At 49.5% G+C, this 115,343-nt stretch carries 117 protein-coding genes (2 of these 117 only partly in view); 31 read left to right on the forward strand and 86 right to left on the reverse strand.

Annotated features, from left to right (window positions below):
• Positions 1–100 carry the 3' end of a LysR family transcriptional regulator gene (locus tag ACSR9A_RS30015; RefSeq protein ID WP_473762146.1) on the forward strand. Its footprint begins 791 nt before the window's first position, so only the last 100 of its 891 coding nucleotides appear in the window; its start codon lies beyond the left edge, outside the window; its stop codon occupies positions 98–100.
• 65 nt (positions 101–165) lie between these two features.
• On the opposite strand, the gene ACSR9A_RS30020 is transcribed toward ACSR9A_RS30015, so the two are convergent.
• Together ACSR9A_RS30020 and ACSR9A_RS30025 are read right to left on the reverse strand one after the other, a co-directional pair.
• Positions 166–828: a potassium channel family protein gene (locus tag ACSR9A_RS30020; protein ID WP_341281574.1), complete on the reverse strand. Its 663-nt coding sequence runs from the start codon at positions 826–828 to the stop codon at positions 166–168.
• Positions 829–845: 17 nt separating this feature from the next.
• Positions 846–2,189 (reverse strand): TrkH family potassium uptake protein, encoded by a 1,344-nt coding sequence (locus tag ACSR9A_RS30025; protein WP_341281573.1) that lies wholly within the window; start codon positions 2,187–2,189, stop codon positions 846–848.
• 335 nt (positions 2,190–2,524) lie between these two features.
• On the opposite strand from ACSR9A_RS30025, the gene ACSR9A_RS30030 reads away from it, so the two are divergent.
• The gene (locus ACSR9A_RS30030) at positions 2,525–4,174 is read left to right on the forward strand and encodes a CPBP family intramembrane glutamic endopeptidase (protein ID WP_473762149.1); all 1,650 of its coding nucleotides are present in this window, start codon (positions 2,525–2,527) and stop codon (positions 4,172–4,174) included.
• Here ACSR9A_RS30030 and uvrC read toward each other — a convergent pair.
• Positions 4,140–6,173 (reverse strand): excinuclease ABC subunit UvrC, encoded by a 2,034-nt coding sequence (gene uvrC, locus ACSR9A_RS30035; RefSeq protein ID WP_473762151.1) that lies wholly within the window; start codon positions 6,171–6,173, stop codon positions 4,140–4,142. The two genes, ACSR9A_RS30030 and uvrC, sit on opposite strands and share 35 nt — an antisense overlap.
• Before the next feature lie 169 nt (positions 6,174–6,342).
• On the opposite strand from uvrC, the gene ACSR9A_RS30040 reads away from it, so the two are divergent.
• On the forward strand, positions 6,343–6,489 hold the full coding sequence (locus ACSR9A_RS30040; protein WP_099516602.1) for a YqzM family protein: 147 nt from the start codon (positions 6,343–6,345) through the stop codon (positions 6,487–6,489).
• 262 nt (positions 6,490–6,751) lie between these two features.
• Complete coding sequence (locus tag ACSR9A_RS30045) at positions 6,752–7,402, forward strand: SAM-dependent methyltransferase (protein WP_341281570.1); 651 nt, start codon at positions 6,752–6,754, stop codon at positions 7,400–7,402.
• 128 nt (positions 7,403–7,530) lie between these two features.
• Here ACSR9A_RS30045 and ACSR9A_RS30050 read toward each other — a convergent pair whose 3' ends face one another.
• From ACSR9A_RS30050 to ACSR9A_RS30105, 12 genes are all read right to left on the reverse strand, one after another.
• Entirely contained in the window at positions 7,531–7,773 is a 243-nt protein-coding gene (locus tag ACSR9A_RS30050) for a YezD family protein (protein WP_473762154.1), read from the reverse strand.
• 58 nt (positions 7,774–7,831) lie between these two features.
• Entirely contained in the window at positions 7,832–8,713 is an 882-nt protein-coding gene (gene cysW / locus ACSR9A_RS30055) for a sulfate ABC transporter permease subunit CysW (RefSeq protein WP_473762156.1), read from the reverse strand.
• Between the two features lie 5 nt (positions 8,714–8,718).
• Complete coding sequence (gene cysT, locus ACSR9A_RS30060; protein WP_473762159.1) at positions 8,719–9,585, reverse strand: sulfate ABC transporter permease subunit CysT; 867 nt, start codon at positions 9,583–9,585, stop codon at positions 8,719–8,721.
• Positions 9,586–9,628: 43 nt separating this feature from the next.
• Positions 9,629–10,717 carry a sulfate ABC transporter substrate-binding protein gene (locus ACSR9A_RS30065; RefSeq protein ID WP_473762161.1) on the reverse strand — a complete coding sequence of 363 codons (1,089 nt, stop codon included), beginning with the start codon at positions 10,715–10,717 and terminating at the stop codon, positions 9,629–9,631.
• A gap of 401 nt (positions 10,718–11,118) precedes the next feature.
• A complete protein-coding gene (locus ACSR9A_RS30070; RefSeq protein ID WP_341281565.1) occupies positions 11,119–12,048 on the reverse strand; it encodes an ABC transporter ATP-binding protein in 930 nt (309 codons plus the stop codon).
• Positions 12,049–13,116 carry an ABC transporter ATP-binding protein gene (locus ACSR9A_RS30075; protein WP_341281564.1) on the reverse strand — a complete coding sequence of 356 codons (1,068 nt, stop codon included), beginning with the start codon at positions 13,114–13,116 and terminating at the stop codon, positions 12,049–12,051.
• 16 nt (positions 13,117–13,132) lie between these two features.
• Entirely contained in the window at positions 13,133–14,050 is a 918-nt protein-coding gene (locus ACSR9A_RS30080) for an ABC transporter permease (RefSeq protein WP_473762163.1), read from the reverse strand.
• A 2-nt stretch (positions 14,051–14,052) separates the two neighbouring features.
• A complete protein-coding gene (locus ACSR9A_RS30085) occupies positions 14,053–14,988 on the reverse strand; it encodes an ABC transporter permease (RefSeq protein ID WP_338555052.1) in 936 nt (311 codons plus the stop codon).
• Between the two features lie 178 nt (positions 14,989–15,166).
• Positions 15,167–16,837, reverse strand: a complete 1,671-nt coding sequence (locus ACSR9A_RS30090; RefSeq protein ID WP_473762166.1) for a peptide ABC transporter substrate-binding protein — start codon at positions 16,835–16,837, stop codon at positions 15,167–15,169.
• 629 nt (positions 16,838–17,466) lie between these two features.
• Positions 17,467–18,423: a primosomal protein DnaI gene (dnaI, locus tag ACSR9A_RS30095; protein ID WP_046228632.1), complete on the reverse strand. Its 957-nt coding sequence runs from the start codon at positions 18,421–18,423 to the stop codon at positions 17,467–17,469.
• A gap of 19 nt (positions 18,424–18,442) precedes the next feature.
• A complete protein-coding gene (locus ACSR9A_RS30100) occupies positions 18,443–19,951 on the reverse strand; it encodes a replication initiation and membrane attachment family protein (protein ID WP_473762168.1) in 1,509 nt (502 codons plus the stop codon).
• Between the two features lie 110 nt (positions 19,952–20,061).
• Complete coding sequence (locus tag ACSR9A_RS30105) at positions 20,062–20,349, reverse strand: YuiB family protein (protein ID WP_338555048.1); 288 nt, start codon at positions 20,347–20,349, stop codon at positions 20,062–20,064.
• Between the two features lie 162 nt (positions 20,350–20,511).
• Between ACSR9A_RS30105 and hemQ the strand changes: the two genes are divergently transcribed.
• Positions 20,512–21,258, forward strand: a complete 747-nt coding sequence (gene hemQ, locus ACSR9A_RS30110; RefSeq protein WP_473762170.1) for a hydrogen peroxide-dependent heme synthase — start codon at positions 20,512–20,514, stop codon at positions 21,256–21,258.
• A gap of 98 nt (positions 21,259–21,356) precedes the next feature.
• Here hemQ and ACSR9A_RS30115 read toward each other — a convergent pair whose 3' ends face one another.
• A complete protein-coding gene (locus ACSR9A_RS30115; RefSeq protein WP_341281557.1) occupies positions 21,357–21,623 on the reverse strand; it encodes a hypothetical protein in 267 nt (88 codons plus the stop codon).
• Positions 21,623–22,816, reverse strand: coding sequence for an NAD(P)/FAD-dependent oxidoreductase (locus tag ACSR9A_RS30120; RefSeq protein WP_338555045.1), 1,194 nt, complete (start codon positions 22,814–22,816; stop codon positions 21,623–21,625). The genes ACSR9A_RS30115 and ACSR9A_RS30120 overlap by 1 nt, the downstream gene beginning before the upstream one ends.
• Positions 22,817–23,110: 294 nt before the next feature.
• Between ACSR9A_RS30120 and ACSR9A_RS30125 the strand changes: the two genes are divergently transcribed.
• Positions 23,111–24,112 (forward strand): NAD(P)/FAD-dependent oxidoreductase, encoded by a 1,002-nt coding sequence (locus tag ACSR9A_RS30125; protein ID WP_473762172.1) that lies wholly within the window; start codon positions 23,111–23,113, stop codon positions 24,110–24,112.
• 116 nt (positions 24,113–24,228) lie between these two features.
• The gene (locus tag ACSR9A_RS30130; protein WP_473762174.1) at positions 24,229–24,468 is read left to right on the forward strand and encodes a hypothetical protein; all 240 of its coding nucleotides are present in this window, start codon (positions 24,229–24,231) and stop codon (positions 24,466–24,468) included.
• A gap of 4 nt (positions 24,469–24,472) precedes the next feature.
• Here the strand turns inward: ACSR9A_RS30130 and sda are convergent, their stop codons facing one another.
• From sda to ACSR9A_RS30155, 5 genes are all read right to left on the reverse strand, one after another.
• Positions 24,473–24,616 carry a sporulation histidine kinase inhibitor Sda gene (gene sda, locus ACSR9A_RS30135; protein ID WP_341281554.1) on the reverse strand — a complete coding sequence of 48 codons (144 nt, stop codon included), beginning with the start codon at positions 24,614–24,616 and terminating at the stop codon, positions 24,473–24,475.
• Between the two features lie 315 nt (positions 24,617–24,931).
• Positions 24,932–25,606 (reverse strand): YheC/YheD family protein, encoded by a 675-nt coding sequence (locus tag ACSR9A_RS30140; protein ID WP_473762177.1) that lies wholly within the window; start codon positions 25,604–25,606, stop codon positions 24,932–24,934.
• A gap of 635 nt (positions 25,607–26,241) precedes the next feature.
• Entirely contained in the window at positions 26,242–27,270 is a 1,029-nt protein-coding gene (locus tag ACSR9A_RS30145) for a dienelactone hydrolase family protein (protein ID WP_473762179.1), read from the reverse strand.
• A 266-nt stretch (positions 27,271–27,536) separates the two neighbouring features.
• A complete protein-coding gene (locus ACSR9A_RS30150; protein WP_473762181.1) occupies positions 27,537–29,702 on the reverse strand; it encodes a DNA topoisomerase III in 2,166 nt (721 codons plus the stop codon).
• Positions 29,703–29,799: 97 nt separating this feature from the next.
• A complete protein-coding gene (locus ACSR9A_RS30155; RefSeq protein WP_473762381.1) occupies positions 29,800–30,120 on the reverse strand; it encodes a YnfA family protein in 321 nt (106 codons plus the stop codon).
• Between the two features lie 153 nt (positions 30,121–30,273).
• Between ACSR9A_RS30155 and ACSR9A_RS30160 the strand changes: the two genes are divergently transcribed.
• Entirely contained in the window at positions 30,274–31,425 is a 1,152-nt protein-coding gene (locus ACSR9A_RS30160; RefSeq protein WP_473762184.1) for a metallophosphoesterase, read from the forward strand.
• A gap of 153 nt (positions 31,426–31,578) precedes the next feature.
• Here the strand turns inward: ACSR9A_RS30160 and ACSR9A_RS30165 are convergent, their stop codons facing one another.
• From ACSR9A_RS30165 to ACSR9A_RS30180, 4 genes are all read right to left on the reverse strand, one after another.
• Positions 31,579–32,127: a hypothetical protein gene (locus ACSR9A_RS30165; RefSeq protein WP_473762186.1), complete on the reverse strand. Its 549-nt coding sequence runs from the start codon at positions 32,125–32,127 to the stop codon at positions 31,579–31,581.
• Positions 32,128–32,140: 13 nt separating this feature from the next.
• Entirely contained in the window at positions 32,141–32,959 is an 819-nt protein-coding gene (locus ACSR9A_RS30170) for a substrate-binding periplasmic protein (RefSeq protein ID WP_473762188.1), read from the reverse strand.
• Between the two features lie 37 nt (positions 32,960–32,996).
• The gene (locus tag ACSR9A_RS30175; protein WP_473762382.1) at positions 32,997–33,851 is read right to left on the reverse strand and encodes an SDR family oxidoreductase; all 855 of its coding nucleotides are present in this window, start codon (positions 33,849–33,851) and stop codon (positions 32,997–32,999) included.
• 246 nt (positions 33,852–34,097) lie between these two features.
• Complete coding sequence (locus ACSR9A_RS30180; RefSeq protein ID WP_473762190.1) at positions 34,098–34,901, reverse strand: alpha/beta hydrolase; 804 nt, start codon at positions 34,899–34,901, stop codon at positions 34,098–34,100.
• A 219-nt stretch (positions 34,902–35,120) separates the two neighbouring features.
• Between ACSR9A_RS30180 and ACSR9A_RS30185 the strand changes: the two genes are divergently transcribed.
• Positions 35,121–36,317, forward strand: coding sequence for a copper amine oxidase N-terminal domain-containing protein (locus ACSR9A_RS30185; protein WP_473762192.1), 1,197 nt, complete (start codon positions 35,121–35,123; stop codon positions 36,315–36,317).
• Positions 36,318–36,451: 134 nt separating this feature from the next.
• Here ACSR9A_RS30185 and ACSR9A_RS30190 read toward each other — a convergent pair whose 3' ends face one another.
• From ACSR9A_RS30190 to ACSR9A_RS30220, 7 genes are all read right to left on the reverse strand, one after another.
• Entirely contained in the window at positions 36,452–37,924 is a 1,473-nt protein-coding gene (locus ACSR9A_RS30190) for a gluconokinase (RefSeq protein ID WP_473762194.1), read from the reverse strand.
• 112 nt (positions 37,925–38,036) lie between these two features.
• Positions 38,037–38,801, reverse strand: coding sequence for an ABC transporter permease (locus tag ACSR9A_RS30195; protein WP_046228617.1), 765 nt, complete (start codon positions 38,799–38,801; stop codon positions 38,037–38,039).
• A 38-nt stretch (positions 38,802–38,839) separates the two neighbouring features.
• Positions 38,840–39,610, reverse strand: a complete 771-nt coding sequence (locus ACSR9A_RS30200) for an ABC transporter ATP-binding protein (protein WP_473762196.1) — start codon at positions 39,608–39,610, stop codon at positions 38,840–38,842.
• Positions 39,607–40,956: an LLM class flavin-dependent oxidoreductase gene (locus tag ACSR9A_RS30205; RefSeq protein WP_473762198.1), complete on the reverse strand. Its 1,350-nt coding sequence runs from the start codon at positions 40,954–40,956 to the stop codon at positions 39,607–39,609. The genes ACSR9A_RS30200 and ACSR9A_RS30205 overlap by 4 nt, the downstream gene beginning before the upstream one ends.
• Before the next feature lie 6 nt (positions 40,957–40,962).
• Positions 40,963–42,318 (reverse strand): LLM class flavin-dependent oxidoreductase, encoded by a 1,356-nt coding sequence (locus tag ACSR9A_RS30210; RefSeq protein ID WP_473762200.1) that lies wholly within the window; start codon positions 42,316–42,318, stop codon positions 40,963–40,965.
• Positions 42,319–42,341: 23 nt separating this feature from the next.
• A complete protein-coding gene (locus ACSR9A_RS30215; RefSeq protein WP_473762202.1) occupies positions 42,342–43,451 on the reverse strand; it encodes an aliphatic sulfonate ABC transporter substrate-binding protein in 1,110 nt (369 codons plus the stop codon).
• Positions 43,452–43,508: 57 nt separating this feature from the next.
• Positions 43,509–44,729, reverse strand: coding sequence for an aminotransferase-like domain-containing protein (locus ACSR9A_RS30220; protein ID WP_473762204.1), 1,221 nt, complete (start codon positions 44,727–44,729; stop codon positions 43,509–43,511).
• 220 nt (positions 44,730–44,949) lie between these two features.
• On the opposite strand from ACSR9A_RS30220, the gene ACSR9A_RS30225 reads away from it, so the two are divergent.
• Entirely contained in the window at positions 44,950–45,840 is an 891-nt protein-coding gene (locus ACSR9A_RS30225; RefSeq protein ID WP_473762206.1) for a LysR family transcriptional regulator, read from the forward strand.
• 137 nt (positions 45,841–45,977) lie between these two features.
• Here the strand turns inward: ACSR9A_RS30225 and fabF are convergent, their stop codons facing one another.
• Positions 45,978–47,222, reverse strand: coding sequence for a beta-ketoacyl-ACP synthase II (gene fabF / locus ACSR9A_RS30230; RefSeq protein ID WP_473762383.1), 1,245 nt, complete (start codon positions 47,220–47,222; stop codon positions 45,978–45,980).
• Between the two features lie 149 nt (positions 47,223–47,371).
• On the opposite strand from fabF, the gene ACSR9A_RS30235 reads away from it, so the two are divergent.
• Both ACSR9A_RS30235 and ACSR9A_RS30240 read left to right on the forward strand, forming a co-directional pair.
• Entirely contained in the window at positions 47,372–48,223 is an 852-nt protein-coding gene (locus ACSR9A_RS30235; RefSeq protein ID WP_473762208.1) for a helix-turn-helix transcriptional regulator, read from the forward strand.
• A gap of 46 nt (positions 48,224–48,269) precedes the next feature.
• Positions 48,270–49,337, forward strand: coding sequence for an outer membrane protein assembly factor BamB family protein (locus tag ACSR9A_RS30240; RefSeq protein WP_473762210.1), 1,068 nt, complete (start codon positions 48,270–48,272; stop codon positions 49,335–49,337).
• A 50-nt stretch (positions 49,338–49,387) separates the two neighbouring features.
• On the opposite strand, the gene ACSR9A_RS30245 is transcribed toward ACSR9A_RS30240, so the two are convergent.
• The 3 genes from ACSR9A_RS30245 to ACSR9A_RS30255 form a co-directional block, all read right to left on the reverse strand.
• Positions 49,388–49,876, reverse strand: a complete 489-nt coding sequence (locus ACSR9A_RS30245) for a hypothetical protein (protein WP_473762213.1) — start codon at positions 49,874–49,876, stop codon at positions 49,388–49,390.
• A 929-nt stretch (positions 49,877–50,805) separates the two neighbouring features.
• Complete coding sequence (locus tag ACSR9A_RS30250; protein ID WP_473762215.1) at positions 50,806–51,333, reverse strand: hypothetical protein; 528 nt, start codon at positions 51,331–51,333, stop codon at positions 50,806–50,808.
• A gap of 87 nt (positions 51,334–51,420) precedes the next feature.
• Positions 51,421–51,783: a HesB/IscA family protein gene (locus ACSR9A_RS30255; RefSeq protein WP_341282890.1), complete on the reverse strand. Its 363-nt coding sequence runs from the start codon at positions 51,781–51,783 to the stop codon at positions 51,421–51,423.
• 346 nt (positions 51,784–52,129) lie between these two features.
• On the opposite strand from ACSR9A_RS30255, the gene mqnE reads away from it, so the two are divergent.
• Together mqnE and ACSR9A_RS30265 are read left to right on the forward strand one after the other, a co-directional pair.
• Positions 52,130–53,233: an aminofutalosine synthase MqnE gene (gene mqnE, locus ACSR9A_RS30260; protein WP_473762217.1), complete on the forward strand. Its 1,104-nt coding sequence runs from the start codon at positions 52,130–52,132 to the stop codon at positions 53,231–53,233.
• A 131-nt stretch (positions 53,234–53,364) separates the two neighbouring features.
• Positions 53,365–54,432, forward strand: coding sequence for an NAD(P)/FAD-dependent oxidoreductase (locus tag ACSR9A_RS30265; RefSeq protein ID WP_341281539.1), 1,068 nt, complete (start codon positions 53,365–53,367; stop codon positions 54,430–54,432).
• Here the strand turns inward: ACSR9A_RS30265 and ACSR9A_RS30270 are convergent.
• On the reverse strand, positions 54,429–54,701 hold the full coding sequence (locus ACSR9A_RS30270) for a YuzB family protein (RefSeq protein WP_056039283.1): 273 nt from the start codon (positions 54,699–54,701) through the stop codon (positions 54,429–54,431). The genes ACSR9A_RS30265 and ACSR9A_RS30270 overlap by 4 nt on opposite strands.
• Positions 54,702–54,786: 85 nt before the next feature.
• Here ACSR9A_RS30270 and ACSR9A_RS30275 point away from each other — a divergent pair, with 85 nt between their 5' ends.
• Positions 54,787–55,032, forward strand: a complete 246-nt coding sequence (locus ACSR9A_RS30275) for a NifU family protein (protein ID WP_338555000.1) — start codon at positions 54,787–54,789, stop codon at positions 55,030–55,032.
• A gap of 111 nt (positions 55,033–55,143) precedes the next feature.
• Here ACSR9A_RS30275 and ACSR9A_RS30280 read toward each other — a convergent pair whose 3' ends face one another.
• The 17 genes from ACSR9A_RS30280 to ACSR9A_RS30360 form a co-directional block, all read right to left on the reverse strand.
• Positions 55,144–55,917 carry an SDR family oxidoreductase gene (locus ACSR9A_RS30280; RefSeq protein WP_473762385.1) on the reverse strand — a complete coding sequence of 258 codons (774 nt, stop codon included), beginning with the start codon at positions 55,915–55,917 and terminating at the stop codon, positions 55,144–55,146.
• Positions 55,918–55,953: 36 nt separating this feature from the next.
• The gene (locus ACSR9A_RS30285) at positions 55,954–56,661 is read right to left on the reverse strand and encodes a Cthe_2314 family HEPN domain-containing protein (RefSeq protein WP_473762220.1); all 708 of its coding nucleotides are present in this window, start codon (positions 56,659–56,661) and stop codon (positions 55,954–55,956) included.
• Positions 56,662–56,686: 25 nt separating this feature from the next.
• Positions 56,687–57,613, reverse strand: coding sequence for a COX15/CtaA family protein (locus tag ACSR9A_RS30290; protein ID WP_473762221.1), 927 nt, complete (start codon positions 57,611–57,613; stop codon positions 56,687–56,689).
• A 167-nt stretch (positions 57,614–57,780) separates the two neighbouring features.
• Positions 57,781–58,131, reverse strand: coding sequence for a thioredoxin family protein (locus ACSR9A_RS30295; RefSeq protein ID WP_473762224.1), 351 nt, complete (start codon positions 58,129–58,131; stop codon positions 57,781–57,783).
• 17 nt (positions 58,132–58,148) lie between these two features.
• Positions 58,149–59,747, reverse strand: a complete 1,599-nt coding sequence (locus ACSR9A_RS30300; protein ID WP_473762226.1) for a copper amine oxidase N-terminal domain-containing protein — start codon at positions 59,745–59,747, stop codon at positions 58,149–58,151.
• 139 nt (positions 59,748–59,886) lie between these two features.
• Positions 59,887–61,548, reverse strand: a complete 1,662-nt coding sequence (locus ACSR9A_RS30305) for a putative polysaccharide biosynthesis protein (RefSeq protein ID WP_473762229.1) — start codon at positions 61,546–61,548, stop codon at positions 59,887–59,889.
• Positions 61,549–61,578: 30 nt separating this feature from the next.
• A complete protein-coding gene (locus ACSR9A_RS30310) occupies positions 61,579–62,301 on the reverse strand; it encodes a ThuA domain-containing protein (RefSeq protein ID WP_473762231.1) in 723 nt (240 codons plus the stop codon).
• A 65-nt stretch (positions 62,302–62,366) separates the two neighbouring features.
• Entirely contained in the window at positions 62,367–62,612 is a 246-nt protein-coding gene (locus tag ACSR9A_RS30315; protein WP_473762233.1) for a hypothetical protein, read from the reverse strand.
• 3 nt (positions 62,613–62,615) lie between these two features.
• On the reverse strand, positions 62,616–63,098 hold the full coding sequence (locus ACSR9A_RS30320) for a DUF456 domain-containing protein (protein ID WP_338554993.1): 483 nt from the start codon (positions 63,096–63,098) through the stop codon (positions 62,616–62,618).
• A 7-nt stretch (positions 63,099–63,105) separates the two neighbouring features.
• Complete coding sequence (locus ACSR9A_RS30325; RefSeq protein ID WP_473762235.1) at positions 63,106–63,858, reverse strand: Cof-type HAD-IIB family hydrolase; 753 nt, start codon at positions 63,856–63,858, stop codon at positions 63,106–63,108.
• Positions 63,859–64,046: 188 nt separating this feature from the next.
• On the reverse strand, positions 64,047–64,919 hold the full coding sequence (locus ACSR9A_RS30330) for a metal ABC transporter permease (protein WP_473762237.1): 873 nt from the start codon (positions 64,917–64,919) through the stop codon (positions 64,047–64,049).
• The gene (locus ACSR9A_RS30335) at positions 64,916–65,854 is read right to left on the reverse strand and encodes a metal ABC transporter permease (protein WP_473762239.1); all 939 of its coding nucleotides are present in this window, start codon (positions 65,852–65,854) and stop codon (positions 64,916–64,918) included. Before ACSR9A_RS30335 ends, ACSR9A_RS30330 begins: the two co-directional genes overlap by 4 nt.
• Before the next feature lie 7 nt (positions 65,855–65,861).
• Positions 65,862–66,641, reverse strand: coding sequence for a metal ABC transporter ATP-binding protein (locus ACSR9A_RS30340; protein WP_341281528.1), 780 nt, complete (start codon positions 66,639–66,641; stop codon positions 65,862–65,864).
• Positions 66,642–66,669: 28 nt separating this feature from the next.
• The gene (locus ACSR9A_RS30345) at positions 66,670–67,638 is read right to left on the reverse strand and encodes a metal ABC transporter solute-binding protein, Zn/Mn family (protein ID WP_473762242.1); all 969 of its coding nucleotides are present in this window, start codon (positions 67,636–67,638) and stop codon (positions 66,670–66,672) included.
• A 195-nt stretch (positions 67,639–67,833) separates the two neighbouring features.
• The gene (locus ACSR9A_RS30350) at positions 67,834–69,894 is read right to left on the reverse strand and encodes a peptidoglycan D,D-transpeptidase FtsI family protein (protein ID WP_473762244.1); all 2,061 of its coding nucleotides are present in this window, start codon (positions 69,892–69,894) and stop codon (positions 67,834–67,836) included.
• Positions 69,895–70,026: 132 nt separating this feature from the next.
• Entirely contained in the window at positions 70,027–71,205 is a 1,179-nt protein-coding gene (locus ACSR9A_RS30355; protein WP_473762246.1) for a transglutaminase domain-containing protein, read from the reverse strand.
• A 53-nt stretch (positions 71,206–71,258) separates the two neighbouring features.
• Positions 71,259–71,720 (reverse strand): hypothetical protein, encoded by a 462-nt coding sequence (locus ACSR9A_RS30360; RefSeq protein ID WP_473762248.1) that lies wholly within the window; start codon positions 71,718–71,720, stop codon positions 71,259–71,261.
• Between the two features lie 227 nt (positions 71,721–71,947).
• Between ACSR9A_RS30360 and ACSR9A_RS30365 the strand changes: the two genes are divergently transcribed.
• A complete protein-coding gene (locus tag ACSR9A_RS30365) occupies positions 71,948–73,114 on the forward strand; it encodes an MFS transporter (RefSeq protein ID WP_473762250.1) in 1,167 nt (388 codons plus the stop codon).
• Between the two features lie 66 nt (positions 73,115–73,180).
• Positions 73,181–73,537 (forward strand): ribonuclease M5, encoded by a 357-nt coding sequence (locus ACSR9A_RS30370; RefSeq protein WP_473762386.1) that lies wholly within the window; start codon positions 73,181–73,183, stop codon positions 73,535–73,537.
• Here ACSR9A_RS30370 and ACSR9A_RS30375 read toward each other — a convergent pair.
• Genes ACSR9A_RS30375 through cyoE form a run of 3 tightly spaced genes read right to left on the reverse strand, consistent with a single transcriptional unit; the run spans position 73,534 to position 76,042 of the window.
• Positions 73,534–74,478: an AEC family transporter gene (locus ACSR9A_RS30375; RefSeq protein ID WP_473762252.1), complete on the reverse strand. Its 945-nt coding sequence runs from the start codon at positions 74,476–74,478 to the stop codon at positions 73,534–73,536. The genes ACSR9A_RS30370 and ACSR9A_RS30375 overlap by 4 nt on opposite strands.
• Before the next feature lie 2 nt (positions 74,479–74,480).
• Positions 74,481–75,101: an SCO family protein gene (locus ACSR9A_RS30380; RefSeq protein ID WP_341281521.1), complete on the reverse strand. Its 621-nt coding sequence runs from the start codon at positions 75,099–75,101 to the stop codon at positions 74,481–74,483.
• Positions 75,102–75,142: 41 nt separating this feature from the next.
• Complete coding sequence (gene cyoE / locus ACSR9A_RS30385; RefSeq protein WP_473762388.1) at positions 75,143–76,042, reverse strand: heme o synthase; 900 nt, start codon at positions 76,040–76,042, stop codon at positions 75,143–75,145.
• A 414-nt stretch (positions 76,043–76,456) separates the two neighbouring features.
• Here cyoE and ACSR9A_RS30390 point away from each other — a divergent pair, with 414 nt between their 5' ends.
• Both ACSR9A_RS30390 and gerQ read left to right on the forward strand, forming a co-directional pair.
• A complete protein-coding gene (locus ACSR9A_RS30390) occupies positions 76,457–76,879 on the forward strand; it encodes a cell wall hydrolase (protein ID WP_473762254.1) in 423 nt (140 codons plus the stop codon).
• Positions 76,880–76,932: 53 nt separating this feature from the next.
• Positions 76,933–77,496 carry a spore coat protein GerQ gene (gene gerQ / locus ACSR9A_RS30395; RefSeq protein WP_473762256.1) on the forward strand — a complete coding sequence of 188 codons (564 nt, stop codon included), beginning with the start codon at positions 76,933–76,935 and terminating at the stop codon, positions 77,494–77,496.
• Here the strand turns inward: gerQ and ACSR9A_RS30400 are convergent.
• Complete coding sequence (locus ACSR9A_RS30400; protein ID WP_473762258.1) at positions 77,483–77,779, reverse strand: hypothetical protein; 297 nt, start codon at positions 77,777–77,779, stop codon at positions 77,483–77,485. The two genes, gerQ and ACSR9A_RS30400, sit on opposite strands and share 14 nt — an antisense overlap.
• A 106-nt stretch (positions 77,780–77,885) precedes the next feature.
• Here ACSR9A_RS30400 and ACSR9A_RS30405 point away from each other — a divergent pair, with 106 nt between their 5' ends.
• Positions 77,886–78,872: a metal-dependent hydrolase gene (locus tag ACSR9A_RS30405; RefSeq protein WP_473762260.1), complete on the forward strand. Its 987-nt coding sequence runs from the start codon at positions 77,886–77,888 to the stop codon at positions 78,870–78,872.
• A 160-nt stretch (positions 78,873–79,032) separates the two neighbouring features.
• Here ACSR9A_RS30405 and ACSR9A_RS30410 read toward each other — a convergent pair whose 3' ends face one another.
• Positions 79,033–79,239, reverse strand: coding sequence for an alpha/beta-type small acid-soluble spore protein (locus ACSR9A_RS30410; protein WP_473762263.1), 207 nt, complete (start codon positions 79,237–79,239; stop codon positions 79,033–79,035).
• Between the two features lie 137 nt (positions 79,240–79,376).
• Here ACSR9A_RS30410 and ACSR9A_RS30415 point away from each other — a divergent pair, with 137 nt between their 5' ends.
• Complete coding sequence (locus ACSR9A_RS30415) at positions 79,377–79,559, forward strand: DUF5325 family protein (protein WP_046228554.1); 183 nt, start codon at positions 79,377–79,379, stop codon at positions 79,557–79,559.
• Here ACSR9A_RS30415 and trpS read toward each other — a convergent pair.
• The gene (gene trpS / locus ACSR9A_RS30420) at positions 79,556–80,545 is read right to left on the reverse strand and encodes a tryptophan--tRNA ligase (RefSeq protein ID WP_341281514.1); all 990 of its coding nucleotides are present in this window, start codon (positions 80,543–80,545) and stop codon (positions 79,556–79,558) included. The genes ACSR9A_RS30415 and trpS overlap by 4 nt on opposite strands.
• A 446-nt stretch (positions 80,546–80,991) precedes the next feature.
• Here trpS and ACSR9A_RS30425 point away from each other — a divergent pair, with 446 nt between their 5' ends.
• Positions 80,992–82,050 (forward strand): permease, encoded by a 1,059-nt coding sequence (locus ACSR9A_RS30425; protein WP_473762265.1) that lies wholly within the window; start codon positions 80,992–80,994, stop codon positions 82,048–82,050.
• Positions 82,047–82,949 (forward strand): TIGR03943 family putative permease subunit, encoded by a 903-nt coding sequence (locus tag ACSR9A_RS30430; RefSeq protein ID WP_473762267.1) that lies wholly within the window; start codon positions 82,047–82,049, stop codon positions 82,947–82,949. Before ACSR9A_RS30425 ends, ACSR9A_RS30430 begins: the two co-directional genes overlap by 4 nt.
• Before the next feature lie 97 nt (positions 82,950–83,046).
• On the opposite strand, the gene ACSR9A_RS30435 is transcribed toward ACSR9A_RS30430, so the two are convergent.
• From ACSR9A_RS30435 to ACSR9A_RS30445, 3 genes are all read right to left on the reverse strand, one after another.
• The gene (locus ACSR9A_RS30435; protein ID WP_341281511.1) at positions 83,047–83,466 is read right to left on the reverse strand and encodes an O-methyltransferase; all 420 of its coding nucleotides are present in this window, start codon (positions 83,464–83,466) and stop codon (positions 83,047–83,049) included.
• A gap of 656 nt (positions 83,467–84,122) precedes the next feature.
• On the reverse strand, positions 84,123–84,917 hold the full coding sequence (locus ACSR9A_RS30440) for a (2Fe-2S)-binding protein (RefSeq protein ID WP_473762271.1): 795 nt from the start codon (positions 84,915–84,917) through the stop codon (positions 84,123–84,125).
• Complete coding sequence (locus ACSR9A_RS30445) at positions 84,910–85,884, reverse strand: alpha/beta fold hydrolase (RefSeq protein WP_473762273.1); 975 nt, start codon at positions 85,882–85,884, stop codon at positions 84,910–84,912. Before ACSR9A_RS30445 ends, ACSR9A_RS30440 begins: the two co-directional genes overlap by 8 nt.
• A gap of 142 nt (positions 85,885–86,026) precedes the next feature.
• Between ACSR9A_RS30445 and ACSR9A_RS30450 the strand changes: the two genes are divergently transcribed.
• Entirely contained in the window at positions 86,027–86,878 is an 852-nt protein-coding gene (locus ACSR9A_RS30450) for a polysaccharide deacetylase family protein (RefSeq protein ID WP_473762275.1), read from the forward strand.
• A 124-nt stretch (positions 86,879–87,002) separates the two neighbouring features.
• Here ACSR9A_RS30450 and ACSR9A_RS30455 read toward each other — a convergent pair whose 3' ends face one another.
• The 8 genes from ACSR9A_RS30455 to yicI all read right to left on the reverse strand — a co-directional run bounded on the left by ACSR9A_RS30455 (position 87,003) and on the right by yicI (position 95,687).
• Positions 87,003–87,698: a 3D domain-containing protein gene (locus tag ACSR9A_RS30455; RefSeq protein ID WP_473762278.1), complete on the reverse strand. Its 696-nt coding sequence runs from the start codon at positions 87,696–87,698 to the stop codon at positions 87,003–87,005.
• 108 nt (positions 87,699–87,806) lie between these two features.
• Positions 87,807–88,604, reverse strand: a complete 798-nt coding sequence (locus ACSR9A_RS30460) for a CAP domain-containing protein (RefSeq protein ID WP_473762280.1) — start codon at positions 88,602–88,604, stop codon at positions 87,807–87,809.
• Positions 88,605–88,970: 366 nt separating this feature from the next.
• On the reverse strand, positions 88,971–89,918 hold the full coding sequence (locus ACSR9A_RS30465; protein WP_473762282.1) for a DUF4097 family beta strand repeat-containing protein: 948 nt from the start codon (positions 89,916–89,918) through the stop codon (positions 88,971–88,973).
• Positions 89,915–90,472 carry an HAAS signaling domain-containing protein gene (locus tag ACSR9A_RS30470; RefSeq protein ID WP_473762284.1) on the reverse strand — a complete coding sequence of 186 codons (558 nt, stop codon included), beginning with the start codon at positions 90,470–90,472 and terminating at the stop codon, positions 89,915–89,917. The genes ACSR9A_RS30465 and ACSR9A_RS30470 overlap by 4 nt, the downstream gene beginning before the upstream one ends.
• Positions 90,472–90,792, reverse strand: coding sequence for a PadR family transcriptional regulator (locus tag ACSR9A_RS30475; protein ID WP_338554964.1), 321 nt, complete (start codon positions 90,790–90,792; stop codon positions 90,472–90,474). The genes ACSR9A_RS30470 and ACSR9A_RS30475 overlap by 1 nt, the downstream gene beginning before the upstream one ends.
• 471 nt (positions 90,793–91,263) lie before the next feature.
• On the reverse strand, positions 91,264–92,283 hold the full coding sequence (locus tag ACSR9A_RS30480; RefSeq protein ID WP_473762286.1) for a Gfo/Idh/MocA family protein: 1,020 nt from the start codon (positions 92,281–92,283) through the stop codon (positions 91,264–91,266).
• A gap of 57 nt (positions 92,284–92,340) precedes the next feature.
• Positions 92,341–93,111 carry a sugar phosphate isomerase/epimerase family protein gene (locus tag ACSR9A_RS30485; RefSeq protein ID WP_473762288.1) on the reverse strand — a complete coding sequence of 257 codons (771 nt, stop codon included), beginning with the start codon at positions 93,109–93,111 and terminating at the stop codon, positions 92,341–92,343.
• 254 nt (positions 93,112–93,365) lie between these two features.
• On the reverse strand, positions 93,366–95,687 hold the full coding sequence (gene yicI, locus ACSR9A_RS30490) for an alpha-xylosidase (protein WP_473762290.1): 2,322 nt from the start codon (positions 95,685–95,687) through the stop codon (positions 93,366–93,368).
• Positions 95,688–95,837: 150 nt separating this feature from the next.
• Between yicI and ACSR9A_RS30495 the strand changes: the two genes are divergently transcribed.
• The 3 genes from ACSR9A_RS30495 (at position 95,838) to ACSR9A_RS30505 (ending at position 97,896) form a co-directional block, all read left to right on the forward strand.
• Positions 95,838–96,821: a helix-turn-helix domain-containing protein gene (locus tag ACSR9A_RS30495; protein WP_473762292.1), complete on the forward strand. Its 984-nt coding sequence runs from the start codon at positions 95,838–95,840 to the stop codon at positions 96,819–96,821.
• A gap of 237 nt (positions 96,822–97,058) precedes the next feature.
• Complete coding sequence (locus ACSR9A_RS30500) at positions 97,059–97,286, forward strand: hypothetical protein (RefSeq protein ID WP_046228538.1); 228 nt, start codon at positions 97,059–97,061, stop codon at positions 97,284–97,286.
• A 199-nt stretch (positions 97,287–97,485) separates the two neighbouring features.
• Positions 97,486–97,896 carry a hypothetical protein gene (locus ACSR9A_RS30505; RefSeq protein WP_473762294.1) on the forward strand — a complete coding sequence of 137 codons (411 nt, stop codon included), beginning with the start codon at positions 97,486–97,488 and terminating at the stop codon, positions 97,894–97,896.
• A gap of 99 nt (positions 97,897–97,995) precedes the next feature.
• Here the strand turns inward: ACSR9A_RS30505 and ACSR9A_RS30510 are convergent, their stop codons facing one another.
• Complete coding sequence (locus ACSR9A_RS30510; RefSeq protein WP_473762296.1) at positions 97,996–99,063, reverse strand: anthranilate phosphoribosyltransferase; 1,068 nt, start codon at positions 99,061–99,063, stop codon at positions 97,996–97,998.
• Between the two features lie 12 nt (positions 99,064–99,075).
• Positions 99,076–99,696, reverse strand: coding sequence for an ANTAR domain-containing response regulator (locus ACSR9A_RS30515; RefSeq protein ID WP_473762298.1), 621 nt, complete (start codon positions 99,694–99,696; stop codon positions 99,076–99,078).
• Between the two features lie 303 nt (positions 99,697–99,999).
• On the opposite strand from ACSR9A_RS30515, the gene nirB reads away from it, so the two are divergent.
• From nirB to cobA, 4 genes are all read left to right on the forward strand, one after another.
• A complete protein-coding gene (gene nirB / locus ACSR9A_RS30520; protein ID WP_473762301.1) occupies positions 100,000–102,435 on the forward strand; it encodes a nitrite reductase large subunit NirB in 2,436 nt (811 codons plus the stop codon).
• A gap of 18 nt (positions 102,436–102,453) precedes the next feature.
• Complete coding sequence (nirD, locus tag ACSR9A_RS30525; protein WP_473762304.1) at positions 102,454–102,765, forward strand: nitrite reductase small subunit NirD; 312 nt, start codon at positions 102,454–102,456, stop codon at positions 102,763–102,765.
• Between the two features lie 100 nt (positions 102,766–102,865).
• Complete coding sequence (locus ACSR9A_RS30530) at positions 102,866–103,735, forward strand: formate/nitrite transporter family protein (RefSeq protein WP_473762306.1); 870 nt, start codon at positions 102,866–102,868, stop codon at positions 103,733–103,735.
• Complete coding sequence (gene cobA / locus ACSR9A_RS30535; RefSeq protein ID WP_341282886.1) at positions 103,735–104,520, forward strand: uroporphyrinogen-III C-methyltransferase; 786 nt, start codon at positions 103,735–103,737, stop codon at positions 104,518–104,520. Before ACSR9A_RS30530 ends, cobA begins: the two co-directional genes overlap by 1 nt.
• Before the next feature lie 393 nt (positions 104,521–104,913).
• Here the strand turns inward: cobA and ACSR9A_RS30540 are convergent, their stop codons facing one another.
• From ACSR9A_RS30540 to ACSR9A_RS30595, 12 genes are all read right to left on the reverse strand, one after another.
• Positions 104,914–106,620: a GMC family oxidoreductase N-terminal domain-containing protein gene (locus tag ACSR9A_RS30540; RefSeq protein WP_473762307.1), complete on the reverse strand. Its 1,707-nt coding sequence runs from the start codon at positions 106,618–106,620 to the stop codon at positions 104,914–104,916.
• On the reverse strand, positions 106,613–107,272 hold the full coding sequence (locus ACSR9A_RS30545) for a hypothetical protein (RefSeq protein ID WP_473762308.1): 660 nt from the start codon (positions 107,270–107,272) through the stop codon (positions 106,613–106,615). The genes ACSR9A_RS30540 and ACSR9A_RS30545 overlap by 8 nt, the downstream gene beginning before the upstream one ends.
• A gap of 154 nt (positions 107,273–107,426) precedes the next feature.
• The gene (locus tag ACSR9A_RS30550; protein ID WP_473762309.1) at positions 107,427–108,158 is read right to left on the reverse strand and encodes a hypothetical protein; all 732 of its coding nucleotides are present in this window, start codon (positions 108,156–108,158) and stop codon (positions 107,427–107,429) included.
• 130 nt (positions 108,159–108,288) lie between these two features.
• Positions 108,289–109,395, reverse strand: coding sequence for a rhamnogalacturonan acetylesterase (locus ACSR9A_RS30555; RefSeq protein WP_473762311.1), 1,107 nt, complete (start codon positions 109,393–109,395; stop codon positions 108,289–108,291).
• A 97-nt stretch (positions 109,396–109,492) separates the two neighbouring features.
• Positions 109,493–110,749: an MFS transporter gene (locus ACSR9A_RS30560; protein ID WP_473762312.1), complete on the reverse strand. Its 1,257-nt coding sequence runs from the start codon at positions 110,747–110,749 to the stop codon at positions 109,493–109,495.
• A 161-nt stretch (positions 110,750–110,910) separates the two neighbouring features.
• Positions 110,911–111,195, reverse strand: coding sequence for a hypothetical protein (locus tag ACSR9A_RS30565; RefSeq protein WP_473762313.1), 285 nt, complete (start codon positions 111,193–111,195; stop codon positions 110,911–110,913).
• A 138-nt stretch (positions 111,196–111,333) separates the two neighbouring features.
• On the reverse strand, positions 111,334–111,909 hold the full coding sequence (locus ACSR9A_RS30570) for a TetR/AcrR family transcriptional regulator (RefSeq protein ID WP_473762315.1): 576 nt from the start codon (positions 111,907–111,909) through the stop codon (positions 111,334–111,336).
• 58 nt (positions 111,910–111,967) lie between these two features.
• On the reverse strand, positions 111,968–112,690 hold the full coding sequence (locus ACSR9A_RS30575) for an MBL fold metallo-hydrolase (protein ID WP_473762317.1): 723 nt from the start codon (positions 112,688–112,690) through the stop codon (positions 111,968–111,970).
• A gap of 208 nt (positions 112,691–112,898) precedes the next feature.
• Positions 112,899–113,555: an SGNH/GDSL hydrolase family protein gene (locus ACSR9A_RS30580; protein WP_473762319.1), complete on the reverse strand. Its 657-nt coding sequence runs from the start codon at positions 113,553–113,555 to the stop codon at positions 112,899–112,901.
• 26 nt (positions 113,556–113,581) lie between these two features.
• A complete protein-coding gene (locus ACSR9A_RS30585) occupies positions 113,582–114,400 on the reverse strand; it encodes an AraC family transcriptional regulator (RefSeq protein WP_473762320.1) in 819 nt (272 codons plus the stop codon).
• A 1-nt stretch (position 114,401) separates the two neighbouring features.
• Entirely contained in the window at positions 114,402–115,265 is an 864-nt protein-coding gene (locus tag ACSR9A_RS30590; RefSeq protein ID WP_473762389.1) for a sugar phosphate isomerase/epimerase family protein, read from the reverse strand.
• Positions 115,266–115,328: 63 nt separating this feature from the next.
• Positions 115,329–115,343 carry the 3' portion of a Gfo/Idh/MocA family protein gene (locus tag ACSR9A_RS30595; protein ID WP_473762322.1) on the reverse strand. The gene runs 1,056 nt beyond the window's last position, so only the last 15 of its 1,071 coding nucleotides appear in the window; its start codon lies beyond the right edge, outside the window; it ends in the stop codon at positions 115,329–115,331.

The raw sequence follows: 115,343 nt of genomic DNA on the forward strand, positions 1-115,343 counted from the left end.
GACGAAGCGCACGACCTCGCTCATTCACGCTGACCCGGCAGCGCTGCATCCAGCGGTCCGTCTGTGGATCGAGGAGCTTGCCGCGCGCTCAAAGTCTTGAGCAGCAGAGTAGCAAGAAGACAGCAGCGCCGATGCGAATAGCCGCAAGCGCTGCTGTCTTTATTGTCACCTTGTTGCTGCCTCTTCAAACTGCTCAATCTGCTCATTCGTCCCGATAACGACCATGACATCACGCTCGTACAGCACATCGGTTGCTGTCGGGGCAATAATAATGCCATTCGGCTTATTAATCGCTACTATGCTGCACCCGAAGCGGGCACGCAGGTCGAGATCGCTGAGTGTCTTGCCATGCATTTTCCCCGTGACGACAAGCTCGGCAATTGTATAATCCTTGGACAGCTCGATATAATCAAGCAGATTCGGCGACACCAGCTGATGTGCGACACGAATGCCCATATCCCGCTCTGGATAAATAACGCGATCCACGCCGATTTTTTCCAGCACCCGTCCATGCAGCTCGTCCATCGCTTTTGCCACTACTGTCTTAACGCCTAAGTCCTTGAGCAAGATCGTCGTCAATATGCTCGCTTGAATATCATCGCCAATCGCTACAACGCCAACGTCAAAATTTCGCACGCCAATCGAGCGCAGCGTCTCCTCATCCGTGCAGTCGGCCGAAACCGTATAAGTGAGCACATCGCTCATCTCCTGCACGACCTCCTCATCCTTATCAACGCCTAATACCTCGTAGCCTAGCTGAATCAACTCTCTGCCAAGGCTTGAGCCGAAACGCCCAAGCCCCACTATGACGAACTGGTTCTTTTTCATATGAATCCGTGTTTCCCCTATCCAATTGTAATTTTGCCTTCTGGATACCGATAAAGCTCCTTGCTAACTTTCGGATTAAGCGCGTAAGCTAGCGTCAGTGGGCCTAGACGCCCAGCGAACATCGTAATGGAAATGATGATTTTCCCAAAATCGCTCAGCTCTGGCGTTATGCCCATCGACAGTCCTACCGTCCCGAAGGCGGAAGTTGCTTCAAACAAAATTTTAATAAACTGCTGATCCTCCGTTGCGGATAACAGCATCGTAACGACTACGACAAGCGACAGCGACAGCATCGTAATCGTAAGCGCCTTGAGCACCCGCTCCTTGCCGAGGCGAAAGCGGAACAGTACAATGTCCTCTTTCCCCCGAAACATCGCGACAACGGCCCCTATGAGCGTCATAAACGTCGTCGTCTTGATCCCGCCCCCAGTCGAGCCGGGAGATGCGCCAATAAACATTAATATAATGGTGAAAAATAAAGTCGCCTGCCGTAAATCGGCATAGTTCAGCGTATTAGCCCCCGCCGTCCTCGGCGAGACGGACTGAAAGAAGGAAGAAAGTATTTTCCCGCCCCAGTCCAGCGAGCCAAGCGTCCTCATATTCGAAAACTCAAATATGAAAATAACGACCGCTCCGACTGCGATGAGCGATCCTGTCATAACCAGCACCACTTTGCTGTGCAGCGACAGCCCCTTGCGGCGGCGGAATTCCAGCAAATCCGAGATGACGATAAAACCGAGGCCCCCGGATATAATAAGCAGCATGGCAGTCAGGTTCACAATCGGATCATCCACATACAGCGTCAAGCTGCGGTAGTCGCCAAAAATATCAAAGCCTGCATTGTTAAACAGCGATACAGCATGAAACACACCGAAATACAGCGCCTTGCCAAACGGCATGTCGTAAGCGAAGCGCAGTGTGAACAGCAGCGTACCGACGAGCTCAAAGGACAAGGAATATACAATGACCTTGCGGATGAGCCGAATGATGCCCTCCATGCTCCCCTGATTCATGGCTTCTTGCAAAATGAGCCGCTCGCGCAGCGATATGCGCTTTTTCAGCACAAGCGCGAACAGCGTGCCCATCGTCATAAAGCCGAGCCCACCGATCTGAATCAGCAGCATAATAATAACCTGTCCAGCGACCGAGAAATAGGTACCGGAATCCACGACCACAAGCCCCGTCACGCTAGTTGCCGAGGTAGCTGTAAAAAAAGCATCCAGAAATCGCAGCCCGCTGCCGTCGGCCGAGGCAAATGGCAGGGATAGCAGCAGAGCCCCCAGCATAATAATAATCGCAAAGCCCACGACCAATATGCGTGGCGGGGACCATTTAAGTAAGGAAAAAAACGAAATGTTCATTGCATCCACCTTAATAATGCCTATTATTCTGTTCAAGTTTCACCTTGCAGCTTTCAATTACAGATGACTTAACGATTATAAGCTTAAAGCCCACCGGGTATAAAACAGCCTTTTGCAATAAAAACAGCTGATTTCATTCAAAAACAGCCCTGCAAGAGAGACAGCCTCCCGATAGCTTGCCGGATATCGTTATTTCTCTGTTTTATGAATGCAGGCAACGTTGACAAGCCGCCTAAAGGGTGACCAAGCTGTTAGATTGGCGATGATATGGTTTAATATGGTATGTTAAGAGCACTATGCTTTATTTTTTGATTAAACTGAAATTGAGGTGAGTTATGATTGAATTTATTGCTCCACGCGAGTGGAAGAAATTTGTATGGGCCGCTGTCATTGGCGCTGTCGTTTTTATATTTTTGCAAATCATGCCCATGCTTGGCGGCCCAGATTCGGGCGCATCGGAATCACAGGGCAACGTTATTGGCAATGAGGCAGCTCTGCAAAAAGCAACGGAATTTGCCGAGAAGCAGTTCGGCGTTAACGTTACGGACGCTCACGCCGTTTATCAAACCGATAGCGATGAAACCGGCTATTTGATGAAGGAAAAGCTGTACGAGGATTATGCGTCCAAATATATGCAGCAATTTCCGCTCGACACCTATCAAACGCAAGTAACGCTTGACAATGGCAGCACCGCGTTCGTCTATCTCCACATGCAAAGCGGCAGCGTTGTCGCATGGAATCTCATTGGAGTAGCTACGAGCGCACTTTCCAATAATGAGCAGAAGCAGCTTCTCGATGCAGCGGCCAGCTTTGCGACTACGCAGGGCTTTCAAGCCAAGGATTTGAACGATGCTACCGTTAACTCCCTTGGACAGGTCGTCATTCATCCAACAGGGTATGCAGCAGGCAGTTCCCAGCTTGAGCTGCGATTTGGCTTCAGTCAGAATGGCGACAAAACCATTATTTCGACTTATAAGCCCGCGTTTGTTCCACCCTCAGACTATGTCGCCATTGTTGAGCAGCAAAAAAATACGGCCGACGTGTTATCGTTGATTAGCCTCACCTACATGACTTTCATCACGCTGGTGCTTGCTATTATTTATGCGATATTATACCGCCGTCATACGACATTCAAACGCGGCATTGTCATTAGCCTTATTTTCACCGTTTTTTATATTATTAACAATCTAGGCATTATGGACGGCATCATTGCTCAGCAAGGCGAACAAGTGATGAGCGATGGTCAGGTGTCCTTCATGGCATGGTTTACTGCGCTTCTGCTGATTCCGGTTGGCGCGGCCGTCTATTTCTCCTTCGTCGCCGGAGACGGCATGTGGCGCTCGTGGAAACGTCCGGTATGGCCAGGCTTCCGGGAAAAAAACTACGGCGAGCATGTATGGCGCAGCATGGGACTCGGTTATTTGATTGCCCTGATTTTGCTGGGCGTGCAATCGGTCATTTTTCTGGTGCTCGAATCGGCAATCGGCAGTTGGAGCACCAGCGATGCGACCCAGTCTCCCTATAACATCAAATGGCTGTGGCTCATGCCGATGCTGGCTTGGTGCGCAGCGATTTCCGAGGAGGCCATTTACCGGTTTTTCGGCATTGCCTTGTTCCGCAGATGGTTCAAAAATATTTATGTCGCTGCCTTGATCCCGACTATATTGTGGGCGCTCGGGCATGTCGCCTATCCGATCTTCCCATTCTACACCAGGCTCATTGAACTCATTATTATTGGGATGATCTTCAGCTACATTTTTCTGCGCTACAGCCTCATTACCGCCATATTTGTTCATGCGATATTTGATTCGCTCTTAATGGGCTTCTCGCTCATATCTGTTGGCGGCGCTTTAAATATCGGGGCAGCGATTTTCTACGCTGTTCTGCCCGTTCCCATTGCCTATATCATAAGGATATGGCATAGAAAAAAAGGAGGAAGGCCGCCGCAGCTTACGGCGACGCCTCCTCCCCCAGTGCCGCAATAATTTGTGCGGCAAGCTTATCTCCTATTGAAAGAGGCCGGAAATCTTCCACCGTGGCCTCTTTTATTTTTTTGATGGAGCCAAAATGCTTCAGCAGCAGCTTGCGCCGCTTCTCGCCTATGCCCGGAATGGCATCGAGCTGTGAGACGACCATCGACTTGCCGCGCTGCTCGCGGTGGAACGTAATCGCGAAGCGGTGAACCTCGTCTTGTATGCGCTGCAGCAAATAAAACTCTTGGCTGTCACGCGGCAGCGGAATAATTTCGGCGGGATCGCCGGTCATGAGCTGGGCCGTCCGGTGCTTGGCATCCTTGACGAGGCCGCATACCGGGATAAACAGGTTCAGCTCATTTTGCAGCACATCAATCGCTGCGGAAATTTGTCCCTTGCCGCCATCGACTACAATGAGATCCGGAGCTAACAGCTGATCCTTCAGCACCCGCTCATAGCGTCTGCGAATGACCTCGCGCATCGTCTCGTAATCATCTGGCCCAACGACCGTCTTGACCTTGTATTTGCGGTATTCCTTGCGGTCCGGCTTGCCGTCAATGAATACGACCATTGCCGATACCGGGTTCGTCCCTTGAATGTTGGAGTTGTCAAACGCCTCGATCCGGGTCGCCTGCGGCAAGCCGAGCCATTCGGCAAGCCCTGCTGCCGCCTTGACGCTGCGCTCCTCATCCCGCTCAATGAGCCGGAACTTGTCGGCAAGCGTAACCTTGGCGTTCTCCGTCGCCATCGAGACGACCTCGCTCTTGCGTCCGCGCTGCGGCAGCAGCACCTTGACCTTCAGCCAGTGGTGCAGCGCAGCAGCGGCCTCCTCAGCAACGGACAGCTCTTTCTCTTTGGGCTGCTGGGCTTCCTCTTGCGTATCTTCATCAACCACAACGACTAAGCTCGCTGCATCAACCATATCCCTTGCTGCCTCATTTGCGCTTGACGCCGCCTCCTGTTCAAGATAGGCTGCGGCCGTCTCCTGCGTTCCTACTGCTGGCTTGCCCGCAGCCAAAGCAAGCTCTGTTTGCTCTGGTGCAAGTGGCAGCAAGATCTGCTTCGGCAGCGCAGGGTTTTCACTATAATATTGAGTTACGAAGGTCATAAAATCATCGTATTCTTCGCCATAATAAGGGAAGGTCGTGCCATGGCGCTCGATAAGCTTGCCTTGGCGCATATATAGGATCTGGACGCACATCCAGCCCTTCTCGACGGCATAGCCGAAAATATCGCGGTCTAAGGCGTCCGACATCGTAATTTTCTGCTTCTCCATCACCGCATCAATGGCAATAATCTGATCGCGGTATTCCTTCGCCCGCTCAAACTCCAGCTGCTCGGCGGAAGCCTCCATCTTACGCTGCAAATCCGTCCGCACCACATCATGGCCGCCATTCAGGAAACGGGTAATTTCCTGAACCATCGCCTCATAGGTGCCAGGTTCAATCTCATATTCACAAGGTGCAATGCATTGCCCCATGTGATAATACAGGCATACCTTGTCGGGCAGCGTCTTGCATTTGCGCATCGGATACAGCCGGTCCAGCAGCTTCTTCGTCTGCTGGGCTGCATAAGCATTCGGATAAGGGCCGAAGTATTTCCCCTTATCCTTGGCCATCCTGCGGGTTACCTCGAGTTTTGGGTGCTGCTCATGCGTAATTTTTATATAAGGAAAGGATTTGTCATCCTTCAGCAAAACGTTATAGCGCGGGTGATATTGCTTAATGAGATTACACTCGAGAATGAGCGCCTCCATGTTGCTCTTCGTCAATATAAAATCAAAATCACGGATTTCCGCAACGAGGCGCTGCGTCTTCCCATTATGAGAGCCATTGAAATACGAGCGGACGCGATTTTTTAAAATTTTGGCTTTGCCGACATAAATGATTGTGCCTTCGCCATTCTTCATCAAATAGCAGCCGGGCTGGTCCGGAAGCAGCGCCAGCTTGTGACGAATAAGCTCCGCCGCTTCAGCCGGGCTGACCGCCTGTTTCTCCTCATGCTGATTCATTTCCAAACCTCCCTCACGGACATCTGTTCCCATGCCTTATTGTAACATAGATTAGGGCCAGCAGCAGAGTCCTTCCGTTTACAATAGTTGCCGTGTTTTGCTTTACAATTATTCAGATAGTTGGGTATACTATTGGTAGCTAAATCGTTTTCAAGGGAGGACGCTTGTTATGGAGAACGTTAGAGACCCGCGCGAGCATTATAACGAAGAACCGCGCCACGACTTGATGGATGTAGTGTTCGGCTTTGGTGGCATGCTTGGTCTAATGACTGTCATGTTTGCTGCAGCTGTAATCGTGAAATTTATCATATCGTAAACAAATAGCAAGCCCTGCATTAAAAGAAAGAACCTTCGATTCCGCTTTTAGCGGATGATTCGAAGGTTCTTTTTCTTTCTTTATACTGCCTGTTTGTCATTATAATATGCGATTGCTAACGCTCCATTAAGCTAATGGGCAGATTAACTTAAGAGGGATATACGAAAATTACTGTACATTGTCAGGTTTTTATTATCGTCCGTTTTCTGTAGACTATAGGTACGTTGAATGAGGTTTACTACCTTAAAGGAGAGATCAGACTTTGGAAATGAGGAATGAAAAGGGAGAAGTATTAGGAATTTTGAATGTCGCTTCACTTCAAGCGGAGAGCACTATTGATATCGTTATTCGCGAGTTAAAGCCTGGTTTTGGAAAAGGAATATACCTTGCGGATGATAAAAAAATCAGTCAGCAAACAAATTACGCACCAGTGAATTGGTTGGATGGTCTCGACGAATTAAAGGCAAAAGCGTCATCATGGGAGCCCGTATTCCCTGCTAATGCAGAAGTGAAGGGGATTCAGGTTTACTATGGATTTGACAATTTGACTCAGGAAGAAATCGATGAAATGGCTATTGAGAGTGCAAACACCGGAAAAGACGTTGTGCGAGATCTTAAACCAAATGATACGTTCGTTGGTGTAAGTCTGTTATATCGTAAAGAAGAAACCTCATTTCAATTCCGGATTTTTGGAACCACAAAGAGTCGAATTCATGTGCCTGATGTAGATAAACACACTATTGAGTACTTAACAATTCGTTCTAATGAAGCAGTTTACGTTGGAGATAATGAAATACAGCAGTTGATTTGGGCGGAAATGGGACCGACTATGGGTAAGGCATTGCAGTATGAGGTATTGGCCGAGCGTAGCAACCGTGATTGGCTAATTTCGATTACCGAGACTTTAAGCTAATGGGAAACATTAGTTCAATAAAACAGCGACCGTCCAGGACTTTATTTTCTCGTCCTTGGCTGTCGCTGTTTCAATTTGCAGGGTCAGTCTAAAACACTATTTTATGCTGACAACTGCCTCTACAAAATTTAGGCCGTTTGGTGCTTGTTGCTATTGCTATTGCTATGGCTATTGCTGCCCGTATGCTGCTTGATGCTTGGGGATTCCTGCTGCTTGCTGGAGGGCTGATCGTAGCGCGTCCGCTCTGTCCGGTCAATCTGAACGATTCTGCCGTCATGCACCGTAATATTTACACTTCCATATTGCAGCCCGCCCACCTGATCCGCAATTCGCTTAAGCCACTGCTGATCGATTTCCAAAGGTTTTGCCATTGTCTTCTCCTCCTTTTTTTAATACTAAAAATACAGCCGTTTCACCTTATCGCAAGCGTCAGACGATTTGGGCAGAAGCCCGTTTGTTCATTTGCCATTCCATAAGCGACTTGACGATAAGCGTTACGAACGCCAGCATAACGAGCAGCGATGCAACGGCGAATGAAGCTGAAAATTGGTATTCGTTATACAAAATCTCAATATGCAGCGGCAGCGTATTGGTCTGTCCGCGAATGTGGCCCGATACGACCGAGACAGCTCCAAACTCACCCATCGCTCGCGCATTACACAATATAATGCCGTACAGCAGGCCCCACTTAATGTTCGGATAGGTGACCCGCCAGAAAATTTGCCAGCCCTTCGCGCCAAGGCTTGCCGCCGCTTCCTCTTCTGTGACTCCCTGCGCCTGCATGAGCGGTATGAGCTCACGGGCAATGAATGGCACCGTGACGAATACAGTTGCCAGCACGATGCCCGGCAGGGCGAAGACGAGCTGAATGCCATGGGAATCGAGCCAGGGTCCGAAGAAGCCTTGTGCGCCAAACATTAGAATATAGATAAGTCCGGATATGACCGGAGATACGGCAAACGGCAAATCAATGAGCGTAATTAAAAACTGCTTGCCGCGAAAACGGAACTTGCTGATCGCCCATGCAGCGGATATGCCGAACAGCGTATTCAGCGGCACGGCGATAACGGCTACGAGCAACGTCAGTCTTAGTGCCGATAATGCATCGGGATCGGTGATCGCGGCGCGGTAAACATCAAAGCCCTTCTTAAACGCTTCAACAAAGACTGAGACGAGCGGCAGCAGCACGACCAGCGCGAGGAAAATGAGCGCTACCGTTATGAGCACAATACGCACCAGTGCCGGTTCATTAATATGCTTAGGCCGCTTGGAGGCCTCGCTCGATAAATGCGTTGTAATTGCTCCAGCCATCCTGCTTAGCCTCCTTCTACGACGCGGCGGTTAATCCGCCACTGCATGAAATTAATGAACAGCAGCAGCAGGAACGAGACGACGAGCATCACGAGTGCGATTGCGGTAGCCCCTGCGTAATCAAACTGCTCCAGCTTCGTCATAATGAGAAGCGGGGCGATTTCGGTTTTCATCGGCATATTGCCGGAGATGAATACGACGGAGCCGTATTCGCCAATGCCGCGAGCAAACGCCAGGGCGAACCCCGTAAGCAGAGCCGGCATCAGCTCAGGCAATATCACTTTCCAAAAGGTACGCATCCGGTAGGCGCCAAGCATAACTGCGGCCTCTTCTATTTCTTTATTGAGGTCCTGCAGCACTGGCTGCACCGTACGGACAACGAAGGGAATGCCAATAAAGATAAGGGCGATCGTAATGCCGAGCGGCGTATAGGCCACCTTGAGCCCAATCGGCTGCAGCAGCTTGCCCATCCAGCCATTTGGCGCATAAATCGCCGTCAGCGCAATTCCCGCCACCGCTGTCGGCAGCGCGAATGGTAGATCGACGAGACTGTCGATAAATTTTTTGCCCGGAAAACGGTAGCGTACCAGCACCCACGCAATGAGCAGGCCGAACACCATATTAACGGCTGCCGCGCTGAAGGCGGTGAAGAAGCTGATTCGATAAGAAGCCAGAACCCTTGGATTCGTTACCGTGCCCCAAAATTCCGCAAAGCTGAGACCTGTCGTTTTAATAAATACGCTGGCCAGCGGAATAAGAACGATCAGACTCAAATACACAATTGCAAATCCCATTGATAGGCCGAAGCCGGGCAAAACGTTTCGCGCTTTGCCGCCCCGGCTTCTGCCTTTGCTCCTGCTGGAACCTTTCATGTGAAGTCAGCTCCATTCCACATTTTGCTGTACCTTGCGATCATTACGAGCCTGGCGTGTAAATTTTTTCGAATATGCCGCCGGAATTAAAATGCTTCTCCTGCGCCACTTTCCAGCCGCCAAAATCTCCGTCGATCGTCAGCAGGTCCAGCTTTTTGAATGTATCCGCATATTTCGCAGCAATCGTCTCATTAATTGGACGGTAGTAATTTTTAGCTGCAATCTCTTGACCTTCATCCGAATACAAATACTCCAGATAAGCTTTAGCTACCTCAGTGCTTTTATTAGCCTCGGCATTTTTATCAACGACCGCTACAGGCGGCTCCGCCAAAATGCTGACCGATGGATAGACGATTTCGAATTGATCGGGTCCAAGCTCCTTAATGGATAGGAAAGCTTCATTTTCCCAAGCCAGCAGCACATCGCCAATTCCTTTTTCTACAAAGGTCGTTGTTGCTCCACGCGCACCTGTGTCGAGCACGGGTACATGCTTGAACAGCTGCGTGATGAACTCCTGCGCCTTTGCTTCGTCATTGTTGTTTTGCTTCAGTGCATATCCCCATGCCGCCAAATAGTTCCAACGAGCTCCACCCGATGTTTGCGGATTTGGCGTAATGACCTCCACGCCATCTTTAATCAAATCATTCCAGTCTTTAATGCCCTTCGGGTTGCCTTTGCGTACTAGGAACACGATTGTTGACGTATACGGCGAGCTGTTGTGCTCGAATTTAGACTGCCAATCTGCACTTAGCAGGCCCGGCTCTACCAATGAATCAATATCGTAGCCAAGCGCCAGTGTGACGACATCTGCTTTCAAACCGTCAATGACTGCGCGTGCTTGCTTGCCTGATCCACCATGGGACTGGCTGATCGTCACGTCCTGGCCGGTTTTATTTTTCCAATAGGTTGTAAAAGCTTTATTATACTCCTCATACAGCTCACGAGTCGGGTCATATGATACATTTAGCAGCTTGACTGGATCTGCTGGCTTCTCTCCTGTGGCACTCGCTTCTGTTGATGCAGCTGGCGACTCTCCCGCTCCTGCTCCCTGGTTGCCTCCATTTGCTCCGCATGCGGACAAGATGAGCACCAATACGAGCAATAATGAAACTGACCATTTCCCCTTTAACATAAATCCTCACACCCCTGATTTTTTCTTTTTTTCTCTTGCAGTCCTGGATACATGAGTAATGTTTTGCCGCCGGTGGTCCGGTAGATAAAATATTATTCCTACCCGCTTAGTTGGTTATGGATGGATTCTACCAGCGTGGTTTTGTTTAGTCAATAGGGTTTTCGAAATTAGGTGGATTCATTTATGTTAAAACCATTTCGGTAAAAAGATTGCTGTTTCCCTGCGGTTACAGCATCACTCCTACCTAGAGAAAACGGTAGGAAACCGGAAGCTTCCACGCAAAAAAGGACCGCTCTCAAAGCAGCACAGCCGTAAGGCTTTACTGATTTGAAAGCGATCCTTTCTATTCGTGCTGGCAGCGGAATTGCTGCAAGTTTTAAGCCTAATGGCTTAAATCCATTTTAATGAGAAGCTTGCAGCTGCTCCATCTCACGTTTCGAGCAATATACAAAATGCCCAGGCTTCACTTCACGAATTTCCGGAAGGTCCTCTGGAGTATATTGATGCACATTGGGATCATAAGGCGTCCGTTTGCGCACGCGTTCCGTCTCCGGATCGGGAATCGGAATGGCCGACAGCAGCGACTTCGTATAAGGATGCATCGGATTGTTGTAAAGCTCATCCGCTGAAGCCAGCTCTACAAGCTTGCCGAAGTACATCACGCCGATGCGGTCGCTAATATATTTAACCATAGACAAATCATGGGCAATAAACAAATAAGTCAGGTTTTTCTCACGCTGCAGCTTCTTCATCAGGTTGATGATTTGGGCCTGAATGGATACGTCAAGCGCGGAAATCGCCTCATCGGCAATGATGAAGTCAGGATCGACCGCAAGCGCGCGAGCAATACCGATCCGCTGACGCTGTCCGCCAGACGCTTCATGAGGGTAACGATTCGCATAGTCCTTGTGCAGGCCTACCGTCTCCAGCAGTTCATGCACTCTCGCCATACGCTCCTTGCTGTTTTTCGCAAGACCATGCAGGTCAATGCCCTCGGCAATAATGTCGCCAACAGTCATCCTCGGATTGAGCGAGGCATATGGATCTTGGAAAATCATTTGCATTTTGCGGTTCAGACGCTTCAGTTCGCTCCTGGACTTGCGTCCGTGAACATTCTCACCACTGAACAGCACTTGCCCGTCCGTCGCGTCATACAGCCGTAGAATCGTTCTGCCGGTCGTTGATTTGCCACAGCCCGACTCGCCAACGAGTCCAAGCGTCTCGCCTTCATAAATATCGAAGCTGACATCGTCGACAGCTTTCACCATATTCGGACGGCCTTCATTGAAATATTGCTTTAGGTTTTTGATTTCAAGCAGCTTCTTCGCCATTTAAGCCTCTCCTTCCGCGAGCACCGGCTTATCGAAAGACGCTGCCAATTTACGAACTCTCCGTTTAACCTGCTCCGGCAGCTCCACCTTCGGCGCATCAGGGTGCAGCAGCCATGTTTTGGCATAATGCGTTTCGGATACTTGGAACATCGGCGGCTCTTCCTCGAAATCAATCGCCAGCGCGTAGCGGTTGCGCGGTGCAAACGCATCGCCCTTAGGTGGATTCGTCAGGTCAGGAGGCGTGCCTGGAATGTCCAGCAGCTCGGCTTTATCCGTCATATCAAGGCTCGGCATGGATGCAAGCAGTCCCCATGTGTAAGGATGGCGCGGATCATAGAAAATTTCATCGACCGTTCCAACCTCAACAATTTGACCCGCATACATAACGGCTACACGGTCAGCCACGTTTGCAACGACGCCCAAATCATGCGTGATGAAAATGACGGACATGCCGATTTTTTGCTGCAAATCTTTGATCAGCTCCAAAATTTGCGACTGGATCGTTACGTCAAGCGCCGTCGTCGGCTCATCCGCAATGAGCAATCTTGGATTGGCCGCTAGCGCAATCGCAATCATCGCCCGCTGGCGCATACCACCGGAAAACTCATGGGCATATTGGTTAATCCGCGTCTCTGGCATCGGAATGCCGACTAGACGAAGCAGTTCAATCGTACGTTCTTTTGCAACGGAGCCGGAAAGCTTTTGGTGCTTTTTCAGCACCTCCATAATTTGCGGTCCGATCTTCATCGTCGGATTAAGCGAAGTCATCGGGTCTTGGAATATCATACTGATATCCTTGCCCCGTACCTTCTCCATTTGCTTATCCGTCTTTTTCACTAAATCTACGCCTTCAAACAAAATTTCGCCATTCGTAATTTTGCCTGGCGGCATCGGTATGAGCTTCATAATCGTTTGTGAAGCGACACTTTTACCAGAACCCGATTCCCCTACGATGGCAAGCGTCTCGCCTTTGTACAGGTCAAAGCTAATGCCTCTGACCGCTTGTACCTCGCCGCCGTGCGTACCGAAGGAAACGCACAAATCTTTTACCTCGAGCAGCTTTTCCATTTATGCTTCCCTCCTATTATTTGCGCATTTTCGGATCAAGAGCGTCACGCAATCCGTCGCCAATTACGTTAAATGAGAAAATCGTTACACAGATCATAATGGCCGGGAAGAACAAACGCCATGGATAATATTTAAGCGCAGGCAATCCATCGGATGCCATTGTACCCCAGCTCGCGATTGGCGGAGTTAAGCCCAGTCCCAAATAGCTTAGGAAAGACTCCGTAAAAATCGCTGATGGAATCGTCAGCGTCATTGTAATCAGAATTGGGCCCATTGCATTTGGAATCAAATGCTTTCTCATAATCCAAGGCATTGTAGCGCCCAGCGTACGAGCGGCCAACACATACTCGCGATTTTTCAGCGACAGCACCTGTCCCCGAACGATACGCGCCATGTTGATCCAGCCGGTTATCGTCATCGCTACAATCATCGTTCCCAAGCTTTGCCCAAATACGACCATCAAAATAATCGCAAGCAGCAAGTACGGGATACCGTAAAGAACGTCGGCAAAACGCATCATGCCTTCATCCACACGTCCGCCCTTGTAAGCGGCAATTCCGCCCCAAAGGACGCCAATAAACAAGTCAATAAGTGCGGCTGCAAGACCGATAAACAGGGAAATTCGTGCGCCTTCCCAAACACGGGCAAACATGTCGCGTCCAAGGTCATCCGTGCCGAACCAGTGCACTGCGGACGGCGCCTGATTTTTATTGCCAAGATCGTTGGAGCGGTAATCAAATTCGGTCATAAATGGGCCAAACACAGCCATGAAGACCAAAAGGACAAGCATAACAACCCCGACCATAGCTAGTTTGTTTTTTGCGAAGCGCCGTACGACATCCTGCCAGAAAGAAAGGCTTGCCTTCGCCACATTATCTGTTCCTTGCTGCTGTAAGCCTACCAGCTTAAACCGGTCTTTAGATATTGGTTCCATCGTCAAGCCCCTTTCTTCCCGCGCCCAAGTTTAATACGGGGATCAATTAATCCATACAAAATGTCAACCAAGAGTACGCTAAAGAGAAGGATAATACTGTAGAACACCGTAACCCCCATAATAACCGTGTAGTCACGGTTGCCAATACTTACAACGAAGTGGGAGCCAAGGCCCGGTATACCGAATATACGCTCAATAACAAAACTTCCTGTAATGACACCAGCCGACAGCGGGCCCATATATGAAACGACAGGCAGCAGAGCATTGCGAAGCGTATGTTTAACTGTAATCATAAATTCGCTAAGGCCCTTGGCCTTCGCCGTCTTAATATAATCATTGCTAAGTACTTCAAGCATGCTGGAGCGCGTCAGGCGAGCGATAAACGCCGTTGGCGTGGAAGCCAAGGCAATCGCCGGCAATACCGTATGCATGAACGTTCCCCATCTCGCGACAGGAAAAATGCCAAATTTAATGGCAAGCACATATTGCAGCACGGTTGCCATAATGAAGGAAGGCACCGAAATCCCTGCCACCGCAATAATCATCGCGGTATAATCCTGCCAGCGATTATGTTTAAGCGCAGCAATTACACCAAGAATAACACCGACTGCAAGCGCGAGGAAGATCGCTTCGAGGCCAAGCACGAGCGATACAGGAAAACCAGTGTTGATCAAATCATTAACGGTCTGGCTTTTGTACTTGAAGGAAGGACCAAAATCCCATTGCAGCACTTTCAGCAAATAATCGCCATATTGTGCATACCACGGCTGATCCAGACCATAGTGAGCCAGCAGATTGGCTTTAATCTCCGGCGGCAGCTGCTTCTCCGACGTAAACGGGTTACCCGGAGCAAGACGCATCAAGAAAAAGGTAGCTGTAATAATCAGCCACAACGACAAAAGGATATACAGCAAACGTCTGCCAATATATTTCACCATAATAGTCTGGCACCTCCTATTAGTTTCGAGCTTTATTTACATATAAGGGGAGTATCGCCCCGCATTTTCATAACAAAGGAACACCCCGAACCACTTGAAAATGTGATTCGGGATGTTCCGCCCACCATACCGCTGCATCCGGTTATGGTCGACTATTCTTTTTTACATCCTACCTGTATTAAGCTTCAACATAGGCCCATTTGTAAGTTACGTCGCCTAGACCGCTGATTACAACGTCTTTCAGTTTTTCATTTTGTACCCAGTTCATCGTATAGAAATAAATTGGCGCTACAGGCATATCTTCCATGAAGATCGCTTCTGCTTGTTTCAACATTTCCGTACGTTTCGCAGCATCTTGCTCAGATGCGGAATCAATCAGCAATTTTTTGTATTCTGCATTTTCCCAGCCTGTATCGTTGTTGCCGCCGTCAGCATCGCGGTACAGCTCAAGGAAGTTGATTGGATCATTGAAATCTCCAAGCCAGCCCAGACGGCCTACTTGGTAGTCGCCTGCATGCAATTTCTCGATATATACAGCCCACTCAGCATTATCAAGCGTTACTTCTACACCAAGGTTTTTGGACCACATGTCTTGAATCGCTTGAGCAATTTTTTGGTGAGCTTCATTTGTGTTGTAAGAAATCGTAATTGGAGGAAGCTCAGATGCGTCTTTCAGACCCATTTCTTTAAGGCCAGCATCCAAATATTCTTTTGCTTTCGCCAAATCGTTATCGGCAAAATAACCTTTTTCGTTCTCAGCAAACATCGTTGGAGGCACGATTGCCATCGCTGGCAATTGCTCGCCTTGTGTAATGTTGTCGATCAGTTCTTGGCGGTTCATCGCATAAGTGAATGCTTTACGGATGTTTTTGTTGTCAAAAGGAGCAACTTTTGTATTGAACTTGTAGTTGTAAACACCTGCGATTGCTTGAGTATGCAAAGTGCCTTGGTCTTTCAAAGCTTGCATAGCATCAACTGGCAGTTGGCCGTTAGGCTGTCCAGCCCAGTCCAGCTCGCCATTGTCAAACATCGAAAGCTCAGTATTGAAGTCATTGATCATCGAGAAGTTGATTTTAGTCAATTTCACGTTGTCTTTATCCCAATACGTATCGCTTTTCTCAATAATAAGGTTGTCGCTGTGTTTCCATTCGGTCATGTGGAAAGGACCGTTTGTTGTATATTGGTCGCCTGCATCGTTAGCCCAATCTTTGTTGGCTGCAGCAATTTTGCTGTTTACTGGCAGGTACGTGTAGAATGCTGTCAATTCAAGGAAGAAAGAAGTCGGGTTAGCAAGCGTAACTTCAAGCGTAGTGTCGTTGACCGCTTTAATGCCTACATCTTCAACTTTTCCTTTGCCGAGGTTAGCAGCCTCTGCTCCTTTAATATAATAAAGCTGGTAAGCGTAATCTGCTGCGTTAGCTGGGTCAAGAACCCATTTCCATGCATATTCAAAGTCTCCGGCAATAACTGGATCGCCATTGGACCATTTAGCGCCGTCGCGAATTGTGAATGTGTATACCGTTTGGTCAGGAGAAACTTCAACTTTCGAAGCTACTGCATTTTCAGGGTGACCATCTTGTCCAATACGAGTCAAACCTTCGAACGTTTGACGCAAAATCGTACCGGATGTGGAGTCGCTTGCTTTACCAGGGTTAAGTGTCGGTGGTTCAGATGCAATGTTTACGCTAATCTCTTGATTGTCAGCCAATTTCACTTCCGTAGCGGTAGCATCTGGGCTAGCCTCTCCCGGATTGTTAGTGCCTGTGTTTTTGCCTGCATTTCCACAAGCGCTGATGAGCAGAGTCATGACAAGCAAAGTGCTGAGTAAAAACGAATACTTCTTTTTCATGCGTTTATTTCCTCCCAATTAATATTTCAATATGAATCTCTCTTATTCTTCCTTTGTTCCTTATACAGTGAACATACGTTCATGTTTGTGCAGAACCGAAATAAAAAAATATTATCCACTGAATGTAAGGATGAATATATATTTGGCATAAGGAATAATTATGAATAGTTCGAGATTCTCTATTTGATGCTAGAGATTATAGCATAAAATCAGACTTAATCAACTACCCATTTCGACAAAACTGAGCAATATCACATACTACGGCTGTTTTGCGTAAGGTATTATGTCCGAAAATACGGCGTTTGATTAAATTCAACACAAAAAATTAATTTAAAATTTTTTTAATGAAAACGCAAACATTTTTAATTTAAGTTACGTATAAATTAACATTTACTACCAATAATGCGTTTACATATTTAGTCCGAAAAATCGCTTCATACACTTTTATTCATTTGTCATGAACCGTTGTGTCCCAGAATTTTGGGTATAGACCCACCATTGCACCATCATTGATTATTCATTACAAAAGTAAAACATTTATAAATGTTTACAGATGCAAAAAAACCTGTCGAAACGTTCTCGACAGGTTTAATAGAATATCCTATAGGCTAAAACTTTAAACAAATTTTTTATTTTAATCCTCGCTTATTGTCGCCTGTGACCATAATCACATCGACATAGGGCCGAATACGATCCATTAATCGCTGCCCTTTATACACTTCATCGCCATCTTTGCTTGTGAAGCTGAAATGGCGCTCCAGCCCATCAAGCTCATAATTGGACGTATACAGCGTCGGCTTCCGGTTCATTCGGTAATTCAATATGGAGCCAAGCACATGATCCCTCGCCCAAGGATTCAAGTTCTCAGCACCAATATCGTCGAAGATGAGCAGATCCGTTTCCTTCATCATCTCCACCGTTTCCCGCAGCTTCGCCGGCTCATGCATCATCGACTTCAAATCCTCGACAAAATCAGGCATATAGACGATGACGCCGGAATAATCGGCTTTCGCCAGCTCATGCAGCAGGTAGCACATGAGAAAGGTTTTCCCTGTGCCAAATTTTCCCGCTAAATATAGGCCGTTGGGCTGAAGGCCCTGCTCCTTCGTCCGGTCAATGTATTCAATGACACGGTAAGCCGCTTCGGCACGGGTAGGATCCTTGTCTAAAATTTCGAGCGCCGAATAGCCGCTCTTGAGCGCCCGGTCATCCACATAGAAGCTACGAATCCGTTTCTTGATCCGCTCCTCATTGCGGCGAGCGATCATTTTCTTGCATGCAACCTTGCGGTCATGCAGCTGTACGCGCTCCTGCACCGTATCGCATGAAAGCAGTGTATAATGACCCTCAAAGTCATTCGGACATTGATCAAGCCCCGGGCAGTTCGTACAGTTCCGATATTCGGTTACATATTGATAGACCCGGTTCAAATTAAGACGAACCGCCTGCTCATCCAGCTCGGGATGCTTCTCCCGCAGCCGATGCACAAGCGGATCAGCAAGCAGCTCTTCCAGCTTGCGGTCCGCCTGATCCGTTAATGACTTGCCCGCAGGCCATGCTTTCAGAAGCTCACCCAGCGATTCCATTCTTAATCACCCCGCGATCTTATTTTCCATCCAGCTTCCTTGCCAGCTGGCGCATTTCTTCAAGCTTCTCCGGCGATACCTGGCTTGAAGCTTCCGTATCCTGCACAATCGGGATGCTTGGCTTGCGGGAAGCACCGCCTCTGGCTCCAGGCCGTGAGCCCCCGCGGCCCGCTGCGCCCACAGAACGCGCATTTTCTTGCCGCTGTTCCTTGTCCTCTTCAACCTTCCCTTGCTCGCGCACGTAGCCAACAGCCTTCTCAAACGTATCTATCTGCTTGACGAGCATATTGGATACGACCGCTTCAACGAATGTTTTCGTCATCCGATGGGCGTCGTTCATGCCTATAACATAATGAATGAGTACATTAATAACAGGTGCAGGCAGCCGGTAATTGAGATCGATGCGCTCGAAGGAGCGTTCTATCCAATCTGGTACAGCCCCCGGGAAAAAGCGCTGCATAAAGCGGGTATGCGGCTCATTTCGCATGAGCATATTGTACTGATGAATATCGCATCTGCCATCGAGCAAGCTGGGCACGCTCAAATAATATTCTTCCTGGACGCCAAACTCTTCTATATTGTCATCGGCTGCTTCCGCCTGTGACTGCTGCACGCGGGCAATCGTACGCTGGCGATCCCCTTCGCGCTTCTTATCCTGGCGATACATCTGATTGGCCCGCATCTGCAGCTCGTCAATGAGCAGCAGCCCGTCTGGCGCAAAAACGCCATCCTCATCCAGCAGACGGCAAAGATCGCTCGCATTCAAGCTGTATTTATAAGCGACATAATTCAGCTGCCCAAGCTGCTCGCCATCGCCGCGCAGCCGCTCTACATAGCTGCGGTTGGCGGAATTGCGCGGAAAACGCAAAATAATTTCCCCATAAGGAATGCCCGCCGTCTCCTGTTTAAGTCTAGGAGCTGCTTGCCGAGATGGCGCCACCTCGCTTAGTGCCTGCTCCAGCTCCGGGTCTACAGATTGCGGATTGAGCTGAAACAGCTCATAAAACGGTACGGAAATGTTCTCCTTGCTCAGCTGTACGCTAGCCAGCTCGTCAGGCTCCTGCGCTCCAAATGATTCCCTTAACGCAATCAGAGCGTATTTGCCAACCTTGTCACGAAGCAGCATGACCAAATGCTGGGTTTGAAAAAACTCGCCCGGCGTGAGCGGCTTAGCCAGCTCATATTCATAAATCAGATCACTTTGCTCCGGCAGTGCCAGCCGCGACGTTTGAAGCAGTCCCACCGCCTCCAGGCGCGACGCCTGCTCGACAAGATGCTTGCGTCCCCGCTCATTCATCTCAAGGCCAAGGCCTAGAAACAGCTTGCGCTGCGGCTCCAGCGAGGAATAGCCAGAAGCACCATCCGAGATGCCGTGGTACAGCTGCTGGTACAAAGCAACCGCGAAGGCACCAATCATCGGCTGATAGATGAGCGATAATATTTTATAATCCAAACTGCTTAATGAAAAATCACGAAAGATATAATAGCGGTGATGCTCCGTAAACTGCAATAAGTTACCGATGCGCATGGCATCTACTCCATCCTGTCCATACTTTCTATCAGTTTAACATAAAAAAGACCGCAAAGCGGCTTTCTAAAATAGAAAAAATCCCCCAAGTGAGGGATTTGCTTATACGCTTAAAACATCTTATAGCCGCCTTTGCGCAGCATCTGAATCGTCCAGCCGCTTAAATAAGCGCCGATTAATGCGCCAAATACAGGCACTAAATCAATGAAGGTAAAGCTCGTAAAGTTCTCGGAAGTGGAGATTGTCTTATCCCATGTACTCCACACATAGAAGGGCACCAGAACAATAATAAACATATAAATGGGAAACCATGTTGTTTTCAATAGCATATTCAGAATAAATCCGATGCCGAACATCATGACCAAAAACAACACCGTCGCAATAATCAGTTGAAGCATGTACGATTCCCCTCTCAGACTCTCGATAACATTTTAATGAAACCGCTTAAGGAAGTCAATTCCGATTTGCCAATTGTCACAAGTCCGACATTTGCCCTTCCGCCCTAAACTACGTTACAATGTTCACAGCAAAATATGCCAAAGATAGGGGTTATCGCTGATATGAGTGAAGTAGCTATTACACTAGAGGGCTGGTACTGCCTTCATGATTTCCGCAGCGTCAATTGGGCTGCATGGAGACTGAGCACCGCCGAAGAGCAAAACCGCATGCTGGACGAGCTAAATACGTTTCTGAAGCAATGGTCCGATGTAGAGGAAAGCAAGCAAGGCAGCACAGCTGTCTACTCCATCGTTGGACAGAAGGCTGACTTTGTATTCATGCACCTGCGCGAAACGCTGGAGGAGCTGAATGAAATCGAAACAGCTTTCAATAAAACAGCGTTCGCTTCCTTTACAACGCCTACCTATTCCTATGTGAGCGTTGTGGAGCTGAGCAATTATGTGAACCAGCCGGGCCTCGATCCGATGGAAAATCCGGAAATTCTCGCCCGCCTCAAGCCGATATTGCCTAAAGCGCGCCACATCTGCTTCTATCCGATGAATAAGCGCCGCGACGGCAACGACAACTGGTACATGCTCGGCATGGACGAGCGCCGCACGATGATGCGCAGCCATGGCATGATTGGTCGCAAATATGCGGGCAAAGTGAAGCAAATTATTAGCGGCTCCGTCGGCTTTGATAATTGGGAGTGGGGCGTAACGCTGTTCGCAGAGGACGCACTGCAATTTAAGAAGCTGATCTACGAAATGCGCTTTGATGAAGTTAGCGCGCGTTACGGTGACTTTGGCGACTTCTACGTCGGCAATTTGCTTGATGCAGCGAAATTTACCGCTCTGCTGAAAGTGTAGACCTTTTTTCTTTCTTCTGAAAATAACGCACAACCGCCCCGACACGCTGACGAATGTTCGTCACTGTGCCGGGGCGGTTCTTTGTTTAACAGCTTCGCCTAATCTTCTTCCTCGTCATCCTCTTCATCTGGGCCAAGGCGCTTCGCTTCCAAATACTCCTGCGTCGCGCGGTCGCGCTCGCGCCCCTTTTCCTTCAACCGTTCAATCGCCGGCTGAATGAGCAGGTCCACTTCCTTTTGAACCGGATAGGCCAGATCATAGCGGTTTTGCGACTCCAGAAACGAGCCAACTTCCATTAGAGCGTTATAGCGATCCAATTCATCCCGCGTCAGCAACCCCCGAACCTGCACGCTGCAATGACGCATTAGAAAAATTTCCCTTTGCGCAGGACGAGCGGAATGCCGCCGATAATGAACAGATAGCGTAGGTCGATCATTTTCTTCAGCCATGCCGCTACACGGCCTTTATATTTTTTGCCAAATGCAAGGCCAATCGCTTCGCCTTTGCCAAGGGACGCTACCGTTCCTTTATTGCTGAACGCGAACGCTTTAAGCGGCTGGTTGCGTATCGATGCAACCAGATTATGGGCGCACACGACACCTTGCTGCATAGCAATTTGCGCGGTTGGCGGGTATGGACGGCCTTCCGGATTAAACATGAGCGAGTTGTCGCCCAAAATGTATATGTTCTCATGGCCTGGCGCACGCAGCTGGTCGTCGATTTTCACGCGTCCGCGCATCGTTTCAAAGCCCGCATCCTCAATCAAGCGATTGCCGCGGATGCCGCCCGTCCAGATGACCGTTGCCGACTTGATCTCTTCGCCTTCGCCAACAACGACGCCTTCTGCTGTGCACTCTTTAATCGCTGTGCCAATGCGGAACGTGACGTTCTTCTTCGTCAGCACATCCATCGCATATTCCACAAGCTCAGGATCAAAGCCTGGCAGCGCCGTCGGAGCTGCCTCAATATTGTAGATTTTCACAAGCGCCGGGTCCACATCGAACTGCTTGCACAGCTCAGGAATGCGGTCGGACAGCTCGCCGACGAACTCAATGCCGGTAAAGCCTGCTCCGCCTACAATAAACGTTAAATAATCAGTGCGGTGCGGCTCGCGCTTAAAGCGGGCAAATTGATACTCAATATGCTCGCGGATAAGGCGGACCGAGTTAATGCTGCGGATGTTCATGGCATGCTCGCCAAGACCGGGAATGCCGAATGTTTCCGGCTCGCCGCCAAGTCCCACAACCAAATAATCGTAAGACAACGTGCCGTCTTCCAAAATAACCTTTTTGTCCTGTGGGCGGATTTGTACAACGGTTGATTTTACAAAATCAATTTTAAACTCATCAATCAGCTTCGAGATGCTGACACGGGCATTTTCAGGATTATCGGTTCCTGCTGCCGGCATATGCAAATGTGTGGTGATGTAATGATAGTCATGCTTGTTTACCAAGGTAACATCTGCTTCGTTGTAGTTAAGCTCCTTCTGCAAACGCAACGCCGTCAGCACTCCGCCGTATCCCGCACCCAGAATAACAATCTTAGGTATGTTGCTCATCGTATGATCCCTTCCATTCCTATGCGTTTAATTATATTGTGAAAAATTACACAAACCTCTTTCTACATTTATGATCTACGAGGATTAAATGTGCAACTTAGTCTCCCTATATTTGGCCAATTTCCAATTGTATCAACCTTAACATACAACAGACATACTACAGAGTTTTAAACAAAAGTTCAATGGCATTTTATACGAAAAAGTTTAGAAGGGCATACAAATTAGTTATTTCCTTCTTTGTGCCCGTATGTTTATAATAATAAGGATAGATACAAATATGTGGAGGTGCCTACGTTGTCTCAAACTGAACTACCTGAAAACATTGTCGATATCGCAATTATTGGCGGCGGTCCTGCTGGCCTGTTCGCTGCTTTTTACGGCGGCATGCGCCAAGCATCCGTTAAGCTTATTGAAAGCATGCCCCAACTTGGTGGACAACTGGCTGCTCTTTATCCAGAGAAATATATTTATGACGTTGCAGGCTTCCCGAAAGTAACGGCTCAAGAGCTTGTTGACCGTCTTGTCGAGCAGCTTAACCACTTCAAGCCTGAAATTTGCCTGGAGCAAAAGGTTAAGCAGGTTGTTAAAAAGGATGAGCGCCTGTTTGAAATTACGACTGATACAGAAACCCACTACGCGAAGGCCGTTATTATTACAGCTGGCGTAGGCGCGTTTGAGCCGCGTCGTCTGGAGCTTCCGGAAGCTGCCGCTTACGAGAAGAAAAATCTGCATTATTTTGTCGGCGACCTGCAGCGCTTCAAGGACCAGAACGTTCTGATCAGCGGCGGCGGCGACTCCGCGGTTGACTGGTCGCTTATGCTTGAGCCGATTGCGAAGAGCGTAACGCTCATTCACCGCAGAGACAAGTTCCGTGCGCATGAGCACAGTGTAGAGAACCTGATGAATTCCAAGGTCAATGTGCTGACTCCGATGGAAATTACCGCGCTGCATGGCGAGGACCAAATCGAGAAAGTAACGCTTGCCCATGTGAAAACGAAAGAAACGACCGAGCTTGATGTCGATGCCGTTATTGTCAACTTCGGCTTCGTATCCTCCCTCGGCCCAATTGCCGAATGGGGCATTGAAATTCAGGGCGGCTCCATCGTCGTGGATACACGCATGGAAACGAATATTCCTGGACTGTTCGCAGCCGGCGATATTACGACCTACCCAGGCAAGCTCAAGCTGATTGCTGTTGGGTTTGGCGAAGCGCCAACCGCGATTAACAATGCTAAAGTTTATGTAGATCCGGAAGCGAAGCTGTCCCCTGGCCACAGCAGCAATATGAAGCTGTAAGCTGGTAGCGCGCGCAGCCTTTCATACAAGCAATGAAGTAAATACACACAAATAAGGGTATTCTACCTTGGAGCAATGCATGGCGTTAAGCGGTGCAAGCCAAGGAGGATACCCTTATGTTTTGTCCAGTCTGCAATGGCATCAAGAGAGTGGAAGTAAGTTGTGGCAAGTGCAATGAAGCGATGAACGATTGCGGGCGTACGCTGGAATGGAGTGATCCTTATGCTCCATACGAGCCTGTATCCATCTCCGGTTCCACCCGCAATCAGGTAGGCGATGCAATTTGTTTACATACGGCACTGTGCCCAAGCTGCGCGCATACGATAGAAGTGTGCATAAGTGAATGGCAGGAATAACGTCTCAGGCTGTAATGCGCACATCCTCGTCTGTCAATTGCCTTCGCTTCATTTCAAACAGCAGCATTTGGATAAATTCCTGATCTAGCTTAGACTGGACCGCCGCATAGTAGGTGTCCTTAAGAAAATCGTCGGACATAAGCTCCATAATCGGCACTTCCTTTCATGGCTTTTGCTAATGCTTCACCATATTATCACGGGGATAAACGATAGAACAACCGTTCTGGTTATACACAGTTGCTTGTGGACAGGGTGTGCATGGTGTGTGAATAAACGTCGAATCTTGAGGATTCACGCTGTGTACATTGTGGATACGGTTATACACAGTCTCAATTTTTACCAATTCTATAAAAAACTTTAATTACAATCTCTTAATCTATCAATCTTATCGTTTAATGCCATTAGTTATTTTTTCCTCTTATGGAAATGAAGTGGAAGGTCAAAAAAATAAACCCTTTCGGGTTTATTGCGGCCTTGTATTCACCTCGAAAATCCATATCTTCCCGCTCTTGTCGATGCCATAATCGAAGCCCAGCTGCCCAATGCCTGGAAACCGGCTTTCCAGCAGCTGCGTCGCCTGTACCGTCAATTCTCTCATCTTCGATTTTTTCGCCCGAACGGCTGCACCGGAAATGGAGCGCCTGATGCCTTCCGCTGCGCTAACCATCGTTCCGCCTCGACAGAGGTTCGTTACGAATAATCCCTCTCTAGCAATTCTTCCTACCATGGAGCGATAAACCCAGCCCGAAGCGGTCTTTACATATTTCACGCGGTAATCGATCGGCCTGCTGCCGACGGATGCCAGACGGATGCCTTTTTGTATAATATAAGGCCGTCCCTTACGTTGCTTATCAAGCGCGCTCTTCAGTGCGTTAAAGCTGCTGAATTGCTTTTTCTTTGCATAATAAGTGTAGGAATAGCTCGCGCTTCCATCCTGCGTCACCTTAATAACCCCGTGCCCGCCTGCTCCGCGAACAGGCTTGATTACAACCATTTGATGCGTTTGCAGCATGCTCCTCAAGTTTTCCCCAGTATACCGTCTGGTAGGGGGAATGTGCGGGGCAATACCCGTGTGGGACAATAATACGGCCGTCTTTGCCCACTTGCTCGCCAACTGCCTGCCCTGATGCTCGCTCAAAAGCTACCAGCTCCTTTCCTGCTTCCTCCTCCATAGCATATGTCGGCAAGACGTCTGTCTCTTGGATGATTGACGCAGGTAAGACGCCCCTCTTATGAGGGCCGCCAGCGCCACCAGGGCATTCATTTAGTTCGGCTGTGCATGCATACGGGAGCCCTTCTGCTGCTCCTTGCTTAATGCGAATTCGAGGCTAATCTTCTCTGACCCTTCAAGGTTTAAGGAACCACAGCATGCAATTGTTGCTGAGAGCACAGTTGTAGTGAGTACAGTTGCTGAGATCTCGCGGGCTTGAAGGCTCATTCCTTTTTTGGCGGACTGAGCTTCCGCTATTCTGGATTTTTATCCCCTTTTTGGACTTACGCGGACAGGAGATTCGCTATTGCCTTCATAATCCTCTGAAAATGACGATGGGTAACGCATTAGCGGCTCCTGAGTCCGCAGACTGTGTCTTAACCCGTGATTTGTTGAAATAGCGTCTGCTGTGTCCAACAAGTTTATCCTTGTGTTTTATGCTCAGAGCAAACCCCAGAAACGAAGCGCATGAAGCAGACTTTCGGTACGTAAGTTCACATTGAGGGCAATAGCGGTGGATAGAACAAAGAGGCTGCCCAGCGGCATCCTCTTTGTTTAACCCCCTATTTCATTGAAAGCGTTTGGTGCAGCCATTGATAAGACACCCGTCCGCTGATTTCATGGACACCAGGGAAAATATCGTATTGCAGCTGCCCCGGCACGCCTTCGCGTTCATAGATCGCTTGCAGCTCTGCTGCTGCTTTTTTAAAGCCCCGGGCCGGGAAAATCGGGTCATTTTGCCCGGCTTCCAGAAACAGCGGGCGCGGCGCAATTAGCCCAATCAGCTCGGGCAGCTCGGCTTGGGCCAGCAGGCCCGGCGTATAATTGTCGATGCAGTGATGAACGGCAAATATGCTGTCCTTAAACGTATTTGTAAAGCCAGTCAGGACGACGGCCTTTATCCGATCATCCAATGCAGCGGCTACATACGAGATAAGCGCTCCGCCGGAAAAGCCCATAGCCCCTATGCGGGCTGCATCCACCTCCGGCCTGCCTGCCAAATAATTAAGCGCTTCCAACACTTCGGCCGTTCGCAGGCCCGTCAGCGTTTTGCCCAGCATCATGAGCTGTGTGGACAATCTATAGCAGGAGCTTGGAGCATCGGGATTTTCCTGCAAATCCGCATCCAGCTTCCGCTCACCGAAGCCGACAACATCAGGCGCAATGACAACCATGCCGCGCTTCACCAGCTGAACGGCAAAATGCTGATGAATGTTAGGCTTCCCAAAGTCTTCTGTGCCGTCCGGGAGCAGCCCGACGATCTCCCTGCTGCCATAGCCATGTCCATGCACCGCGAGTACACCGGGGAGCTGCTGGCTCTCAGAGCCGTCTGGAATAAGCACATACGCTGCGAATGACAGCCCCGGCGTAGCGGACAGCTCAACCCGTTCCCTCGTATATCCATCGCATTGGACCCGTTCAAGCACGACGGGCTCATGCCCAAGATTTGATTCAAAAGAACCCACCGCTGATGCAAGCGCACTCTTTAATCGCAGCCTTCTGCCTTCCCTGCTTTCTGCTTCCGCCGCCGCACGATGCGCCTCAACCGCTTCCTCATAAAGCCGATTTAATAGCTGATCTGCTTTCCACATGAACGTTCCTCCTGCCATTGCCAAAATAGTTAAGCTCATCATCGTTGGTTACCACAGTAAACGCTTACTAAATCAATTGTTTTCTCTATGCCACTATAACGCTAAAGCCAATGGAAACACTAGTCAAGCGTAATTATAAGAAAAAGCTTCAGGCCTGCTTTCAGGGGCGCAGGCCGAAGCTTTCAGGGGCGTTCACTTGCTTATTTGCTTACGATCTTGCCGACTAGCTTTTTAACTGACTAACTTGATGAACTTACATGAAGAACTTACTTGTCGTCCTCCTGCTTGCCCATAGCTGCCTTAAGGGCATCCGCCAAGCTGCTTGACAGCGACACATTATCACTGAATTGATTGATCAGTTTTTTCTCCTGATGCTTATTGATTCGGCCGCCCTGCTTATCGCCCAGCATTTCAATGACGTTGCATGGACGGCACTGCGCGTATTTCCCCGCTTTGCCGTCATGAATTTCCATCTTCTTGCGGCATTGCGGGCAGCGCTTGTTGGACAGCGCCGGCTCAGCCGAGCGGCGATAACCGCATTCCCGGTCCGGACACACGAGCGACTTGCCCCGCTTGCCCTTCACTTCCATCAAATGCTTGCTGCATTCCGGGCAGCGCGAATGCGTCAGATTATGAGGCTTGTATTCCTTTGTCTCATTTTTCACCTCTGCTACCCATTTGCTCGCCTGCTCGCGAATGCCCGCCATAAACTTCGCTGGATTGCCCTTGCCGAGCGCAATACGCTCAAGCTCCCGCTCCCACTCAGCGGTCAGCTCCGGTCGGCGCAGCTCCTCAACGACAATTTCGATCAGCTGTCGCCCTTTCCCTGTAGGCGACAGCTGGTTGCCCCGGCGCTCAATCGTGTCGGTTCCGAGCAGCTTCTCAATAATATCCGCACGCGTTGCTGGCGTACCCAAGCCATGCTTCTCCATTCGGCCCAGCAGCGATGCTTCCGTGTATCTTGCGGGCGGCAGCGTACGCAACTCCTTGAAGCGAGCTTGCTTAATCGGCAGCGTCTGCCCCATGCTCATGGCGGGCAGCAGCTGCTCCGGCTGGCGATCTGCCTCGCTGCGGGCTTTATCATCATCTTCATCGTCATCATCACTGAAGCTGCCGATTCCGCCCCCGCTGTAAAGCTCCTTCCAGCCGCTTTCCTTCTGCACCCGGCCTTTGGCATACAGCTTGTCGCTGCCAACCGCCAGCGTTACGCTCGTCTCATCATAGCGGTATGCTGGAGAGAATAGGGCTAGAAAACGGCGAACGATCAAGTCATACAGCTTGCGCTCCTCCGCGCTTAGCGCAGACAAGTTGACGTATTGCTCTGTTGGAATAATTGCATGGTGATCGCTGACCTTGCTGTCATCAACGAATCGCTTCGTCACGGTTAGCGGGCCGCGCAGCAGCTTGCGGGCAAAAGGCGCATAGGGCCCGACAGCCACGCTTTCCAGACGGCTTTTGAACGTCGGCACGATATCGCTCGATAGATAGCGCGAGTCGGTACGCGGATAAGTGACGATTTTATGCTGCTCATACAGCTTCTGCAGCACATTGGACGTCTGCTTCGCCGAGAAGCCCAACCGCTTGTTCGCGTCGCGCTGAAGCTCCGTCAAATCATAGGCTCCCGGATGCAGCTCCGACTTTTCAACGGTGCGCAGCTTGTCAACCTTCGCTCCTTTTCCCTGCAAGCGGGCGACAACTGCGCCAGCCTCATCCCGGCCCCATACACGACCATCATGGCCATCCTGCTCGCGCCATACCGCCTGAAAAGTGCCCATATCCGCAGAGACCGTCCAAAATGGCTGGGACTGGAACTGCTCAATTTCCTTCTCCCGGTCCATCAGCGCAGCAAGCGTCGGCGTCTGTACCCGGCCAGCCGCCAGCTGTGCATTGTATTTGGTCGTCAAAGCGCGAGTGACATTAAGTCCAATTAGCCAGTCCGCCTCGGCGCGGCACACAGCGGATGCGTACAAATGGTTGTATTCCGCTCCCGGCTTCAGCCTGCTAAAGCCATCCTTGATCGCCTTATCCGTCTGCGACGAAATCCAGAGCCGCTTAAACGGCTTGCGCCAATGCACCAGCTCCATAATCCAGCGGGCAACCAGCTCGCCCTCGCGCCCGGCATCAGTCGCAATGATAAGCTCGCCAATATCGGAACGCTTGCACAGCTGCGCTACCGCCTTGAATTGATGCGACGTTTCCTTCATCACCTTCAAGTTCATTTTAGGAGGCAGCAGCGGCAAATCCTCCAAATTCCAGGTGCGGTATTTCGGATCATATTCCTCCGGCTCGGCGAGAGTGACCAGATGGCCAAGTGCCCAGGTTACCACATATTTAGGACCTTCTATGTAGCTTTTATTTTTGTTCGTACAGCCAAGCACACGGGCAATTTCCTTTGCCACGCTTGGCTTTTCCGCGAGCACTAATGATTTCATCTCTTCCATTCGCTCCATTCGTCCAGCTTGTAAAGCTATATTATCCTTACAAATGCTAATGTTGTCAAAAATAGACCGAGCATGACGCCTAAGCAAGCTATCCTCGCGGCGCCCACAAAATAATCGATACGCCGACCAGACATACGGCGGCGCCAATCCAATCGTAAAGATCGGGCGTTCGCTTGTCTACCAGCCAGCCCCAAAGCACCGCCATCGCGACGAACACGCCGCCATAGGCCGCATACACTCTGCCAAAGGTCGGAAACGATTGCAGCGTTGGCAAAATGCCGTACAGCACCAAGACTCCACTGCCAATTATACCGTACCAATAAGGCTTTCCTTCGCGCAGCCACAGCCACACCAAATAGCCGCCGCCTATTTCTGCAAGCCCGGCAGCAATAAACAGTAAGATTTGCATGATTAAAGGCAACGCTAAAGCACTCCTTTTCCCCCTTAGTCTCTGACTCTATTTTACCTGACAATTGCCGTTATGCTATAGTATTCTCACCATGAATGATAATAGATTTGGCAGCTTATTCTCATGCACAAAGTTAATGACTGGGGAGTGCGAATGTTGAAACCGCGTTTGATCGGTATAATCGCTTTAGTATTATTTATTTTTGTTGCTATTAATTTTTATATTGGCTGGAATGGATGGCTGTATTTGTCGGCCTTACTTCCCTTGGAAAACCCGCTGCCTTATGCCTTTATTGTCGCTATTATCTCTTTCTCTTATATCATTGGAAGACTGCTTCAGCCTGTAGCTCCACTGCGCAAAATAGGGCGTGTGTTCAAGCTTATTGGCTCCTACTGGTTCGCGATTATGGAATATGGGGTACTGCTGCTTCCTCCAGCCAATCTGATATACTGGCTGCTGACGAAGCTGGATATCCCCGCTTCTACTGCTTTGCTGGCCGTAGGGAGCATAGTCGTTTTGATTATGACGGGGATTGTTCTGCGAGGCAGCTGGAATGCCTGGTCTCCGATTGTCCGCACCTATTCCATTACGATTGCCAAGTCGGCCGGACCGCGCAAATCGCTGCGTATCGGCATGGCCTCAGACATTCACCTGGGCACCATCGTTGGCAAACGCCATTTGGGGCGGCTTGCAAATGCTATGGAACGAATGAAGCCGGACCTGATTTTGCTGCCGGGCGACATTATCGATGATGACATTGCCCCTTATATCGATGATCATATGTCGGAGGTTATGAAGCGCCTGAAAGCACCGCTTGGCGTCTATGCCGTTCTTGGCAATCACGAATATATTGGCGGTCACATCGCCCGCTTTATTGCAGAAATGAATGCTGTCGGCATTCGAGTGCTGCAAGACGAGAGCGTGAAGATTGACGACGGCTTTTACGTCATCGGACGCAAAGATCTCAGCGCAAAAAGAGCTGATCCAGCTGGCCGCCAATCCGTTAAGGAGCTCGTCGCAGCGCTTGACGCCTCCCTGCCGCTCATTATGATGGATCATCAGCCATCGGATTTGGAGCAGGCTTCGCTGCAAGGCATTGATCTTTCATTGTCCGGCCATACCCATCGCGGTCAAATGATGCCGAACCACTTTTTCACAAGAAGGCTGTTCGAGCTCGACTGGGGTTTTCTGCAAAAAGGACAGCTTCACGCCATCGTCTCCTCCGGCTTCGGCACATGGGGACCGCCGCTTCGCATCGGCAGTCGTGCAGAAATTATTCAGCTAAACGTCGAATTCCGCCCGTAGGCTGTACTCGCTTGCCGTTGTACTTGCCTGCTAGCTTGCCGCTGACTTTGTACGAAAAACAAAAAACTGGCGATGACCTTATCGGGTGCCCTTCATGCACAGCCCGATGCGTCGCCAGTCTTTTTTATGCCCATAGGTTAATTGATCATTCGTTTATTGGTTGTTCGTCCGAACCTGCTTAAGGGTGCGTTCCACCCAGCCAAATATGAGCTGTGTTTTAATGATGAGCAGCAGCCCAAGTCCCAGCTTCACTAGGCATTCAATCATGACAGCCCAATTGGAGTAAAGAAATGGCTGAGATACCGTATAGCTCGTTTCATTAACCTGCAGAAGCTGAATGATCGTTGCCGCAAGCGTAGGCAAGGTCAGCACAATAAGGATGATGCCAGTAAGGGATAACCCCAGCTTGTAAAGCTCGTCGCTGGCGAAACGGGTCCCTGGAAGCGCTTCGCCAGCGCTATCTTCCCGGCCTTGCAGAACGCGCAGTACGATGCCTTCTGCCTTCGACCAAAGAAAAATGCTTGCTCCCACATAGAAGAGCCCCGGCAGTACAAGAGACAAATACGCCCATGCCGTTACATTAACATCGCTGCCACTGAGCACAATGGGTGCCACTACATCCATCAGCCTTCCAAAGCCCGCTACAAAAAAATAAATAGCCAATAAGCGAATAGCTGTAAAAGCAAATTGTCGTTGTTTCATGTGTGTTCCTCCTTTATTGCAGCCATTTGCTGTACAGCACATCCGCGTCGCCATTTTCCTGCAGCCTATGTATGACCTGATTTACGACCTGAAGCAATTCGGTCTGCCCTTTTACGACAGCTATCCCGAATCCTTCTTTGGTAAATGCACCGCCTACCAGCTCCAGCTGCGCCTCGGGATAATGCTGATTGTAGCTGACCTGTTTTAAATAATCGTTAAATACGATATCTACCTCGCTGGAGCGCAGTGCTTCCAAACATTCTGCCACCGAAGCATACGAGCGTATTTTAATTTTTTTGCCCTGTGCAATCAGCGCTTCTGCTTCCCGCTCGCTGCTTGCTTGCGTTTTTACCCCAATCGTTTTGCCATCCAGATCACTGAGGGAGCTCACCGAATTGTCGCCCTTCCTCCTGACGACCGCCATGCCGCTATCCAAATATTTATCCGACATATCGACGATCCGCTCCCGCTCCTCCGTAATATACATACTGGCAATAACCATATCGGCTTTGCCCAGCTGCAGGGCATTAAGCAGGTCAGCAAAGTCCATTTTTTTCCATTCAATCTCTACGCCAATTTCATCTGCAATAGCCTGTGCCAAATCCACATCGTAGCCTATAAACTCACCCGTCTCTTCATCCGTATATTCAAACGGGTAATTTTCGGTTGTGGCGATAACCAGCTTGCCCGACTCTTGAATCATAGGCAGCCATTGCAGCATGGCCGGATTGCTTCTTTCCGGTTTCGGCGCATCCTTCGTACAGCCAGCTAGCATAAAGCTGAGCAGTACAATCAGCGCAATCGCCGACTTGACGGCGGCTTTCTCAAACATGCAAACAACCTCCCACCATAACGCCCCCCATCTCGCTTTATTTCACAAGCCTTCCTTGTCGGGTCTGCTGCTCGCTCCATTCCCACAGCCGCTTGGCAGCTTGCTCATCCTTTGCTTTTGGAGACACTTCCTCCCTTTTTTGCTTATAAAAATAGTGCCCGCTGACCGCTCCGCCTTCCTCCGAGCTTGCCAAATATAGCGCCGTCTGCGCGCCCTGCAGCGAAGTCAAGAAAAAAGGCCGCAGCAGCGCATGTATGCTTTTGCCAAAGCCCGTCTGGCGGTTGACGCCAATCGATGTACCTACCGCTCCGGGATGCAGGCAATTAACCGTCACCTTCGTATGCGCCAGCCGCCGAGCCAGCTCCTTGGTGAACAAAATATTGGCCAGCTTCGATTGGGCATAACCCTTTACTACACTAAAGCCCCGGGTCAGATTGATATCCTCAAAATGGATTTTCCCCGCTTTATACGCGCCCGAGGATACATTGACTACTCTGCCCTGCGGCGATTGCTTCAGCAGCTCCAACAACGATGTCGTCAGTAAAAAATGTCCCAGATGATTGACGCCAATCATGCTTTCATAACCATCTTTGGTCAGCTCGCGCTTCAGCGATACAACGCCTGCATTGTTCAGCAGCACATCGAGCCGGTCGTACCGCTGCTTGAATGCTTCGCAAAAGGCATGAATGCTCGCAAAATCTCCCAAATCACAGGCCATCAGCTCAATATGAGAGGCTCCGCTTGCGGCAAGCGCCTGCTGCCGTGCGACTTCTCCTCGCTCCAGGCTGCGGCAAGCCATAATAACTTCCGCGCCAGCCTTCGCCAGCTCCGTAACTGATGCCAATCCCATGCCCGCATTTGCTCCGGTAACAAGTACGATTTTCCCACTCATTTGCATCATGCTTCTCAGCTCCGCTTCTCTATCTATATCATTATACGTTGATTATAAGGTTGACACTTATACATGCTTATAGTTACAAAAAGGTCTCCGGCTTTGCCCGGAGACCCTGTGACTGCTGCTCGCAGCAAACCTCTAAGCAATCAGCAGCAGGCCCAGTGGACCAGACATTAGAATGAACGGTTTATTCGCTCCTACGCCCTGCTGCTGTACTCCTGCTGTTCGCCATTGAAGCTAGTGTTATTGTACGTCTGCTTCTTCCGTAAAGCCGCGTTTTTTCAGCCAATTGCCGCAGCATAAGCTCCAGGTATGCGCTTCAGGATGGTCATAAGCAAGACCCATGCCATGTCCGCCGCTCTCATAAATGTGCATTTCGTACGGCACTCCCTTGCTCGCCAGCGCTGCTGCAAACATTAAGCTGTTCTGGACCGGAACTGCACCGTCATCTGCGCAATGCCAGAGGAAGGTCGGCGGTGTTTGCTCCGTAACTTGCAGCTCGTTCGACAGCTCCCTGCGAAGCTCCTCAGGCGCATCCTCACCAAGCAAATGGACCAGTGAGCCATCGTGACGGAACTCTCCAAACGAAATAACCGGATAACACAGAACCATCGCATCCGGACGGCTGCTTGCACGTTCGATCGGATCAGGGCTGCTGCTGTCTCCGGCATCAAAATGCGTGCCGACTGTGGAAGCCAAATGACCGCCAGCCGAAAAGCCGAGTATGCCAATACGCGCGGGATCAATGCCGAATTCAGCTGCCCGGCTTCTGACAATCCGCATGGCGCGCTTCGCGTCGCCAAGCGGAATAGGATGCTTATGCGGAGCTACACGGTAATGAAGAACAAATGCATGCAAGCCCAAATCATTCAACCACTTGGCAATCGGCTCGCCCTCATGGTCGGCGCGATAGCGGTAACCGCCGCCTGGGAGCACGATAACTGCCGCTAGAGGCTTGTCCGACTTGATGAGATGAGGCACTAAATACGGGCGCTCACCTTCCACATTTTCATAAGCTGAATCTGGCCATAAAGCCACTTCCGTCATATGCGATACCTCCGAAATAACTTTTTATACTATTGGTAGCCATTGCTTCAAAGCAATTATACATGAATTCCACTTGGAAGGCGTTAATTCCTTCATCACCCTCGACATCGAAATTTATTCAGCCAAAATTGTAACTATTTGTAGTGTAGCTGCGTCTTTAATTTTAGAATAAGCTTAGAAGGCATGGCAATAGCAGCAGCCTTAACAGGAGGAATACGGATGAAACGTTTTCGCACTGCCTTTACAATCATTCCAGCAATCAGTCTTGCAGCTTCGTTAATAGGGGCGCCTCTTGCATCAGCAGCGCTTCCAGTGAACAGCAGCAATTACATAACAGCGGCAGCAGCTGCACCAGCCGCCAAGAAAATAACGCTTAAGATTAACGGCAATTCGCATTTGACCGAATCGGCCCCTTTTATATCTCAAAATTCGGTGTATATGCCGCTTCGCGAGGTTGGCGAGCTGCTCGGAGCGATGGTCGCATGGAACGCAGCAGCCAAAACCGTCACCATGAGCTATCCGGGACATCTCGTTACGTTAAAGGTCGGCTCCACAGAGGCGATCAACAACGGCAAGAAGATCAAGCTGAACACCCCTCTTCAAGTGATTAAGGGCCGTGTATACGTACCGCTGCGCTTTTTCTCCGAATCCATTGGAGCAAGCGTGACTTGGAAGCAGGCCGACAATACAGTAGGGATTAACCAAAAAATCATTTATCAAACGGGCGGCAGCATGCAGACAGGCACAGCATGGATCGATCCGGCTACCGGCAGTCTTTATACAGCGCTGGGCAAATCTGATATTCCCAAGCTGGCTGGCAAGCTTCAAATAGATCCGGAGCTTACCGGCTATTGGGGCATTTCTACCAAAGTGATCGGAACAAACGGCCTCATGGTATCCCTTCTCATAAACTACGGGGAGCCCGGCATTCAATACCGCTCCCACGCCGCTTATATTAAAGATAGCAGGCTCGTCAAGCAGGCTGCGGCGCAGTATTATCAGCGCTATGAGCCTAACATTGTGGCGATGAACAATAATCCGCTGCTGACCGATGGCAAAACATTAACGCTGCTGGACAGCAGCGGAGCTACGTTGGAGGAATATGACCTTCCCAAGCTGGGTGGCAAGGATGAATCGTATGCCGTGCTTGGCATGGGCCAAGGCTACCTCATTATTCGGCCTAACAAGACAGGACTGCTCACTTTAGTCGATTTGAAGACGGGCACCGCTACGCTTTTGTATAAGCAGTTCCTGTCCGCTGCCGAGCAAGAGTATGCCGAAACAAACGACATTCCTTACCATGGCGATGAGCTGGCTTTCACTGGCGAAACGTCCAAAGGCATACTAAGCTTCTCTTATCGCAGCGCTCTCGATGGCAAAAGCTACACCTACAGCTATTCGCTGAATAAAGCATAAACAGCGTCGCCAACACTTGGCAGCCGCTCATTCTTTCCTGCTATTTGAATAAAAAAGCAAGCCCTGGCGGTGACTACTCACAACTGCCGGGGCTTGCTTTTGTTAACTGCGGCCAACCTAGCTTAGTCAGCCCTTTAGAAAAAGGCTGCCATCGTTTTCGCCAGCTTTTCATAATGAGCATAAATTTCTTTGTAGCGTTTGCTCGTCTCCGGGTTCGGAACAACGGGCTTGTCCATCGGAATATGCTGCTTAATTTCCTCAAAGGAGGCCGCATGACCCGCCGCTACCAGAGCGGTCCAAGCGGCGCCCCATGCAGCGCTGTGATGGTTTTCCGAGACGTATATTTCCGCATTGAAAATATCCGCCATCATTTGCAGCCAGAGCGGCGAGCGGGACAGCCCGCCATTCACATACATTTTCTGCGGCGCGCCCGCGAGCTTCTCCAGCGCCTTGCCGATCTGATAAAGGTTGAACGTTACGCCCTCCAGCACCGCGCGAATTAAGTGTCCCCGCTCATGGGTCATCGTTAAGCCGTAGAAATTACCCTTCGCCCGCTGGTTCCACAGCGGTGCCCGTTCGCCGTTCAAATACGGCAAGAAGAGCAGGCCGTCCGCGCCGGGAGCAATCTTTTCAGCCTCAGCCAGAAAAGCCTCGTAGCCGCCCTCATAATTCAGTGTATCCTTCAGCCATTGCAGCGCAATGCCGCCATTATTCGTCGGGCCGCCCACGATATACGTGTCCTTCGTAAAAGAGTAGCAGAATGTCTCACGGCTATCGCTCACCTTCGCCTGATGCGTAAGCTGGCGGATCGCCCCGCTCGTCCCAACAGATACGGCAACCTCGCCGGGAAGAATCGCTCCAATGCCGAGGTTAGACAGCTGCCCATCCGCAGAGCCAATCGCGAAGGGCAGATCCGCTGGGATGCCCATTTGCACAGCAATATCCGCGTTCAGCCCAGAGAGAATTTCCGTTGGCGGCACGATTTCGGACAGCTGCTCTGCTGTAATGCCGGTAAGCGCCAGCAGCTCTGCTTCCCAGTCCAGCTTCGCCGGATTGAACAAGCCGGTTGCCGAGGCCATTGCATAATCGATTTTGCGCTGGCCAAACCAGCTGTAAAGCAAATATTCCTTAATCGACATGAAATAGCTCGCCTGCTCATAAGGCTCGTAGTTATTTTCCTTCATCCACAGCAGCTTCATGAGCGGCGTCATCGGGTGAATCGGCGTTCCCGTTGCCTTATAAACCTGCTCCCCATTTGCTGCCAGCATCGCTTCTGCTTGGCCTGCGCTTCTTCCATCCGCCCAAATAATCGCCGGAGAAGTCGGCTTCCCGTCAGCGTCCAGCGTCAAAATCGCATGCATCGCCGCCGAAAACCCAAGCGCCAGCAGCTCGCCTTCCTGCACCTTCGCCTTCTCAATCGCTTCTCTGATAGCAAGCACCGCTGAGCGCTCAATTTCCACTGCGCTTTGCTCCACCCAGCCCTGCTGCGGATAGTGAAAGGTGTTCATTTTCTCAACATCTGCGACCAGATGGCCATGTCTATCAAAAATACAAGCTTTAACGCTGGTTGTCCCCAGATCAAGCCCGATTACCAGCTCTCTTCCCATCTCTCATCGTCCTTTTCGTCTCCAGCTCCGAAGGGCCGTATATTCCGCGTTGCTATCGTTTTATTATAACTGATTTGCGGGACGAATGAGCGGGATGGGCTATTTTTTCACATTATCCCCGGTAGTTATCCTGCCATTTCAGCAGTCTGCGCTCCAGCAAGCGTACAGCTGAATCAGCCAGCTTGCCGACAGCGGCGAACACGAAAATGCCAACGAACACGGCGCCTGTCCGCACATACGATCTGGCATCCTGAATCAGATAGCCGACGCCGCTGTCGGCTCCCATTAATTCAGCTACAACGAGGCACAGCCAAGCGATGCTGAGCGACAGGCGAAGGCCCAGCAAGACGTTGGGCAGGGCGGCAGGGAGCATCAGCTTCGTCACCTGCTTGTAACGGCTAAACTCAAGCACGCGCGCTACGTCGAACAGCTTTTTATCGACACCCCTGACACCGAGAAAGGTGTTCACGTACAGCGGGAAAAACGCTCCCATTGCAATCAACAGCACCTTTGACAGCTCGCCGAATCCAAACCACAAAATGAACAGCGGGGTAATCGAGAGCAAAGGCACGGTCCGCAGCATCTGTACGGTAGGATCAACTAATTCCTCGACTTTTACATACATGCCAACCAATAGGCCAATAAGCAGCCCCAAGCTCCCGCCCAGTAAAAAGCCGAGCGCGGCGCGCACGACGCTAATGCGGATATGATAGAACAATTCCCCTGACAGGAGCATCGTGTACAAATCCCCAAAGATTGAGCTTGGCGCCGGAAAAAGCTTAGGGTCTGCCGCCCCTGACCAGGATGCCCACTGCCATAGAAGCAGCACGCTGACCGGGATAACAGCCCCTTTCCACCATTTTCCTAATTGTTTCATAATATCTCCTTCATGTTGGTATCACGATGCCTCTAGCTTTATATGACCCAGTTTTCCTCTGGCTCCTCCTGCTTCTCCAGCACGCGCATGACCTGGGAACGCAGCTCTTGAAAGCCCGGGCTATGCCTCGTGCGCGGATAGGGCAGATCATTGCGAACAATCTGCTTGATTCGGCCTGGCCGAGCATCCATCACGACGATTCTTTCGGATAAAAACACCGCTTCGTCGATATCATGAGTGACGAGCAGCATCGTCGCCCGATTATTGCGCCAAATGTCCAGCAGCGCTTCCTGCATATGCGTGCGGGTGAAGGCGTCGAGCGCGCCGAAGGGCTCATCCAGCAGGAGCACCTGCGGGCTTTGCATAAGTGCCCTTGCAATAGCGACCCGCTGGGACATCCCGCCAGACAGCTCCTTCGGATACGCCTTCTCAAAACCTTCTAAACGCACCAGCTTAATCATCGCATCCACCTGCCCGCGTACCTCTTTATTTCTTAACGATTGATTAGCGGCAATATTCCGCTCAACCGTAAGCCACGGAAAAAGGCGATGCTCTTGAAAAATAAACCCTTTGTCGCGGCTCGGCTTGCCTGCATCCACCCCACCCAGCAGCACAGAGCCCTCGTAGTCGGCATCGAGTCCGGCGATAATTTTGAGCAATGTGCTTTTGCCGCAGCCGCTCGGCCCGATGATCGTAACAAATTCGCCGGGACTCAGGCTCAAATGAATGTCAGCAAGCACATGATTCTGCTTTTCCGCCCTGAAGCTTTTGTCCACTGCAATCAATTCCAGCTTGCCGCTGCCGCTCATGCGTTCACGCCGCTTTCTTCCTGAGCATAGCGGCTGGCAGGACGGGACAGTCCCAAGTTTTCGCGCAAGGTGCCACCTTCATATTCGCTGCGGAACAAGCCGCGCCGCTGAAGCACCGGGATAACCTTCTCCACAAAAATGTCCAGACCGCCAGGCATGTAAGGCGGCATAATGTTAAAGCCGTCAGCAGCCCCTTCGCGCAGCCAGAGTTCCATCTGGTCGGCAATTTGCTCGGCCGTTCCAATCACGGTAAGATGGCCCCTTGCCGAAGCAAACCGCAAATAGACTTCCCTCACCGTCAAGCCTTCTCTTCTAGCCGTCTCCATCACCAGCTGAAAACGGCTTCGAGTGCCGCCAGCCTCCTGCAGCTCTGGAAACGGCTCGTCGTCGGCATAGCCCGAAAGATCAATATTATCAAATACGCCGCCTAGCAAAGCGGTGCCGATTTTGCGGTCTACCAGCTGTTGAAGCTGCTCGTAGTTCGCTTCGGCTTCCTCTTGCGTGTCCCCGATAATGGGGAACAAGCCGGGCAATATTTTAATGTCGTCGCGGGAGCGGCCATGCTCTTCCGCTAGTTCTTTTACTTGCTTGTAAAATTTCTTTGCACTGTCCAAATTATTCTGCACCGTGAATACGACATCGGCATTTTTCGCTGCGAACTGCTGTCCGGTCCCGGATGATCCTGCCTGAATAATGACTGGACGACCTTGTACGGGACGGGCTACATTCAGTGGTCCCTGCACGGAGAAAAATGTCCCTTGATGGTTCAGAACATGCACTTTATCCAGATCGAAATATTCGCCGCTCTCCTTATCCGCCTGCACCGCATCCTCATCCCAGCTATCCCATAAACCGGACGCCACCTGAAAAAATTCATCCGCCCGCTCATAACGAAGCTCATGATCTAGAAGTTCATCCTGGCCGAAATTGTGGGCCTCATCATTCAGCGCCGACGTTACGACGTTCCAGGCTGCCCTGCCATCGCTAATATGATCAAGGGAGGCGAATTTGCGCGCAGCATGATAGGGCTCGTTAAAGGTAGTCGAAAAGGTAGCGGCCAGACCGATATGCTCCGTAACGGCAGCCAGATTCGACAGCAGCGTCAGCGGCTCCAGCTTGCCGTAGCGATCGGTTAAGGCCGATTTGTAGGGCAGCGGAACGGCAAGATCATCGGCCAAAAACAGCAGATCAAACTTCCCTCGCTCTGCCGTCTTGGCGAGCTGTTGATAATAACGAACGCTGTGGCTTTGGTGCGTCGCTGTCTCGGGGTGCCTCCATGCGGCAGCGTGATGCCCCGTGCTTTGAATAAATAAGCCCAGCTTTAATTGTTTTGGCGTATCGCTCATTTTCAGCTATCCCTCCTTCACCGTCTCGAGGCCCACTGCGAATTGGCTGATTGGACGGCGGAGCCCCAGATGGTCCCGCAGCGTATTTCCCGTGTATTCCGTGCGGAACAAGCCTCTGCGCTGCAGGACGGGAACGACCTGATCGACAAATTCGCCCATGCCCCCCGGCAGCAGCGGCGGCATTATATTGAAGCCGTCGCAGGCCGCGCTGCGGAACCAATCCTCCATGACATCGGCAATCTGCTCCGGCGTGCCTCGCACCTTCATATGTCCACGGGCTACGGCAAAATGCAAGCCAAGCTCACGAATCGTCTGCTTCGTTCTCCGCGCCGTCTCCACGATGATTTTCGCCCGGCTAGTGTTGCCCTCAAGCGGGATGTCTGGCAGCTGCTCATCAATGGAATAACCAGATAAGTCCACATTCAGCATCCGCGATAAATACGTCACGCCTGCTGATGGCAATATCAGCTCGTAAAACTCCTCCTCCTTCGCCTTTGCCTCGGCCTCGGTCGCGCCTACAAAATACATCAGGCCGGGCAATATTTTCACATCGCTTGCCTCTCTCCCGAATTCGGGGAGCAGCCCCTTCACATGCTTATAAAAGTGGATCGCTTCGTCTTTATCCTCGCATGCTGTAAAGATAACATCCGCCCCGCTTGCTGCGAATCGTGATCCTGCAGGAGAAGTCCCTGCCTGAATAATGACCGGGCGCCCTTGCGGGGACCTTGGAATATTAAGCGGCCCCAGCACCGAGAAGGACTCGCCGCGGTGCTCAAGCAGATGCACCTTCTCCTTATCTGCAAACAAGCCTGCTTTCTTGTCCCATAGAAGGGCGTCATCCTCCCAGCTGTCCCATAGCGCATTCGTTACATCTAGAAATTCCCGCGCTCTTTCATACCTGCTGCCGTGCTCCGGCAGCTTCTCCATGCTGTAATTCAGCGCGTCGCCCTCCTTGGTCGAGGTGACCACATTCCAGGCAGCGCGCCCTTTGCTGAGATGATCCAGCGTCGAAAACCGACGTGCGACATTGTAAGGATCATTGAAGGTCGTCGATACAGTTGCCGCGATGCCGATTTTATCCGTGATCGCAGCAAGCGCGCCAAGCACAGCAGTCGCTTCCGGGTAGACGAAGCGGGCGCTCGACTCCGCATCGCTCAGCGGGATTGAGCCTGAATCCGCCAAAAACAGCATATCCAGCTTGCCCCGTTCCGCGCTTGCCGCCAACTCCTTGTAAAAATCCATACTGATGATTTCGTTCGTATCCGTACCCGGATGGCGCCATGCCGCAAAGTGATGGCCGAAAGTAAATACAAAGGCGCCCAGGTTCATTTGTTCGTTCAATTGTTCGTTCAATTGCAACATGTCATTGCCACTTCCATCCTGCATTATTTATTTGCTGCTGCTTTTATATCTGCCAATGTTTTCGTAATGAAGGTGTTATCAATGACTTTGGATACATCAACCTTCGTTTTGATTTCGCCCAGCTCGAACATGAGGTCGGCGGTTTCCTGCTGAAATTTCGTCGCTTCCTCCGAAATCGGAAGATTTGTCGGCTCAGAGCTTGGATTCGCCATGGATGCCCGAATCGTATCCTCGCTCACATTTTTGATTTTGGCGTTCAGGGCGACCGCCTCATCCAAATTCGCTTTTTGCCAATCGATTGATTTTTGGTAGGCTTTGAGAAACGCCTCTACAAGCTCAGGATATTGGTCCGCGAATTCTGTGCGGGAAATGACATAGCCCGGGGTAAACAAGCCGATTGTGGACGACTCGGCTACGATTCGGGATGAGCCGCTGCTCGTTTCCTGACTCCGATACGGTTCAAAAATAACCCAAGCGTCAACCTGCCCGCCTTGGTACGCCGCCTGTGCATCAGCAGGCTGAAGGTTAACCAGCTTGACATCGCCCTGCGAAATGCCTTCTTTCTTGAGCGCATGCTGGAGCAGGCCCCATGAGCTGCTGCCTTTTGCAACGGCAATCGTTTTGCCCTTCAAATCTTTTATCGATTGAATGCCGCTTGCCTGCGGAACCAGAATGGCATCAGGAGCCCCGCTGCTGCCTTCGGCAAGAGATTTGAAAGCAATGTCGGCTGCTTGAGCAGTAATCGTACCAATATAGCCTGTACGAACAATATCCAGCCGGCCTGCCGCCAATGCCTCATTGTATTGGGATGCGCTTGCCAGCGTCTGGAATTCGACGGTTGCGCCATATTTGCCAAGCTCCTCCGCGAACCACCCCTTTTCTTTACCAATAATCATAGGGCCGACCTGGCTGCCCTCAAGGTGGACGACAACTCCTTTGTATTTATCTGCATCTGGCTCCGTCGCCGCAGAGGATGAAGCAGGCTCCGCACTTGCAGGCGCTGCCGATACCTCTGCGGATGCCGCCGCATTCGTCGCTGCCGCTTCCTGCTGCTGGCTGCCGCATGCCGCAAGCAGCAGCACCATAGCTGCAAATATTAAATAGTTCATTCTAGCTGTCCATTTTGCTCTCATTGATAAGTCCTCCTGAATTTGTGGCGGAAACGCCAGCTTTGGTTATTTTCAAACTTTTTAAACGGATGGGTTGGTTTGAGCGACTAGGTAGTCCTCATACGCTTCGGCTAACCGGATAATGCCGAGCTCAAGCGCCTCCGCCTCGCAGTAGCTGAAGGATAATCTGGCGTAACGCTTCCCATCCTCCGGCGATAAATAAAACTGCTGGCCCTCAATAAAGCTGACTCCGCGCTCAGCGGCATACTTTACGAGTTCCCCGGTGTCTACCTCTTCCTTAAAGCAAAGCCAGACGAAAAATCCGCCCTCGGGAATCGCATATTCCACTGCTCCTTTTAAATGCTTGTCCAGTGCTTTCAGCATGCTGTCACGCTGCTCCCGGTATCGGCTAATGAGCTGCCCGATATGCGTTTCGAGCGAGTAGCTGATTAATAAATTCCCGATAATCTGCTGGGTAAATGCGCTGGCCCGGCTTCCGTGAAAGAAGGAGCCCAGCTTGCCTGCGGTGTCCTGCGACGCGATCGCCCAGCCCAACCGAATGCTTGGAGCTATCGTCTTAGAGAACGTACCTAAGTAAATCGTTCTTTGCGGGGCAAAGCTATATATAGCAGGCAAATAGGCAGCTCCAAAATTCAGCTCCGAGTAGGCATCATCCTCCAGAATGAAAAAATCATAGGCCAGTGCCAGCTCGGCAAGCCGCTTGCGACGGGCAACGGATAAGCTGATTCCGCCCGGATTATGATAATTCGGAATGCAGTACAGCAGCTTCGGCAGCGGTAAATTTTCTCGAGCCGCCTGCTCAAGCGCTTCCTCCACCAAATCGACTCTGAGGCCCTGCTCATCTATAGGAAACGAGGCGAGCACCGCTTCACTGGTGCGAAATGTATTCAGAGCGCCGAAGAAGGTCGGGGCTTCTACCCAGACGTGATCCCCCGGCTCCAGAATCGCGCGGCAAGCAAAATCGATTGCCTGCCCTGACCCGTAGGTGACGAGCACCTCCTGCGGAGCGGCGTGGATTCCCCGCAGGGCGGAGCGCTCGGCAATCCATTGTCGAACGACAGCCGGACCATCCGCACCCGAATATTGCAGCGCTGCGTGGCCTTGCGTCAGAATGGCATCGGATGCCGCCTGCTGAAGCGCATTATAGGGAAATGATGCCGATGCCGGAGAGCCGTAGGATAGCGGAACGACATCGGTTCGATTGGACGCTTGTGCCGCCCCCATCGGCGACTGCTGTGGCACTCTTTTGGCAAAACGAAAAGGAGCGAGTTTGTCTCCCATAACTATTTTTCACAACCTCTCTAATGAATGTCATGCTGCTGTATGGCTGCCAGTCTTGCGTTTTCCTGTTAACAGTTTTAAGCCTTATCGTAATTTTGTAATTTCCGATTGGATTGCAAGGATTTATTAATTGAAATGTTACACATTCCAAATTACAATGTAAAATATATAAAAACAATGTATCCATAACCCGAGCTTATGACAGAAGAGGTGATCTGATATGCGTATTGAACAATTGAGATATTTAGTCGAGGTAGCGCATAGCGGCTCCATCACTCTGGCTGCGGAGAAGCTTCACTTATCGCAGCCCAACATCAGCAACTCGATAGCCGCTTTGGAAAATGAGATCGGACTGGCGATTTTTACCCGCACCCGCTCGGGAACACGGCCGACTGCTGTTGGCAACAACCTGATTCAGATGGCTGAGGATATTTTGTTGCGCTGGGATAACTTCACAGAGACAGCCAAGCTGAACAGCTCGCTCCTTAACGAACGACTTGTCATCGGGGCGACCTTCGGGGCTTGCACCAGCTTTTTGCCCAAGCTGCTCACCCATTACTCGGAGAAATATCCGCTTGTTGAGCTCGAAATTACAGAAAGCCATCCGAGCGAAATAGAAGAGCGGCTTTTGAGCGGAGATTGGGATGTGGGACTTATTGGAACGCCGGAGGAAATGTCCTTTAAAAATCTGGTCGCCGAGAAGTTTTTAACCTGCAAAATTATGGCATGTGTTGGGGGCAAGTCGCCCTTGGCCTACAAAGAGAGCCTTTCCATGGAGGAAATTGGGAAGCATTCGATTATCAGCACCTCGGAGCGTATGAAGGAGGAGCTTCAAGCGTATGGCACGAGCCGGGAAATTTTTCATTCCAAGCATTCCGAGGTTTCTAAACGGGTCATCAGCGAGGGACTGGGCATCGGCTTTTATTTGGATATTTCCTTGAAAAATGACCCCTATGTCATGACCGGGCATATCGTTCCGATCCCGCTTCAGGTCGAGCATCCCGTCGATTTTTACTGGCTGCATGCCAAGAAGAAGCAATCGCTCGCTTGCGAAGCTTTTATTAAAGAGCTGAATGTGCTTATCCCCCAATTTTTGCGGATGAATGCCTGAAGATACAAAGAGCCCCCAATGAGCAGCAGGCGATTCAGCCGCTGCTCATTGGGGGGAAAAAATATCATTTTGGGGCTCGGATAGACGTATCTCTGCAGCTGATAACTCTAATTATTCCTCTTCCTAATTGTTTAGGGTTACCCCTCAAATTTCCGCATCGCAATGACCGCATTATGCCCGCCAAAGCCGAAGGAGTTCGTGAGGCCCACCTTTATATTCGCGCGGCGAGCTTTATTCGCTACGATGTCCAAATCTCCGCAAGCCGGGTCCGGCTGCTCGTAGTTGATCGTCGGCGTAATGACGCCTTCCTGCAAGCCTTTGGCGAGGGCAATCGCCTGTGCCCCTCCCGATGCGCCGAGCATATGGCCCAGCATCGACTTCGTCGCCGTCACAGCTGGCGTCTGCTGGCCATCTGCTGCAAACAAGCGGCGAATCGCCGAAGCCTCCGAGGAATCGCCAACCTCGGTGCTTGTGGCATGTGCGCTAATGACATCCACATCCGCAGGGGCTAGTCCCGCTTCCTGCAGCGCAAGCTTCATCGCCCGGTATGCGCCATCTCCGTCAGGCGGCGTCGCTACGATATGATACGCATCCGAGGTCGCTCCATAGCCTACGACCTCTGCATAAATGCGTGCTCCTCTGCTTTGCGCGTGCTCAAGCGATTCCAGCACCATAATGCCCGCTCCCTCCGACATGACGAAGCCATCCCGGCCGCTGTCAAAAGGACGGCTTGCCCGCTGCGGCTCCTCGTTGCGGGTAGATATTGCAGTCGCATTGCCAAAGCCTGCGAGCGCAATATCCGTTACGGCTGCCTCTGAGCCTCCGGCAAACACGACGTCCGCCCAGCCGCCGCGAATGAGGCGGAATGCTTCACCAATGGCGGTATTGCCCACGGAGCAGGCCGTAACGGGCGCAAGCGTCGGGCCGAGCGAGCCGAGCCTGATGCTGATTTGCGCAGCTGCCATATTGGCAATCATCATGGGCACGAGCAGCGGACTGACCCGACCTGGCCCACGCTGGCGCAGCTGCCCTTCGTTATCCTGCAGCGTCTGCAGACCGCCTATGCCAGAGCCGACATATACCGCCAGCCGCTCGCGGTCCAACTGCTCCAGTTGCAAGCCCGAATCGGCAAGCGCCTCTTCCGCTGCCGCGAGGCCGAACTGGGTGAAGCGGTCCATTTTGCGGGCTTCCTTTCTCCCAAACCGCTCCTCCGGATTAAAATCCCGCACCAGACCGGCGAAATGCGTCTTATGGTTCGCTGCATCAAATGTATCTATAGGGCCAATTCCCGATTTCCCCGCAAGCATTCCTTCCCAAAACGTCTCTACCCCTATTCCTAATGGCGATACGACACCAAGTCCCGTCACAACAACTCTGTTCATCATTTGTTCCCCGCTTTCCAGGATTAAACTGCTTATCTCGATTAATTGTATTATGGCAAACGAATTATCCTATTACAAGTTGTCGTTTATCCTAGTATTAGCTATACTACAATAATAAATAACAGCGTGTTGGAAAGGGTTTGAGAGTTTTGTCTGATCGTATTCGGCTGGAAGCGCTGGCGTCTTTTCTGAAGGCGAAGCGTGCTGGAATTAAGCCGCAGGCGGTAGGCTTGCCGGCCGGCATTCGGCGGCGTACGCCGGGACTCCGCAGGGAGGAGGTAGCGCAGCTGGCGAACGTCAGCGCAACCTGGTATACGTGGCTGGAGCAGGGACGGGACATTCATGTGTCCTCCCAAGTGCTGGAGTCGATTGCAGGTGCGCTGCTGCTGACAGCGGATGAACGCGACTATATTTTTGGACTGGCGTTTGGCCATCATGCGGGGACGGGTGGGGGCGGCTTGAAGCTGGAAGAGGAGGAGCTTAAGCTTAGCCCTTCCTTGCAGCGGATCTTAACGGAGCTGCGCTATTGCCCGACCATTATTTCCGACCGGCATTGTCATATCGTTGGCTGGAACGAGGCTGCTGCGCATGTATTCGTCGATTTCAAAGCCATTCCCTATGCCGAGCGGAATCTGATTCGCCTCCTGTTTACCCGCAAGGAGCTGCGCAGCTTGGCCGTCAATTGGGAAACGTTCGTAGAAGGCTACCTTGCGATCTTCCGCACCTATTACGGCCAATATATGGGCGATGAATGGTATGACCATTTTATTGAGGAAATGTCGCGGCTGCATCCCGAATTTGAAGCATTATGGCAGCGCAGCCAGGTCAGCCGCTCACCGGAGGTCACGATCGAATTTCGCCACTCCAAAACAAGCAAAATGCTGTTCGCGCTGACCTCCTTTCAAGTGCTCGGCACCGTAGACCTGCGTTGCACCGTCTATACCCCAGTGGAGGAATCCGGGACGGAGGAGAAGCTGCGGCGATTATTGGGTACTTCATAATATCACCTTCTATTCCATGGGGACAGGAAAGGACTGATCGCGGAGCATGAATGTACTTCAGATTTCGCTAGTTGAAGATAAAGATGCCTTTTGTGAGCCGTCTTATTTTACGGTAGAGGGAGACATCGTTTATATCGCATTGAACAAAAATAAGCCGCAAACACCACAAGTGCTTGCTGGCGAGCTTGCCGCTGTAAATAGGCTGACTGGTGAAATCGTCTGGCGTTATACGCTGCCGAATCATGCGGCATTATGTGACGAAATCAACGCAACCCCGCTTCTGTTTGAAAATAGCATCATTATCGCTTCCCGCTACAGCTGGAGCTCGCTTGATCGGGAAACCGGTGCTGTTCGTTGGTCCAAAGCTTTTAAAGATCTTAGCAGCAATAACCTGTCTTTGATTGATGGAACGCTTTTCTGCTGCCGCGGTACGGAGATCCAAACGATTGACCCCTTGACTGGCAAAACGCTGTCTAAACGAAAACATCGGGTTAAGTGGCTGGACTCTGCTATTCAAAAGCATCAAGGCAGATACTTCGCAGCTACCGGAAGCTCTAAAATTATTGAGATTGTCCCAAACAAATGGGACATCGCTCATGAGTTTAAATATGCGGGCGGCTGGGCGATCGCTGCGACTCCGCATTTTCACGGGCAGCTGATGGTTTCCAGCAGCTATGCTGGCGAGATCATCGCCTTCAATTTGGCCAGCAATGAGCTCGAATGGAAAATGAAGAAAAAGGCCGGTTCGCGGCCGCAGCAAGCTTTTTTAGCAGGACAAGCATTGTTCTATGACGGAAATACGGATCATAAGCTCCAGTTGGTGGAGCTTGCTCCGAAGAAAAAGCTTTGGTCCAGACAGCTGACCCGTATGCAGGCTTGCCATATTCGCAGCGAAGCTGAATTCCTAGCTGTATGCCAAACGGCTGATCAAACCTTTAACCTAGGACGCTTCGACATGCTCACCGGCGAGCTTATCTGCTACGTCACCTCGTTTGGAGAGGGCGACTGGAGGCTGTACCCGTACGATCTCTGGAGCGGGGTTGCCATTTATGAGGATGAACGCTGCATCGTTACGAATTTTAAACCGAATGAGCTCATTGTTATCAATATATAGCATGCTTTCTATAATCTAATATAATAATAAAATGCCAAAATACTAATATACTAATATACGAATAACTGGCCTTCTGGCCATTTTCCTTTCCAGCCGCATGGGATATGTCCAGATTGATATACTTTTAACAGTTCCGTATAAAATCCAGGTTCGATATAAGGGCTATAGGCATGTTCCATCATAGCCGTCAGCAGGTCCCACTCCACATTTTCATATACCGATTCGTTTAGATGATTATTTTTTGCGAACAATGAGATATCATTCAAGACTCCATTTTTCAAAAGCTTTTTTGCTTCAATCGTTATGGGATTCCACTGTCTGTAGGCTTCAAGATATTTCTTATGCAGAGATACGGTTAGACCGTTTCTAATTTCTAATTTGAAGTTATCCCATCTCGTGTTGAGGCTCTTCTCTGCCTCTCTCCAGCTATTCACAAAAGAAAAATCATAATGGAGGGTAAGCCCCGTCTCTTCCCCACACTTGCTAAACCAAGCTATTTCAGCAATTTGTTCATCGTAAAACTCTTTTACTGTTTTCATAAATGCTCCTTTGATTTCGATTTTATTGTTCTAGGATGTTTATGCAAACCGGAGACGGTCTGCTGCTGGTTGCTTAGCACTTATTCGAGGCCAATCTCATCTGACGATTCATGGCTAAAGGGACCGCAGCAGCTTGCATTTGTTGCTGAGATCGAAGGTGCGTTAGCTGGGGCTAGAGCTAAGAACACGCAGTTCGGGAGCGAGGAATCCTGCTTTTTTGGAGGACTGAGGTTCCGCTATTCTGGCTTTTGATGTGATTTCAGACAGCAGGCGGACAGGAAATCCGTTATTGCCCTCAATATCCCTTCAAAATGGCTTTTGGCAGCGTAATAGCGACTCCTGAGTCCGAAGACTGTGCCAAAACCCTTGATTCTGTAAAAATAGCTGCTGCTGTGTCCGCCAAATTTTTTATGTAATATTTACATTTTCTCACAATGAATTCAGACTACTTTCACCATAGCCTTCAATTTCAGTATACACATGGCTGATACCAAGATCATAGATACCACGAATTAACTTATCAATTGAAACATCAATATTTTGATACAAGTTGTATAAATATTCAAACTCCTGTTTACTTAACCGTTCAAACTCGTGCTTTTCAAACGCTTTATACTCTGTCAGATTTTCAGGAATTAGCTCAACTGCCGCATTCCACTAGTCTCCTTTATTGCATCTGAACGATAATTAATGTACTCTGAATCCTCCTCATTTTCTATCAAGACTACTTTTGTGCATAAAAAATCCTTTACAATAGATCGGAGAGGTAGACCTGTCCAGAAATCCATTGAAAAGGATATCAGCATGGACAATCATACTTTATTGTCCTTATTTGGTAAATGACTCGCTCCGATCTGTACAAAAATGTTCACAACTGCCGTGGCAGAACTTGCTACTTATAATAGAAGAAACGATGTTTTTTTTGCCAGCTAAAGCTGCCTATCCCGCTTCTTGCCAGCTGTAATTAAGCTCTCCCAGCGGAGCGCCATGGCGAACCAGCCGAGAGAACGGCATCTTTTCTCTGGCGACATCGCAAGTCCCCAGTGGATGAGCTTATCGAAAGGGGCGCTAATGCGGCGATGGTTATACGATCTTACCGCGGCGAGATTATCTTCAAACAGACGCTGCCGTACATCAAGCGGCGCTTTCCCCGCAAAAATAGAATAGAGTGTAGCCGCTAGACTATAAATATCAGATACGGGCTCCTGCCGCGACGTTTCCGAATAAAACTCCAACGGCGAATAGCCGCTTGAAGTAAAAATGAGCTGCTTCCCAGGATTTCCATAAGGAATCGCCGTGCCATTTGCTTCTATATAATCAGTGTCGGCTACAATTTGCGGGTGCCTCAACTGCTTCAAAATAATCGCTTTCTGCGCAAATACGCAAAGCAGCTCGCGAAACTTCTCGGCAAAGGCAGACCCGCAGCCTACCGTTAAATGTAAGAGTGAATTTTTCATAAAAAAAGAGCAGCCGATTAGCTGCTCCCTGTTTATGGCTCTATAAGATGGTTTACTTCATTATTAATGAAGCTGTTCAAAAATGGCTTAGCACTCGCCAGCTTCAGCAGGCTTGCCCGCGTCTGTCGCTGTGCGGAAGCTGCTTCCACAGCCGCATGTTGCGCTCGCATTCGGATTCTCGATCGTAAACCCTCCGCCCATAGCGGATTCCTTCCAATCGATCTCCAGGCCGTTCAGATAGCGCAGGCTGCTTTGATCAACGACGACTCTCAGACCCGTCATATCCATTTCCTGATCATTCACGGACTGCTCATCATCAAAACCCATACTGTAGGAAAAGCCGCTGCAGCCACCTTCCTTCACACCGATGCGCAGGAACATTTCCGGAGTTCCCTCCGCTTCCAGCATTTCTTTTATTTTATCAGTTGCCGATTCACTGATTGTAATCATCATTCATTACCTCCCTGCAAAATACGATTCTAATGCATGCTTATACATATAGTATACTCCTCTTTATGAAACAGCTCAAGAGTGCTTTGCCCGCTTCCATTTATGGCAAAGCTATGACTTAATAGTTGCCGCTGCAACCATAGAGGTTTATAATAATGTCATCTCAAGGTCTTATATTTCAAACCAAATCGGATCAGCAAGTTACTTTTTTCACAATTAGCCCAATCAGTACCGACAGTGATGTCCTTATCTGAGGTTGACCCGATTGAGCTGACGATTGCATTCGCCGGCCTTTATGTCTTTTTAATAGCAACACCACTCGGAAAAATTGAAGGAGGATGCCGATATGTTTATCGCGGTACCTACAGAACAGAAGCGTATGCAGGAAATTATTGAGAAGGTTCGAAACGGGCAACGGCTGACGCTCGAGGATGGCGTATTTCTGTATGAGTCAGACGATTTGCTGACGATTGGCCAACTCGCGAACGAAGCGAACTTGCGCAAAAATGGCAATAAGGTTTATTTTATCGAAAATATGAGCCTTTATTTCACGAACGTATGTGAAGCGCACTGCGCATTTTGCAACTTCCGGAAAGATGAAGGCGAGCCTGGCTCCTACACGCTGACTGGGGAGCAAATGATCGAATACGTCGAACAGCATATTCATCCGGGCGTACGCGAATTCCATATTGTTGGCGGCCACAACCAGCATGTGCCTTTTCAATATTATGTCGATTCCCTGAAAGCTTTGCATAAGCAATATCCAGATGTCACGCTGAAGGCTTATACAGCAGCAGAAATTGATTTTTTCTCGCGGATTAGTGGTTTGACGTACAAAGAAGTGCTGCAGGAACTGATGAATGCAGGGCTGAAATCACTGACCGGCGGCGGCGCCGAAATTTTGTCGGACCAATACCGCAAAAAAATGCGCGTAACGAAAGCCGATGTGTCGCAATATCTTGATGTTCACCGCACGGCGCATAACCTTGGCCTAAAAACACATACAACGATGCTGTACGGCTCCATTGAGAGCAAAGAGGATCGCGTAAGACATATGATTCAAATTCGTGAGCTGCAGGATGAAACAAATGGCTTCTTGGTCTTCATTCCTTTGTCGATGCAGCCGATAAATCCTAAAGCGGGCATTAGACGCCGCAACTCCGCTTTCGAGGATTTGAAAACGATCGCGATCAGCCGTCTCATGCTCGATAACTTCCAGCATATTAAAGCTTATTTCATTAATATTGGCACACAGCTGACTCAGGTCGCCCTGACGATGGGAGCTTCCGATGCTCACGGCACAATTGTGAAGGAGCGCATTAGCCACGCCGCAGGCGCCCTTACGCCAGAAGGCATTACCCGTGAGGATTTGATTTGGCTTATTAAAGGTGCAGGACGCGTGCCAGTTGAACGTGACACCTTCTACAACGAAGTTAAGATCTATGAGTAATCATCTGACCAATCACATATATTAAGGCGTGTATGCATAGCGCAGGATTTGCTTCCGGTTTACATGCACATGCACACCCTTGCAGCATCCATGACTGATCAGATTAATAATAATGCGGGGTTGAGGCGTAAATGAGAAAATTAGTAATTTTAGGTGGCGGCTATGGCGGCCTGGCGATTGTTGAAGAACTGATTGAGAAGCATATTCCACTTGATGTATCCATCGTTCTAATTGACCGCATGCCGTTCCAAGGCCTGAAGACAGAATATTATGCTCTCGCTGCCGGAACCGTGTCCGACCTGGAGCTGCGCGTCAAGTTCCCGACAGACTCGCGCGTGAGCACGGTTTATGGCGAGGTTGACAATCTTGATCTCGATAATAAGCTGGTCTATCTGGAGCAGCAAGACCCGATCTCCTACGACTGGCTCGTTATCGGTCTTGGCTGTACGGATAAATACCATGGCATTGAAGGGGCAGAGGCGTTCTCTACGAGCATTCAAACGTTTTCTGCCGCACGTAAAACGTATCAACAGCTTAATGACGTCAAGCCTTATGGACAGGTCTCAATCGTAGGCGGCGGTCTCAGCGGCGTTGAAGTAGCTGCCGAGCTGCGTGAAAGCCGTCCGGATTTAAACATTCGCATTATTGACCGCGGTGCAGGCGTCATGTCTGCTTTCCCAGGCAAGCTGCAATTGTTTGTCGCAGAATGGTTTAAAGGCCACCAAGTTGAAATGCTCGGCAATGTTTCCCTTTGCAAGCTTGAACAGGGCGTCCTGCACGATCACAATTCCAGCAAGTCGCTGCTGAGCGATGTAACGGTATGGACGGCAGGCATTCAGCCGGTGCCAATCGTACAGCGTCTGGACTTGCCGAAGGATAATCAAGGTAGGCTGATTATTGATGAGCACCATCAGCTTCCTTCCCACAGCGGCGTGTTCATCGTCGGAGATTGTGCTTCACTGCCCTTCTCCCCAAGCGGACAGGCGGCTGGCGCGCAAGGCAAGCAAATCGCTGAAGTCATGCAGGCCATTTGGCATGACAAAACGCCCCGGCTTGGCAAAATCAAGCTCAAGGGCGTTCTCGGTTCGCTCGGCAAAAAGAGCGGCTTTGGCATTATGGGCGGCACACCGCTTATGGGCCGTGTACCCCGCCTCGTAAAAAGCGGCATTTTATGGCGGTCCAAGCGCCACTTCGGTTAAAGATCGTCCAGCAGCTTGTCAAGCGCGTCACGATCGGTCTCTTGGCGAATAATAGCTTCATGAATTTTGCCATATAATTCATCAATGGTATCGGCGGCGACAATTTCCCCCTCGACGAGGGCAAACGGCTTTAAGTAGCATTCGCCGCAGTTGCCTAGACAGCCATATTCTGTGATTTCGTAGAGATCCTCTTGCTCGAATTTCTGCATAATGTCCACGGTTCCATGGTGGGCATTGCTTGTACAATATTCAATCATTGTCTTAAACATAAGCTTTACACCTTACCTTGCTGTAGGTATCCATTTTCAATTGCACGACTTTGTACTATAATAAGACAGAAAGGAGATGATTGCAATGAGTGAACAAGCACAAAGCACAATGTACGATGAAGTATTGGACGTACTGGATAAATTGCGTCCGTTCCTGCAGCGCGACGGAGGAGACGTCGAGCTCGTTGACGTTGAGGGCGGTATCATTAAGCTTCGCCTGATGGGAGCATGCGGCAGCTGCCCGAGCTCCACAATCACGCTTAAAGCTGGTATTGAGCGCGCACTGCTTGAAGAGGTTGAAGGCGTAGTCGAAGTCGTTCAAGTATTCTAAGCGTACGCTAAAGCAGGCTATAGCGAAAGCCCGGTGTCCTCTGAGGACTACCGGGCTTTCGCTGTTTGCATGTTCTATTCAGCTGCGGGCAGGCACTTGTATATGCTCGGTTCACAAACCTTTAATATTAGGACGAATCGGATCAAATCCGCCCGTGACATTAATAATATTCCCCGTTAAAAAATCCGACCGCCGTTCACATAGAAAGGTGATTACCCGTGCAACATCTTCACCTGTTCCGGGCCGGCCAAGCGGTGATTCCGCATCCTCCTGGCCTTCCACCTCGGCAATCGTCCGCTCCTTGTTCGCCCCGCGAATGTCTCCAGGACCAATCATATTCACGGTAATGCCATAAGCTGCTTCTTCAACGGCAAGCGATTTCGTAAAGGAAACGAGACCGGTTTTGGCAGCCGCATATACGGCTCGGTGGGGCCAAGCCCGCGCTTCTCCCGCGTGGCCAAACCCAAAATGAATAATTCTGCCCCAGCCACGGCTGCGCATGCCTGAAAGCAGCTTGTGGTCCAGCAGCATGACGCTGAGTAAATTGCTGTTAAGCATGTCCGATATGTCGGCAAAATCATAGTCGGCAAACAGCCGCCGCTCCCTAACAAACGGTCCCGCATTGTTGACCAAAATGTCGATGCCGCCCCTCCAGCTTGCCGCTTCATCAGCCAGCTTCGTCGCGCCCTCCATCGTTGAAAGATCAGCCTGCACAATGGTAGCGCTTACTCCTAGTTGTTCGATTTCTTTTTTCGTTTGCTGAGCTTCCTGCTCGCTCTTAAAATAATTAATGACGATATGACTGCCCTGCTTAGCAAGCTCGATTGCCGTTCTTTTGCCAAGACCTTTGGCGCTCCCTGTAACAAGCGCCGTTTTCCCGTTCAACTCCAACAGTGCTTCCTCCCTGCGATTACGAATCAATTATCTTTTTCGTATATAACCGCAAGCGTACTGGAACGTAAGGTATAAAGTATCGGTCACCATTGCTACTCCAGCCGCCAGGTCTTGTGACTGCGCCATGATGTTTTCTAGCTTTACTTCAAGTCCATAGCCTTTATGGCTTTGCACAAGATCATCAAGCATTTCGGAATTCATATAATGGATTTCTGCATTGCGCCGTTTCCGCAGGCGTGCCATCGGCTCCTGCGTTAAGCTTTTGACCTCATCAAGGCCGCCTGTCAGCGGTCGATGAACACCGCGCTCGCGCATATTCCGCAGCACCGTAAAATAGGAAAAATGCGGTTTAATCCGCTCTGTCTTCATGGCGAGCAAATCGTTCAGCAAAATGCCTATTTTATCAAGCAAAGCGAAAACGCGAATGAACGCATTTTTGTCAAAATAAACATAACGCTGGTACATAAGATACTCATCGGATTGCATTTGGCTGACTGAGCTGGATTTGATTTTCTGCTTGAAGCGAAGCGTTGCATAATGGCTCTGCTCCAGCTCATTCAAGGAAGAAATTAAACCGCGTGTCCAGATCTCATACGTACGAAGCTTATGATCTACATCCTTGCCCGCCTCCACCTTGCTATGAAGCTGCGATATAAACTGCTCCATTAAACGCACCGTTTCACCGTGTCGTCCCTCTAATGCCCGTTCTGGCTCGTCAAACAGAAATCGCAACATCTTGTGTGCCTCCGTCCCCTCTAGGCTATCTAGCGCCTTCCCGCAGCCTCCAAGAACGCACCAACATATCCATTATAACGCCGAATAGTGCACTAACAATGAGATTATGCAATAAATTTGTAAAAACAAACCAATTTGAATTTGTAATCGTCAATGTGAGCAGAGCTCCACTTAACACTTGCGTCAGCACGAGAATGAGCGCGAGCTTAGCCATGGGAGCCAGTCCCCCATTTGCGCCACTTTTCCTGCGAATATGCAGGTATACGCCAGCAATCGCAAGAGACAATATAACGGCACCTATGCGGTGAATGAATACAATCGTCTCGGCTCCTTCAAAATCAGGAATGACTTTCCCGTTGCATAACGGCCAGTCCAGACAGCCGCCGCCGGAATCGGTATGACGAATATAAGCGCCTAAATATATAACAACGTAAATATATACCGCCAGCCCCAAAAGACGTGGAAAAACAGATCTTGGCACTGAAAATTCGACCGCTTGTCCATCCCGATTGCGATATGCCCATAAAACGAGCAGCAGGGTAGAAGCAAATGCCATAAGCGATATGCCAAAATGAATCGCCATCACCCATGGAGATTGCGGCCATTTTACAGCAGCAGCCCCCATCAGTGCTTGAACAATTGTGAAAAACAAGGAGCTGCTTGCGAATACAAGCGGCTGTTTATAGACGATTTTGTCTCGTCTAAACAAAATAATTGACGCAATAAACATCCCTACGACCAAAAGTCCTTCAATACCCGTTGTAAGCCTATGCGTGTATTCGATAAGCGATTCTAATGTATAGGCTGGTATAAATTTTCCATGGCATAATGGCCAGTCATCTCCACAGCCTCTGCCAGCATCCATGTTCGTGACCAATGCACCGTTCAGCAGTATGATTAGCATGCCTAGAGATGTTGCAACTGAAAATTTGCGAAAACGGCTTGAAACCATTCGTACAATCACCTTTTTTCGTTTGAATTACCACTCATTATAGCCATAAAATATGCCAAAAGCCATGTTGAAAATGTGACACTTGTCCATCAACGCTCTAATTATGATGCTTCTGTGACCATAAAAAAATCCGTGCGACGGTGCCGCACGGACTTTGCAAATTGTGCTTATTGGTTTTCCGCCAAAGCATCGGATACTTGCAAGGCGCGATCCACAAACTGTTCGATCTCCTCACGCGACTTCCGAAGCTTATTAACGAACCGCACAACTTCCTGCCCTTTGCGAAAAGCAAGGAAGCTTGGAATGCCGAGAATGTTCAGCTCAGATGACAAATCTGGCAAATCATCGCGGTCAATTTCGTAAAAAACCACTTTGCCCGCATACTGCTGCTCAAGCTCCGGCATAAATGGCTCAATATAATGGCAATCCTTGCACCACGTTGTTTTGAATACGATAACCGTCAGTTCATCGGCCTGCACAGCTTCCCGAAAGGAAGCATCTGTCGTTAATTTAAGCATTTGCTAATTCCTCCTTCTTATCCAACTTCACGTTCAATGACTAAATATTTCTCTGAGTCGTAATAAGATTCCCATTTCAAAGATGCGCCAAGCGACTTCGCAAGATTGCGGGCTGAAACATAAACCGTTCCGCTTACAGTCGTTGCCGGATAAGACCATTTCACCGACTTGCCGTTTACGATGGCGGTATCGCTGCCGCTTTTCACCATAATCGTTGTATCAGTCGCCTTATCGAATAGCGTCAGCTGCTTCGTTTTCTTATTATAGGAAATCGTAGCGCCAAGCTGCTCCGCCACATCACGCAAAGGCACAAGCGTAATATTCGAAGGAGTTATAATTGGCGGATTGCCATAATCCTGTGTATAAAGCTCTACCGTCTGAACGCCCACATGAAACGTATTTTTTAACAGATCATAAGCATAGGAGCTTTTGTCAAACCATTGCAGCGTTTCGTAGCCGTTCAGGCCGTACATATCATCCAGATTAATGGCATTCTCGCTTACGACTGGAGCATCTGCCTTCACCGCTTCATTCACATTCCATTTTTGGCTCTCGGAGCGAATAACGATGCTCATTTGCGTCTCGGGCTCGGTATCGCCAAGCGTAATGCTTGCCTCTACTACTTGCTTGCGTATGTCCAACTTGCTGTCCACATAAACGTCTGTTTTCAGCGTCGTAGCCTTATTAAATACAGAATCGAGGAGAAGGCCGTCCTCCTCTTGCTCCATTGCTAGCATTTCCTCCTGCAAGTATGCAAGCTCTTCTGCAAGGCTGTCTGCCATTTCTTTAATCGTATCCTCTTGTGTAGGCCCATCCAGCACAACCGGTTGGTCAAAAGGATTTACTTCACCAATTGCTTCCCATACTTCTGGATGGCTGGAAAGCACTTCAACAAACCCTTTAACCATATTGTCCAGACCAGCACGGTCGCTTACAAGAACATCGACATATTTTTTAATCCATGTCCAAATAGCCGGGCCATCCAGCTCCGTATGAACTTTCATCAAGGATACCGATTGGCCATTAATCGTTTCCTGCACCGCATTTACTGAAATTTGATCGGGATTAGGCAGATTATTAATAAAATAGCCGCTTATGACATCGATAATTTCTTTTCCCAGCTCAACGAGCGAGGCGTCTGCCGGACCACCCGTTACGGACTGTCCAATCGCGCCAGAAACGCCCATTAAGGAAGGCAAGCCCGCTTCGCTCATGTCCAGAGCAAAGGGCTGCTTCGCCCCTTCAATTTCTACGACCGCCGTTGTATCGGACATTTTGAGTGAAAAGCCAATGGAAATCGTGTCAGCCAGCAGAAGCTTGCCGCTGTAAGATACATGTGTGTCATCCTGTACCTTGATATTTGTCAGCTCAAGCTTTGCACTGTTGATCAATTTCATAATCGCGAGTTCATCTTCGTCCATATATTCAAGATCTTCTTCACTCAAATTTAATTGCAGCGACAACGTTTGCTCGCCCTCATAAGAAGTAACCTTAAGCGAGTTCGTAATCGCCTTATTCAGATCGACACCGCTAATAGCCTGACAGCCCGCAACAAACACAAGCACCAAGGCCAGCAGCAAGGCGACCCCTTTTTTTATGCTCCCCAGCTTTTTCAATGTACGTAACCCCTCTCGCCAACAAATTAAAAATGAATAAAATCCTCTTCATTGTACATGAGCCTAAGATCGGTGTAAATGTATGGAAATAAGAGAACGGATGAAAAATTCATATGCTTTCCTATATTTTAAATGAAGCTTACACCGCAGCACGGCCAGTCAGCCTGAACAGCTTGGCAAACAGCTTGCGAAGCGGTCCAGGGAATGTTTTGACATCCTCCGCTGTCACGACGCGCAGCAAGATGAGCAGACCCAAATACAAACCGCCAATAACGATGCCAGCAGCAATGAGAGAAATCAGATAGGCCAGCCTATCGGGCAATGCAAAGCCTTCAAGCAGCCATCTGAGGCCTTTGTCCACTCCCCAGCCTGCTGCCATCGAAATGAGTACCGCTGCAAAATAAGGCACCCAGCGACGGCCAAGCACGTTGAATTGCACATAGCTGCGAATGGATTGCAAATTAAACCAAGTAATAAAAATAAAACAAAGCGTGGATGCGGCAATAAGCCCATAAATACCGAATATCGGAGCTAATACGAAGCTGCCCAGCAGCTTGAGCCCAATACCAATTAATGTGTTGTACATCGCTAACCGCGGTCTGCCAAGCCCGAATAATACCGAATTGCTGATCATCATCGTCGCTTGAAAAATCGTACCTGCTGTCAAAGCCGCCACAATGCCGCTGCCTTGCGGTCCTGTGAACAGCAGTCCCGTAACCGAATAGGCTAGAACAGCAAGCGTCAGTGCCGCTGGAATGCCTGTAAACAGTACAATACGCATAACGAGCGACGTTTGGCGATTAACCTCTGACATATTCCGCACGGAAAAAGCAGAAGATATGACCGGAATAATTGAAGTACTTAGCGCTATTGCCAAAATCGGTGGAATACCGGCAATGGATTGCGCCTTCCCCCCGAAATCAGCCAATACCTCGACTGCCTGATTATAGCTGTAAACGCCCGCCCGCAATTTCATGAGCAAGTAATTATCAACCATATACATGAGTTGAACCGTTATAGCCGTAACGACAATCGGGATGGAAATCGAAAATATTTCCCGGTAAATAGCGCGATACGGAATACGTGAGGCCTCGGCTTTTTGTAAAGCAACCGTTTGAGCAGCCTCGCTGCCTGCTGACATTTTGTCCAGTTCGAGCTTGTCCGTCCGGCGCAGCTTGACTGCGTACCACACCATCACCGCAATAGCGCCTATCGCTCCGAAAAAGTTACCGAAGGACGCTGCCGCTGCTCCCATCTGGTCACCCCAGCCCCAGGCGAGTACAAGAATCGCCAAGCCGACACCGACAATAACGCGCATAATTTGCTCCATAATTTGCGATAACCCGCCCGCCATCATCAGCTGGCGCCCTTGAAAATAACCGCGCATCATGGCGATTAGAGGAAACAAGAGCAGCGTTGGTGCTATCGCCCGAATGGCGAATACTGCGTCAGGCAAATCTTGAGATGCTGCCAGCTGTGGTGCAAAAACATACAACAAAGTAGACAAGATTAGTCCTGTTACCAGACCGAACAAAAGCGCCGCCTTATAAATGCGCTGCGCTTCCTGCTGGCGGCCAAGCGCATAACGCTCGGACACCATTTTACTAATGGCACTCGGGATGCCCCCTGTTGCTACAATAAGTAAGGTTAAATATAGATTATTAGAGACGGTAAAACTCGCCAAGCCTTCTTTGCTCAGCATATGCTCCAGCGGCACCCGCTGGAAAATACCAAGCATGCGGGCGACCAGTGCGGCCATGGCTAAAATCAATGTTCCTTTAATAAGTGAATCCTTCTTCATAGCGGGTATGTCTCTCTTTCGAATGCAGGATTATGGTTTAGCGAGTGGCTCAAGCGGCTGGTGATTGCCGCGGACGGGTACTCCAGCACCCGAAGGCTTTGCCCAATGAACCGCATTTTTAATTACTTGCAGCACTTGTTCATTGTAATAGGTTGGATATGTTTCGTGACCTGGTCGGAAGTAAAAAATCTTCCCTTGGCCGCGGTAGAAGGTGCAGCCGCTGCGGAACACCTCGCCGCCCTCGAACCAGCTTAAAAAGATGAGCTCATCCGGTGCGGGAATATCGAAATGCTCGCCGTACATTTCCTCATGCTCAATTGTAATGTACTCCGGCAAGCCTGCAGCAATTGGATGGGCCGGATTCACGGTCCAGATACGTTCCTTCTCACCTGCTTCGCGCCATTTCAAATCGCAGCCGGTGCCCATTAGTTTTTTGAAAATTTTCGAAAAATGACCGGAATGCAATACAATGAGTCCCATGCCTTGCATGACGCGCCCATGCACACGTTCGACAATCGCATCCTCGACTTGATCATGGCCCATATGTCCCCACCAGATCAGGACATCTGTATTGTTCAGGCGTTCTTCGGTCAGCCCGTGCTCTGGCTGATCAAGCGTAGCTGTAGCGATTTCAAATGAATCGGTGGCGATGCCTGCTGCTAGAGCGTTATGTATGCCATCCGGATAAACGCGCAGCACCTCTTCGTGCACCTTCTCATGCAAAAACTCATTCCAGACCGTCACTTTAATCATCGATTCTCAGCTCCCCCAAATATAATAAAACGATTTCAAAACGTTGTTGACCATGTTGTCTGCTCTCAGGTTTTCAGGCTTACGGTCTTAAGGTTTTCACTGTAAAAAGCGAAGGATTGTCCGAGCTTTTTTGTGGAGAAGGTAGTTGATGAAAAAGGCGGAGCGGAGTAAAAGGTTTGGATTTGAGAAGCGGAGCGTTCGCCTTTGCCCCAGAAATTATACCGCTGAGCGGATATATTCAAAAATTTCTGGGGCAACAGCGATCGAAAACCAAATCTTTTACGCAGCGCAGCACTATTTTCATCAATCATCCTTTACACAACCAGCCAAACAATAAAGAGCACAATCATGATGGACTGCAAAACAACCTTCACCACCACACTAGTCAGCAGCCCGACAAGCGAGCCGATACCTACCTTCGCAGCATGCTTCCACTCCTGAACGACGAAAAACTCGCCGATGACCGCGCCCACGAATGGGCCGATAATGAGACCGAAAGCTGGAATAACGAATGGTCCCAATATAAGGCCGATGGTACTGCCGATTATAGAGGCCTTAGAGCCGCCAAATCGCTTGACGCCCCAGGCGCTGACCGCATAATCCGCTACGAACAAGACAACGACGATGAGCGTTTGCAGTGTCCAAAAGACCCAGCCGAACGGCTCAAAGGTAATACACAGGCCATAAGCAAAAAACGCGGCGTAAATGGCAAGCGCCCCCGGCAATATCGGATACACCGTACCCGCCATGCCGACAATAAATAAAATGATAACGAGAGACCAGCCTAAGATGTCCAAGCCGTTTTCATCCCTTCAGTACATATTTCTTAATAATTTCGGCAACGCCATGCTCATTATTCGACAGTGTAATAACGTCAGCCGCTTCCTTCACAGCATCTTGGGCATTGCCCATAGCAACGCCAAGTCCTGCATCGCGAATAGCGGCTATATCGTTCAAGCTGTCTCCAACTGCAACGACCTGCGACATGTCAATACCCATGACTTCACAAAGCTCGCTCAGCGCGGATGCTTTGGTAACGCCTTTTGGATTCATCTCCCAGTTGCTCGTCGAGGAATTCGTAATTTCTAGCGCATCCCACTCGCTAACTTCCTCATAAATCTTCTTAAGTACGACAGCATCTTCGGTGTAGTAACCGAACTTCAGCCAATGATGGGCTTCATAATCATCCGCTGGCGCAATCCATTTTTCCAAATTGTAAATGTCCTTCGTGCTGTATGCCCAAAACCAGGTGCCTGCGTGCTTCTGCGCAATTTTATGAAGCCGCTCTACATATACCGGATCAAGCAGCGCTCTGCGGTGCAGCACATGAGGCTTCTTCCAGATCTCGCCACCATTTACCGTAATCATCGGCGTTTCAAGCTGCAATTGCTCGGCAAACGGCAAGGCACTGCGGAAGCCGCGTCCCGTCGAAAAACTAACCGTTACACCGGCATCAAGCGCCTTTCTAATCCACAACGCATTTTCATCGCTAATTTCACTCAGTTCATTCAGCAGCGTCCCGTCCATATCGAGTGCTACTAATTTATAATCTGCCATCGTTACCTCCTGCATTTGCTGCATAACATCATATCTTGATGCAATACAGCCATTTTATCATATTTTGGGCGTAAGCCAAACGATCCTGCTCCACTTCAAAAAAATAAAGACCAACCGCAAATTTCCGGTTGGCCTTCATTACTGCTGCGCGATGAAACGCAGCACAAGAAAAGTTCGCATATCGCGTATTATTGGGCTAAACGGCGCAAACGCCATTTTTTCCAGATGACGCCATGGCTAGGCGAGAACAGCAGGGCCAAGATGAACAGCACGCCAGCAGCACTAACGATACAGCCTGCAATCGAGGCATCTAGCACAGTCGCCACGCCATAACCAATGAATGTGCTGGCAATGCCCACACCTGCGCTCAAAGCGATCATGACGCTCAGCCGCTCCGTTAATAAATAGGCGGTCGCAGCAGGAATAACCAGCAGCCCAACTACGAGGATCGCCCCTACGCTCTCGAAGGAGCTGACCGTCGCCATCGACACGAGCCCCATCAATAAATAATGGAACAAAGCAACGGGAATGCCACAGGCAGCCGCAAGCGCTGGATCAAAGGCGCATAGCTTGAACTGCTTATAGAACAGCCCAATGACGACTAAAATGACCGTTAACGTAATGCCAAGCAGCCATACCGCTATCGGTCCCATACTGACGCCGTTCAGCGTCCACGTATTCCAGTGCACATAGGCAATTTCTCCATATAAAATCGCATCCTGATCGAGATGCACCTGGCGGGCATACAGGCTCACCAGCAGCACCCCAGTAGCAAACATCGCAGTAAAAACAACGCCAATGGACGCATCCGATTGAATGCCGCTTTGCTGAAACAGCTGGATAAGGAATACAGCAAGCAAACCGCAAGCCATAGCCGCTAGCATCATAACGAGTGAATCACGCGAACCACTGATCAGAAAAGCAATAACGATACCCGGCATTACCGAGTGGCTGATCGCATCGCCGATCATCGCCATTTTTCGCAAAACGAGAAAAGCTCCCAGTATGCCGCAGCAGCTGGCGACAAGCGAGCCTGTCAGCAATATCCAAAAATCGCTCATAGCGTCGCTCCCCCCTTTAGCTGCCGTTCCTTATGACCCTGCTCCTCATGGAAGCTCCGTGCCACTTTGAGCCGCAGCAGCCGTTTTGCGAGCAGACCTCTACGAGGACCAAACAATATCGAAATTAAAAATAATGCCGTTGCCGCAAGCACAGTCAGCGGACCCGTTGGCAAATTCGAGCCAAGCGAGCTAATAATCGTGCCGATTCCGCCGCTCAAAGCGCCGAACAAGCCAGAGATAACAACCATAAAGCCAAGCTTATCCGTCCAATAACGAGCCGACACCGCCGGCGTAATAATCAGCGCGGCCACCAGCACAACACCGACCGCTTGAATGCCCACGACTACAGCTACTACCATCAAAAACATAAGCAGTTGCTCAATTAGAGCCACCGGATAGCCAAGTCCGCGCGCAAAGCCGGGATCGAAGGATACAAGCTTGAATTGCTTGAAAAATAACGTACAGATCGCGATGAGCGATAAACTCACAATCGACATCGTAAGTACATCGGAGCCAACCATTGCGGCCGCCTGACCGAATAAAAACTTATCCAGTCCCGATTGATTGCCGTATTCGCCATGCTGGATAATCGTTAATAATACGATGCCGAAGCCAAAAAAGCTGGATAACACAATCCCCATTGCCGCATCATGCTTAATCCGCGAATTTCGCGTAATCCAGCCGATGCCGAACGTAGCGACAAGGCCAGCTGCCCCTGCTCCAAGCAGAAAAAACAGCAGCGATTTTGTGCCCGTCAGCATAAAAGCAATACAAATCCCAGGCAGCGCCGCATGAGCCAGCGTATCGCCCATCAAGCTTTGCTTGCGCAAATAGGAGAAGCTGCCGATGACGCCACTGCTTAAGCCAAGCAGCGTGCAGCTTAGAAAAATCCATTGCATGTTCGGATCTTGAAGCAGTCTCCACAACGTTTCCATCTCAGCCTCACCCTTTCGTGACAGCAAGCCGGGCATTTCCGCCACGCTCTAGAAAGGCAAGCCGCCCGCCATAGGTTTGCTGGAGCATTTGCTGTGTAAATACTTGCTCGGTTTTGCCATATGCCTGAAGCTCCACATTGAGCAGCAGAACAGAATCAAAATATTCCTCGACCGTCGCCAAATCATGATGGACGACGATAACCGTTTTGCCCTGCCGCTTCAGCTCTTGCAGCAGCGTAATAATCGCCTTCTCGGTTGCAGCATCGACACCTGCGAACGGCTCATCCATGAAATACAGCTGAGCGTCCTGCACGAGCGCACGAGCCAGAAATACCCGCTGCTGCTGGCCGCCAGACAGCTGACTAATTTGCCTTGTGGCGAAATCCGCCATGCCGACCTTCGCCAAGCATTCCATCGCCAGCCTGCGTTCCTTTGCTCCCGGGCGGCCGAACAGGCCCAGATGGCCGTAACGGCCCATCATGACCACATCCAGCGCATTCGTTGGGAAATCCCAATCGACCGACTCGCGCTGCGGCACATATCCGATCAGCCTGCGCTGCTGGCGGTACGGCTTGCCATAGATCAGCACTTCTCCGCTGAGGCGAGGAATGAGGCCGAGCGCCGCTTTCATCAGCGTAGACTTGCCCGCTCCGTTGGGCCCGATTACGCCGATCAGCTCCCCTTCTGCTACGGAGAAAGATACGCTGCGCAGCACCGGTTTTTTCTGGTAAGCTACGCTTAAGCCTTCAATTGTCAAAGGAGCTGCCGTTTTTAAATGATTTTTCATAGTAGCCATCGCCTCTCACTGCGTCTTGTTATTTGAGTGCATTTACAATTGTATCTACGTTATGTTTAACCATACCGATATAAGTACCTTCTACCGTTCCGGGATCGCCCATCGCGTCAGAAAACAATTCGCCGCCGATTGTCACTTCATGCCCCAATTGGCGAGCACCCTCGATAACGGAATCGATGGATTTGCGCGGCACGCTGGATTCGATGAACACCGCTTTGATTTGTTTTTCAACGAGAAAATCTCTCAGCTCGCTTACATCCTTCGACCCATACTCAGACATCGTATTCATCCCCTGCAAGCCTGTGACCTCTAGGCCATAAGCTGCGCCAAAATATCCGAAGGCGTCATGCGCCGTTACGAGAATTCTGCCTTTTTCAGGAATCGTCGCGATTTGCTCTCTTGCATATTGATCAAGCTCCTCAAGCTTCGCTAGGTAAGCCTCCGCCCGCTCCTTGTAGCCCGCCTCGTTCGCTGGGTCTTTCTCCACTAGCGTATCGCGTATAACCTCAGTTGCAGACATCCACAGCTTAACATTGAACCAGATATGGGGATCATGTGTTGTGGAGTCGCCGCTTGGATTGCCATGCAGCTCCGATTCTGGAATTTGCGAGGAGACTGCCACTGTTGGCTTTTGCTTCTCCAGCTTCTCGAACATCTCCCCCATTTTCCCTTCCAGATGCAAGCCGTTATAAAAAATAATATCAGCCTGATCCAGCTTCTTTACATCACCCTGAGATGCTTTGTATAAATGGGGGTCGATACCCGACCCCATAAGTCCTGTTACTGCAACATCGTCTCCACCAACCTCTGACGCTACATTAGCGATCATTCCGGTCGTCGCCGTGATTTTTAATTTTCCATCTTCGTTTGCTGTCTCGCTGCCACTGCCGCTTGTACAGCCTGCCAATACAATTGCGGATAAAGCCAAAAACATTAACGTCATAATTAACCTCTTCAACGCCGAATTCATTTTACGCTTCTTCTTCATTAGTCCAATCCCCTGCCCATCTATTTGTTTTCATTGCTTTGATTTATTTTGCCTATGCGAATGTAAGTTAGCTAAGCGCCTCTTTGTTTATATTATACAAAAAAGTTTCTCTAGTGCAACATTTTTTTTAAAAAAAGACCTCTCCAATCAGCAGCGCTGTTGAAAAGGCCTTATAGAATAAGCTATTTAACTAGGTTATTGCACCTTTGTTTCCGTACCTTCAGCTTCTGTATCCGTCGTAGCCGCGACATCCTTTGCCTTTCCTGGAACGCCGTTTAGGCCAACTTCATAATCATAGGCATCAAAAATTTTACGGGCAACCGGCGCTGCCGCCCAGCCGCCAAAACCGCCGTCCGGCATAATGACAGCAACTGCGAGCTTGGGATTTTCAGCAGGGGCATAAGCGATAAATACACCGTTATCCGCCGTTCTGCCTTTAACGGACGATTGCGCTGTCCCTGTTTTACGATTAAAGGTATAGCTTACGCCATCGAAACCTTGCACTTTTACTTTTCCCATTCCTGTCTCAATTTCTTTCCAGTAAGCATCAGGGAGATCGACCGTATTGAGCACCACTGGCTCAAAGGCTTGCACAACCTTGCCTTCGGAATCTTTAATCTCATTGACAAATTGCGGCTTCATCCGCTTGCCATGATTAGCAAGCATCGTTACGTACTGTACCAACTGCAAGGCGGTATAACGAGCCTGTTGGCCGAACGAGGCACGAATGAGTGCGGATTGCGCACTTGCCGTCTCAAACTCATGGTAATAATCGACGCTTCCCTTTTTCTCCATGCGAAGTCCGCTTTCGGTAGAAACGCCTAGTCCAAACTCCTTCATATATTTGTCCCAGACATTAATACCCTCGATACCCGGATATTTTTGGTTCAGCCTGCTGCCGATCATCGAAGCCATAAAGGGGTTGGAGGATTTCTCAATAGCTTTAGCAGGATCAAGCGTTCCATAGACGTGACCGCCAGCATTTCCAATCGGAACCTCATGACCAGCTTTACCAAATCTGAATACGCCTGTATCGTTGTAAGTAGATTCTGTTGTAAACAAGCCTTCATTTAGACCAATTAAAACGGAAAGCGGCTTGAGCGTCGATCCTGGTGGAACGAGTGAAGATGGATGGCTTTTACGCTCCTCATCTGAATCGTATTTCGGATAGATTTCCGTAATCGTTCCATTATTAACAACATTCTCAATGTTGTCATAATCCTTCTGGCTAATGCTGCCGCCAGCCCAAATGTTCGGATCATAATCCGGCATACTAGCCATTGCGACTACTTTGCCTGTCTCCACTTCCATCGCAACTGCAAAGCCGATTTTTGCATAAGGCGCACGTTCAGCAGATATGGATGAAGTGCTGATTTTTCTAATCTGATCCATAATGGCCTGCTCTGATGTTTGCTGCACGCCCCGATTAATCGTCAGGTAAAGGTCATCGCCTTTTTCTGGATTCGTAATTTGTACAGGGCCGACGATAACCTCCTGATTGTTGACCGGATAGCTCTTCAGCCCGTTTTTGCCACGCAATATATCCTGGTACAATAGCTCGAGTCCGTCAAACCCAACCTCTTCATCCTCCAAATATTGGAGCTGCGGGTCTTTTTCCTGTGCCTTTTCCCCATAAAAATCCAAGTTTTCGCGTACACCCTTAAATTTCTTCAAGTACCCGACCAGTTGAACCGCCGTCGTATCCTGACTATAGTGACGCACGCTTTCCTCCATAATATCTAGACCAACAAAGCTGCTTTTATTGCCGAGAAAATAAGCAATTTCCTCATTCGTCAGCCCCGTTTTAATACGTCTCGGTGTTGAAATGGTATTGAGCCTAAACCCTAAATCCATCTGCATAATGACATCTTCCACCGTCATTTTCAAAGCTGGATCTCCGTATTCGTCAAACACCTTAACGAGTCTGGTTGCTTCCTCTGTAGCAAGCTTCTTCAGATCTTCCGTTTTATAATTCGGTGGAATGCTGAAGTAAAGCGTCTGCGTCGAAGTGGAATAGGCAATCGCTTTCCCTTCAGAGTCGTAAATATTGCCGCGAATCGGCGCGATTTTCACATTCCGTGTGCTTTTCTTGCTGCCCGCCGCACTAAGCGTCGGCCCTTCTACAAACTGCAAAATAGCCAATTGAATAATCAGTACGCTAAACAAACCGAAGACGATAAAGAAAAATAAGTTCAGGCGAAAGGAAAAATGGCGTTTATTATTAATTTCCCTTTTCTGTGGATCATCCGTCAACATGCTCACCTCAATTATAAATTAAATATACAAGGTGAAACGGCTGCCCTTGTCCTCTGGCGGTGCAGCTCGTTTCAGTCCGAGAAATATAAGCGTATTTATAGGTGTAAAACTTATAAATGCTTATATTTTAAATTAAATGCTTAGCTGCTTATCCCGAATATGCGTCTGCTCAAAGTCAGGCGAATTAAACCAATCGCCCGATGAAGCCCAAGTTGCATCCAGCGGCAGCCATTTTCCCTCTATACGCACTTCATTCCACGCATGGGGGCCAAAGCCGCCCTTCCCATCTGCGCCAAGCCCCGTTACGACCCGCACCTCGATGTCTACAGCTCGCGCCATCATGTCATACAATCTCGCAACATCGATGCAAACACCTTTTCGCGTATCAAATGTGTTTTGCGGAGTTTGCTCCTGCCAAATGCCCTGCTCCTCGTAATTGCGGGCCTTGTCCCAATCATAGGCAATTCGCGTACCTAGCCACGCATACAGCGCCCTTGCTTTCGCCTCATCCGTCACTGCATCCTTAACAACCTGCACCGCCGCCTGCTCAATATCTGCAGGAATGGCATAATCGATCACTTCATATTTTCGCTGTAAAATATTTTGGAATTCCGCCTGCATCGCCTCGGCCATTACATGCCCGCGTCCAGCGAGCATATCGCCCGCCACCGGTTCCAGCAGTACAGCAGCCTGCGTATACAGAGGCGATTGCTTAATCATCTGTGCTCCAACGCCATTCGGCAGCAAGGACACATACACGAACAGAACAGCAATGAATATGAAAGCTCGGCCTGCTCCATGAATACCGCCTAACAATGCCCCAAAAGCGCGGCTTGCCGCCCGCTGCCTTGGGAGAGCCATCCGCCGCTCCTGCTGGCGACCATCCCCGTCTACGTGAACCTTTCGCCTAAATATGAGCTCAAACAACGGGTTAAGCCCAGAGGCAGCAACGCGCAGCAGCATATAAATGAGCAGAAACAGCAGCACATAACGCAGCAGTGCAAAATCCCTTATACTCGTTATCAATGTGTACCACGCCTGCTCAATCGATCCCAGCGCTCTGCTAGGGACTATAACATGCTTCCTCAGCATATCCGCTGCAACAGGCGAAAGCTTGCCCGCCCAATGCGAAGCGAGGACAAGACAAGCCACGATGACGATACTTTCCCACACAAAAAAGAAAAGGCGCCTCGCCGATCCCGATGCGCCCCTAATCAAACCCTGAATGAGCGAGACAAGGAGCACCAGGAGAACGGCAGCTGTGACAGGCTCCATCATACTTTGGCTGCCTGTCTGAATCCATTCCGTCATTCCCGTAATCCCCCTCATTCATTGCTCAAAAACATTATTTATAGTAAAAGTGCTTATTGTTTGTTTTGTTTGGCTTGATCAATAATGGATTGAATCGTCTCGTCAATTTGCAATTTGAATAAATCATTTCCACGATAAGATACGGAAACCTCATTCGTTCCCGGCACCCCAGTCAGCGCTACGCTATCTGTCGCAACGGTATAGGAGCCGTCTTCATTCGTCGTAAACTTGGCGTTCTTCGCTTCGCCGATCATAGCCGAAATGGCTTCCTGCTTAAGGCTTCCGGTTGTTTCCTCCAGCTTCGTGCCAAATGCCTTCAAATCCTCCATCGTATACCCGCTGTAGACGATAACGCCAAACACGATAACGGCGACCAAAGCCCATTTCACAACGGTTTTGACGATACGGATAATAAGCAGCAGCACAACAAGAGCAATCGCGAGCACAAACCAATGCTCCTTCAGAAAATCGCTCCAAGTATTCCAATCATAACTTGTAAAATCCAGAAACTCCAACCTGACCCCTCCTATTATAACGTGCGGACACTGCTATTATCAAACATTATACCCCAGCTGTAATCCAGCGTAAACGCTAGGCACCTTGCTTTATACAGACATATCCTGTCCGACCTTGGCGTACAAGTAAATTATATGGCTCAGGGGCATGGCCTATGAATGGATTTGGCGCTGCCGTCATCCATACGCTCCCTGTTAGGCTGATAACAATTTGGAGGTGAAGCCTGATGAAAACCGCCATCTGGCTCTATTTTTTTCTGTTCGTCGCCTTTTTTGATTTGCATGCGCAATATCCTATTTTGACGCCTTTCGCCATCTCGCTTGGCGCAGCGCCCTCGTTCATCGGGCTGATGATGGGTATGTACTCCATTACGCATCTGCCTGGCAACCTCATTGCCGGCTATGGCGTTGACCGCTTTGGCAGCAGGCTGTTTATCGTCTTCAGCTTGCTTGGAGCAGGGGTCATCCTCTTGTTTCAAGCGGGGGTGACGAATCCTTGGCAGCTGCTCGTCCTTCGCTCTATTAGCGGCTTCGTGCTCGCATTTCTCTCGCCGGCATGCCTGGCCTTGCTTGCCCGTATGACGAGCAACCGTACCGAGCAGGGCAAGCTTATGGCCGGCAACGGGCTCGTTCATACGCTGGCAACCGTCATTTCGCCAGCAGTCGGCGCTTATATGGTGGCCAAAATCGGCTTCACCACCGCGTTTTATATGCTGGGCTGGATTTTAATCGTTACTGCGATATGCGCGCTGTTTTTCATCCGCGATATCCCGGCAGCAGCCGTCCCTGTCACTCCTGCCGGAATACAGCCCCAAAAGCTGGCTTCCTCGGCGCCTGCCGATTCGAAGTCCGTATCCTGGCTCATTTATGTATTGCCGGTCGGCATCAGCTGCGCGCAGGGCATATTATCCTTCGAGCTGCCGCTCATGGCGACAACGACCGCTGGCATGATGACGACGGGCTTGCTTTTTTCAGTTGTCAGCATCGGCGCCCTAATTACGCTCAGCATGCTGTTTCTCAACCGCTTCTCCGCCTATCGCCGTACTTTATGGGGAGCGCTCGCGCTGGCTTTGATTTATTTCAGCATCGCCGCTGATTCGCCGCTGCCCTTCGCCGTTATGCTGCTGATGGTAGGCATGGCAAAAGGCATCGTCATTCCCGCGATTTCAATCTTGCTTATTGAGCTAAGTGGAGGCGCACGCTATGGCCGCACCTTTTCCGCTCTATCCATTGCCTATTCGATTGGCGCCTTCCTCGGGCCAATGCTTGCCGGTCAACTGCGCGACTATATGTCGCCGTATTATATCGCCTTTCTCGCTTTGATGCTCGCTGTGTCGATTCTCCCTTTCCACCGCCGCAGCCCGCTCGTCACGCGAACCCATTTCTCATCATGACGTCCGCAAGCTTTTCCCCTTGTAATTTGATACACTGAATGTAAAAAAAACAAGGTGATCAGCATGATAGACATTGCGATTATTGTAGAAGGAAAAAATGATAAAAGCCGTGTCAGGCGCGTGCTGGACGAAAGCATTCCGATCTATTGTACATACGGCACTCCCGGAACCGAGCAGCTTGAGAAGCTGCGCAAGCAAATCGCCGAGCGTGACGTTTATATTTTCACAGACAATGATTCGTCTGGCAAACGTATTCGGGGCATGCTGCGCGATGTGTTCCCTGATGCCGAGCATATTTATACGAGGCGCGGGTATTCAGGTGTAGAGCATACCCCTGAGGAATACGTCATCGCCCAATTGGAAAAAGCGGGATTAGAGGAACATATTCTGTATCCTCCTCCCGCTCCTACCCCGCAAGATTAAATATGAAGTATAAAAATAACGAACGATACCGTCACAATGCTGAATACCGTTGACAAAAACACCGCCTGAGAAGCAAACTCCGGCTCATTGTCGAATTCCACAGCCAGCAGCACGCTGCTCAGCGAGGTAGGCACCGAGGCCGACACGATTAGCGCCGCAGTCGTCAGCTTATCGAATACGAACAGCCCTGTTGCGCTGATCAGCCAAATAGCAAGAGCTGCCAGCAGCGGGCCCCCTATTAGCCGAAGCCCATTCGACAGCAGCACATTGCCCAGCAGACGCTTGTTAAACTGCCACTTCATGCTGCCGAGCTGGACACCGAGCGTAATAAGCGCTGTCCCAATAAATCCGTTTGCCAAATATTCAATTGGCGTCTGCAGCGGCTGCGGCAAATCTACGTCCAGACCTTTTAGTAGAAATGCAAGCGGAATGACATAAATGATCGGCATAGAAAAAATCGTCTTCAGCGTATCCCGCCATGACAGCTTATGGGCGTTCACGCTGTAGATGCCATACGTATTCGGCAAAAAAGACTGCGTCGTCATGACCAATATTTGTACCGCCAGCGTCATGGGATTCCCAGCAAACGCCAGCTGATTGAGCGGTATGCCGTAATTGGCACTATTATAGAACAGCACGCTGTTGCGCATGGAGCCGCGCATGCCTCCCTGCAGCCCTCGCATTTTCACAACGATTTCTACTGCTATAGCCTGCAGCAGCATGAAGATAACGACAAACAGCAGCACCTTCCAAATGAGGCTCATTTCAAGCTCTGTCGTACGCAGCAGTTGAAAAATGACAGCCGGCGAAAAAACATAAAAATTCAGCTTAGACAAGGTTTTGATATCCAAAGAAAAAAGCCGCTGCATTGAGAAGCCGATAGCTATCATCAATGTAAGCGGCGCAACGTTACTCCATAAAATATGATAAAAGATAGCCATCGCTATTCCTTGGCAAGCCGCTTCATGTCAGCAACGATGCTTTCCGGCGTCAATTCCTCATTGCTTGCGGAAATCCACTTGCGGATTTGGCCTGTTTTGTCCACTAGAGTAATCACATTCATATGTGTAAAGCCGGTTCCTTCTTTATCCTTAATGACGCTCGCTCCAAAATCCTGAGACAGCTTGATGGCTCCCTCTGGATCATTCCCCCGCAAAAACAGCCAGCCCTGATCCAGCTTGGCATAATTGCGCTCCGCGAACGCCTTAATAACCTCCGTTGTATCACGCTCAGGATCGAACGTAATCGAGATCATTTCGGCATCCGTTCCCAGTATGCCCTCCTTCTCCAAGCCTTCCTGTACCTGAGACAATAGGAATGTCGTCGGCGGACACACGTCCGGGCAATTGGCAAAATAAAAATACACTAATCTTGCTTTGCCGTTCGTCGACTCCTTCGTCACTTTATTGCCGTCCAAATCCGTCAGCTCGAAGGCTGGCGCTTCTTGCAGAACCGGCATTGGCGTTTCCGGTTTGAAAACATTGGTCATTAATAAATAAATGCCCATCCCCAGGCAAAGTGCCAGCACAGCAATTTTGAAGCTATGCTTTTTCAAAAAATCCATTTTCCCCATTCCCCCCATGAAACTTGTCCCAAAATGACGCGTTATTTCACCGTATTAACGATCATTACAATGAATACAACCATTAAATAGTTGACTGAGATAAGAAAATTCGTTTTTGCCCATTTTTCCGTATCCTTCGCCTTCAGGCCGCGAATCGTGTGAACCGCCCACAATACACTTCCTGCAACGGACAACACTAGAAAAACATACCCCGTGTAGCCATAATAAAACATGAGAAAACAAGTAGGTATAAGCAGAGCTACATAAGGAATCATCTGCAGCTTGGTCCGTCTAATCCCTTTGACAACAGGCAACAGAGGGAAGCCAGCCGTGCGATATTCCTCCACGCGTCTAATGCCAAGCGACCAGAAATGAGCCGGCTGCCATAAAAATAACAGAGCGAACATGAGCCAAGCTCCTGCATCCACTTCATTCGTTACTGCGCAATAACCGATTACCGGAGGCATCGCTCCTGAAATTCCACCCACCGACGTACTCCAAGTGGAACTGCGCTTCAACCAAATCGTATAAATAACGATATATACGAACCAGCCCAAAAGCCCTAACCAGCCCGTAAGCGGATTAACGGCTATAAACAGCACCAATTCCCCAATAATGCCGAGCACAAGCCCGTACCCAAGCACAAACAGCGGCTTCATCCGGCCTGTCGGCAAAGCTCGCCCTTTCGTTCTCTCCATCTTCTGATCCAGCTCACGATCCCAATAATTATTAATGACGCAAGCAGACGCCATCGTGAGCGTGGAGCCAATCAGCATCCAGATCAGATCAAACCAAGCAATTTGCCATTTGGAAGCTACCCAAAAGCCGCCAACGGCTGCAAACATATTGAGCCGGAGCAAACCTGGTTTTGTCAATGCTATCAAGTCCTTAAACACGAAGCGAGCCTCCCGAGTATGTGACAAGGCGCAGGTAGCGCCCATACATTTCATTGGTCAATCGTTCTTAATCATACAGAAAAAACCACGTTATGACAACGCTCAAGCTTATTGTTCATCAATTTGCCACTCAAGCAAAAACGACTTCGTCGTCCTTCTGGGACGTGCGAAGAGCTTTTTCGGAGAAATATAAGCCTATTTATACGTGTGAAACTTATAAATGCTTATATTTCAAGGTGAAACGGCTATCGCCGTCCTTTGGCGGCGCAGCGCGTTTCAGTCCGAGAAATATAAGTGTATTTATAGGTGTAAAACTTATAAATGCTTATATTTCAAAAAGCGAAAATAATTTTGGAACCTTTCTCTGGGCTCACAATACACTAAGTATGTAGTTTAACGCCCATGATCATTCGCCTATTATTTGGTGGAGCATCATTGAGGGTTGAAAGGAGCCTGCCTGTGGCAGTCATCAAGACAAGTGCAGAGGATACGAAAATGCTGGCAAGACTGATGCGCGCAGAAGCGGAGGGGGATGGTGAGCTCGGCATGTTGATGGTTGGCAATGTTGGTGTCAACCGCGTACTAGGCAATTGCCTCGACTTTAGGAATATTCGCTCCATTCCGCAGATGGTGTTTCAAAGCCCCGGCGGCTTTGAGGCGACCCAGAAAGGCTATTTCTATCAAAAAGCGCGCGATCGCGACATCCGACTCGCCGAACGCGTCATTAAAGGCGAACGGCAGCATCCAGCGTCAAATGCGCTTTGGTTTTTCCGCCCCGCTGCTGGCTGTCCTGGCACCTGGTACAATCAGTCGAACAGCGGCCGCTTCAAAGCCCACTGCTTCTTCGTTCCTACCCAGGCTAATTGTCCAAGTGTTTATTAGCATCAAAGAAAATGTAACAAATGATTTTTTATTTGGAAAGCGAGGAATTTCAAATGACGAATGGTTATGGTTACAAAACAGCGGTTAGTCCAGCAAATACAGGGGGCTATGGCTATCCTCATCCGATGGGCGGGCAGCCAATGCCAATGCCAACGCCGATGCCGATGCCGATGCCGATGCCGGCAATGATGCAGCCGATGATGGGGGGCCAAATGCCTGGCATGCAGCAGGTAGCGGGCATGCAAGCGATGCAGCCGATGCCGGTTAACGTCCCGAGCGGCTCCTTCGTAACCCCATCAGGCGGCAATGTGGTTACTGTTCCAATCGTAGAGGAATCATACGTAGAAAATATTTTACGGCTTAACCGTGGCAAAATGGCTACCTTCTACATGACATATGAGAACAACCGTGAGTGGAACGCCAAAACATTCCGCGGCATTATAGAGGCTGCAGGACGCGACCACATTATTATTAGCGATCCAACAACAGGCATGCGCTACCTGCTTCTTTCCATTAATCTGGATTATGTCACCTTTGATGGTCCAATCAATTATGAGTATCCATTTCAAGGCGGCATGATTACAAACGTTACACCGCTTAATACTAGCCGCGATTAGCCATATCTATTGGCTTAAACGTCCACACATGCACCTTTGCCGCGCCGCCCGGCACCCAAACGGCCATCTGGCGCCAAGAAGAACGCTCATTCAGGCGTTCTTTTTTTATTTCCTCCGCCTCCTCCAAGCTTTCTGCCTGCCACACCTCAACGAATAAATCCGGCTGATCTGTTCCTTCATAAACATGGAGTGCGGAATGAGCTGCTTTCATTTGCTCTACATAATGTAAATACTCGTTTTTATTTTCTGTTTTAATGCGATATTCCGCAAAGCAAATATACATCAATACATCCCCTTTTCATTTCCTTTACTCTCCTTCATAAATCAGCTTTCAGCCGTCGATACTACCGTATACGGAAGATTGAATGAAGATACTGGAGGTTGCTACCGTGGATACAGGAACACATTTAGTTATAGGCATCGGACTTGCAGGCCTTGCCACCATTGACCCCGTTATTGCAGCTGATCAAACGCTTCATACGGCAGTCTTGATTGGAACGGTTGTTGGCTCGCAAGCTCCGGACGCCGATACGCTGCTGCGCCTGAAGGGCAATGCCAGCTATATCCGCAATCATCGCGGGCTTTCCCACTCGATTCCTGCAATAGCCATTTGGACTGTCGTTATTACCGGTTTGCTGGAACTTTTTTACCATGGCAGCCTGCCATGGCTCCGTGTAGGAGGCTGGGTACTGCTCGCCGTATGCGTCCATGTGCTGAGCGATCTATTTAATGCCTATGGCACACAAGCGATGCGTCCTTTCACGGAAAAATGGATTTCATGGAACATTATACACATTTTTGATCCGGTGATCTTCATTACCCACATTATTGCTATTTTACTGTGGGCAATCGGGGCGATAAGCCCAACGATCATTTTTCCGATTCTTTATTTGTTTACAGCCGCTTATTTTGTATGGCGAACGATAGCCCAGCGAACGATTATGCGGAAGCTGCCTGCCTTGGATAAAGAAAATCTTTCGGCAGACGGATATCTGCTCATTCCGACCGTATCGCTCAGCATATGGAATGTGGTCAAGCATATGAAGGATGGCAGCTTCGCCGTTGGCGATTTGCGAAATGGCTCGCTCCGCTGGGTCGACAGGGTAAAATGCTCCGATCATCCCGCGGCTGCCAGATCCAAAAGCGATCCCGCGATTCGCTCCTTCCTCTACCTAACCAAATTTGCCTGCGCCGATGTCACAGAGCATGAATGGGGCTATGAGGTGCGTTGGTCCGATGTTCGCTACCGACATCGCAAGCAATACCCTTTTCTCGGTGTCCTGTTAATGGACAAGGAATATAAAACTTTAGGCTCTTACGTTGGCTGGCTGAGCGACGAACGCCTAATGAAGCGACTGCGAATGAATACTTATTAACAGCCCAGTCTTTATGGGTTGACGGCGGAAAGCTCCTTCCTTCACAATAGAAGGAAAGAGCTTTTCTTTATTTTATGCCATCGTGTCAAAAGAAAAAAGAAGAAGCCCAGGGTTTCCCCTGAGCTTCTCCCTTGTTTTGCCTTTTGTATAGAAAAAACGATTAACGGTAACCGCCAGACAATTGTTGTTCGGCAATTTGAACTAGTTTTTTCGTAATATAACCACCCAGCGAACCTGCATCGCGAGTAGAAATATTGCCGTAATAACCATCTGCCGGAATTTGAACACCAAGCTCTTGAGCTGCTTCGAGCTTCAATTGATTCAGAGCTTGCGATGCTTGTGGTACCACCAATGTGTTACTTGACATGAGGAATTTCTCCTTTCAGTATGGGCACTGTGATATGTTGCAAGCTTGCAAGCTTATTATGTGCACGAGTCAAGAAACTATTCGGATATTCAAAAAAATATTATCGGGCGGTTACTGCCCCAGAGGAGAACCTCATTATGTCCAAGCCATTATCGCTGCTTTTCGCCGTCGTTGCTGTACTTTTGATGAGCGCTACCGCCATTTCCATGAGCTATAACGCATGGCTCGCCCTGCTATTTGCTGTCCTTACGTTATTTTCAATCGGCGCAGGCTTCATTGTGAAAGCGAGACTTAGACGGCTCAAACAGCAAAACAATTAGCGTTTCGGCGCTAGGAAGCCCATTCTCTCTTTTGCGCCCGCTAGCGTACGATCAGCTATTTCCGCAGCACGCTCAGCACCCTGCTTCAAAATATCGTGGATTTCGCCTGATGCGCGAATTTCCTGGTATCTCGTTTGCAGCGGCTCCAGCACGGAGACGACCTGCTCAGCCAACGCTTTTTTGAACGGTCCATAACCTTGCCCTTCGTAACGGGCTTCAACCTCTTCGATCGTCAAGCCTGCACAGTTGGCATAGATGCTCATGAGATTGCTGATTTCAGGCTTGCCCGCTACATCATATTTCACTTCTCGGCCAGAATCCGTTGTCGCACGGCTAATTTTTTTACGAACGACATCTGGCGGATCAAGCAGAGCAATGAAGCTTCCGGCATTCGGGTTGCTCTTGCTCATTTTTTTGCTGCCATCATCGAGAGACATAATGCGTGAGCCATGCTTCGGCATATAAGGCTCTGGTATGGTGAAATATTCGCCAAAACGATTATTAAATCTGCCCGCAAGATCACGCGTCAGCTCCAAATGCTGCTTTTGATCGTCACCTACCGGAACCAGATCAGCGTTATAAAGCAAAATATCAGCAGCCATTAAGGATGGATAAACGAACAGCCCTGCTGGAATCGAGTCCTTGCCTTGTGACTTGTCCTTAAACTGCGTCATACGCTCCAGCTCGCCCATATAAGACAGCGTTGTAAAAATCCATCCCAGCTCAGCATGGGACCGCACATGCGACTGGACGAAAATGCTTGCTTTCGCCGGGTCAATACCAGCGGCAATATAACAAGCTGCTACCGCTTCCGTCTGCTCGCGCAGAGCGGCTGGGTCTGGCAGCTGCGTCGCAGCATGCAGGTCAACAATCATAAAAAAACATTGCTCGGTATGCTGCAATTTGACGAAGTTTTTCATTGCACCAATGTAATTGCCGAGTGTGAGCTGACCGCTTGGCTGAATGCCTGATAATACTTTTTTCATCTTCAATCTTCCTCTCCAATTTAAAAATCAACGCAAAAAATCCCCCGCCGCAAGGGACGAGGGACCGTGGTGCCACCCTAATTCGCTATCCGCAGCCGCCATTATGGGGCGACTTAACAATCGGAACAGCCTTCAATATTCCATAACGGGGAATTTCCGGAGAAGCATTGGCAGCGCGAATCGCTGCGTTTCGCTTTCGGCTCGGGGGCCCATTCGGCTTCAGGCTTGCACCGGTTCACACCACCCACCGGCTCTCTGGTCGCAATTTGCCTTCGCTTACTTGTTCCCTTCATTGCATTTACAATGATTATACAGCGCTAACAGCCAATGTCAAGCAGCAGAGCAGCCGCTTTCTGCTCATAAAGTTGTCCTATTTTGCTTTCCGGCTGCATAAACTGTGATATAATCGTAATTATTACTATAAGAAACGCGGGTGTGGTTTTTATATGCCGATTTTCAGGTTTCGCTACATAAGCTTTCTGCTAGCGCTTGGCTGTGCCGGAATTATTATCGCTATTGCTTTGAATCGGCCTTCGCCTTTCGCCTTCCTGGACTATTCACACGCCCAGTCCTTCAAAATTACATTTTTGAGCATTATTTTAGAGGCAATACCGTTTATCCTGCTTGGCGTGCTGTTCTCCGGCCTGCTTCAAGTATTCGTCACGGATGAGATGATTCGCAGGTTTACGCCTAAAAATCCAATTGCCGGGGTCCTGTTCGGCGGCTTGCTTGGACTTGCTTTTCCGCTTTGCGAATGCGGCATGATTCCCGTCGTCAGGCGGCTTATCCGCAAAGGCATGCCCGCTTATATCGGCATTGTTTATTTGCTTGCCGGGCCCGTCGTCAACCCAATCGTGTTCACAGCCACCTTCGCCGCTTTTCGCTCAGCTCCAGAAATGGCCTATGCCCGCCTTATTCTTGCGTTTGCGGTCGCTGTTATTATCGGACTGATCATGCATATGTTTATGCGCAAAAGTCCGCTTCGCGGCGAGGGCGATTCCCAGCCCGCTGTCCATTCCAATCAGGAAGACCATCATACACATAAGCATGATCACAGCCACTCTCACGAGCATCATCACGCGGAGCCTCGGGGCAGTCTCGGCAGCCGATTTTCTGCTATGCTTGGTCATGCTTCGGATGAATTTTTTGAGATGGGAAAATATTTAATTTTCGGCGCCATGCTGACAGCTGCAATTCAGACTATTATGGACCGGAGCGTGCTTGCAACTGTAGCCGATCAGCCGCTGCTTTCTTATATGGCGATGATGGCTTTCGCCTTTATTTTATCGATTTGCTCAACATCGGATGCCTTTATCGCCGCTTCCTTCGGCAATGTGTTTACAGGCGGCCCGCTGCTCGCCTTTCTCGTGTTTGGCCCGATGATTGATTTTAAAAACATGCTCATGCTGCTGTCCGCCTTTCGGCTCAAAATTGTACTGGCGCTCGCCCTTCTCTGCTTCATATTGGTTGGGCTCGGCTCATGGTTTATGGAGGTATGGTTATGAAGCATCACCTGTTTAGAGCTCTCATATTAACTGCATTCGCCTTGCTTATCGTTTATTTATCCCGCTCCAATCAGCTCTCCCTTTATATTGCGCCAAGGATGGAGCTCTATGTGAAGCTGTCTGCTCTTGGATTGTATGCCGCAGCCATTCATCAGCTGTTTCTCGCTTTGAAAGAGCGGCGCCAGCAGCATAAGCATTCGGCTGAATGCGGCTGTGAGCATGCCCCATCGCCATCCGTGTTCAAAAATACGGTCATTTACAGCCTTTTTATTTTCCCGCTAGCGCTCGGCTTCCTCTCCCCTGCCGGTGTTCTGGGGAGTACGGCGGCAGCGAAGAAAGGCGTAAGCTTCACGGCTTCTACCACTGTTCAGCCACTCGGTTCCGAGTCTGGCCAGCTTGCCGCATCCTTGCCTGAGCCGTCCGCTTCCATTGCGCCAAAGCCGCTGACATTGGCAGAGCGTTTCCCGTATGATGAATACACGAAGGCCCATGCCGAATATGGCATGAAGCTGTATCAGAAGCCGGAAATCGCTGTACCGGAAGCGACTTATATCGAGACGTTAACAACACTCGATTTGTTTCGCGATAATTTTATGGACAAAACGATCGACATCAGCGGTTTTATTTACAAAGAAGATGACATGGGGGAGCAGCGTTTTGCCGTTAGCCGCTTCGCCATGACCTGCTGCTCGGCAGATGCCATTCCGTATGGTTTGATGGTTCAAGTAAGCCATGCAGACGATTATAAGGAATTTGCCGCAGATGATTGGGTAAATGTATCGGGCAAGCTGATGACCTCCATGTATAATGGCAACGAAATTTTGACGTTAAAGCTGGACACGATTAAACGGATTGAGGCGCCCGAGTCGCCTTATGTATATGCGAATTTTGATTTTTAGCCTTTTAGCCTGAGAATTGAACAACAGAAGCCTCCGGTTCATTCCGCTTGACGTATAGCGGTTCCGGAGGCTTCTTCTACCTGCTATATTCCCTGCTTTATTCAGCACCAGGGTACAGCTCGCGCAAATTCGATTGGCGCGGCTGCTTGTAGCGGTAGCTCCAGTTCGACGTATTGTAATTTGACTCATAACAGACGCTCGCCGACCATGATCCCGCCCCATTCTTTACGGCAAAATCGTACATAATCTCGCCGTGCGTCCAATTGCGTCTATATTTAAGACCTTCTATCGCCATCTTGCGAAAATCCTGCACCTGCTTAGCGGTCATGCCTGAGTTCAGCTTTTCAAACTGGCCATTTCTCGTCTCTAAAGGATTATGCCTCATCCCAAATTTACCAACCGCATTGTTGCGGATATGTATACATACCGTTCCTGCAATCGCATTCATTAATTCCTCTTCCAATTGCCGAAACACAAAATCAACTTGTCTTGCCAGCGACATTGATTCCAATTCCATACCCACATTCCTCCTAGTTGTAAAATAGTCATTATATATAAGCGTTTCCCTAATTATCTCTATATGTATAGTTCTTGGGACTCATTATAGTTCAATTATCATGAAGTTACAATAAGAAAATTCGCAATTTTCAGTTAATTCAAAATTGTTAGTTATATCTCTAATGGGAAAGATGGCTCCCTTTTATGTTTAAACCGATTCTAAAGAACTCTTTATGATGGCAAATGCTTACATCGCATACAAAAAGTCGATGGAGCGAAAAAAAATCTTTACCAGCAAAACCGTACTGCCAATGACAAACAATAACGCAAAAAGCTTTATTGAGAGTGGCTCAGAGGAACGTGAAAAATAACGAAAATGATAATATATCACAGCAAGAGCATAAAAAAACATTAGAAAACCCAATAATATTTCGATATTCTCTCTAGTATGTATAACGCTTATTGGTAAATCATCTCGCCAACTATTATGAAATGCATACAGCAGCACATTAAAGCCACATATAAACCACAGCGTTTGCAGCAGTATGCCCCAGACCATATAGCTATATCGTTGCAATCACATTCCCCTTCCTTCCTTATAATATTTATTTTTGCCAAAAAGATCATTGCCACCCTGCATGCATAAGCGACAATGATTCTGTATTTTGGCAAGCTCTATTTCAGCTTCGCGCGGTGCTCGCTGCGACGCTGGTCCCGTTCCGTATTGCTAATACGCGGGCAGGTATAACAGTAACGGCCGCCTTCGACTTTATAATAGTGGCAGCAAGCATATTTAATACGCATCTGTTTTTCCGGGTCATCAATGGCTTCCGTATATTGAAACTTAACATCCAAAGGGTTCCTTTTGCGATAAAAAATCGCAGGATCAAGCGTCTTCATCGTCTTATACAGCATATCAACGGATTCCTTCACCGTTTCGTTTTCCGAGGAAGCCATCATGACGCCATACTCATACGCAAGCGACGTGGGCAGCTGCCCCCACAGCAGGCTGGCTTTCGCCGTTCCAGCACGCTCTATGCTATGAAAAAACGGAGCAATCGTCTCGTGAAAAAATACTTCAAGCCGTGCGCGTGCCCATTCGCTTGCCTCCTTCTCCGTAGCTGGAGATTCAAGCAGCTCAGCATTGTTTAACCTGAAATACACATGATAATATCCGTCTGCTTTGCACACATACAGCGTCAAATTATCCAGCGACAAATTTGGAGACATGCGATATTTCGCCAGCAAATAAACGAGAGCCAGCATCGGCCTGCGAAACCAAGAGGCCGCATAAACTTCAGCAACAATTTGCTCCATTCCATTCACAAGCGGCTGGTATAATCCAAGCAGCTCCTCCATCACAGGCTGTTCAAGCAAGGCAGCAGCAGCACTTTTGTAGACCACTTCAGCAGGCTCATCTACAATCAGATTAAACCGCTCCTTTAACAGCCGATACATATCTTCAGCCATTTGCTCCACCTGGAACGAAGAAATTTATAATTTGATCATGCAGCCCTGGCAAACCTTCATGGCCAAAATCCGGATAAATTTCCACCCGCTTCGGCGACTGAATTTTATTGTAGGCGGCAAACTGGGTCGAAGGCGGGCAGATGGAGTCACTGAGGCCTACGCCAAGCAGCACCTCTCCGCGAATACGCTCCGCCAGAAATTGAATATCAATATAACCGAGCTTTGTAAAAATTTCCTCCTCACGCTTATGCTGCGGATCGAAATGGCGGAAATACGTACGCAATTCAGCGTATGCATCCTTCGCCAAATCCATCTCATACACGCGGCGATAGTCGCTGAGGAATGGATAAACCGGCGCCAGCTTCTTCACGCGCGGCTCTAGTGCTGCGCATGCAATCGTAAGAGCACCGCCTTGTGACCAGCCCGTTGCATATACCTCATTTGCGTCCACCTCAGGCAATTCCATTGCAATACGAGCGAGCTGCGCCGTATCAAGGAAAATGTGACGGAACAGCATATTATCTGCATCGCCATCAAGGCCGCGAACAAAATGCCCATTTAGCGTCGTTCCTTTGACGCTGCCGCTATCCTCAGAATAGCCACCTTGTCCACGAACGTCCAGTGCCAGCACCGAGTAGCCAAGCGATACAAAGCTCAGCTTATCCGCCCAGTCCCCGGAAGAACCCGAATAGCCGTGGAACATAACAACTGCCGGGTGAGGCTGCTGACCGCTTTGTCTAGGGCGAAGGTATTTGGCATGAATTCTCGCGCCGCGCACCCCTGTAAAATACAGGTCATAGCAATCCGCGGAAGCTGTTTGGAAAGCGCTTGCCACCAATTCGACATTCGCCGCTGTTGCTTCAAGCTCAGCGAGGGCCCGTTCCCAATAAGCATCGAAATCTGCGGGCTTTGGACTGCTGCCTTGATATTTATGTAATTCATGAACAGGCATATCTAATAACGGCATTGTTCAAACCTCCATCTTATGTTCTAATCCCATTAATTTTAAGCCTGTGCCTTTGACTTGTAAAGCGGATGAAAGGCGTTATTTAGGGAAAAATAACGTTTATTACGGCAGTATGCCCGACCCGAATGGAGGACATCATGAAATGCTCCAGCGCCTGAACAAATTGATGATTTTGCTGCTCATTATCGCCACCTTCCTAACTTCCGCGGAAGCGCTGAGTGCAAGCTCCAAGGCAAGCGCCGAGCTGGCGGCCATAGCAGACAGCAGTGGCAGCCTAAGTCAGGCGGATAAAGCTAAATCAGGAAAAAAACGCCGCACCGACAGCATGTCATGGGTTAAGCTGCAGCAGCGCTATCCCGGCGCCTATTTTCTTAACGGACCGCGCCTAAAAAAAGAGGCCGCGCTAACATTCGATGATGCTCCTGATCCACGCTTTACGCCTGCAATCCTGGATATATTGGCGAAGCATCATGTTCAAGCAACTTTCTTTCTTGTTGGCACGCGAGCCAATAAGTATCCCGAAATCGTAAAAAGAATTCATCGCGAAGGCCACATCATCGGCAATCATTCTTACAATCATGAGGTGATGTCGAAGCTGTCACCGAATGCTTTTCACCGTCAAGTGTGGCATACCGATGCGATCATTAGTCGAATTATTCCGTATCATCCGCACTTTTTTCGTCCACCCTATGGCGAAATGCTGCCTAATCAAGTCGCTTGGGCCCAAAACAACGGCTATATCGTTGTGAATTGGGATGTTGATTCGGCGGATTGGAAAAACAACCCTTCGAGCAAGGTCATTTTAAGCAATATGCATAAGACGCTTCGTCCAGGCTCCATCATCCTGCAGCATGCCGGTGGCGGCGTTACGCAAAGCCTCTCTGGTACAATCGAGGCGCTGCCGCAGCTCATTGCCTCCCTCCAGCAGAAGGGCTATCGCATTGTCACACTGCCAGAGCTGCTCGGACAAAGTGCGGAAAGGCGCATCCGTTAGCCCCTTGCAGATATACAAACAAGCCCAGCGCTCCTCGGTGGCGAGGAACGCTAGGCTTGTACATAGGGTTATTGGAAACAGCGTTAAATTGGATAACGCAACAGACCTATTTTGACGTAATGCTCTAATTGACCATATATACTTTAACGTCTTGAATGCCAAAGCTTTTAGCAGTAGCTGTGCTTCCAGGTACAAAAATATCGATGCGATTGCCTTTAATCGCTCCACCCATATCATTCGCTACTGCAATCATGCCGCCATCCGGCAAACCATTATAATCGTAGCCTGTCACATAAAGCTTCGTTCCAAGCGGAATAACCGAGGAATCTACCGCCACTGTTCCTACTTTAAGCGGATTGCCAAAATAATCGACGGCGCCCCATTTTCCATTTTCCGAGGCTGCCGCTGTGTAAGCGGTCGCTTTTACATTCAGCTGCTTGCTGAACGTATAGCTATTGCCGTTGCTTGCAATAATGCTTTTTGCAGACAAGCTTTCCGCTTTAATTATTGCTGCTGCTTTAGGCTGTGCCTGAGCGCTGACTTTCGCCGCGCTATCTGAATTTGCCGCTGCTTTGGCATTTGCTTTCACCGCTGCAGCCGCAACCGGAACGTTCAATTTCATGCCTACCATTATGTTCAGCGGGTTAATTTTGGGATTAGCTGCTAGCAGTTTGTCTAAATCAACCTTATACTGCTGGGACAGCTTCCAGAACGTATCGCCTTCTGCCGCTTTATGTGTTTGAACCGCCGCGTTAGCGGGGGCTGCTGCGAGCGCGCAGGAAAGCACAAGAGCAGCAGCCGAAATACTAAACTTTTTCATCACAAATATCCTCCAAAATCGATTGAGTGCATCGTTTACTTAGCCGCGCGAGCAAGAAGCTGCGCGGCGTGAAAGATTTAGCTTATGATCGCCTGTTTCTGTTCACTTCTAGTTCGTAAATTCTTGTACCCATTGGCCATTGTAGTAGCCAACACCGATTTTGCCGAAGTTTTTGCTCAAAATATTTGCTTTGTGGCCTGCGCTGTTCATCCATGCTGTCATAACCTCAGACGGATTGCGTTGTCCTGCGGCAATGTTCTCACCAGCATATGAATAGCTGACACCGAAGCTCTTCATCATATCAAACGGCGATCCGTAGGTTGGGGATGTATGGCTGAAATATTTATTGTCCGACATATCCTTCGCTTTTGCTACCGCAACTTTTGTCAGCAGCGCATCGACCGTCAAAGCTGGAAGACCAGCGCTTGCACGCTCTTGGTTTACAATTTTGACAACTTCGCTTTGATAAGCGCTTTGATCGACAGTTGTACCGCTGCCCGAATTCGAAGATCCAGAGCCTGTTCCTGTCGTTGGCTTCGTTGTTCCCGTTGTACCAGAGCCTGTGCTTGGTTTCGTACTGCCAGTGGAACCAGAGCCCGTGCTTGGCTTCGTCGTTCCTGTGCTTGGCTTGCTTGTTCCTGTGCTCGGTTTGCTTGTTCCTGTATCCGTTGTTGTTCCGTTAGGGAAGCTGATTGTAATACCGTTAAAGTTAATCTTGCTCAAATCTATTCCGTATTGCTCCGCAATTTGCTTCAACAAGTCTTGGTCAATGCTATAAGCAGTAATCTTGGAGTTCGCCTTCACTGCTGGTGCTGCTCCCACCGTCGATGGTACTGCTACGCCTGCACCGATTAATGCGGCTGCGGCTACGGCAGCGACACCTACTTTAAATGGTTGCTTCTTCATTATGAAATCTCCTCCTCGAAGTTGTGTGTAATTTGTGTGTGCCGGTCATCCCGACGCAAACTATCGTAACATGGCATTTGGGCGGTTACACGGCTCAAAAAATGGTAAAACAAGCGATTTTCTCGCGTTTTAGACCGTTTTCAGGCGTTTATGAGAAACTGCTCACTTTGTAAAGGCGGCTGAAAGAATCGTGGCGCCTGCCTTTTTTCACCCCATGTCCGCATGTCCTTCATTTGAAGCATCCGCCATATTAGAATCCGCTCATAAACCCCTCATTTTCCAATCACAGAACATATATAAAATAGAAAAAAGCCCCGCTGCGCTTGGCTTCGCGGGACTTTCAGCTTGCTGCCTATTTTACACACGCTATTTAAGCGTAATATTGCCCGAGCTGGTTTTCAAATCAATTGAGATGTCCGAACCATCCCCAATTGTGCCAGCAAAGGAACGATCATCCTCTTTTTCCGCTTGAACCTCGTTCCATTCCACCTTCTGGCTACCCGATGATGTTTTCAGCTTAAGCTCAGCAGACTTTGGCGGCTGCTCCGCTTCAACAACGATATTGCCCGAGGTAACATCCAGCTTCATACTGTGAGTAATCTTTTCCGCTTCAACTTTAATGTTTCCACTGCTCGCTTTGCCGTTCAGCTCTCCTGTACCATTAATAAAGCTTGCTTCGCCGCTTGTCGCGTTGAACTTGACCGTTTGTGCCTTATAGTCCTCGACCTTTATGTTGCCAGAGCTGACATCCAGCTTCATGCTTTCCCCAGTCACGCCAAGCAGCTCAATTTCTCCACTAGTCGTTTCATATTCCATCTCATCTGCAGACAAGTTCTCCCCCTTCAAACGTCCTGAAGAGGTTAGCATCGCTAAAGTGCGACTGTTCATATCGGATGCGCTGACGCTGCCACTGTTCGCCTTCAGCGTCACTTCATCCCAACTGCGTTCCGGCAGCTCGACAATAAGCTTAATGGAAGAAAAGTTGAAACCAATGGTAATCCCCGTATTTAACGAGCTCTTGATGACTAATTTTTCACCGTCCTGCTCGGTTTCGAGCTTTACCTTGTTTAAATATTTCGAGCTTACCCGACCTTCCAAGTGTGCAACAATTTGATCCGAGCTGCCCCGCACCACTTCGATATCCATCGAGCCTGATTCTATCGTCAAGCTGCTTACGCCAGCAGCATCAACTGTCTTCTCCTGGCTCACAGGCTTCGTTCCGAAGGACAGCAGCTCATCCCAGCTAAAGGAATATATGGCCCCAGCTAATCCGATGCCCAGTAAAATAAGTGCGACAGCAATTAACTTTCTCATTGCTTTTTCCCCCTGATGATTTTTGTATTAAACTTCAAATATTTAATCGTTGCATTGAAAAAGCCTTTAGTTAGAGCATTAACGCCTACGCCAAGTAAAATGCCCAACCCAATAAAGACGAGCCCAATCGATGCCGCTTGCGCCAGTGTGAACATTCCGCTCCACATGCTATCCAGTACCGTTGTGATTCCTGCTACACCAAACGCAAGGGTAGTCGCCCATAGAGCAATAAGCACTCCAACTGCAGCAACATAAGGCCCCAGCACAAATACGATATTGAAAAATCCCAAGCTCACCGTTGCAAGCACCGCCTTAGACGTGTTGCCGAAGCTTTTCTCCGCTTCAGCCCGTTGTACTTTATAACCAAGCAGCAGCTCGCTCGCAATCTGTCTTGGATCACCCAATTCCAAGGCCGCCTCATGCTCGCTCTGCCCATGCTCCTCTGCCTGCTGAAAATGACTGTAATAATCGAACAGCCACTCTCGCCGCTGCTGCTCAGGCACTTTGGCGAGTAATCTCTCCAGCTCGCTCATATAATTTTGTTTCGTCATCATTATGGTCGAATCCCTTCCTCAATAATTTCGTTTACAGCTGTCGAGAAGCTCGACCATTCCACAATGAGCGCTCTCATATGCAGCCAGCCAGCCTCCGTCAGCTGATAATATTTGCGTGGCGGCCCTTCATTAGATTCCTTAAGATAAGTCGAGAAGTAGCCTTCCTGCGTAAGACGATTGAGCAGCGGATAGACACTTCCGACGGCTACCTCGAACTTGGACGATATTTTCACCGCCAGCTCATAGCCGTAACGGTCTCCCTCCGACGTCAAGACGAGAACGCATAGCTCCAGCACACCTTTCTTGAACTGCACATTCATAATCGACGCTCCTTGCTTTCCTTAAAATGCTATTGCTGTCACTATTCGATATTGTCGAATAGCGAACGATATGTTTTCGCTGTTGTACTTAATTTACCATATGCTATTCTATATTGCTATATACTAAGCTAAAAACAATACCAGCGCCCGAGTGTCTCTCCTCCTTGAGACGGAGAGACGTTAAAAATGATGGTGAAATATAGGCACAAGCTGCTGCGCGAAAGGTTTGGCCTACGATCGTCATTGCCTTTGCATTTCATGAATTACACCGCCCAGCGGTTGAAATACAAAGGCAAAAACGAACGCTCACGCTTCTCCAGCTCAAACCTTTCACTCCACCACTTGCCACTCTTCACCACCAATTTTAAAAGCCTTCACCATTTAACTCGGCGAAGGCAGTTTTGTAGGGATAACCCGCTTAGCTTGTTATCCCTACCATATAGAGAGTGTGAATAGATCAATGAATATTAATTAGTTGATGTCGATGAATTTGCCTGTTGCTTGGGATTCGAAGGCGCTCAAAATAACTTTAAGCGATTTGCGGCCCTCTTCGCCCGTTACAGCAGGAGTCGTGTCATTGACGATGGAATCAATGAATTTATCGATTACAAAGCTCGACAGCTGCTTCTCATTTGTGGAGATTTCACCTGTTTTGTAGCGCTCTACTGTACCGTCACGCAGCTCAATAATTACTTGATCTTCCGGGTGCGTACCGATTTTCATAACGCCTTTGGAGCCCCACAGAATCGTGCTGTTGTCCTCGCCTTTATAATAAGTCCAGCTAGCTACCAGTGAACCCATCGCGCCGCTCTTCATGCGAAGTATGCAGTTTGCGTTGTCGTCTACATCGCTGTCTTTGTCTACTGTGCCAACGAAGCCAGCAATTTGTGCCACTTCATCGTCAAGCAACCAACGGATCAGGTCGGATTTGTGCACGCCAAGGTCGCCCATTGCGCCCATGATCGCTTCCGGCTTGCGGAAAAACCAGCTTTCCGCGCCGTCAATGCTCCATGCATCCGGACCTGGGTGACCGAACGACGTACGGAATGTCAATACTTTGCCGATAATGCCCGTTTTCAGCAATTCCTTCGCTTTTACATGCGGCGGCATGAAGCGTTGGTTATGTCCAACCATCAGCTTAACGCCATTTTTCGCTGCCGCTTCAATCATTGCTGCCGCTTCCTCGTCCGTAGCTGCCATCGGCTTCTCAACCAATACATGCGCACCAGCGTTTGCTGCTGCAATGGCTACTGGTGCATGAAGCGCGTTCGGTGTACATACGCTCACGGCATCGGGCTTGATTTCAGCCAGCATCGTCTCATAGTCTGCAAAAGCTTTGCCGCCATGCTTCTCCGCATAACCTTCTGCACGCTCAATAACCGGATCAACGAATGCGACTAATTCTACATTCGCATTGTCTGCATACTCCGGAATGTGACGATATTTGGAGATTGAACCGCAACCTACTACTGCTACTCTGATTTTGCTCATTAAATGTATCCCTGCCTTTTCAATAATTAATGTAGAGGGTCAAGCCAAATTCGTATATTAAGCGTTCAGAAAATTCTTTTTCAGCCAATCCATGCTTTCCGCTACTGCTTCAAGCGGCGGATTCGCGCAAGTGTCCTGCTCAACGATCAGCCATTCTGCACCGGCTTCAACCGCACTATTAATGATAGGAAGCAGCGGTAGATCGCCACGGCCCAGCTCTACCGTATCAATTGGCAGTTGGCCATTGTTGTCGCGGTAGTCCTTCAAATGAAGCAAAGGCAAGCGTCCTGCATATTTCGCAATGTAAGCGAGCGGGTCTTTGCCGGAAAATTGCACCCAACCGATATCCATTTCCACTTTCAGAAGCTCAGGGCTGATTCGCTCATACAGCGCATCAAACACTTCCTTGCCGTCGATTTCCACTTTGAATTCAAAATCATGATTATGGTAGGCGAAATCAATACCCGCTTCGCGGAAACGTTTACCATACTCCTCAAAAGCTACAAAATGCTTCGCCCAAGCTTCAGCGCTGCGCTGATCATCCAGCAAATAAGGACAGATCGCATATTTTGCGCCAATTGTTTTCAAGTAAGCGATTTCTTCTTCCAGCTGGCTTTCCAGCAAATGCAGGCCGATATGGCTTCCGATTGCTTTTAGTCCTAGCTCCTGGAGCAAATCACGCATTTTCTCCGCTTCAATACCGCCATAACCTGCAAACTCCACGCCTTCATAGCCCATTGCCGCAACCTTGCGCAGCGTACCTTCGAAGTCTTCCGCTGTTGCGTCACGGAGCGTATACAATTGTAAACCAATTCCGATTTGTCCCACTTTGGCCGCACTCCTTTATATTGTAAATTTAGTTTCTCAAGTCTTGTACCTTACCTTTCAAATTATATAGAAGGAGCGCTGCAAAAAACAGCTGTCATGTTAGTCTTTTTATATGTTATTTTGTTGAATGCTGACTTTTACTCTAGGAAAAAAACGCCCTGCGACGACTGTTGGTCCGGTCGTCACAAGGCGTTGGTCTGTTTTAAACAAACATCCAGCATTATGCCGTTTGTTTATTTCAATAATTATTTCATTTACTTCAACGTAATCGTCAATGCCGTTTCTTTCGCGCCAGCAGCAATGGATACTACGCCGCCCTGAAGCGAAGCAGCGCCATCGACTTTAGCTATTTCGCCAATGCCGTGAAGTGCCAGGCTGAGCGCTTTGCCGCTGCCCTGTACTTTAACTGCGACTTCATTGCCTTCGCGTTTCATGGTAACAAGCAGCTCGGCAGCGCCTTTAATGTCGCGAACCGTGGTCGATGCCGATGCTCCATCAGCAAGGCTGTAAGCCGTCAGCTTCACGCCGTCAGCATAGTCATAATCCGGCTTCGTATCATTCGCACCGATTGCGATGATCGAATTTGGACGAACGAACAATGGAAGCGAGAGGAAGTCATGCGTTTCCTTGAACCATTTTCCACCTTCTACGATTTCTCCAGTCAGTAGATGCGTCCAGCTGCCTTCCGGCAAATAATATTGTACAAAGCCGTTTTCGTCGAATACAGGAGCAACCATAATGGAATCACCCAGCATGTACTGGCGATCAAGGAACTCGGAAGTTGGATCTTCCGGGAATTCCAGCACCATTGCACGCATCGACGGCAAGCCTTGCTCCACCGCTTGCGCAGCTGTATTAAACAGGTAAGGCATCAGGCTGCATTTGAGCTTCGTGAAGAAGCGGGTAACATCAACCGCCTCCGTGTCATACGCCCAAGGCACCCGGTACGATCTGCTGCCATGCAGGCGGCTGTGGCTGGAAAGCAAGCCAAACGCAAGCCAGCGTTTGAAGACATGGGCTGGAGCTGTGCTCTCAAAGCCGCCGATATCATGGCTCCAGAAGCCAAAGCCGGACAAGCCCAGCGACAGGCCGCCACGCAGCGATTCTGCCATTGACTCATAATCCGCGTAGCAGTCGCCGCCCCAGTGGACCGGGAATTTCTGACCGCCAACGGTAGCGGAACGCGCGAACAGCGCAGCTTCATTTTTGCCCAGCTTCTCTTCCAATACCTCAAATACAACCTTGTTGTATTGGTATGTGTAGAAATTATGCATTTTTTCAGGGTCAGAGCCGTCATGGTACACCACATCGGTCGGAATCCGCTCGCCGAAGTCGGTTTTAAAGCTGTCGACGCCCATATCTACAAGCTCACGCAGATAGCCTTTGTACCATTCGCATGCCGCAGGATTCGTGAAGTCCACGATACCCATGCCAGGCTGCCACATATCCCATTGCCATACGTCGCCATTTGGCTTTTTGATCAAATAGCCATTGTCTCTGCCCTCTTCAAACAGACGGGAGCGCTGCGCGATGTAAGGGTTAATCCATACGCAGATTTTGAGCCCCTTCTCTTTCAGGCGCTTCAGCATGCCGACAGGGTCCGGGAATATCCGCTCGTCCCATTTGAAATCCGTCCAGTGGAAATCACGCATCCAGAAACAGTCGAAGTGGAATACATGCAGCGGCAAACCGCGCTCTTCCATGCCATCGACGAAGGAGTTAACCGTTGCTTCATCATAATTGGTTGTAAAAGAGGTCGACAGCCACAGGCCGAACGTCCATGCCGGCGGCAAAGAAGGCTTGCCTGTCAGCTCGGTATATTTGCCAAGCACCTCTTTAATCGTCGGGCCATCAATAACGAAATATTCAAGGGATTCGCCAGTCACATGGAATTGAACCTTTTTCACTTTCTCCGAAGCAATCTCAAAGGAAACAAGATCCGGTTGGTTGACGAATACGCCGTAGCCTTTATTCGTTACATAGAAAGGAATATTTTTGTACGCTTGCTCGGAGCTTGTGCCGCCATCCTGATTCCAAATATCGACGACCTGGCCGTTGCGCACGAAAGGTGTAAAACGCTCGCCGAGTCCATAAACCCATTCGCCCACACCAAGATCCAGCTCTTCGCGCATATAGGCTTTCTCTTTGCCTTCCGTAATATACGCCATCGATTTCTGCCGGCTTCCGGTAATGCGCTCGGAGCCCCGGTAGAAATCCACTGACCACTCCGGGCCCTTGCGAATATGAACGCTTAGGCTGCCGCTTGTCAGGATCGCCGCTTCTTCTGTTTCTTCTATAGTAACAAAATTGCCGGTTTCCTTCGTCAGCTCGAATACAGGACCACGCTCACGCACGCCCATGTGATGAATCAGCTTAACGCCGACAACGCCTGGCATCGGAGAATGAAACCGAACCGTAAGCAGCATCGTATCTAACATATTGGAACGTGACAATATAGGACGCGGAGACGCATAAGCCGTAAGCACGCCATCCTTTTGCTCGAAATCATGGGCTTGTACCGCGCCCAAAAGGTCATACTGTTTGCGCAGCATCCAGTTGCCGTCAGTAAATTTCATAATAGAACCGACCTTTCTGCTTTTATATAGGTTATTTGACTTTAAAATCGTTCTATTTTGCATTATACTGATAAGCAAAGCAACAAACTAACAGAATTATGCCCGTTTATAACACCATTCTGATTTCTTCATCACCGGAGGTTGACTGCAATGGATTTGACGCTGCGTCATTCGCTCAGGGAAGACCGCATGCATGGCGATGTTACCTTTCCTCTTGCTGCTTACTGGATGGAATATGCACCTGGTGAGGTAAATGTAGATTGCCACTGGCATGACGAGGCTGAGTTTCTAGTTGTATTAGAGGGCGAGATGCTCTTCCAGATTGACACGGAGTATTTTCCCGTTCGCGCAGGCGAAGCCGTCTTCATCGACAGCGGAGATATCCATGCGGGGCACTCTTTAAATGGCTCCTCATGCACCTATTGCGCCATCGTTTTTGACGTTCGCTGGCTGGATAGCACAAGCTACGATGCTGTACAAGAAACCTGCGTTCGTCCGTTCCAGGAGAAGAAAAAGACGTTCCCGAGGCATATATCACCGGACAACGGTTGGAAGCGGCAGCTGCTCTTCCTGCTCCGATCGATGATCAACTGCTGCAGAGCTCCTTATGCTGGATTCGAAGCTGCGGTGAAAGGGTATTTTTACTTAATGCTGCATGAGATCGCCATTGAGAACCGGGCGTGCAATCGCAGCGAGGCAAGATCGGATGACAGAACTCGAATAGAGCGGCTTAAGAAAAGCATCCTCTATATCCAGCTGCATTATCGCAGACCAATACGCATTGGCGAGCTGGCGGAGCAAATTCCGATGAGCGAAGGACAGTTTTTCCGTTTTTTCAAATCAATGACGAGGCAGACGCCGGTTGAATATTTGAACGCCTATCGGGTGAATCAGGCCGCCGAGCTGCTGCTGCACACGGAACGCAAAATTTCAGACATCGCGCTGGAGGTCGGCTTCGACCATATCAGCTATTTTGTTAAAGTGTTTCGCAAGACGTTGAACTGTACCCCCTCCGATTTTCGCAAGCAAAAGCGGAATCCGGTCCAAAATGGCGCATTACAAGGTGAAACGGCTTTCCCCGTCCTCTGGCGGCACAGCGCGTTTCAGTCCGAGAAATATAAGCCCAATTTATAAGTGCAAAACTTATAAATTCTTATATTTCAAGCAAAAACGACTTCGTCGTCCTTCTAGGACGTGGGAAGAGCTTTGCCCTAGAATTCTAAGCGGATATAAGGATGAATCTTATAAATGCTTAGAATTTTAGAAAAAATTACGATTTTGTAACCTTTTCATAACTTTTTTTTAAGATTGGCTTAAGATTCATCAAGTAAAGTTAAATTAAAATTAGCCAATGAGCGGAGGAAATCCTTTATGAAAACAATGCTGTTGTTTCAAAATAAAACGATTCCCGTCTATATAACGGATACGAATAAAAAAGCTGTCGAGAAGCTGACCGATGTACTGAACCGCAAGCTGAACACTGGAAAAAATGCGCTCAAGCTCTGTATCAAGTCGCTGATCAGCGTCGAAATTGTCGGCAGCGAAGCTACGCTGCATTCGTATCATGAGAAGGATACGTTAACCATTTCCCTTTATTAAGCTAAGTATGCTTCTGCAAGCTGAGCTCTTGCTATTCTGGCAATTGGACAAGCTGTGATTTTAAGTTCTGATTGTGTTCGTTCAAGCAGGCGATCTGGCATCGCCTGCTTTGCTTCGTTTAGGCCACCAGCATCACTGGGCCATTGCTCAAATTTTAATACATGATATACTAGATTCAATGATTATTGGAGGCTGTTAAATGAGCGAACAAATGAACCGAATTGAACAGTTATTGATCCAATTTGCACAGCAAACGAACGAACGGCTTGATCAGATTGACAAGCGTTTTGACCAAGTAGATACTCGGCTTGACCACATGGACAAGCGTTTTGACCAAGTAGACACTCGCCTTGACCAAATGGATACGCGGCTTGATCAAATTCAAATCCAACTGGAGCGCATGGAAGATTCGGAAAATGACGATGTCATTAGCATACTTCGTCATACGCATGACAAAGTTTCGCATTTGAATCAGAATGTTACGAGCCTTAAACAAGATGTGGAATACATCGTTAAGGAGCAGTCCATTATTAAGCTGGAAATTGAACGTTTAAAACATAAACAACCGCTATTTTCCAATCAATATAAAAATGTGCTCGAAGATCACTAACTCATTCCATACCAAAAAGCAGTCTTCAAATTGCCCGCGACGCGAGCTTGAAGACTGCTTTTTTCATGTAAATGATAGGATATCTATACACGGTTACGACTAAGGTGTCGTAACCGTCGCCTTATGAAGCGGCCGCTGCTGCTCCGAGACAAGCAAGCTAACCTTCCACTTCACATAGAGCTCCCATGCCGTCCCATTGTCGATCAAATCCTTGCACGTATACAAGCCTTCTTCAATGGAATCGACGCGCTCTGCCAAATGAAGCCGAACCGCTGCATTAAGCAGCACCTGGTTCATAAAAGCAAGATGGCCGCCTCCGTTAAGCACAGCTTCCGTCACGGCAATTTGCTCGGCAGGCGTCCAGTCCACCTCGGGAGGCGTCAGCTCCAGTCCATACGCATCTGGATCGATGATTTGCAGGCTGGCTTCACCGTTTTCCACCTGATACGTCCTGGTTGGCCGCTCGATGAACAAATCCTCCGAGCCCTCCGTTCCTTGGACAATGAGCGCCTTCTTATAGTTTAAATTCATCATTAGCTTTGACATGCGGTCAAACACCGTATTGTGATATACGCCGAATATGATATAAGGCGAATGTCCATAATCGACAAGCTTCTCAGCTGTGTTCAGCACCGTTCGCATGCCCATTTCCTCACGCAGTCCATGCAGCCGCTTAAGCGGCGGACACCACTCTTCTGCTGGAACGAACAGAATGCCCGTCTCCCTAGCAGCTTCAAGTGATGCCTCCTGTGAGAGCTGCTTCGGATCTATACCCAGCTCAAGCAGCAGATCCTGCAGCGTAATGCCCCATTTGGGAGGAAGCGAAGCTGTGCCGTGCAGCGTAACCGGCAATCCAGCTGCCGCTAAGACGAAGGAGGTCGCGAATGTGGCGTAAAATGATTTTTTCCTGCCGTCGTATGGTCCTGCACAATCAATTCCCTCCTGCACATGCTCGCGGCGTGCCTGGCTCCGGCACACGTTGACGAAAGCTTCGAGCTCCTCAACGCTTTCCATTTTAATTCGCTCCGCCATAAAAAAAGCGCCAATCTGAGCCTGAGTCGCCTCCAGATTCACAATCCATTCGGCTGCTTGCACCGCTTCATCATAGGTCAAATCACGCGCACCCCTTTTGCCGCGCCCGACTTCCTTCAGTAGATTGGTAATCATTGGTACTCCCCCTTATTTTTGCTCCTGCAGCAGCTGATATACCTTCACAATGGATGTCGCTACATCCACGAGACGTTTGCGTTCATTCATCGCCTGCTTGCGCAGCAAGTCATAAGCCTCCGCTTCGGAAACTTTTTTAATGTCGCATAAAATCCCCTTCGCCATGTCGATCCATTTCCGTTCTTCCAGACGACCTTCGAGCTGCTGGCGCTCCATATGCCATTGCTGACGCTCACTGCATTGCTTTGCGCCAAAATGGAATGCCCAATGCAGCTCCTGCTCGCTCATAACCGGCGTAATGATGCCATCCACCGGAAGATCATCCTCGCAAAAAGCATTCGAAAGCGTTGCGGTTTCGGCACTGCACCACCAAAGCATCGGAATCTTTTTCCAACCCAGCAGCTTAGTGCCCCAATACTTTACTTCGTTTAATGGGAGATTTAATACTACCGCATCCGATTGAGCGATATGCTTGCGCGCAAGCTCCTCGCTGCTGCCATGTAAAACAAAATAACCGCTGGATTCCAATATAACTTCAGGAAAAAGCCTACTTAAATCACGGTCTGCCTGGTTTTTCTGTTGTTCAGACTCCCGCTCGACTGCTTTATGTTCAATTAGTAATAAAGAACGCATTCAGGAGCGCCCCCTCCTATTTAACTGTTGTGAATATTTATAACACAAAAACCTTTAATTTGTCGACACCTCAAATTATACAACAATTTACGTGAGGTATATTGACATGATATAAAAATCCAGTGTATAGTAGCACTATCAACTATAACGTTTTTTCACGAGTACAATGGCGTATTCGATTGAACCGGCAACGGAGCCTGGTTTCGTTCTACCAAGGAAAGCACAACTGTGTCCTTGGCAGCGAAATCAGGCTTTTTATATTTACCTAGACAGAGCTGCCCTATTTGAGAGGAGAGAACCATTATGACAGTCCCTAAAAAATTAGTACTTATCGGCAACGGCATGGCAGGTGTCCGTGCAATCGAGCATTTGCTCAAGCTCGCCCCAGATACTTACGAAATCACGATTTTCGGTGCGGAGCCGCACCCTAACTATAATCGTATTATGTTGTCCACCGTCCTAGCGGGCAGCACCGAGCTTAAAGATATCATTATTAATGATTGGGATTGGTACAAGGAAAACAACATTACGCTTCATACGAATCAATCGATCAAGAAAATCGATACGCAGCGCAAAGTTGTTATTTCCGAAAGCGGCATTGAAGCCCCTTATGATGAAGTGGTTATCGCAACAGGCTCCAAAGCCTTTATGCTCCCTATTCCCGGCGCAGATAAAGAAGGCGTCATTGCCTTCCGCGATATTCAAGATTGCGAAAAAATGTTCAGCGCAGCAAAATCGTACAAAAAAGCAGCCGTTATCGGCGCTGGCCTGCTCGGCTTAGAAGCTGCCCGCGGCTTGCTCAACCTCGGTATGGAAGTCACGGTCATTCATAAACATCCTTATATTATGGAACGCCAGCTGGATGAAGCGGCCTCGCTCATGCTGAGAAAAGAACTTGAAACGCAAGGCATGAAATTTCTGCTCAGCAAGCACTCCGCTTCTATTACAGGCCGCGGCAGAGTCAAGGAGCTGCAATTTACCGATGGAAGCCACTTGGCTACTGATCTGATTGTAATGGCGGTCGGCATTCGTCCGAATGTCGATTTGGCGAAAAGCTCCGGTATTGACTATAACAACGGCATACTCGTCGATGATTTTATGAATACGAACATCCCTCATGTATCAGCACTTGGAGAATGTGTCGAGCATAGAGGCGTTGCTTACGGCCTTGTGGCTCCATTGTATGAGCAAGGCGCGGTGCTCGCTAAACGTCTCGCTGGCGTGGAAACGGCTGGTTATGCCGGATCGGTAACTTCCACCAAGCTAAAGGTTTCCGGCGTCGATGTTTTCTCGGCGGGGCGCTTTGTTGAGACAGAGGGCTCACGCGCAATGCGGATTCAAGATGATGTGGCCGGCACTTATAAAAAGATCGTTATACGGAACGGCAAGCTGGTTGGTGCGGTATTATTCGGTGATACAGCAGATGGTGCTTCGTTGTTTGCTTCCATTAAAAGCGGAGAATCGATTGAAGGCCGCGAGAAAGAACTGCTGCTCGGCATTTCGAGCGATCTGCTTGGCAAGTCAGGCGGCGGTGCAAGCCGTCTGGAAAATATGCCCGACGATGAAATCGTCTGCGGCTGCAACGGCGTTACTAAAAGCGCGATTGGCGATGCAGTCCTTAACAAAGGCTGCCATACATTTGGTGAACTAAAAGCCTGCACGAAGGCATCCGCATCTTGCGGCGGCTGCAAGGCCGACATTGAAGGACTGCTGCATTTTTACGCAGGTGATAAGGTCGGCGAATCGGCGAAGGAAGGTATTTGTGGCTGCACATCGCTTGGCCGTGATGAAATCGTCGAACAAATCCAAAGCATGCGTCTGATGACTGTCAAAGAAGTGATGCATGTGCTCGACTGGAATAACAAAGAAGGCTGCTCGAAGTGCCGCCCTTCCCTCAACTACTATCTCGGCATGCTGTTCCCAGAGGAATATGTCGATGAGAAGGAATCCCGCTTCACGAATGAACGTTACCACGCCAACATTCAGAAGGACGGTACCTATTCCGTTGTTCCACGTATTTATGGCGGCGTGACGACTCCAGCCGACTTGATTAAAATCGCTTCGGTAGCAGAGAAATTCAATGTGCCACTGGTGAAATTTACAGGCGGTCAGCGCCTTGACTTGTTCGGTGTAAAGAAAGAAGATTTGCCAAAAATGTGGGAGGAGCTGGAGATGGCTTCGGGCCACGCCTACGGCAAAACGCTCCGTACCGTAAAAACATGCGTCGGCAATACATTCTGCCGCTTCGGCACACAGGATGCCATGGCTATGGGCATTAAGATGGAAAAAGCTTTTGAGCGACTGAACGCTCCAGCGAAGTTCAAGCTGGCGGTATCCGGATGTCCCCGCAACTGTGCGGAAGCAACGATTAAAGATTTGGGCGTCGTAGCTATTGATGGGGCGTGGGAAATTCATGTTGGCGGCAATGCCGGCGTAAAGGTAAGAGCCTGCGATCTGCTGACTACGGTAAAAACAGAAGAAGAGGTTATGGAATGGACGAGTGCTTACTTGCAATACTACCGCGAAACAGGGCAATGGAATGAGCGCACAGCACACTGGATCGACCGTGTTGGTCTTGATACAGTGAAGAAAGCGTTGGAGAAGCAGGAAGACCGTCTCGCGCTCATGGAACGTGTACAGAAAGCACTCAGCGTGACTACAGATCCTTGGAAAGAAATTGTTGATAACGATGAATTGCGTAAAAACTTCGAACCGATTGCCGGCCCACTGCCGGTCTAACATCAGGAGGGATTAAATATGAGCAAACTGCTGATTGGCAAATTATCTGATATTGATATTCGCGGCTCACGCACCGTTCGTGTGAAGGAGACGGAAATTGCATTATTCCGTCTTGAGGACGGCAGTGTGCTGGCTATTGAAAATCGTTGTCCGCATAAGGGCGGACTATTATCCGAAGGCATGGTATGCGGTACAGTTGTCCATTGTCCACTGCATGATTGGAAGGTTGACCTCCAAAGCGGATTGGTCAAGGATCCGGATGACGGCTGTGTAATGACTTTTGATACTGAAATTGATCCAGAGGACGGCGCTATCTATGTAACGCTTTAATTTATACATTTTATAAATATTACTTATTTCCTAATATCATCGTTTTACTTTTATAATAGAGAGCAAGTTATGCCATTGCTAATCTTAAGGAGAAACCATTATGTCCTACATCAAACCCGCAGAAGTAATAGACGCTATGATCGATACCGGGGCTGCAAAAGCAAATGCTGGCACGCTGCAAATGCTCGTTCGCGGGTTTCTCGGGGGAGCGATTTTGGCTTTTGCCACAACGCTTGCGTTTACAGCAACGAGCCAAACCTCACTTGGTCTTGCAGGTGCTCTTGTATTTCCAGCCGGGTTCGTCATCATTGTTCTCCTTGGATTGGAGCTTGTTACTGGCAGCTTTGCACTCCTTCCGCTAGCTGTTCTTGCCCGCAGGACGAGCGTATCCCGAATGCTGTCCAATTATATTTGGGTGATCGCCGGACATCTCATTGGCTGCGCTGCCTATGCGCTGTTGTATAGTTTAGTCATTACGAAAATGTTCACCGATATGAGCAATCCGCTCATTCAAATGATTATACAGCTTAGCGAAACGAAAACAATTGGCTACAAGCATATGGGGTCTGAGGGCATGATGCTTGTTGTTATTAAAGCCATTTTGTGCAATTGGATGGTAACACTCGGCGTTGTAATGGCGATGACATCCAAATCAACGGGCGGCAAAATCATTGCGATGTGGCTGCCAATCGTCATTTTCTTCGCCCAAGGCTTTGAACATGCTGTCGTTAATATGTTCGTCATTCCCGCAGGCATGCTGTTTGGCGCTCACGTCAGCTTTTCTGATTGGTGGGTATGGAATCAAATCCCCGTAATCGTTGGCAACTTTATTGGCGGTGCAGTGTTCACAGGGATGATGCTGTATTTGTCCCATCCTTCGCCGAAAAACCAAGCTGTAGGCGTTAAAGCACAGATAAAATCCGAGCCAGCAGCAGTTGGAGCGATTGTCGCCAAAGGAAGTGGTCTATGATGAAGCAAGCACCAGGTACGGTTTATATTGTCGGAGCAGGTCCAGGCGATCCCGAGCTCATTACTGTAAAAGCCATGCGGCGCATCCAGTCGGCTGACATTATTTTATATGACAGGCTCGCTACGACTGAGCTGCTCGATTATGCCAGCAAAAACGTCGAGCTCATCTATTGCGGCAAAGCACCAAACGCCCATGCTATACCACAGGATCAAATTAATCAACTGCTTGTACAATATGCTAGCCAAGGAAAAAATGTCGTTCGGCTGAAGGGCGGCGACCCCTTCGTCTTCGGACGCGGCGGCGAGGAAACGCTGGAGCTTGCCAAGCATGGCATTCCTTATGAGGTGATTCCCGGTATTACGTCCGCCATTGGAGCAGCAGCAGCCGCGAATATTCCGCTTACACACCGAGAGCATGCTTCATCCTTCGCCTGCGTCACAGGCACCCGCTGCCATGGGGATAAAGCTCCTGTACGCTGGGATCTGCTTGCACACAGCGTAGATACTTTAGCGATTTATATGGGGGTCAGCCAGCTTGGCGCCATTCGCGAAGAGCTGCTGAAGCATGGGAAAGCCGCTACGACGCCCGTTGCACTTATTGAACGAGGCACCACCTCGAGGCAGCGTACCTTTACAGGGACACTTGAGCATATTCATAATCTGGCCGCATCCGTACAGCTCAGCAACCCGGCGTTAATTATTATCGGCGAGGTTGTCAAAGTGCGGGAGCAGCTGCTCTTGGCAGAGCAGCAAGCGGAGCAACAGGCCGGGCAATTAATTGGCTGACAGAAATTTTTAAATACAAGAGACCCTAGGGAGCTAGCTCCCCAGGGTCTCTTGCATTTGAAGCAGCGCTTGCTGCCACTTAATAGGTTGTGTACGCAGATGATAATGAGAGTATCAGAAGCTTGGTGGACACAGAATCCGCTATTTCAACAGAATATCGGTTATGAAGAATCCTGCGGACTCAGGAGCCGCTAATGCTCCACCAATCGTCATTTTGACATAATCATGAGGACAATAGCTGATTTGCTGTCCACTTACGGGCTGAATTTGTATAAAAAGCTAAAATAGCGGAACCTCTGTCCTTCAAAAAAGGAAATGATCCCCTGCCATCGCGGTACAAAAAATAATTGCATTATTGGGTTTTCAAACAAATCCTAAATAACAATTTGACCATTATACAAAATATTTATTAAATATCTTTTCGGCCGTTCGTGTGGCCAGCGCTTGTGTAGTAAGAGTCGGATTCGGTCCACCAATACCGTTGAAGTGCACGCTGTTATCAGCGATGAACAATCGCTTGACTTGCATCGCCTCGCAGTTCGTATCCGTAACGTATCCCATTCGCATGGTACTTTCAATATGAAGCATAAAACTGAATGGCGTATCCGAGCGAATGATCGTTTTGGCTCCTGCCTGCTTCAGCGTCTCGGCAGCATATCTGGCCAATTTGTCACGCCTTTGCAGCGTTTTTATGCTCGGAACATAATGAACAACTGGAATCGGGCCATTCTCGTCCTTCAGCAGCGGATCCACCTCTACCCTGTTGTGGTAAAGCGTTTCATCATCCGTGAGGAGCAGCATCGTCATCGTTCGAGTATAATTTCTCATCAGCTCTTTCAATTGAGGACCAACAACCCGGCCGTGAATATCCCATGGCGCTCCAGGTTCGGGAGGGTTCAGGGCATTAAAGCCTGCCTCGCTGAAGCCATAAGTCAAATAAGACATTAAACCTGGGCTTAGGCAGGACACCTGGAAAATCCCCGTTCCCGGAATATCAACTCTGGCTCCCGAAGTGTGCCCCATATACGGATAGACGGAAGGCATGCCCAGTATGCTCATTAGTTCCTTTTCATCAAAAACGCCTGAAACCCAGTCGAAGCAATGATTCGTCAACCCTCTTCCTACCCAAGCATTATGGGGCAGTCCAGAATTTAGCCACAGACGCGGAGATTCGATGCAGCCTGCGGCCATGACGACGGTTTTGGCATTCAGCTCTCCGATTTCTCCTGTCCATGTGTCTCGAAATTGTACGCCTGTTGCACGGAGCCCTTCTTTGGGATCCTGCTCTGTTAAAATTTTTATCGCGAAGGAATTAGGACGAATGGCAACGTTGCCGGTTTTGAGGGCGAGAGGAATATAGCTGACGAGGGTGCTTCTCTTGGCAATTTTATCTACTGAAGGTCCGACCGAGCACCCGTTGACACAGTTCCCCTTCAAGGTGCATCCTTCCATGTGCGATAATTGCTCCAATGAATAATTAGGGTCCATTAGATGTTCATTTGTCGGGAGAATTGCGTTGGGATTCGGGCGATAACCCGGCGTTGTCACATTGAGTGTTGGTATGAGCTGCCACCCTGCTTTTTTAGCTCCATAGTAAAAAAGCTCTTCTTTCGGAGTTGTCGGTGCGAACTGGACAGGTAAAGTAGCTTCGGCTTTCTCGTAATAAGGGATCAGCTCTTGATAGCTGATTGGCCAAATCCCGTCAACCGCGATAGGAAAAGCCCTTGGCGACTGCGTCCAATAATGCTGGGTCGTTCCGCCAACTCCAGATAGCTGCCAGATGTCTCCCTTCTGGCGCATCACTCGGTGCCAAGGTGTACGCCTCCGGTCTGCCGGCCCGAAGCGGAACACGCCGGACACCACATCGTTCATATTGTTCTCATACCCATTGTAGAGCTTCTTATAGAGACCCACATCCAAATCATTGTAGCTGGAGCTCCATTCTCCTCCACGTTCGCTGTTTGGGTTTTGCCAGTGTTTATTGCCATACCACGGGCCAGCTTCAAGCACCAATACTTGCAGCCCAGCTTCCGCGAGCTCCTTAGCGGCGACAGCTCCGCCGCCGCCTGATCCGATTACGATGACATCCGCATCATACAATGGTGGATTCTCCTCCCTCTCGAACGATGGTCAACTTGTAACCTAGCAGCGCCCGATAACCCGGGACGACGCCTGGATAGCCGACCTGCTTCCAGCTGATCGGGAAATATTCCAATCTTCGCTCGGTGGGCGTGGCGAGCCGCGTCGTACCGTAGGCGGACCACTCCGAGTAATTGCCAAACATCGTTTGCCTAGTGAGAAAATCAATCATAAATCGGACATTGCCGCCATTATCCCGGTACGGAGGCGGCAAGCTTCCAAGATCAACATCAAGCTGTTCAAGCATCGCCAAGACCCGAATTCTGTCGATAGGAGAAAGCGCAGCGTAAGGACAGCTTCCCCAAACCGCATGATTGGGAGCATGCTTCGCCCGCCCGGAAGTGACAAGCTCGACAGCACCTGCATTAAGCAATTGAGCAGTAGGAGAGGCTAACGGAACGACGGTAAGATGTGTTCCCAGAAAAAGCGAAAGACTGTGATCCAATTCCCAAATCATATACTCATGAATGTGCAAATCTGCCGCGCCGGGCGTTTGCTCCGCTCCAAATACGGCAAGCGCAGGCGTGGCAGGAACAATGGCTTCAACAAGCGCTCGAAATGTTGCAAACGTATGAGGATCAATGGAATTCATAGATGATTTTGCCCAATACATGCTCGATTCCACCCTTTGCAAGCCATAATGTTAAGAGTTTGGACTCAATATAACAAAATCTATTCTGTTAGTTTGTTTATTATTCTTGCATAATAAAAAAGAAAGAGCAGCCATTAATTAGGGCCGCTCTTTCCTTTATTCGGTTGCAATGTCCTTATGAAGTTGCTGTAGGAGATGCTTCTGCCGCAGCATCAGAGCCTTGGCCCGCTGCTCCACCGCCACCGCCTTGGCCGCCTGGACGACCTCCGCCCATTCCGCCCATTCCGCCCATTCCTCCACCCATCATGCCGCCGATTTGAATCGTCGCCGCATCTTGGGTGCCATCGGTTACCGTGTAGGTAACAATGTCATCGGCCTTGAGGTCAGCAAGCGACTTGGTTGTTTCCACGCGCTGGTCGTTTTCGAAGGAGATAGCTGTAATCGTTGTCGCATCAGTTACCGTCACTTCCACCGTTTCCTCGGTGAACATGTTTTCCATATTCATCCGCCCACCGCCCTGACCTTGGGCAGTCTGTCCACCATCTTGTGCTGGCGGCTCCGGCTGTGTTCCATCTGACGCCGCTCCTGCTTCACCTTGCTGTGCATCTCCTTGCGCTGGAGGCTCGCCGCCTCCTTGGCGGTCACCTGGCGTAAAGGAAGATTTGTACAACGTAATGGTCTGCCCATCAATGGATTTGATCTTGCCCATTGTGCCTCCCATCATCATGCCGCCTTGGCCCGGACCGCCCTGCGCTTGGCCAGCACCAGTATCCGCTTGTGTACCACTCTGCGCAGCGGACGCTTCCGTGCCTGCAGCAGTCGTATTCGTCGCTGTCTGATTGGCACTGCATGCAGCCAAGGTGGCCATTATGAGAATCGTACTTAGTAGTATTTTCCAATTTTTCATAAAGGTTCGCTTCCTTTCAATAAGCCTTGCTTGAATGTACAAGCTCAGCTTATCAAACCATTATGAACACCGTATGAATGCCCCCTGAACGTCCGCTGAATGTGCATATCTCACATAGCGACAATAACGCTTAGCGGAACGCGACCTGAATAGCCCCCAGCCTCAATTGCTCCAATTGCTCCACAACTAGGCCGGCAACTTGCAGCGCACCGCGCTCCTGAAAATGCGTATTATCCTCTACGCCATTGGGGAAATTTATAAACTCGCCTGGCGCCGCCCACATAAATACCGATTTCGTCGCTTCTGGACCAAGCTCCTCAAACAGCTTGCGGCTTTCCTCCGCCAAGTCGATTAACGGTACGTTCTCCTCCTCGGCAAGCTCCCTCATCGCAATTAAATATTCGCCATGCGTATCGACGAGACTACCATCTGCTTCATAAAATCGCCGCTGTACGGATGTCACCAGCACAGGAAGCGATTCGCGCTGCCGAGCCCCATCTATGTATCGCTTTAAATATTCCTTATAAGTGGTAAAAGGCTCCGTGCGCCGCTCCTCATCCGGCTTCTGGTCATTATGGCCAAACTGGATCAGCAGCACGTCCCGCGGCTTCATCCATTGAAAGATTTCATCGAGTCGGCCTTCTCCGATGAAGCTTTTGGAGCTGCGCCCGGAAACCGCCCTGTTCTCAATGGCTATGTCCTGCTTGAACCATTTGGGCAGCATTTGTCCCCAGCCTGCATAGGGATAGCCATCCTCCGGCTGATCTGTAACCGTTGAATCCCCAGCAAGAAAAATGGTCGGCGTTTGGTTAGAAGACAGCACCTCAAGTGCATTAATGCGCGGCGCTAATCCCGTAAAGGCCAGGCGGATTTGACCATCTCTTACCGACAAGGCGAAGCTGTAGCGAATAAACTCGCCTGCTACCGTCCTTAAGCGCTGGGCAACGAGCCGACCGCAGCCAGCTTTAATCGTCGTCTCTGTAACGGTTATGGCGTCGCCGATTAACAGATTTACGGTGTAGATACCATTTTCAACATCAAGCAAAAAAGAAGTTTCCAAAGGGATGCAGAAGTCGCTGCCCATGCCCTCTGCTTCCGCTCGGCGCTTCGCCGTCACCTTCGTCACCGAGCTGAATCCATAGCCTCTACCCGGCTCGTACAACGTAGAGTCCGTTACCTTCACATGCTCGTCCCTCGCAGCTCCAATACCAAAATCAAATCGAAAAACATCTGTCATTATTGTTTTCCTCCTATAAATGATGATCAGCCGTTTCCTACTCTGGTTGTAAGCGTTCTCTAAGTTGTACGCAGGACAAGCGTCCTGCCGCCAGTTTTTACTCTCCTAGCGTAGTACCGTTTGCTAGCGGCGTTCCTGCCCGCTTGCGGTTGCCGATTATGAAGAGCAGCGTCCCGACGCAGCCAAAAATAGCAGCCCCGATAAGCAGGGTACTCAGCGGCACACTGTCCGACAAACCTGCGCTCAGCAATGGCCCAAGCGTGCCTCTCACGCCGAACAGCATCAGATGGATGCCGAACACAACCGCCTCCCGGCCGGGAGCAAGCCTGAAAATATAAGCCAAAATGCCAATATCCCAAATCGCTTCCCCAATTCCCTGAATGCCGTTGCCGAGAATGACAGCAGGGTAGGTACCTATAAATCCATAGAGCATCGGAACGATGGCATAGGCTGCAATGCCGCCCAATATCGTATAGCGGATATCAAAGCGGTCAATCATCCAGCCCGCAATAAAATACGTGACCAGCAGTCCGATAAAATAAGCGACCCTCGCATATCCAATTTGCACATTGCTTAGTTCCAGCACCTGTACCTGAATAATTTGGTAAAGCGGGATGGACAGCATATTACCGAAGCCGGCAAGTGACGTTGCCGCCAGCAGCACTGCCAGCTTCTTATTGCCCGATACGAGCTTCCACTGGTCGCGCAGCGAGAAGCGGGTGACGGATGCGCCGGGAGCCACCAACTTTTTCAATGGAATTTTCGGCAGCCGCAGCGTCTGGAACAGCAATATAGACAATGTGCCTGCTGCTGCTGCGCAGACGAGCGGCCACGACGTACCGGACGCATCCGCCCATTTTCCGACCAAATAGGCTAGTGGAATCATAATGGCTCCCATGGCCACTCGCACATAGCCCATCAGCCTTCCTCTTACATCAGGCGGATACATGCGGGATACTAGTGCTGCATAAGCCGGAGCCTGGATGCCCATCAAAATTTGAAAGACGAGCGCCGTTGCCACAAACACCGAAGGTTGAGCAAACAACGCCGGGAGCAGCAGAAGCAGCCTACCAATTAAATTAGGAATAATTACAAATGGCTTCGGATTGTTGCTCTTCTCGATCCAGTTCGCCCACAGCGGCGAGAAAATAAGGCCGATTGCCGGAGCAGCCGACAATAGCCCTACTTGAAAGTTCGTCGCCCCCTGCTGTATCGCAAACGGCATGTAAAACTGGTTAAGCACGACATTAAACAAGCTGAATAATAGGGATGCGCCCACATCAATTTTGGCGTTGTACCATACACGAGGAGTCATTTGCATGCCAAATTTATGCAATCGGGCTTTCGTTTCCATCTTCTGCTGCTTCCTTTCGAATCTCTTCCTTTTCCCGAAGAGTGTTCATTCATTTACGTTACTTTCATTAGAGCAAAATTCAACCGGAAGCGCAACAGAAGATTTTTGCAAAAAAAGAGAAAGCTCCAGCCGCTAGTTGGCTTTGAGCTTTCCCTATTGCCTTATAATGTTGCGGCGATGAGCACGAAGCACACAACGGAAATGCCCGTGTACAGCCATGCGTTCGTTTTGCTGCAGGTTTTGCTGGTCCAGATGCGGTACAAATAAATGATCGTGACGATGACAGAAATAGCCGTAATCCCGCTTAGCAGCAAGCCCACCCAATCTGCTCCCGAGCTGGCCACCTCACCGTGATGCCTATGCATGCTGCTTTCCATTGCTATACTTCCAGTCAACAGCAGTGGCAGCAGCAAATGAATGCCGTGAATGACAAGGGGAAGTAGCATTCCTCCAATAGACAATAGCGAGCTTCGCGGCAGCTGTTGCTTCGTAATGGACAGCCCTCTCCCTTCTGGAAAAATAGTTCATACATACTTCCCTTTCATCATACGTACGAAGCGGCCTATTTTATGCCCAGACAACGTTTAATCTTCTTTGCTTAAGCTTCGAATACCCGACAAATACGTTTGCAGCACAAGCTGCAGGGATTCATCCAATTGATAGGGCAAGCCGAAGCCTCCTTTCTGCTCGATAGAGCTAAATCCATGCAGCAGGCTGCGCCAGCCGCGGACGATATGAATCGCCGTCTCATGCTTTAAGTTATAGCGGTCAAGCAGATTAATAATGAGACCGATCAGCTGCTCGCTAATTGCTTTAAATTCAGCATTATCCTGCGATTGAGACGGAACTGTCGCCTCGTAAACACCCGGATTCGAGCGGGCAAAAGCAATATAGGCTTTACTCGCCTCATAAACGGCGTCTTCCCCCGTCAGACCTTCTACCGCTTTAGTCATCTGCTCGTTCATTTCGCGCAAACCATAAATCGCGAGGGCCAGCCTCACGCCACTCAAACCGTCTATATGGTTGTATAAGGAGGGAGAGCGAATGCCCAGCTTCTGCGAAAGCGATGCCATCGTCACGGCTTCGAGCCCTTGCGTATTGGCAATTTCTGCGGCTGTCCGAACAATCGTCGGTAAATCCAAGCCTATTCTTGGCGACATATCATCTTCTCCTTGCTGTTGTGAAATCAGTATCCATTATATCCGTGTGCGATTTGCTCTAATGTACCATAGACGCAGCGAGCTTGCGTTCAGCCACATTGATGGCCTGCTCCATTGCGGCCACCGGATCAACAAGCAGGTTGCCATGTCCAACTGCCAGCAAAGACGGTTTCAGCGCAAGCAAGCGCTGAGCGCTAAGCAGCGACTGCTGCTTATTCCAGGTTGCCCATGCCGGAAATGGAAACAACGGCCGAACTTGTCCGCTTACTGCAAGGCCCCCACGCAGTTGAAAAGCGTCACCGGCAATCAGCTCGCCGCCTCTCGTATCGAGGAAAGCCATGGAGCCGGGCGTATGTCCCGGCGCTGCAACCGCCAGCAGCGAGCCGATACGATCGCCACCTTGCAGAAGCAGATCCGGCTTCGTTGCTACATTTTTCGGCACACCACCTTTAATTGGGGTAATCGGCTCACCTCGCTCCAATGAACGGTCTCCACGCAGCAATCGCGCATCTCTCGCCGATATTGCAACAATTGCCTCTGGTAGCTGTGCTTTGAGTTTATCCAACGCGCCGATATGATCATCATGCGCATGCGTCAGTACGATTCGCACAATCGGCTTGCCGAGCTTGTGTGCTGCCTGCATAATCGCTTCGGCATTATTCGGCAGTGCTGCATCAATCAGCGTCAAGCCGTCCTCTTCTTCGATCAAATAGCAATTTACAGGAAATACATGGGGCAAGTAGGTCAACTGATAGATATGCTGGTGTCTAGTCATTCTCACAATGCATCACTCCTCGGTATTTTGCGCTGGCTGCGCCAAAACTAATGTCGTTAGTTTTATAATAACTAATGGTATTAGTTTTGGCAACATGTTTATTGCTTTACTTCCATCGACTACTTTTTTTTAACTCTCGCATGGACGACTTATGCAGCATTAAAATCAAAAGAAGCTTATCCGCAGCGGATAAGCTTCTAGGCTTCAGCCCATTTTATTTCGTCCAATCGAAATCCATTGCCTGCAAAAAAGCTCTCGCCAGCACCGCATGGCCTGCTGCCGTCGGATGTATGCGATCCCACGCCAAGGTAGCGGAATACAGATGGGCCAGCACTTTATTAAATGCCGCCTGTGTATCAATGAACAGACAGCCCGTTTCATCTGCAATTCGGCGCACAACAGCACCATATTCGTCCATCGTGCGGCGCATCGCATCCTGCTCATTGCTTTCCAGAAAGAAAGGAGTCATCAGCACGATACCGCTGCTGGCAACCGGCTTCGCCTGCGCTACGAGCTCGCGCAGCGTTTGCTCGTACTCCTCAATATATACATGCCATTCCGTAATGAACGGCGTATCATATTGGCGCCAAACGTCATTGATGCCGATCATGATCGAAAGAACGTCCGGTTTTTTATCCGTCACATCCTCCTGCCATCTCGCTTTCAAATCACGGACCGTATGGCCGCCCGTTCCCACGTTTACTACGCGAATGCCGAGCTCTGGATATACCGCTTGCAGCAGCGCATCCACCTGAGCTACGTAACCTCTGCCAAGGGCGCCGAACAGTCCCTCGCCATCCTGCTTGTTCCGATCGCAATCTGTAATCGAGTCCCCAATGAACAACAGCTTCTGCCCACGTTCCAGCTTCACCCTAATCATTCCCCTTATTTTCACGATTAGCCTTGCGTCTCGCGCCGCTTGAACTGCTCTGGCGATACACCGACGAACTGCTTGAACATTCTGCTGAAATGAGCTAAATGCTTAAAACCAAGGCGATAGCAAGCTTCTGTAACCGTGACGGACGGCTCCATCAAAAAGATGATTTTCGCCTCATTGATCCGCCTTCGATACACATAGTGAAACACCGTTACACCCGTCACATCCTTAAACAGCCTAGCGATATATGACTTGCTTAGATGAAGCCTTTCTTCCAGCTGCTCCATATGCAAATCGTCTGTATAGCTGTGCTCCAGCAAGGAAATGATACGCTGCACCGTCTGCTCCTTATCCGTAGAAAACTCTTGCCGTTCCCTCAGCGGCTGCTCGCATAAACCAAAAATAAAATACAATAGATCAACAAAGGCAAGCAGCAGGCGGTTGCTGCCTATCGCATCGCCCCGCTGCTGATGCACATTCATTTGAGCCAGAAGCCGCTCAGCCTCTTCCTTATGCTCGCCTCTGAGCCGCAGGCGGTGGTTGCGCAGCTCCTCAAACGGCTCCATGACATTAAGCGCCTGCGGCAGCTCCAGCAGCGGGCGCAGCAGCGAAGGCTCGAAATGGACAATCGATCGCACATAAGGAACCGAAGGGTCGATTTTGGCACAATGCAGGGTCATGCCGAACAAAATCATCAAATCGCCCGGCTGCATATGATAAATTTGATCGCCTATCAAATAGTTGCATTTTCCTTCATGAAAATAATAAACCTCATAATAGGTATGCGAATGAAAAATAGGTTCAAGCGGTGTTTGGATTTGGTAGCTGAAATCGATCATTTTAACCTTGCGACTGCAGTCCGTTAATATAGCGGACAAAATAACGCAGCATGTCTGGAGACTCCGCAAATTCCTTGCTGAAATCTTCAATGCCGAGATAGCCGTCGTAGCCGACAGCCTGCAAATCCTCAATGATTTGCTTCCACGGCACTACCCCTTTAGCTAGTCCCGTCCAGTCTGCCTTCCAGCTTATGCTGCCATCTGTTTCCTCTGGGCCAGCTTGCCAGCTCGCATTTTTCACATGCACATGTGCCAAATATGGACCTAGCAGCTCTAGTCCCATCCGGTAGTTTTCAAAGCCTTCGTAAACCATGTTGCCGGGATCGTAAAGTACGCCAATACAATCCGGGTCCAGCCCTTCGCATAGCCGATAAGCCGCGGAAGCGCTTGCCGCAATCGTCTGATGATGGGTCTCGACTAAGCCTTTAACGCCATACTTCCGGCACAGCTCCTGGGTTTGCTGCAAATACGTCCGTGCCAGCGTGAACAGCTCGCCGAATGGCCTTGTGCGGTCATAACTCGGAACACCAACCCGGATAAAGGAAGCCCCTACCCGCTTCGCCGCTTTCAGCACCTGTTCGGTAGCCTCCAAATCGCCAGCGGTAAGATATGGGGTCAGGCTGAGCGTTGTCAGTCCATGATCAGCCGCAGCCTTTCCGAAGCGGTCCAGCATGTCATCTCCGCCTGAGGGGAAAATCGTACAGCGGTTGTTGCCCCAGAAAGAAGGCTCCTGGCTCGCCACAGCCGCATCGGGCGCTTCCTTGTAACGCCATTCTACAGCATGAATTCCTGCCTCTTGCGCCGCGGCTGCCAGCTCCTCGGGCCCCAGCTCCGGTGTTGCTACCGTAAATACAGACAATTTCATCATCGATTCACCCTTCTCCCTTCCTCGAACCGTATTGTATGCCTTGCTACCTCTGCTCTTTCCCTACTCGACCCGGAC

The organism is Paenibacillus sp. R-74696 (assembly GCF_055814915.1).

Coding starts and splice junctions, on each gene's coding strand:
- ACSR9A_RS30545 (WP_473762308.1), bottom strand. CDS start 107,272: ATGTATTGGGCAAAATCATCTATGAATTCCATTGATCCTCATACGTTT.
- ACSR9A_RS30445 (WP_473762273.1), bottom strand. CDS start 85,884: ATGCCGTTATTAGATATGCCTGTTCATGAATTACATAAATATCAAGGC.
- ACSR9A_RS30130 (WP_473762174.1), top strand. CDS start 24,229: ATGTTTTGTCCAGTCTGCAATGGCATCAAGAGAGTGGAAGTAAGTTGT.
- ACSR9A_RS30590 (WP_473762389.1), bottom strand. CDS start 115,265: ATGAAATTGTCTGTATTTACGGTAGCAACACCGGAGCTGGGGCCCGAG.
- ACSR9A_RS30340 (WP_341281528.1), bottom strand. CDS start 66,641: ATGAAAAATCATTTAAAAACGGCAGCTCCTTTGACAATTGAAGGCTTA.
- ACSR9A_RS30480 (WP_473762286.1), bottom strand. CDS start 92,283: ATGAGCAAAATCAGAGTAGCAGTAGTAGGTTGCGGTTCAATCTCCAAA.
- ACSR9A_RS30440 (WP_473762271.1), bottom strand. CDS start 84,917: ATGGCTGAAGATATGTATCGGCTGTTAAAGGAGCGGTTTAATCTGATT.
- ACSR9A_RS30030 (WP_473762149.1), top strand. CDS start 2,525: ATGATTGAATTTATTGCTCCACGCGAGTGGAAGAAATTTGTATGGGCC.
- ACSR9A_RS30410 (WP_473762263.1), bottom strand. CDS start 79,239: ATGTCAAGTAACACATTGGTGGTACCACAAGCATCGCAAGCTCTGAAT.
- ACSR9A_RS30065 (WP_473762161.1), bottom strand. CDS start 10,717: ATGTTAAAGGGGAAATGGTCAGTTTCATTATTGCTCGTATTGGTGCTC.
- ACSR9A_RS30240 (WP_473762210.1), top strand. CDS start 48,270: ATGAATGTACTTCAGATTTCGCTAGTTGAAGATAAAGATGCCTTTTGT.
- ACSR9A_RS30205 (WP_473762198.1), bottom strand. CDS start 40,956: ATGAGCGATACGCCAAAACAATTAAAGCTGGGCTTATTTATTCAAAGC.
- ACSR9A_RS30380 (WP_341281521.1), bottom strand. CDS start 75,101: ATGGATTTTTTGAAAAAGCATAGCTTCAAAATTGCTGTGCTGGCACTT.
- ACSR9A_RS30210 (WP_473762200.1), bottom strand. CDS start 42,318: ATGTTGCAATTGAACGAACAATTGAACGAACAAATGAACCTGGGCGCC.
- ACSR9A_RS30175 (WP_473762382.1), bottom strand. CDS start 33,851: ATGAGTGGGAAAATCGTACTTGTTACCGGAGCAAATGCGGGCATGGGA.
- ACSR9A_RS30345 (WP_473762242.1), bottom strand. CDS start 67,638: ATGAAGAAGAAGCGTAAAATGAATTCGGCGTTGAAGAGGTTAATTATG.
- mqnE (WP_473762217.1), top strand. CDS start 52,130: ATGTTTATCGCGGTACCTACAGAACAGAAGCGTATGCAGGAAATTATT.
- ACSR9A_RS30455 (WP_473762278.1), bottom strand. CDS start 87,698: ATGAAAAAGTTTAGTATTTCGGCTGCTGCTCTTGTGCTTTCCTGCGCG.
- ACSR9A_RS30550 (WP_473762309.1), bottom strand. CDS start 108,158: ATGAAAAATTGGAAAATACTACTAAGTACGATTCTCATAATGGCCACC.
- ACSR9A_RS30505 (WP_473762294.1), top strand. CDS start 97,486: ATGAGCGAACAAATGAACCGAATTGAACAGTTATTGATCCAATTTGCA.
- ACSR9A_RS30105 (WP_338555048.1), bottom strand. CDS start 20,349: ATGCTTCAACTGATTATTGCGACGGTGTTGTTTTTGGTCATGATGTTC.
- ACSR9A_RS30215 (WP_473762202.1), bottom strand. CDS start 43,451: ATGAGAGCAAAATGGACAGCTAGAATGAACTATTTAATATTTGCAGCT.
- ACSR9A_RS30295 (WP_473762224.1), bottom strand. CDS start 58,131: ATGCTTAAATTAACGACAGATGCTTCCTTTCGGGAAGCTGTGCAGGCC.
- ACSR9A_RS30200 (WP_473762196.1), bottom strand. CDS start 39,610: ATGAGCGGCAGCGGCAAGCTGGAATTGATTGCAGTGGACAAAAGCTTC.
- ACSR9A_RS30555 (WP_473762311.1), bottom strand. CDS start 109,395: ATGACAGATGTTTTTCGATTTGATTTTGGTATTGGAGCTGCGAGGGAC.
- ACSR9A_RS30025 (WP_341281573.1), bottom strand. CDS start 2,189: ATGAACATTTCGTTTTTTTCCTTACTTAAATGGTCCCCGCCACGCATA.
- ACSR9A_RS30225 (WP_473762206.1), top strand. CDS start 44,950: ATGCGTATTGAACAATTGAGATATTTAGTCGAGGTAGCGCATAGCGGC.
- ACSR9A_RS30170 (WP_473762188.1), bottom strand. CDS start 32,959: ATGTTTGAGAAAGCCGCCGTCAAGTCGGCGATTGCGCTGATTGTACTG.
- ACSR9A_RS30020 (WP_341281574.1), bottom strand. CDS start 828: ATGAAAAAGAACCAGTTCGTCATAGTGGGGCTTGGGCGTTTCGGCTCA.
- ACSR9A_RS30515 (WP_473762298.1), bottom strand. CDS start 99,696: ATGCGTTCTTTATTACTAATTGAACATAAAGCAGTCGAGCGGGAGTCT.
- ACSR9A_RS30040 (WP_099516602.1), top strand. CDS start 6,343: ATGGAGAACGTTAGAGACCCGCGCGAGCATTATAACGAAGAACCGCGC.
- ACSR9A_RS30415 (WP_046228554.1), top strand. CDS start 79,377: ATGTCCAAGCCATTATCGCTGCTTTTCGCCGTCGTTGCTGTACTTTTG.
- ACSR9A_RS30180 (WP_473762190.1), bottom strand. CDS start 34,901: ATGACGGAAGTGGCTTTATGGCCAGATTCAGCTTATGAAAATGTGGAA.
- ACSR9A_RS30400 (WP_473762258.1), bottom strand. CDS start 77,779: ATGTATATTTGCTTTGCGGAATATCGCATTAAAACAGAAAATAAAAAC.
- ACSR9A_RS30330 (WP_473762237.1), bottom strand. CDS start 64,919: ATGAGCGATTTTTGGATATTGCTGACAGGCTCGCTTGTCGCCAGCTGC.
- sda (WP_341281554.1), bottom strand. CDS start 24,616: ATGGAGCTTATGTCCGACGATTTTCTTAAGGACACCTACTATGCGGCG.
- ACSR9A_RS30090 (WP_473762166.1), bottom strand. CDS start 16,837: ATGAAAAAGAAGTATTCGTTTTTACTCAGCACTTTGCTTGTCATGACT.
- ACSR9A_RS30355 (WP_473762246.1), bottom strand. CDS start 71,205: ATGACGGAATGGATTCAGACAGGCAGCCAAAGTATGATGGAGCCTGTC.
- ACSR9A_RS30075 (WP_341281564.1), bottom strand. CDS start 13,116: ATGGAAAAGCTGCTCGAGGTAAAAGATTTGTGCGTTTCCTTCGGTACG.
- ACSR9A_RS30475 (WP_338554964.1), bottom strand. CDS start 90,792: ATGAATGTGCAGTTCAAGAAAGGTGTGCTGGAGCTATGCGTTCTCGTC.
- ACSR9A_RS30425 (WP_473762265.1), top strand. CDS start 80,992: ATGCCGATTTTCAGGTTTCGCTACATAAGCTTTCTGCTAGCGCTTGGC.
- uvrC (WP_473762151.1), bottom strand. CDS start 6,173: ATGAATCAGCATGAGGAGAAACAGGCGGTCAGCCCGGCTGAAGCGGCG.
- ACSR9A_RS30290 (WP_473762221.1), bottom strand. CDS start 57,613: ATGGTTTCAAGCCGTTTTCGCAAATTTTCAGTTGCAACATCTCTAGGC.
- ACSR9A_RS30150 (WP_473762181.1), bottom strand. CDS start 29,702: ATGAAATCATTAGTGCTCGCGGAAAAGCCAAGCGTGGCAAAGGAAATT.
- gerQ (WP_473762256.1), top strand. CDS start 76,933: ATGACGAATGGTTATGGTTACAAAACAGCGGTTAGTCCAGCAAATACA.
- ACSR9A_RS30245 (WP_473762213.1), bottom strand. CDS start 49,876: ATGAAAACAGTAAAAGAGTTTTACGATGAACAAATTGCTGAAATAGCT.
- yicI (WP_473762290.1), bottom strand. CDS start 95,687: ATGAAATTTACTGACGGCAACTGGATGCTGCGCAAACAGTATGACCTT.
- ACSR9A_RS30585 (WP_473762320.1), bottom strand. CDS start 114,400: ATGATCGATTTCAGCTACCAAATCCAAACACCGCTTGAACCTATTTTT.
- cysT (WP_473762159.1), bottom strand. CDS start 9,585: ATGAAAGGTTCCAGCAGGAGCAAAGGCAGAAGCCGGGGCGGCAAAGCG.
- dnaI (WP_046228632.1), bottom strand. CDS start 18,423: ATGGAATCGCTGGGTGAGCTTCTGAAAGCATGGCCTGCGGGCAAGTCA.
- ACSR9A_RS30430 (WP_473762267.1), top strand. CDS start 82,047: ATGAAGCATCACCTGTTTAGAGCTCTCATATTAACTGCATTCGCCTTG.
- ACSR9A_RS30350 (WP_473762244.1), bottom strand. CDS start 69,894: ATGTTGACGGATGATCCACAGAAAAGGGAAATTAATAATAAACGCCAT.
- ACSR9A_RS30265 (WP_341281539.1), top strand. CDS start 53,365: ATGAGAAAATTAGTAATTTTAGGTGGCGGCTATGGCGGCCTGGCGATT.
- ACSR9A_RS30220 (WP_473762204.1), bottom strand. CDS start 44,729: ATGGGAGACAAACTCGCTCCTTTTCGTTTTGCCAAAAGAGTGCCACAG.
- ACSR9A_RS30470 (WP_473762284.1), bottom strand. CDS start 90,472: ATGATGACGAAACAAAATTATATGAGCGAGCTGGAGAGATTACTCGCC.
- ACSR9A_RS30100 (WP_473762168.1), bottom strand. CDS start 19,951: ATGCGCATCGGTAACTTATTGCAGTTTACGGAGCATCACCGCTATTAT.
- ACSR9A_RS30165 (WP_473762186.1), bottom strand. CDS start 32,127: ATGAAACAACGACAATTTGCTTTTACAGCTATTCGCTTATTGGCTATT.
- ACSR9A_RS30500 (WP_046228538.1), top strand. CDS start 97,059: ATGAAAACAATGCTGTTGTTTCAAAATAAAACGATTCCCGTCTATATA.
- ACSR9A_RS30325 (WP_473762235.1), bottom strand. CDS start 63,858: ATGGCAGATTATAAATTAGTAGCACTCGATATGGACGGGACGCTGCTG.
- ACSR9A_RS30120 (WP_338555045.1), bottom strand. CDS start 22,816: ATGAGCAACATACCTAAGATTGTTATTCTGGGTGCGGGATACGGCGGA.
- ACSR9A_RS30460 (WP_473762280.1), bottom strand. CDS start 88,604: ATGAAGAAGCAACCATTTAAAGTAGGTGTCGCTGCCGTAGCCGCAGCC.
- nirD (WP_473762304.1), top strand. CDS start 102,454: ATGAGCAAACTGCTGATTGGCAAATTATCTGATATTGATATTCGCGGC.
- ACSR9A_RS30145 (WP_473762179.1), bottom strand. CDS start 27,270: ATGTGGAAAGCAGATCAGCTATTAAATCGGCTTTATGAGGAAGCGGTT.
- ACSR9A_RS30310 (WP_473762231.1), bottom strand. CDS start 62,301: ATGATTAAAGTGACGGTCTGGAATGAGTTTTTGCATGAGAAGGTGCAC.
- ACSR9A_RS30190 (WP_473762194.1), bottom strand. CDS start 37,924: ATGGGAAGAGAGCTGGTAATCGGGCTTGATCTGGGGACAACCAGCGTT.
- cobA (WP_341282886.1), top strand. CDS start 103,735: ATGAAGCAAGCACCAGGTACGGTTTATATTGTCGGAGCAGGTCCAGGC.
- ACSR9A_RS30085 (WP_338555052.1), bottom strand. CDS start 14,988: ATGGTGAAATATATTGGCAGACGTTTGCTGTATATCCTTTTGTCGTTG.
- hemQ (WP_473762170.1), top strand. CDS start 20,512: ATGAGTGAAGTAGCTATTACACTAGAGGGCTGGTACTGCCTTCATGAT.
- ACSR9A_RS30255 (WP_341282890.1), bottom strand. CDS start 51,783: ATGATTACAATCAGTGAATCGGCAACTGATAAAATAAAAGAAATGCTG.
- fabF (WP_473762383.1), bottom strand. CDS start 47,222: ATGAACAGAGTTGTTGTGACGGGACTTGGTGTCGTATCGCCATTAGGA.
- ACSR9A_RS30465 (WP_473762282.1), bottom strand. CDS start 89,918: ATGAGAAAGTTAATTGCTGTCGCACTTATTTTACTGGGCATCGGATTA.
- ACSR9A_RS30375 (WP_473762252.1), bottom strand. CDS start 74,478: ATGGCTATCTTTTATCATATTTTATGGAGTAACGTTGCGCCGCTTACA.
- trpS (WP_341281514.1), bottom strand. CDS start 80,545: ATGAAAAAAGTATTATCAGGCATTCAGCCAAGCGGTCAGCTCACACTC.
- ACSR9A_RS30450 (WP_473762275.1), top strand. CDS start 86,027: ATGCTCCAGCGCCTGAACAAATTGATGATTTTGCTGCTCATTATCGCC.
- cyoE (WP_473762388.1), bottom strand. CDS start 76,042: ATGGGCGCTACCTGCGCCTTGTCACATACTCGGGAGGCTCGCTTCGTG.
- ACSR9A_RS30315 (WP_473762233.1), bottom strand. CDS start 62,612: ATGATTGATGAAAATAGTGCTGCGCTGCGTAAAAGATTTGGTTTTCGA.
- ACSR9A_RS30495 (WP_473762292.1), top strand. CDS start 95,838: ATGGATTTGACGCTGCGTCATTCGCTCAGGGAAGACCGCATGCATGGC.
- ACSR9A_RS30285 (WP_473762220.1), bottom strand. CDS start 56,661: ATGTTGCGATTTCTGTTTGACGAGCCAGAACGGGCATTAGAGGGACGA.
- nirB (WP_473762301.1), top strand. CDS start 100,000: ATGACAGTCCCTAAAAAATTAGTACTTATCGGCAACGGCATGGCAGGT.
- ACSR9A_RS30565 (WP_473762313.1), bottom strand. CDS start 111,195: ATGCTACTTCCCCTTGTCATTCACGGCATTCATTTGCTGCTGCCACTG.
- cysW (WP_473762156.1), bottom strand. CDS start 8,713: ATGGCTGGAGCAATTACAACGCATTTATCGAGCGAGGCCTCCAAGCGG.
- ACSR9A_RS30435 (WP_341281511.1), bottom strand. CDS start 83,466: ATGGAATTGGAATCAATGTCGCTGGCAAGACAAGTTGATTTTGTGTTT.
- ACSR9A_RS30080 (WP_473762163.1), bottom strand. CDS start 14,050: ATGGAACCAATATCTAAAGACCGGTTTAAGCTGGTAGGCTTACAGCAG.
- ACSR9A_RS30155 (WP_473762381.1), bottom strand. CDS start 30,120: ATGCAAATCTTACTGTTTATTGCTGCCGGGCTTGCAGAAATAGGCGGC.
- ACSR9A_RS30270 (WP_056039283.1), bottom strand. CDS start 54,701: ATGTTTAAGACAATGATTGAATATTGTACAAGCAATGCCCACCATGGA.
- ACSR9A_RS30160 (WP_473762184.1), top strand. CDS start 30,274: ATGTTGAAACCGCGTTTGATCGGTATAATCGCTTTAGTATTATTTATT.
- ACSR9A_RS30250 (WP_473762215.1), bottom strand. CDS start 51,333: ATGAAAAATTCACTCTTACATTTAACGGTAGGCTGCGGGTCTGCCTTT.
- ACSR9A_RS30275 (WP_338555000.1), top strand. CDS start 54,787: ATGAGTGAACAAGCACAAAGCACAATGTACGATGAAGTATTGGACGTA.
- ACSR9A_RS30185 (WP_473762192.1), top strand. CDS start 35,121: ATGAAACGTTTTCGCACTGCCTTTACAATCATTCCAGCAATCAGTCTT.
- ACSR9A_RS30560 (WP_473762312.1), bottom strand. CDS start 110,749: ATGGAAACGAAAGCCCGATTGCATAAATTTGGCATGCAAATGACTCCT.
- ACSR9A_RS30365 (WP_473762250.1), top strand. CDS start 71,948: ATGAAAACCGCCATCTGGCTCTATTTTTTTCTGTTCGTCGCCTTTTTT.
- ACSR9A_RS30050 (WP_473762154.1), bottom strand. CDS start 7,773: ATGGCAAAACCTTTGGAAATCGATCAGCAGTGGCTTAAGCGAATTGCG.
- ACSR9A_RS30530 (WP_473762306.1), top strand. CDS start 102,866: ATGTCCTACATCAAACCCGCAGAAGTAATAGACGCTATGATCGATACC.
- ACSR9A_RS30335 (WP_473762239.1), bottom strand. CDS start 65,854: ATGGAAACGTTGTGGAGACTGCTTCAAGATCCGAACATGCAATGGATT.
- ACSR9A_RS30510 (WP_473762296.1), bottom strand. CDS start 99,063: ATGATTACCAATCTACTGAAGGAAGTCGGGCGCGGCAAAAGGGGTGCG.
- ACSR9A_RS30570 (WP_473762315.1), bottom strand. CDS start 111,909: ATGTCGCCAAGAATAGGCTTGGATTTACCGACGATTGTTCGGACAGCC.
- ACSR9A_RS30305 (WP_473762229.1), bottom strand. CDS start 61,548: ATGAAGAAGGATTCACTTATTAAAGGAACATTGATTTTAGCCATGGCC.
- ACSR9A_RS30115 (WP_341281557.1), bottom strand. CDS start 21,623: ATGCGTCATTGCAGCGTGCAGGTTCGGGGGTTGCTGACGCGGGATGAA.
- ACSR9A_RS30070 (WP_341281565.1), bottom strand. CDS start 12,048: ATGGCGAAGAAGCTGCTTGAAATCAAAAACCTAAAGCAATATTTCAAT.
- ACSR9A_RS30195 (WP_046228617.1), bottom strand. CDS start 38,801: ATGAAACAATTAGGAAAATGGTGGAAAGGGGCTGTTATCCCGGTCAGC.